The sequence below is a fragment of the Kitasatospora sp. NPDC006697 genome (assembly GCF_042869935.1).
Classification (GTDB): domain Bacteria; phylum Actinomycetota; class Actinomycetes; order Streptomycetales; family Streptomycetaceae; genus Kitasatospora.
In genome coordinates this window covers 97,433-209,417 of record NZ_JBIAGU010000014.1, presented here as the reverse complement: position 1 = coordinate 209,417, position 111,985 = coordinate 97,433, and the positions used below count along the sequence as shown (strand labels likewise).

108 protein-coding genes and 2 pseudogenes (1 of these 110 only partly in view) are annotated in these 111,985 nt (G+C 73.0%); 60 read left to right on the top strand and 50 right to left on the bottom strand.

The features are described 5' to 3' along the window. Positions 1-322 carry the 5' portion of a DNA polymerase Y family protein gene (locus tag ACFYNO_RS21665; RefSeq protein WP_388014612.1) on the bottom strand. The gene continues 1,319 nt to the left of window position 1, outside the view, so 322 of the gene's 1,641 nt are visible here — the first part of the coding sequence; its start codon is at positions 320-322; its stop codon lies off the left edge, out of view. Between the two features lie 19 nt (positions 323-341). After that, entirely contained in the window at positions 342-1,091 is a 750-nt protein-coding gene (locus ACFYNO_RS21660) for a hypothetical protein (RefSeq protein ID WP_388014609.1), read from the bottom strand. A gap of 212 nt (positions 1,092-1,303) precedes the next feature. Here ACFYNO_RS21660 and ACFYNO_RS21655 point away from each other — a divergent pair, with 212 nt between their 5' ends. The 3 genes and pseudogenes from ACFYNO_RS21655 to ACFYNO_RS21645 form a co-directional block, all read left to right on the top strand. Beyond that, positions 1,304-1,759, top strand: coding sequence for a hypothetical protein (locus tag ACFYNO_RS21655; protein WP_388014606.1), 456 nt, complete (start codon positions 1,304-1,306; stop codon positions 1,757-1,759). Between the two features lie 265 nt (positions 1,760-2,024). Further along, entirely contained in the window at positions 2,025-2,765 is a 741-nt protein-coding gene (locus ACFYNO_RS21650) for a dienelactone hydrolase family protein (RefSeq protein ID WP_388014603.1), read from the top strand. Positions 2,766-2,826: 61 nt separating this feature from the next. Next, positions 2,827-3,180, top strand: a pseudogene (locus ACFYNO_RS21645) (VOC family protein); the annotation flags it as partial. 172 nt (positions 3,181-3,352) lie between these two features. Here the strand turns inward: ACFYNO_RS21645 and ACFYNO_RS21640 are convergent. Beyond that, positions 3,353-4,708, bottom strand: coding sequence for a tetratricopeptide repeat protein (locus ACFYNO_RS21640; RefSeq protein ID WP_388014600.1), 1,356 nt, complete (start codon positions 4,706-4,708; stop codon positions 3,353-3,355). Between the two features lie 243 nt (positions 4,709-4,951). Between ACFYNO_RS21640 and ACFYNO_RS21635 the strand changes: the two genes are divergently transcribed. The 4 genes from ACFYNO_RS21635 to ACFYNO_RS21620 all read left to right on the top strand — a co-directional run bounded on the left by ACFYNO_RS21635 (position 4,952) and on the right by ACFYNO_RS21620 (position 8,389). Then, entirely contained in the window at positions 4,952-5,107 is a 156-nt protein-coding gene (locus ACFYNO_RS21635) for a hypothetical protein (protein WP_388014597.1), read from the top strand. A gap of 107 nt (positions 5,108-5,214) precedes the next feature. After that, positions 5,215-6,141, top strand: coding sequence for a hypothetical protein (locus tag ACFYNO_RS21630; protein ID WP_388014594.1), 927 nt, complete (start codon positions 5,215-5,217; stop codon positions 6,139-6,141). A 35-nt stretch (positions 6,142-6,176) separates the two neighbouring features. Then, positions 6,177-7,421, top strand: a complete 1,245-nt coding sequence (locus ACFYNO_RS21625) for a tetratricopeptide repeat protein (RefSeq protein WP_388014591.1) — start codon at positions 6,177-6,179, stop codon at positions 7,419-7,421. Positions 7,422-8,080: 659 nt separating this feature from the next. Next, complete coding sequence (locus tag ACFYNO_RS21620) at positions 8,081-8,389, top strand: DCL family protein (RefSeq protein WP_388014588.1); 309 nt, start codon at positions 8,081-8,083, stop codon at positions 8,387-8,389. Here the strand turns inward: ACFYNO_RS21620 and ACFYNO_RS21615 are convergent. The 4 genes from ACFYNO_RS21615 to ACFYNO_RS21600 form a co-directional block, all read right to left on the bottom strand. Continuing rightward, the gene (locus ACFYNO_RS21615; RefSeq protein ID WP_388014585.1) at positions 8,376-8,633 is read right to left on the bottom strand and encodes an HNH endonuclease; all 258 of its coding nucleotides are present in this window, start codon (positions 8,631-8,633) and stop codon (positions 8,376-8,378) included. The genes ACFYNO_RS21620 and ACFYNO_RS21615 overlap by 14 nt on opposite strands. A 293-nt stretch (positions 8,634-8,926) precedes the next feature. Next, a complete protein-coding gene (locus tag ACFYNO_RS21610) occupies positions 8,927-9,424 on the bottom strand; it encodes a hypothetical protein (protein ID WP_388014582.1) in 498 nt (165 codons plus the stop codon). 2 nt (positions 9,425-9,426) lie between these two features. Continuing rightward, positions 9,427-9,675, bottom strand: a complete 249-nt coding sequence (locus ACFYNO_RS21605; RefSeq protein ID WP_388014579.1) for a hypothetical protein — start codon at positions 9,673-9,675, stop codon at positions 9,427-9,429. Positions 9,676-10,034: 359 nt separating this feature from the next. After that, positions 10,035-11,744 (bottom strand): recombinase family protein, encoded by a 1,710-nt coding sequence (locus ACFYNO_RS21600; RefSeq protein WP_388014576.1) that lies wholly within the window; start codon positions 11,742-11,744, stop codon positions 10,035-10,037. Between the two features lie 107 nt (positions 11,745-11,851). Between ACFYNO_RS21600 and ACFYNO_RS21595 the strand changes: the two are divergent. Continuing rightward, positions 11,852-12,262 (top strand): annotated as a pseudogene (locus ACFYNO_RS21595) (VOC family protein); the annotation flags it as partial. A gap of 4 nt (positions 12,263-12,266) precedes the next feature. Here the strand turns inward: ACFYNO_RS21595 and ACFYNO_RS21590 are convergent. Both ACFYNO_RS21590 and ACFYNO_RS21585 read right to left on the bottom strand, forming a co-directional pair. Further along, entirely contained in the window at positions 12,267-12,482 is a 216-nt protein-coding gene (locus ACFYNO_RS21590; protein ID WP_388014573.1) for a DUF397 domain-containing protein, read from the bottom strand. 3 nt (positions 12,483-12,485) lie between these two features. After that, positions 12,486-13,346, bottom strand: a complete 861-nt coding sequence (locus ACFYNO_RS21585; RefSeq protein WP_388014570.1) for a helix-turn-helix domain-containing protein — start codon at positions 13,344-13,346, stop codon at positions 12,486-12,488. A 259-nt stretch (positions 13,347-13,605) separates the two neighbouring features. On the opposite strand from ACFYNO_RS21585, the gene ACFYNO_RS21580 reads away from it, so the two are divergent. Together ACFYNO_RS21580 and ACFYNO_RS21575 are read left to right on the top strand one after the other, a co-directional pair. Beyond that, positions 13,606-14,034, top strand: a complete 429-nt coding sequence (locus tag ACFYNO_RS21580) for an ATP-binding protein (protein ID WP_388014567.1) — start codon at positions 13,606-13,608, stop codon at positions 14,032-14,034. A 68-nt stretch (positions 14,035-14,102) separates the two neighbouring features. After that, positions 14,103-16,469: an ATP-binding cassette domain-containing protein gene (locus ACFYNO_RS21575; protein ID WP_388014564.1), complete on the top strand. Its 2,367-nt coding sequence runs from the start codon at positions 14,103-14,105 to the stop codon at positions 16,467-16,469. Here ACFYNO_RS21575 and ACFYNO_RS21570 read toward each other — a convergent pair. Continuing rightward, positions 16,454-17,257: a class I SAM-dependent methyltransferase gene (locus ACFYNO_RS21570; RefSeq protein WP_388014561.1), complete on the bottom strand. Its 804-nt coding sequence runs from the start codon at positions 17,255-17,257 to the stop codon at positions 16,454-16,456. The two genes, ACFYNO_RS21575 and ACFYNO_RS21570, sit on opposite strands and share 16 nt — an antisense overlap. A 131-nt stretch (positions 17,258-17,388) precedes the next feature. Between ACFYNO_RS21570 and ACFYNO_RS21565 the strand changes: the two genes are divergently transcribed. Both ACFYNO_RS21565 and ACFYNO_RS21560 read left to right on the top strand, forming a co-directional pair. Further along, positions 17,389-18,072 (top strand): winged helix-turn-helix transcriptional regulator, encoded by a 684-nt coding sequence (locus ACFYNO_RS21565; RefSeq protein WP_388014558.1) that lies wholly within the window; start codon positions 17,389-17,391, stop codon positions 18,070-18,072. Positions 18,073-18,125: 53 nt separating this feature from the next. Continuing rightward, complete coding sequence (locus ACFYNO_RS21560; protein ID WP_388014555.1) at positions 18,126-19,007, top strand: ADP-ribosylglycohydrolase family protein; 882 nt, start codon at positions 18,126-18,128, stop codon at positions 19,005-19,007. A gap of 1 nt (position 19,008) precedes the next feature. Here the strand turns inward: ACFYNO_RS21560 and ACFYNO_RS21555 are convergent, their stop codons facing one another. Further along, the gene (locus ACFYNO_RS21555) at positions 19,009-19,860 is read right to left on the bottom strand and encodes an NAD-dependent epimerase/dehydratase family protein (RefSeq protein WP_388014552.1); all 852 of its coding nucleotides are present in this window, start codon (positions 19,858-19,860) and stop codon (positions 19,009-19,011) included. Positions 19,861-20,070: 210 nt separating this feature from the next. Then, complete coding sequence (locus ACFYNO_RS21550) at positions 20,071-20,430, bottom strand: tetratricopeptide repeat protein (protein WP_388014549.1); 360 nt, start codon at positions 20,428-20,430, stop codon at positions 20,071-20,073. A 231-nt stretch (positions 20,431-20,661) separates the two neighbouring features. Between ACFYNO_RS21550 and ACFYNO_RS21545 the strand changes: the two genes are divergently transcribed. From ACFYNO_RS21545 to ACFYNO_RS21515, 7 genes are all read left to right on the top strand, one after another. Further along, positions 20,662-21,231 carry a TetR/AcrR family transcriptional regulator gene (locus tag ACFYNO_RS21545; protein ID WP_388014546.1) on the top strand — a complete coding sequence of 190 codons (570 nt, stop codon included), beginning with the start codon at positions 20,662-20,664 and terminating at the stop codon, positions 21,229-21,231. 27 nt (positions 21,232-21,258) lie between these two features. Beyond that, positions 21,259-21,837, top strand: coding sequence for a DUF4865 family protein (locus tag ACFYNO_RS21540; RefSeq protein ID WP_388014543.1), 579 nt, complete (start codon positions 21,259-21,261; stop codon positions 21,835-21,837). Between the two features lie 29 nt (positions 21,838-21,866). After that, a complete protein-coding gene (locus tag ACFYNO_RS21535; RefSeq protein WP_388014540.1) occupies positions 21,867-22,268 on the top strand; it encodes a carboxymuconolactone decarboxylase family protein in 402 nt (133 codons plus the stop codon). Beyond that, entirely contained in the window at positions 22,265-23,170 is a 906-nt protein-coding gene (locus tag ACFYNO_RS21530) for a phosphotriesterase (RefSeq protein WP_388014537.1), read from the top strand. The genes ACFYNO_RS21535 and ACFYNO_RS21530 overlap by 4 nt, the downstream gene beginning before the upstream one ends. 109 nt (positions 23,171-23,279) lie before the next feature. Further along, positions 23,280-24,953: an aspartate-alanine antiporter gene (aspT, locus tag ACFYNO_RS21525; protein ID WP_388014534.1), complete on the top strand. Its 1,674-nt coding sequence runs from the start codon at positions 23,280-23,282 to the stop codon at positions 24,951-24,953. A gap of 7 nt (positions 24,954-24,960) precedes the next feature. Continuing rightward, a complete protein-coding gene (locus tag ACFYNO_RS21520) occupies positions 24,961-25,113 on the top strand; it encodes a hypothetical protein (RefSeq protein ID WP_388014531.1) in 153 nt (50 codons plus the stop codon). An 18-nt stretch (positions 25,114-25,131) separates the two neighbouring features. After that, positions 25,132-26,781 (top strand): bifunctional aspartate transaminase/aspartate 4-decarboxylase, encoded by a 1,650-nt coding sequence (locus ACFYNO_RS21515; protein ID WP_388014528.1) that lies wholly within the window; start codon positions 25,132-25,134, stop codon positions 26,779-26,781. Between the two features lie 46 nt (positions 26,782-26,827). On the opposite strand, the gene ACFYNO_RS21510 is transcribed toward ACFYNO_RS21515, so the two are convergent. Beyond that, the gene (locus ACFYNO_RS21510; RefSeq protein WP_388014525.1) at positions 26,828-27,592 is read right to left on the bottom strand and encodes an SDR family NAD(P)-dependent oxidoreductase; all 765 of its coding nucleotides are present in this window, start codon (positions 27,590-27,592) and stop codon (positions 26,828-26,830) included. Between the two features lie 106 nt (positions 27,593-27,698). Between ACFYNO_RS21510 and ACFYNO_RS21505 the strand changes: the two genes are divergently transcribed. Further along, on the top strand, positions 27,699-28,319 hold the full coding sequence (locus ACFYNO_RS21505) for a TetR/AcrR family transcriptional regulator (protein ID WP_388014522.1): 621 nt from the start codon (positions 27,699-27,701) through the stop codon (positions 28,317-28,319). A 49-nt stretch (positions 28,320-28,368) separates the two neighbouring features. Here the strand turns inward: ACFYNO_RS21505 and ACFYNO_RS21500 are convergent, their stop codons facing one another. Continuing rightward, complete coding sequence (locus ACFYNO_RS21500) at positions 28,369-28,704, bottom strand: MoaF N-terminal domain-containing protein (RefSeq protein ID WP_388014519.1); 336 nt, start codon at positions 28,702-28,704, stop codon at positions 28,369-28,371. 176 nt (positions 28,705-28,880) lie between these two features. Here ACFYNO_RS21500 and ACFYNO_RS21495 point away from each other — a divergent pair, with 176 nt between their 5' ends. From ACFYNO_RS21495 to ACFYNO_RS21485, 3 genes are all read left to right on the top strand, one after another. Next, positions 28,881-29,075 (top strand): DUF1059 domain-containing protein, encoded by a 195-nt coding sequence (locus ACFYNO_RS21495; RefSeq protein WP_388014516.1) that lies wholly within the window; start codon positions 28,881-28,883, stop codon positions 29,073-29,075. A 37-nt stretch (positions 29,076-29,112) separates the two neighbouring features. Beyond that, complete coding sequence (locus ACFYNO_RS21490) at positions 29,113-30,228, top strand: class I SAM-dependent methyltransferase (protein WP_388014513.1); 1,116 nt, start codon at positions 29,113-29,115, stop codon at positions 30,226-30,228. A gap of 101 nt (positions 30,229-30,329) precedes the next feature. Next, the gene (locus ACFYNO_RS21485; RefSeq protein ID WP_388014510.1) at positions 30,330-31,061 is read left to right on the top strand and encodes a response regulator transcription factor; all 732 of its coding nucleotides are present in this window, start codon (positions 30,330-30,332) and stop codon (positions 31,059-31,061) included. Here the strand turns inward: ACFYNO_RS21485 and ACFYNO_RS21480 are convergent. Beyond that, positions 31,051-31,443, bottom strand: coding sequence for a ribonuclease domain-containing protein (locus ACFYNO_RS21480; RefSeq protein WP_388014508.1), 393 nt, complete (start codon positions 31,441-31,443; stop codon positions 31,051-31,053). The genes ACFYNO_RS21485 and ACFYNO_RS21480 overlap by 11 nt on opposite strands. Positions 31,444-31,727: 284 nt before the next feature. Between ACFYNO_RS21480 and ACFYNO_RS21475 the strand changes: the two genes are divergently transcribed. Further along, positions 31,728-32,891, top strand: a complete 1,164-nt coding sequence (locus ACFYNO_RS21475; RefSeq protein WP_388014506.1) for a hypothetical protein — start codon at positions 31,728-31,730, stop codon at positions 32,889-32,891. Positions 32,892-32,905: 14 nt separating this feature from the next. Here ACFYNO_RS21475 and ACFYNO_RS21470 read toward each other — a convergent pair whose 3' ends face one another. Next, entirely contained in the window at positions 32,906-33,334 is a 429-nt protein-coding gene (locus ACFYNO_RS21470; protein WP_388014503.1) for a hypothetical protein, read from the bottom strand. Between the two features lie 35 nt (positions 33,335-33,369). Then, positions 33,370-34,149, bottom strand: a complete 780-nt coding sequence (locus ACFYNO_RS21465) for an IclR family transcriptional regulator (RefSeq protein WP_388014500.1) — start codon at positions 34,147-34,149, stop codon at positions 33,370-33,372. Positions 34,150-34,352: 203 nt separating this feature from the next. On the opposite strand from ACFYNO_RS21465, the gene aceB reads away from it, so the two are divergent. Beyond that, on the top strand, positions 34,353-36,002 hold the full coding sequence (aceB, locus tag ACFYNO_RS21460; protein WP_388014497.1) for a malate synthase A: 1,650 nt from the start codon (positions 34,353-34,355) through the stop codon (positions 36,000-36,002). A gap of 77 nt (positions 36,003-36,079) precedes the next feature. Beyond that, a complete protein-coding gene (locus tag ACFYNO_RS21455) occupies positions 36,080-36,472 on the top strand; it encodes a gamma-glutamylcyclotransferase (protein WP_388014494.1) in 393 nt (130 codons plus the stop codon). Here the strand turns inward: ACFYNO_RS21455 and ACFYNO_RS21450 are convergent. After that, the gene (locus ACFYNO_RS21450; RefSeq protein WP_388014491.1) at positions 36,442-37,890 is read right to left on the bottom strand and encodes an MFS transporter; all 1,449 of its coding nucleotides are present in this window, start codon (positions 37,888-37,890) and stop codon (positions 36,442-36,444) included. The genes ACFYNO_RS21455 and ACFYNO_RS21450 overlap by 31 nt on opposite strands. A 106-nt stretch (positions 37,891-37,996) precedes the next feature. On the opposite strand from ACFYNO_RS21450, the gene ACFYNO_RS21445 reads away from it, so the two are divergent. Then, positions 37,997-38,563: a TetR/AcrR family transcriptional regulator gene (locus tag ACFYNO_RS21445; protein WP_388014488.1), complete on the top strand. Its 567-nt coding sequence runs from the start codon at positions 37,997-37,999 to the stop codon at positions 38,561-38,563. Between the two features lie 275 nt (positions 38,564-38,838). After that, positions 38,839-40,626 (top strand): glyoxylate carboligase, encoded by a 1,788-nt coding sequence (gcl, locus tag ACFYNO_RS21440; protein ID WP_388014485.1) that lies wholly within the window; start codon positions 38,839-38,841, stop codon positions 40,624-40,626. A 71-nt stretch (positions 40,627-40,697) separates the two neighbouring features. Here gcl and ACFYNO_RS21435 read toward each other — a convergent pair whose 3' ends face one another. The 7 genes from ACFYNO_RS21435 to ACFYNO_RS21405 form a co-directional block, all read right to left on the bottom strand. Then, complete coding sequence (locus tag ACFYNO_RS21435; protein WP_388014482.1) at positions 40,698-42,365, bottom strand: MFS transporter; 1,668 nt, start codon at positions 42,363-42,365, stop codon at positions 40,698-40,700. A 189-nt stretch (positions 42,366-42,554) separates the two neighbouring features. Continuing rightward, on the bottom strand, positions 42,555-43,937 hold the full coding sequence (locus ACFYNO_RS21430) for an 8-oxoguanine deaminase (protein WP_388014479.1): 1,383 nt from the start codon (positions 43,935-43,937) through the stop codon (positions 42,555-42,557). Positions 43,938-44,129: 192 nt separating this feature from the next. Then, positions 44,130-45,050: a factor-independent urate hydroxylase gene (gene pucL, locus ACFYNO_RS21425; RefSeq protein ID WP_388014476.1), complete on the bottom strand. Its 921-nt coding sequence runs from the start codon at positions 45,048-45,050 to the stop codon at positions 44,130-44,132. Positions 45,051-45,067: 17 nt separating this feature from the next. Continuing rightward, positions 45,068-45,403 (bottom strand): hydroxyisourate hydrolase, encoded by a 336-nt coding sequence (gene uraH / locus ACFYNO_RS21420; RefSeq protein ID WP_388014473.1) that lies wholly within the window; start codon positions 45,401-45,403, stop codon positions 45,068-45,070. 56 nt (positions 45,404-45,459) lie between these two features. Further along, positions 45,460-45,987: a 2-oxo-4-hydroxy-4-carboxy-5-ureidoimidazoline decarboxylase gene (gene uraD / locus ACFYNO_RS21415; protein WP_388014470.1), complete on the bottom strand. Its 528-nt coding sequence runs from the start codon at positions 45,985-45,987 to the stop codon at positions 45,460-45,462. A 175-nt stretch (positions 45,988-46,162) separates the two neighbouring features. After that, entirely contained in the window at positions 46,163-46,543 is a 381-nt protein-coding gene (locus ACFYNO_RS21410; RefSeq protein ID WP_388014467.1) for a helix-turn-helix domain-containing protein, read from the bottom strand. Beyond that, on the bottom strand, positions 46,540-46,800 hold the full coding sequence (locus ACFYNO_RS21405; RefSeq protein WP_388014464.1) for a thiamine-binding protein: 261 nt from the start codon (positions 46,798-46,800) through the stop codon (positions 46,540-46,542). Before ACFYNO_RS21405 ends, ACFYNO_RS21410 begins: the two co-directional genes overlap by 4 nt. A gap of 160 nt (positions 46,801-46,960) precedes the next feature. Between ACFYNO_RS21405 and ACFYNO_RS21400 the strand changes: the two genes are divergently transcribed. The 7 genes from ACFYNO_RS21400 to ACFYNO_RS21370 all read left to right on the top strand — a co-directional run bounded on the left by ACFYNO_RS21400 (position 46,961) and on the right by ACFYNO_RS21370 (position 55,526). After that, positions 46,961-47,821 carry a hydroxypyruvate isomerase family protein gene (locus tag ACFYNO_RS21400; RefSeq protein WP_388014461.1) on the top strand — a complete coding sequence of 287 codons (861 nt, stop codon included), beginning with the start codon at positions 46,961-46,963 and terminating at the stop codon, positions 47,819-47,821. 34 nt (positions 47,822-47,855) lie between these two features. Next, on the top strand, positions 47,856-48,743 hold the full coding sequence (locus ACFYNO_RS21395) for a 2-hydroxy-3-oxopropionate reductase (RefSeq protein WP_388014458.1): 888 nt from the start codon (positions 47,856-47,858) through the stop codon (positions 48,741-48,743). A 328-nt stretch (positions 48,744-49,071) separates the two neighbouring features. Further along, entirely contained in the window at positions 49,072-50,217 is a 1,146-nt protein-coding gene (locus tag ACFYNO_RS21390; protein WP_388014455.1) for a glycerate kinase, read from the top strand. Between the two features lie 110 nt (positions 50,218-50,327). After that, entirely contained in the window at positions 50,328-51,674 is a 1,347-nt protein-coding gene (gene allB, locus ACFYNO_RS21385) for an allantoinase AllB (protein ID WP_388014452.1), read from the top strand. Between the two features lie 28 nt (positions 51,675-51,702). After that, on the top strand, positions 51,703-52,968 hold the full coding sequence (gene alc / locus ACFYNO_RS21380) for an allantoicase (RefSeq protein WP_388014449.1): 1,266 nt from the start codon (positions 51,703-51,705) through the stop codon (positions 52,966-52,968). A 40-nt stretch (positions 52,969-53,008) separates the two neighbouring features. Further along, positions 53,009-54,469 carry a catalase gene (locus ACFYNO_RS21375; RefSeq protein WP_388014446.1) on the top strand — a complete coding sequence of 487 codons (1,461 nt, stop codon included), beginning with the start codon at positions 53,009-53,011 and terminating at the stop codon, positions 54,467-54,469. A 304-nt stretch (positions 54,470-54,773) separates the two neighbouring features. After that, complete coding sequence (locus ACFYNO_RS21370; protein WP_388014688.1) at positions 54,774-55,526, top strand: IclR family transcriptional regulator; 753 nt, start codon at positions 54,774-54,776, stop codon at positions 55,524-55,526. Positions 55,527-55,533: 7 nt separating this feature from the next. Here the strand turns inward: ACFYNO_RS21370 and ACFYNO_RS21365 are convergent, their stop codons facing one another. After that, a complete protein-coding gene (locus tag ACFYNO_RS21365; protein ID WP_388014441.1) occupies positions 55,534-56,112 on the bottom strand; it encodes a TetR/AcrR family transcriptional regulator in 579 nt (192 codons plus the stop codon). Between the two features lie 137 nt (positions 56,113-56,249). Between ACFYNO_RS21365 and ACFYNO_RS21360 the strand changes: the two genes are divergently transcribed. From ACFYNO_RS21360 to ACFYNO_RS21340, 5 genes are all read left to right on the top strand, one after another. After that, positions 56,250-56,678, top strand: a complete 429-nt coding sequence (locus ACFYNO_RS21360; protein ID WP_388014439.1) for a nuclear transport factor 2 family protein — start codon at positions 56,250-56,252, stop codon at positions 56,676-56,678. A 153-nt stretch (positions 56,679-56,831) separates the two neighbouring features. After that, entirely contained in the window at positions 56,832-57,719 is an 888-nt protein-coding gene (locus ACFYNO_RS21355; protein WP_388014436.1) for a metal-dependent hydrolase, read from the top strand. Between the two features lie 19 nt (positions 57,720-57,738). Then, complete coding sequence (locus tag ACFYNO_RS21350) at positions 57,739-58,887, top strand: PDR/VanB family oxidoreductase (RefSeq protein ID WP_388014433.1); 1,149 nt, start codon at positions 57,739-57,741, stop codon at positions 58,885-58,887. A 3-nt stretch (positions 58,888-58,890) separates the two neighbouring features. Beyond that, on the top strand, positions 58,891-59,721 hold the full coding sequence (locus ACFYNO_RS21345) for a M24 family metallopeptidase (protein WP_388014425.1): 831 nt from the start codon (positions 58,891-58,893) through the stop codon (positions 59,719-59,721). Then, a complete protein-coding gene (locus tag ACFYNO_RS21340; RefSeq protein ID WP_388014422.1) occupies positions 59,718-61,445 on the top strand; it encodes an SDR family oxidoreductase in 1,728 nt (575 codons plus the stop codon). The genes ACFYNO_RS21345 and ACFYNO_RS21340 overlap by 4 nt, the downstream gene beginning before the upstream one ends. Positions 61,446-61,458: 13 nt before the next feature. On the opposite strand, the gene ACFYNO_RS21335 is transcribed toward ACFYNO_RS21340, so the two are convergent. The 8 genes from ACFYNO_RS21335 to ACFYNO_RS21300 all read right to left on the bottom strand — a co-directional run bounded on the left by ACFYNO_RS21335 (position 61,459) and on the right by ACFYNO_RS21300 (position 70,744). Further along, the gene (locus tag ACFYNO_RS21335) at positions 61,459-61,755 is read right to left on the bottom strand and encodes a hypothetical protein (protein ID WP_388014419.1); all 297 of its coding nucleotides are present in this window, start codon (positions 61,753-61,755) and stop codon (positions 61,459-61,461) included. 313 nt (positions 61,756-62,068) lie between these two features. Further along, the gene (locus ACFYNO_RS21330) at positions 62,069-63,088 is read right to left on the bottom strand and encodes a hypothetical protein (protein WP_388014416.1); all 1,020 of its coding nucleotides are present in this window, start codon (positions 63,086-63,088) and stop codon (positions 62,069-62,071) included. Next, positions 63,085-63,816: an RNA polymerase sigma factor gene (locus ACFYNO_RS21325; RefSeq protein ID WP_388014413.1), complete on the bottom strand. Its 732-nt coding sequence runs from the start codon at positions 63,814-63,816 to the stop codon at positions 63,085-63,087. The genes ACFYNO_RS21330 and ACFYNO_RS21325 overlap by 4 nt, the downstream gene beginning before the upstream one ends. Positions 63,817-64,008: 192 nt before the next feature. Continuing rightward, on the bottom strand, positions 64,009-65,217 hold the full coding sequence (locus ACFYNO_RS21320; RefSeq protein ID WP_388014410.1) for an XdhC family protein: 1,209 nt from the start codon (positions 65,215-65,217) through the stop codon (positions 64,009-64,011). 58 nt (positions 65,218-65,275) lie between these two features. After that, the gene (locus tag ACFYNO_RS21315) at positions 65,276-66,763 is read right to left on the bottom strand and encodes an NCS2 family permease (protein WP_388014407.1); all 1,488 of its coding nucleotides are present in this window, start codon (positions 66,761-66,763) and stop codon (positions 65,276-65,278) included. A 245-nt stretch (positions 66,764-67,008) separates the two neighbouring features. After that, entirely contained in the window at positions 67,009-69,369 is a 2,361-nt protein-coding gene (gene pucD / locus ACFYNO_RS21310) for a xanthine dehydrogenase subunit D (RefSeq protein ID WP_388014404.1), read from the bottom strand. Next, positions 69,366-69,857: a (2Fe-2S)-binding protein gene (locus tag ACFYNO_RS21305; RefSeq protein WP_388014401.1), complete on the bottom strand. Its 492-nt coding sequence runs from the start codon at positions 69,855-69,857 to the stop codon at positions 69,366-69,368. The genes pucD and ACFYNO_RS21305 overlap by 4 nt, the downstream gene beginning before the upstream one ends. Beyond that, the gene (locus ACFYNO_RS21300; protein WP_388014398.1) at positions 69,854-70,744 is read right to left on the bottom strand and encodes an FAD binding domain-containing protein; all 891 of its coding nucleotides are present in this window, start codon (positions 70,742-70,744) and stop codon (positions 69,854-69,856) included. Before ACFYNO_RS21300 ends, ACFYNO_RS21305 begins: the two co-directional genes overlap by 4 nt. Positions 70,745-71,139: 395 nt before the next feature. Here ACFYNO_RS21300 and ACFYNO_RS21295 point away from each other — a divergent pair, with 395 nt between their 5' ends. Continuing rightward, positions 71,140-72,732 carry a PucR family transcriptional regulator gene (locus ACFYNO_RS21295; RefSeq protein ID WP_388014395.1) on the top strand — a complete coding sequence of 531 codons (1,593 nt, stop codon included), beginning with the start codon at positions 71,140-71,142 and terminating at the stop codon, positions 72,730-72,732. A gap of 49 nt (positions 72,733-72,781) precedes the next feature. On the opposite strand, the gene ACFYNO_RS21290 is transcribed toward ACFYNO_RS21295, so the two are convergent. Then, positions 72,782-73,924 carry an alpha/beta hydrolase gene (locus tag ACFYNO_RS21290; RefSeq protein ID WP_388014392.1) on the bottom strand — a complete coding sequence of 381 codons (1,143 nt, stop codon included), beginning with the start codon at positions 73,922-73,924 and terminating at the stop codon, positions 72,782-72,784. A gap of 297 nt (positions 73,925-74,221) precedes the next feature. On the opposite strand from ACFYNO_RS21290, the gene ACFYNO_RS21285 reads away from it, so the two are divergent. The 3 genes from ACFYNO_RS21285 to ACFYNO_RS21275 all read left to right on the top strand — a co-directional run bounded on the left by ACFYNO_RS21285 (position 74,222) and on the right by ACFYNO_RS21275 (position 77,497). Next, entirely contained in the window at positions 74,222-75,361 is a 1,140-nt protein-coding gene (locus ACFYNO_RS21285; RefSeq protein WP_388014389.1) for an ROK family glucokinase, read from the top strand. 82 nt (positions 75,362-75,443) lie between these two features. Continuing rightward, entirely contained in the window at positions 75,444-77,111 is a 1,668-nt protein-coding gene (gene ctaD / locus ACFYNO_RS21280; protein WP_388014386.1) for a cytochrome c oxidase subunit I, read from the top strand. Further along, positions 77,108-77,497 carry a cytochrome c oxidase subunit 4 gene (locus ACFYNO_RS21275; protein WP_388014384.1) on the top strand — a complete coding sequence of 130 codons (390 nt, stop codon included), beginning with the start codon at positions 77,108-77,110 and terminating at the stop codon, positions 77,495-77,497. The genes ctaD and ACFYNO_RS21275 overlap by 4 nt, the downstream gene beginning before the upstream one ends. A 7-nt stretch (positions 77,498-77,504) precedes the next feature. Here ACFYNO_RS21275 and ACFYNO_RS21270 read toward each other — a convergent pair whose 3' ends face one another. From ACFYNO_RS21270 to ACFYNO_RS21250, 5 genes are all read right to left on the bottom strand, one after another. After that, on the bottom strand, positions 77,505-79,937 hold the full coding sequence (locus tag ACFYNO_RS21270; protein ID WP_388014382.1) for a type VII secretion system-associated protein: 2,433 nt from the start codon (positions 79,935-79,937) through the stop codon (positions 77,505-77,507). A gap of 35 nt (positions 79,938-79,972) precedes the next feature. After that, a complete protein-coding gene (locus ACFYNO_RS21265) occupies positions 79,973-81,685 on the bottom strand; it encodes a putative T7SS-secreted protein (protein WP_388014379.1) in 1,713 nt (570 codons plus the stop codon). Further along, entirely contained in the window at positions 81,682-82,272 is a 591-nt protein-coding gene (locus ACFYNO_RS21260; protein WP_388014376.1) for a hypothetical protein, read from the bottom strand. Before ACFYNO_RS21260 ends, ACFYNO_RS21265 begins: the two co-directional genes overlap by 4 nt. Then, positions 82,269-82,673 carry a hypothetical protein gene (locus tag ACFYNO_RS21255; protein ID WP_388014373.1) on the bottom strand — a complete coding sequence of 135 codons (405 nt, stop codon included), beginning with the start codon at positions 82,671-82,673 and terminating at the stop codon, positions 82,269-82,271. The genes ACFYNO_RS21260 and ACFYNO_RS21255 overlap by 4 nt, the downstream gene beginning before the upstream one ends. A gap of 77 nt (positions 82,674-82,750) precedes the next feature. Continuing rightward, entirely contained in the window at positions 82,751-84,376 is a 1,626-nt protein-coding gene (locus ACFYNO_RS21250; RefSeq protein WP_388014370.1) for a cytochrome bc complex cytochrome b subunit, read from the bottom strand. 206 nt (positions 84,377-84,582) lie between these two features. On the opposite strand from ACFYNO_RS21250, the gene ACFYNO_RS21245 reads away from it, so the two are divergent. Next, positions 84,583-85,380, top strand: a complete 798-nt coding sequence (locus tag ACFYNO_RS21245) for an exodeoxyribonuclease III (RefSeq protein ID WP_388014685.1) — start codon at positions 84,583-84,585, stop codon at positions 85,378-85,380. 177 nt (positions 85,381-85,557) lie between these two features. Here the strand turns inward: ACFYNO_RS21245 and ACFYNO_RS21240 are convergent, their stop codons facing one another. Continuing rightward, complete coding sequence (locus ACFYNO_RS21240; protein ID WP_388014367.1) at positions 85,558-86,232, bottom strand: lysoplasmalogenase; 675 nt, start codon at positions 86,230-86,232, stop codon at positions 85,558-85,560. Positions 86,233-86,446: 214 nt separating this feature from the next. Between ACFYNO_RS21240 and ACFYNO_RS21235 the strand changes: the two genes are divergently transcribed. Then, positions 86,447-87,955: a DUF2398 family protein gene (locus ACFYNO_RS21235; RefSeq protein ID WP_388014364.1), complete on the top strand. Its 1,509-nt coding sequence runs from the start codon at positions 86,447-86,449 to the stop codon at positions 87,953-87,955. 83 nt (positions 87,956-88,038) lie between these two features. Here the strand turns inward: ACFYNO_RS21235 and ACFYNO_RS21230 are convergent, their stop codons facing one another. The 5 genes from ACFYNO_RS21230 to ACFYNO_RS21210 all read right to left on the bottom strand — a co-directional run bounded on the left by ACFYNO_RS21230 (position 88,039) and on the right by ACFYNO_RS21210 (position 92,205). After that, entirely contained in the window at positions 88,039-88,248 is a 210-nt protein-coding gene (locus ACFYNO_RS21230; RefSeq protein ID WP_388014361.1) for a hypothetical protein, read from the bottom strand. A gap of 499 nt (positions 88,249-88,747) precedes the next feature. Continuing rightward, positions 88,748-89,638, bottom strand: coding sequence for an acyl-CoA thioesterase (locus ACFYNO_RS21225; RefSeq protein ID WP_388014358.1), 891 nt, complete (start codon positions 89,636-89,638; stop codon positions 88,748-88,750). Positions 89,639-89,697: 59 nt separating this feature from the next. Then, positions 89,698-90,852: an MBL fold metallo-hydrolase gene (locus ACFYNO_RS21220; protein ID WP_388014681.1), complete on the bottom strand. Its 1,155-nt coding sequence runs from the start codon at positions 90,850-90,852 to the stop codon at positions 89,698-89,700. Between the two features lie 381 nt (positions 90,853-91,233). Further along, on the bottom strand, positions 91,234-91,686 hold the full coding sequence (locus tag ACFYNO_RS21215; protein ID WP_388014355.1) for a MaoC family dehydratase: 453 nt from the start codon (positions 91,684-91,686) through the stop codon (positions 91,234-91,236). 69 nt (positions 91,687-91,755) lie between these two features. Further along, a complete protein-coding gene (locus ACFYNO_RS21210) occupies positions 91,756-92,205 on the bottom strand; it encodes a pyridoxamine 5'-phosphate oxidase family protein (RefSeq protein WP_388014352.1) in 450 nt (149 codons plus the stop codon). A 155-nt stretch (positions 92,206-92,360) separates the two neighbouring features. On the opposite strand from ACFYNO_RS21210, the gene ACFYNO_RS21205 reads away from it, so the two are divergent. The 13 genes from ACFYNO_RS21205 (at position 92,361) to ACFYNO_RS21145 (ending at position 109,578) form a co-directional block, all read left to right on the top strand. Beyond that, the gene (locus tag ACFYNO_RS21205; protein WP_388014349.1) at positions 92,361-93,236 is read left to right on the top strand and encodes a hypothetical protein; all 876 of its coding nucleotides are present in this window, start codon (positions 92,361-92,363) and stop codon (positions 93,234-93,236) included. A gap of 529 nt (positions 93,237-93,765) precedes the next feature. Next, positions 93,766-94,125, top strand: coding sequence for a hypothetical protein (locus ACFYNO_RS21200; RefSeq protein WP_388014346.1), 360 nt, complete (start codon positions 93,766-93,768; stop codon positions 94,123-94,125). A gap of 38 nt (positions 94,126-94,163) precedes the next feature. Next, positions 94,164-95,183 (top strand): hypothetical protein, encoded by a 1,020-nt coding sequence (locus tag ACFYNO_RS21195; RefSeq protein WP_388014343.1) that lies wholly within the window; start codon positions 94,164-94,166, stop codon positions 95,181-95,183. Positions 95,184-95,284: 101 nt separating this feature from the next. Continuing rightward, the gene (locus ACFYNO_RS21190; RefSeq protein ID WP_388014340.1) at positions 95,285-96,016 is read left to right on the top strand and encodes an SAF domain-containing protein; all 732 of its coding nucleotides are present in this window, start codon (positions 95,285-95,287) and stop codon (positions 96,014-96,016) included. Further along, positions 96,016-97,497 carry a hypothetical protein gene (locus ACFYNO_RS21185; protein ID WP_388014337.1) on the top strand — a complete coding sequence of 494 codons (1,482 nt, stop codon included), beginning with the start codon at positions 96,016-96,018 and terminating at the stop codon, positions 97,495-97,497. Before ACFYNO_RS21190 ends, ACFYNO_RS21185 begins: the two co-directional genes overlap by 1 nt. A gap of 3,097 nt (positions 97,498-100,594) precedes the next feature. Continuing rightward, entirely contained in the window at positions 100,595-101,962 is a 1,368-nt protein-coding gene (locus tag ACFYNO_RS21180; protein WP_388014334.1) for a CpaF family protein, read from the top strand. Positions 101,963-102,004: 42 nt separating this feature from the next. Then, positions 102,005-102,985, top strand: a complete 981-nt coding sequence (locus ACFYNO_RS21175; protein WP_388014331.1) for a type II secretion system F family protein — start codon at positions 102,005-102,007, stop codon at positions 102,983-102,985. After that, positions 102,982-103,878: a type II secretion system F family protein gene (locus ACFYNO_RS21170; RefSeq protein WP_388014328.1), complete on the top strand. Its 897-nt coding sequence runs from the start codon at positions 102,982-102,984 to the stop codon at positions 103,876-103,878. Before ACFYNO_RS21175 ends, ACFYNO_RS21170 begins: the two co-directional genes overlap by 4 nt. Positions 103,879-104,012: 134 nt before the next feature. After that, on the top strand, positions 104,013-104,279 hold the full coding sequence (locus ACFYNO_RS21165; protein WP_388014325.1) for a hypothetical protein: 267 nt from the start codon (positions 104,013-104,015) through the stop codon (positions 104,277-104,279). Between the two features lie 65 nt (positions 104,280-104,344). After that, positions 104,345-104,701 carry a TadE/TadG family type IV pilus assembly protein gene (locus ACFYNO_RS21160; protein WP_388014322.1) on the top strand — a complete coding sequence of 119 codons (357 nt, stop codon included), beginning with the start codon at positions 104,345-104,347 and terminating at the stop codon, positions 104,699-104,701. After that, positions 104,698-105,123: a TadE/TadG family type IV pilus assembly protein gene (locus tag ACFYNO_RS21155; RefSeq protein WP_388014319.1), complete on the top strand. Its 426-nt coding sequence runs from the start codon at positions 104,698-104,700 to the stop codon at positions 105,121-105,123. The genes ACFYNO_RS21160 and ACFYNO_RS21155 overlap by 4 nt, the downstream gene beginning before the upstream one ends. 61 nt (positions 105,124-105,184) lie before the next feature. Then, on the top strand, positions 105,185-105,682 hold the full coding sequence (locus ACFYNO_RS21150) for a hypothetical protein (RefSeq protein ID WP_388014316.1): 498 nt from the start codon (positions 105,185-105,187) through the stop codon (positions 105,680-105,682). Continuing rightward, a complete protein-coding gene (locus ACFYNO_RS21145; RefSeq protein WP_388014313.1) occupies positions 105,682-109,578 on the top strand; it encodes a LysM peptidoglycan-binding domain-containing protein in 3,897 nt (1,298 codons plus the stop codon). The genes ACFYNO_RS21150 and ACFYNO_RS21145 overlap by 1 nt, the downstream gene beginning before the upstream one ends. A 208-nt stretch (positions 109,579-109,786) precedes the next feature. On the opposite strand, the gene ACFYNO_RS21140 is transcribed toward ACFYNO_RS21145, so the two are convergent. Both ACFYNO_RS21140 and ACFYNO_RS21135 read right to left on the bottom strand, forming a co-directional pair. Beyond that, a complete protein-coding gene (locus ACFYNO_RS21140) occupies positions 109,787-110,245 on the bottom strand; it encodes a hypothetical protein (protein ID WP_388014310.1) in 459 nt (152 codons plus the stop codon). 55 nt (positions 110,246-110,300) lie between these two features. Further along, a complete protein-coding gene (locus tag ACFYNO_RS21135; protein ID WP_388014307.1) occupies positions 110,301-110,912 on the bottom strand; it encodes a hypothetical protein in 612 nt (203 codons plus the stop codon). A 242-nt stretch (positions 110,913-111,154) separates the two neighbouring features. Between ACFYNO_RS21135 and ACFYNO_RS21130 the strand changes: the two genes are divergently transcribed. After that, positions 111,155-111,514, top strand: coding sequence for a hypothetical protein (locus ACFYNO_RS21130; RefSeq protein WP_388014304.1), 360 nt, complete (start codon positions 111,155-111,157; stop codon positions 111,512-111,514). Between the two features lie 56 nt (positions 111,515-111,570). Here the strand turns inward: ACFYNO_RS21130 and ACFYNO_RS21125 are convergent, their stop codons facing one another. Together ACFYNO_RS21125 and ACFYNO_RS21120 are read right to left on the bottom strand one after the other, a co-directional pair. Next, positions 111,571-111,663 carry a hypothetical protein gene (locus ACFYNO_RS21125; protein WP_388014300.1) on the bottom strand — a complete coding sequence of 31 codons (93 nt, stop codon included), beginning with the start codon at positions 111,661-111,663 and terminating at the stop codon, positions 111,571-111,573. Continuing rightward, positions 111,660-111,884: a hypothetical protein gene (locus ACFYNO_RS21120; protein WP_388014297.1), complete on the bottom strand. Its 225-nt coding sequence runs from the start codon at positions 111,882-111,884 to the stop codon at positions 111,660-111,662. Before ACFYNO_RS21120 ends, ACFYNO_RS21125 begins: the two co-directional genes overlap by 4 nt. Positions 111,885-111,985: the final 101 nt, after the last annotated feature.

Here is a 111,985-nt window from a genome sequence, read left to right as displayed (position 1 = left end):
CCGGCAGCACGCAGAGCCCCGGCCGCAGCACCTCCACCCGCGGGGTGAACTCCCCGAGGGCGGCCGCCACCGACTCGAACCGCCGGGTCTCGGCCAGCGGCTCGCGCTCGCGCAGCCGCAGCTCCGGGCAGAGCCGGTGGGCCAGCCGCAGCCGCTGCCCGCGCCGCACCCCGGCCCGCCGGGCGGCGTCCGAGCAGGCCAGCACCCGGCCGTCCTCGACCACGGCGACCAGGTCGCCGGGCCCGCTCAGCCCGCCGGACGCGATGATCGGCCAGTCCGGATACCAGACCGCCAGCACCCGCGCAGCTCCGGAACCGCGCACCTCACCCACCTCTGCCACCTCACACCGCCGTCAGCCGCCCCCGCCCCACCGCGTCGCCCGGCCGATCGCCGTGCCCCACCCCGACGGCGGCGGGCGCGAGTGCGCCGCCCCGTGTCCGTTCCCAGTCCGCCGCCTCGGCCCGCTCGGCCTCGGTCAGCTCCCGCACCACCCCGTGCTCGTCCGGCAGCCAGAGCAGCCCGGACCGCCCGCGGGCGGCCGCGCCGCGCCCCTCCACCACGACCTCGGCCTGCCGCCCGGCGAGCAGCCCGTGCCCCTCGCCCAGCCCGAACCAGCGCCCGGCCCGGACGCTGAGCCGCAGCTCCGCCCCCGGCCACGCCCCGGCCACCAGCAGCACGCACCCGGTCCGCCGCAGCACCGCCCCGAGCCGCGCCGCCAACTGCGGCGCCACCGGCCCGGCCGGCCGCAGCACCAGCACCTCGACGGCACCCGCCAGCGCGGCCACCACCTCGGGCCACTGCCGCCCGGGCTCGTCCACCAGCAGCAGCCGCCCGGGGTCGATCCCGTACCCACTGGCCGCCAACAGCCCCACCTCGGGCAGCCCGACCACCGCGCACCAGCTCTCCAGCGCCCCCGCCCCCAGCGCGAGCAGCAGCCCCACGTCCCCCACCACCGACACCACACCCCCGCGCCGCAGCCCCCGCCCGGGCAGCAGCCCGGCGAGCGCGCCGGGCACCGCCACCGTGCCGGCCTGTTCGAACGACGCCGGCACCGGTGTCGTCGTCGGGGACAGCAGGACGGGGGTGGCCATGAGGCCAGTATCGAACATCCGTTCGTTCGAATGCCAGTCAGAATCGAATGTGTGAGCGATTACGGAGAGTGTCGACGTGCTGGCCGGCGGCCTGGTCCTGCCGTGCACCCGATGCGCCAGGGGGAGGGCCCGAACCGACCGTACGGACGGTTGCCTCGCAGCCTCCGCAAACGCGCTCTGCCATGCGTGTCAGTGCCTGTCACCATGCTGGGGTGGCCCATGACATCGTGTTCTTCCTCGCCCCCGACGACGCGACCGCCGCTACGACGCGCCTTCGGGGGCCCAGCGGCGCCTTCGAGTCCGTGAAGTGCCGCTTCATCGAGCCGGATACGGCCGTGGCCGAGTGGGACATGTACTTCGAACAACCCTCGTCCGAGGTCCCGCCGAGTGAGCAGCTCTATGCATGGCGGCCCTGGCCGGAGTGGGTCACAGCGCCTCTGAACGACGGTGTCGAGGTGATCGCCTTGCCACAGCGTCTGACCAGAGCACTGGCAGGGGCGAGCTCCGCCGAACTGGAAGGGCTCGCGGAACGCTGGACGGCGAGGCTCCGGTCCGAGGACGGGGACGACATGACGGACGACGATCTCCTGGCGGTCCTGCAGGGAGTCGCCCGGCTCGCGGTGTCCGCAGTGGAGACGGGTGGCGGCCTCTACAGCTGGAGCTTCTGAGGTGAGGCTCCGAGCGGGTCTGCTGTGAGCCCGTAGGCGGGACCTCTCGGGCACGTCCGGGCGGGCCCCGCGCTCCGGAAAACCGGTTGGCGGATCGCGGCGCCCACTGCTAGCTTTCCGGAGGCCGTGCAAGAGACAGAGGAGGTGGTACCCGTGAAGCTGATGAAGCTGACATCGACATGGGTGCTCTCCTCCGGGGGCACGGTCGGGCGATAGGTCGTCGTCCGGGAGCGCCGTTCCACGCGCATTCCCGAAAGGCACGACCATGAAGTTCATCTCCGAGCAGCGCCACGACGACGGCGTGCTCGAACGCGAATTCACCCTCGGCGAGATCCCCGGCACCCTGTGGACCCCCGCGTCCGCCGAGGCCGCGCCGGTCCCGCTGATCCTGATGGCCCACAACAACGGCCTGCCCAAGAACGAGCCCCGGCTGGTGGCCCGCGCCCGTGACGTCGCGGCGCGCGGGTACGCGGCCGCGACCATCGACGCGCCCGGGTGCGGGGTGCGGCCCCGGTCCGCCGAGGCCGACCAGGCGCGTGCCGACCTCCGGGCGGCGATGCAGGCCGGTGCGCCGGCCGACGAGCTGGACGGCATCTTCGAACGGCTGGTCGGCCCGCTGGTCGAGAACGCCGCTCCGGAGTGGCTGACCACTCTGGACGCCCTCCTCGACCTGCCGCAGATCGGCGACCGGGTCGGCTACTCGGGCTGGACCGCCCTGGGCATCCGGCTGGCCGTCACCGACCCGCGGATCGCCGCCGCCGGGCTCTTCGCCGGGGGCTACGTTCCGGTTGCCCTGCGCGCGGAGGCCGTGCGGTTCACCATCCCGCTGCTCTTCCTGCTCCAGTGGGACGACGAGGGCAACCCGCGCCAGCGGGCCCTCGACCTGTTCGACGCCTTCGGCAGCCGGGAGAAGACCCTGCACGCCAACCTGGGCGGGCACGTCGGCACGCCGTGGTTCGAAGCGGAGGACGCCGGGCGGTTCTACGACCGGCACCTGAAGTCCTGACCTGAGCAGCGGACCGCCGGGTCGGCCTGCTGCCGGCCCGGCGGTCCGTAGGATCGTCCACATGCCCCTGCGACCCGTGATGGTCAACTTCAAGGCCCTCGACCCTGCGGCCCTCGGCCGCTTCTGGGCGGCGGCGCTCGACTGGACGGCGTACAGCCCGGGTGTGACCACCTACGTCGGTCCCGGCGGCGGGCCGGTCTGGCCTGACCCGGTCTTCCTGGGCATCGACCTCGTCCCGGTCCCGGAGCCGAAAGCGGCGACGAAGAACCGGGTGCACCTCGACCTCGCCACCACCTCGCCGGAGCACCAGGCGGAGCTGGTCGCCCGGCTGTGCGACCTCGGCGCCACGCCTGCGGACGTCGGCCAGGCCGACGTTCCGTGGACGGTCCTGGCGGACCCCAACACACGTGATTACCAGTTCTGTGCAGCTTAGCCGCAGGTCAGCACCAACGACAGAGCCCCGCCCGGCACTTGGCCGAACGGGTCGTTTTGCTGTCTGGCGAGACCTACTCGGTGCGAACGGCTCGATGGTGCGGGACGGCCCGGCACTCACGCGACCAGTCAGGGCGGGGTCTGGCGGGCGCGGGTCAGGCTCGGACGAGTTCGGCGGCACGTTGCCCGAGGTCTGCGGCGCCGGGAATGCCACGCCGGGCCCAACTCGTCATTGTGGTACGGACTTTGTGAAGGTCCTTCTTGTGCCGGTCCGAGACGACTCCGTCCATGAAATCCAGCGACTGACCCCAGATCCCCACAGCTTCGTCGTGACGCCGCTGGGCAGCGACGGACCGGGCCAGATTCCCGAGCGTCAGGGCGTGAATGCGCCGGAACGCCTCGGGGTCACGACCGGCGAGGGCGGCCCGGTGGTGGCGCTCGGCCGCCTGGTGGTCTTTCAGCTCGGCCAGCGTCTTGGCGGTGTGAGAGGCGACGGTTGCCGCTACCGGCCCGGTAGCCGCCGTGAAAGACGCGGGCGGCGTCGCGGTGTCGAGCATTGCGTCCTCGGCTGCGAGAAGCGCCGCCGCAGCCCTCTTCCCGCTTCCCACGGCTCCGTACGCCCTGGCGCTCGTGATCAGCAACAGGGCTTCGGTCTGCGGGTCCACCTTCCCGCGTGCTCGACGTAGGGACTCCTCCGCCAGTTCGACGCAGAACTCCGGCTGCTTGAGGTTGAGAGCCTGATGGGCGAGAGCGCGCATCATCCAGGCTCCGTGTCCTGTCGGATCGCTCTCGCAGGCGAGTTGGTAGCCGAGGAGGTAGTACCGCTGTGCGGCGCCCTCCCGGCCCAGGTCGTGGTACTTCCAGGCGGCGAGGTACGACAGTTCGGCCGCCACGCCGTAGGCGTCCCGGCGAATCGCCTCGGAGGGGTACACGGCCTGGAGCATCGGCACCACCGTGTCGGTCAGGTAGGTGGTCACCGCACTCAGCCCGTGCCCACCGCCAAGACGCTCGTCAGCGGCGGTGAACACGCTGGTGATGTGCCGGACGGTGGCCACCTCGCCGACGCCCACCCGGCCGCCGGTCCTTCCCGCTCGCAAGGTGGCGGCGACCGCTTGGTGATCGTAAGTCAGCGGCAGGGCCACAGCTGCGGTGGCGAACACACTGGCGAGGAAGTCACGGCGGGACTGCATCACGGCTCTCCCGAGGTCGGCGGCGGTGGCCAGCGGGTCGGCACTCATAACCTCCCCGATCGCTTCCGACCCTAATCCGATCTCCGCCACGGTCACCTTGCGGCGCGTCTTCCGGGTAAGGGCCTCGGCGAGGTACAGCGGTGTGCGGCCAGTGGGGGTTCCGCCGGCCACCCAGTGAGCGACGGCCGAGGGTGCCGTTGCCAGGTGCTCCCCCGCCTCGGAAGCGACCGCGCGCACTGTCGTCGCCAGTGCTTGGTACGTGCATCCGGCCTCGGCGATGACACGGGTCAGTGCCTCGTTTGGTGCCTTAGTGTCCGTCAACTGTCGCCCCTAATTGCGATCTTGAACGGGTTGAACGGGATCGGTGTGCTCCCACCGTACCCCCGGAGCGTGACTGGCTGTTCACTGATTGCACCGACAGGCCGGGGGCACCCGCCCGGCCGGTACGGCAAGGCAACACCGGCCGCAAGCCGTGCGGTGCACCCGCCAGCGGTTCGCAGACTCCTCCCCGAACCTCGGAGGGGAGCACCAATCCGCAGTAGTTCCCATGGAAGGAGCAGGACTATGCCCGCCAACATCGAGGTCAGCAACCTGACGCGCCGCCTGGACCACTCGGTGCCGGACGGCGACTTCGCGCCCGTGGCCGTCGCGTCCCTGACGCGGAACCTGGACCACATGGTCCCGGACGGCGACTTCGCGCCCGTGGCCGTCGAGGTCTGACGGCAACTAGCAGTTGATGCCGAGTAGTTGACGGCATGGCGGGTCGGCTCGGGCAGCCACCGGGCCGGCCCGCATCGCCTCACAGTCCCGAGCAAGGAGAGTCCGCAGTGAACACCACCATCGCCACCAGCGTCCCGGCAGGCTCCTTCTTCGACCTCAGCCGGAAGGACCCGGAGCTTCTCCGCCTGCGGGAGGAGGGCGCCGAAAGCGCCCTGCCGTTCGCCCTGATGGAACGCCTCATCAAGTCCGGCACCCCCTACGCGCAGCACGCCCGTTCCCTGCGCAGCGAGAACGTGACCGTGGCCGGTGTGTCCTTCGACTGGTTCGACGCCCAGCTTCCCGGCGAGATCGCCGACGAGATCAGCCTGACGAACTACGAGATCGCCGAGCACACCGACGAACGCCGCGAGGCACTGTCCGAGGCGTTGGACCGGCTGTCGCTGGTCCACCCCGAGGGATTCGCCCGCGTGCGCGAGTTCGTCCGTGGCCTGCTGTGGGTCGGGCTCAGGCCCGGCGTCCGCGCTTCTTCGCTGACCAGTTCCAGTGACCCGGCGCTCCCGTACGTCGTCGTGTTCTCCGACAAGGCCCGGCACCACATCCCCCCGAACACGGTCAGCCCGGAGCCGTCTCCCCGCTTCCTGGCGGAGAACCTGCTGCACGAGGGGACGCACCAGTCGACCAGCTTCCACATCCTTCAGCACCAGGTCTTCGCGGACGGGTACTCGTCCAAGGAGTCGCCGAAGATCGAGATCCGGTGGCGAGCGGGGCAGGGCGTCGCGCGCAACCAGCACTGGGAGGTGGACCGGGCCTTCCACGCGACCTGTGTCTACAACCAGCTGTTGAGGTTCCGCCGCACCGAGCTGGACCGGAACGACCTGACCGCCAACGAGCGCGCGTGCTTCCAGGCCGCTTATGACGAGGGCCTGCCCGCCGTCCGCTACCTCATGCGCGAACTCGAACTCCTGAGTGAGAACTTCACCCCGCACGGGGTGGAGCTGCTGGCCGACCTGCGCCAGCAGACCGACCGCCTGTAGTGCCACCCTGAGCAGAACCGAACGAGGAGGGTCCGGTGCTCCAGCACCTCATCACACAAGACGCCGGCCTGCGGATGATCCCGACCGACCGGGACAAGTTGACCACGGCGATTGGCCAACTCCAGGACGATCTAAGGGCTTTGCCCGAGGAAGCCGACCCCGCTCGCACCCGGACCCTGTCCAGGTGGATCGGCATCGGGCAGATGTGCTTGGGCCGCCATCAGGAGGCCCTTACGTTCCTGCGGCAGTCGCTCGACTTGGCCGCAGCGAGCGGCAACACCCGAGCGGTCGTCGCCACCAGCCTCAACCTCGGCGACGCCCACCGCTACGCCGGTGACATGAGGGCAGCGGACGCGCTCTACCGCAGCGCCCTGGGGACCGCGCGGAGCCACAACCCAGAGCTGGTGGACTTCGCGCTCCAGCACACCGGTAAGTACCTGATGGAGCGCGGTGACCTCGCGGGTGCTGAGGCTCATCTCCGGGAAGCGCTGCGGCTGCGGATCGCCAAGGGCGACACCGAGCTGATCGGCTCCACACAGGCAGCACTCTCGCGGGTGGAACTGCTGATCGACCGCGCCGCCGCACCGGGATCGGACGACACCGCGCCTCGCCAGTGGAACGGCCGGTGGACCACGTGGCTCCAGGCCCACACCACCGCCCGCAGCCCGGACCGGTGGGCGGAGGACTTCCCCGCCATCCGGGGCGCCGTGCGCGGGCTGACCGCGCATCAGCGAGTCCACCCGCGACACCTGCGCGACCAGCCGTTCCCGGCTGAGCTGATCACCGCGATGGCGCAGGAGGCGGAGGAGGCCCTGACCACCAACGGCTACCTTCACAACGGCAAGTGGAACGCGGCCGTGGGCGACGCCGCGAACCGGTTCACCGGGCAAGTCGATCTCGCAGCAGTCGTCACGGAGTCCACAGGGCTGGAAGTCGAGCAGCCGCACAACGGCGTCTATATCGGGTATCTGGAGGAGGGGCAGTTCCTCGACTTCCACGTTGACGAGTTCGGGTTCGGCGAGGCCAACCTGATCCTCTGTCTCAAGCACGAGCGTTCCGCCGCAGCTCCCACCGTGAGCGCTACCGTCTTCATCGGCGCCGACGGCTACCGTGCATGTGATCTCGCGGCGGGCGAATGCGTCGTGTTCGATGGTGCGATCACCCCGCACGGAAGGACGCCTCTCGGCGCCGGAGAACGCGTGACCCTCATCAGCTTCGGATTCCGTGCCCGTGATGCGGCCAAGCGTTCGGCCGCTCACCTCCCGGCGGCTCCGCGCTGAGTACGGGAAGTTCTTCACAAACGCAGAAAGGCCCCGCCCGGTCTCCCTGAGGGGAGAACAGGGCGGGGCCTTTGCGACTCTCTTGCCTGTAACGCTCCGCGCAAACGGCTCCACCTGCGGCGAGAGTCTTTTCCCTCCCTGCCGCGCCTTATGGCACCGGGAGGGAGTCACCCCCCTGGGTATCAGCGCAGGTCAGGGCCTCGGACAGGCTTGACGCGCTCACTGGCCCATCCTCCGGGCTGGTGAACGGCCGTCTCACGGCTGTGACACTGCGTACACAGCGGACGAAGACGCGACCATGCGTCCGGATCGAGCACACCTCGGGCGACCAACGACCGACGCGACTCCGGGAAGTGGTCGGCGACCACGGCGACGCGAGCACACAGCACGCACCACGGATGGGCGTACAGGTAGGCCCGACGGATACGGGGCCAGCGAGGGCCGTACGCGCTGCTGCCTGGTGTGCCTCGCTGTGCGTCCGCCTCGGCCTGGTGGCGAGGGCAGCGGCCACCACGGGCCGTCAGCTCGGGGCAGCCCGGGACAGAGCACGGGGGGCGGGGTCTTCGTGGCATGACAGGACCCCTGCTCTCGACGCGCAGCAGCGCTTTGGGTGGCACATGATTAAGACAGTGCGACCCTCAATTCGGGCGGTGCTCCAAATGACATACACCGTTGGCACTGAGAAATTCAACACAAAGGCACATCTGACGCAGCGCTGCATTGACATCCGAAATAAGTATCAGCCTCTCAAAGACGCGACTGTTTCGGACTCTGGCGAAGATGACTTCTTGCGTGCCCTGCTGCGCTTGCATCAGGATGCCGCGGACAAGATTGGTCAGGGCATTGATCATTTCGAAGTCAGGAGAAATGAACCGTGGGGCACGTATGGGTTCTGGGCGATCCGAATCGATGGCACCGAAGATGACTTCTCGTACCCGCACATAATCGGTGGACTTAGCCCCGACTAGGCACGCGCACTGTCGAACTCATTCGAGTCTTCAACGCGTGGCAAGTGCGGCACAGCGGCCACACGTTGTCGTCAGTGTCCTCGCCGCCGAGGGCGAGCGGGGTCCGGTGGTCAACGTCGACCAGCTCGGCAGGGAAGCCCTCGCCACACAGCCCGCACACCGCGAAGCCCGCTCGGTCGATCTGCCGGCGAAGCCGCTCGGCGCCGCTGTAGTGGCGACGAGTCCCCTGTATCAGCCATTCCATAGAGTTCCTGATACAGGGGACTTGCGAGTCGTGCAGCCGGTCTACGGGCCCGGCGGAATGACCGGCGGATCGATCGGGCTGCCGTCCGGACGTCTAGGCGTCACGTCGGTGGCTAGCAGCCGGCCAGGGTGCCTGGGGTCGCTCATCGGCTGGATTCCTCGCGGCATTGGCGCCCCCCGTTGCGGACTGGCAAGCCAGTTGGCGCATCCGACCACACAGGCCGCCCCTGCGCATCCCGGGGAAAGTGTGGATAGGTACCGTCCGGGCCGGGTTCGAGCGCGTCAACGGCCATGTCAGTCGGTCGCTTCGATGTAGGCGTCCCTGGCGGCGTCCAGCTCCTCTGAGAAGGCCGCACCGATGGCCTCGGCAGCCTTCTCCACCGCGCTGGTGATGTCCTCGATAATCCGCAGGTCGTACCGGCGCGGCTCTGGAACGGTCAGCGGGTCACCGAGGTGAGACTGTGCGTTCTGTGTGGCGGTCAGGATCTTCTCGCGCTTATACCGTTCGGCACGGTGTGCAACATATGCCTTGAACCACGGCTCAGCGGAAAGGAGTTCAAGGAACTCCGCATGCAGCTCGTTGCCCCGCGTTGATCGACCCTCGGCCTGCGCCATCCACGTCTTGACGAACGCGCGGTCGTACTCGGTGGCACGCTCGGCACGGCGAGCCTGCTCGACCGCCTCGGCGCCCGCCAAAGCTGCCTCGGCCTCCGCAAGCGGAGCTGCAAACTTGTCCGCCTGGGCACGCAGCTTGGCGAGCTTGTCAGCCGCCTTGGAAACGTCAGGGTTCACTTTCAGACCTCGCGATCGGTGGGGGCGGAAACGTTGCGGCCGAGCTGCATGGCGGAAGCCTTCGCAATCTCGTAGTGGCCGAGCGAGATACGACTGATCGGGTTGATCTGGTCGTACTGTTCGGGGCGGTCGCGCTTCAGCTTGGCAAGGTGCTCCATTTCGGCGCTGTACCGGAAAGCGTCGGCGCTCCTGTGGAGCTTTGCGGTCTCCCGGTCTTCGTAGGAGTACTTGGGCGTTTCAGGGTTGGTCACGGTGTTGCCTCCGGTTGGTTGCCTGTCGGCGAAATGGGAACGTCCCTGAGGGTCAGCGGGTGTGGTGCACGGGCAGAGCGGCAATAGAGGTACGGATACTCGGTCTTTCGGGCCCGCCAGTGGGGCGCACGCTAGACCTGCACTCTCGGAGGTAGAAGAGGGGGACGAATTCCCATGGCCGTCGGCAGTGGGCTTGATCGCCCTACTGTTGTGGAGAGCGCAGACCTTTCCCGCGCCCCCGAGACGGTGACAGGGTGACGCTGGTGAGGCAAATTTCTGTTTCTCTTAGAAACTCAACATCTAGAGAAAACTGAAATCACCGTCATCAGCGTCACCCCATCACCACCCTCGCTGGGGGGCTACGCCGCGACGGGCCCGGCGAGGCGGACCCGACTGTCTGCCGCGGGGGCGGTCTGCGGCGTCGCACTCAGCTCGGTGCGGAGCCCCGCCGTCTCCTCGATCGCCGGGTCCAGCTCACCCGCGATGGTGAACGTGACCCGCCGCGTGTCCAGCTTCCGCCACCCGCCGCGGACACCCCGCCGCACGTCGAGCCGGACCCCGGCGTCTACCAACATCCGTCGCCGGCCAGCAACGTCCGCGGTCGCCCAGTCGTCCGCGTAGGTCCGTCCGGTCTCCGTGACCACCCGCGTGGGCTCGGTCTTCTCCCGGGACTCCAACTCAGCTATGCGGCTGTCCAGCGCGTCATGTCGCTTCTGCCACTCCTGCGCAGCGTGCCGAGACTTCTGCTGCCCTTGAACTTTCAGGTGCGCCGTGTACTCCGCCACGGTGGCGTTCAGCTCCGGCTCGGGGTCGTACCCGGGCACCTCTACGACAGTCTTCGTCCGGATGGGGCCGACCAGCCGCAGAAACTCCTCTTCCACGTGGTCATCTGCCCAGTCTCCCCGGACGTTCGACGGCGCCTCACACTTGTCGCCGCGGGCGTGGTGGTTGCACTTGTACGTAGCGGTCTTGCCTTCCTGCGCGTTCAAGTACATGCGCCCGCCGCACGAATCGCAGTGGATGACCCGCAGCAGCAGCGCATCCGTGTCGGACCGGTCGCCGTTCTCGATGCTGCGTTCATCAAGGATGGCGCCGATCCGGTCGAACTCCTCGCGGGTGAGGATCGGGTCCGTGGTGCACATGATCGGGTTGCCCTGGTCGTCGCGCACGGGCACGCCGTTGTGCATCTTCCAGCCGATCAGCGTCTCACTGCGCAGCATTCGGGTAATGACCGCCGGAGTCCACTTGAACGCGTCCGCCACGACGTGGGAGCCCTTCGCCCCGCCGGTCTTTCCGCCCCGCTTTCGCCCGTTCTTGACGGACCAGTAGTCGCGCGGGCTGAGTACGTCGTCGGTGTTGAGCCCCGCTGCGATGGCGGACACCGTGGCACCCTCCAGCAGCTCCCAGACGATGCGCTCAATGACCTTGACCGCGTCGGGGTCGGGCACCAGGGTCCAACCCTTGCCGCCGAACTCCTCGGGCATCGGGGCGGGCATGTAGCCGTACGGCGGACGACCACCGCCACGCCACCGAAGCGGCATCTTGCGCATGGCAGCCATGGCGCCGGTAACCCGGTCACTGATCGACTGCGATTCAACCTGTGCGGCGAACGCCAGCATGAGCATCTGGAGCTCTGCCATGGGGTCCATGGGGTTGCGGAAGTCGAACACCAGGCGCCCGCCACCGATGCCTTCGGCGAAGACCAGCACCTTGCGGTGTTCCCTCGCCCACTTGGCGAGTTCGTGCATGTGCCCCATGGACCGGATGGCGCGGTCGAAGCGCCACCACACCAGGGCGTCGAAGCTGTCCGGGTTGCTCAGCCACTGGCCGAGCTGCGGGCGGGCGAACGGACTCGTTTTGGACGCGCTGACGTCGAGGTCCACCGCCTCCCGGAGTGCGGCACCCTGCCCGAAGTCGATGTGCAGCGCTGCGGCTGCCTGATCATCCGCCTCGCGCTGCCGCTCGGGGCTGGTGGTCTCGTCCGTCAGTACGGACAAGCGGACGCAACGAACACCCCGAAGGGTCTCGTTGAACACTGTGCCGGACAACGGGTTGCGGAAGTCTTCCATACAGCGTGGGGAGGGGGAAGATTTCCCAGTACCGCACTCCGAGCCTCTGACCTGCACAGATGCCGCTGCCATCTCTCACACTCCAGAACATCCAGTTCTGTGTGTCGGGAGATACCGAAGGCAATGAGTTCTGTGTGCTGGAGCCCCGGGAGGTCTACCGGCACACCGGGCCGATCGCCGCCGTGGTGGTCGACTGCGCGGACCCGAGGGCGATGGCCCGGTTCTGGGGCGAGGCGATCGACTGGCCGCTCCACGAGGTGGCCGACGACCACGCCTCGCTCCGCTCGGCGAAGGGCACCGGGCCGTACCTGGAGTTCCTGCGCGTCCCGGGCACCAAGGCGGTACCGGACCGCGTTCACCTCGACCTGCTGCCCTACCCCGGCGACGACCCGGCGGCGGAGGCGGACCGCCTGCGCGCGCTCGGGGCGACGGATCTGGATGTGGGACAGGGCGAGGCGCCGTGGACGGTCCTCAACGACCCTGAGGAGCACGAGTTCTGCGTGCTGGCCCTGGACTGATGCGTCAGAGGCCGGTGGCCTTGAGGGCGGTGATGAAGGCCGCCCACGCGTCGCCGGGGAAGAGGAGGGCGGCTCCGGACGGGTTCTTGGAGTCACGGACGGGGACGATGCCCGGCACGCCGTCGGCAACCTCGACGCACTCGCTCTGGGCACCCGAATAGGAGGACTTCCGCCACGTGAATCCGGCGACGGAGGCGGAAGTCAGAAAACTGCTCACCATGATCTAGACCATTTCCCGTGCGATGCGCTCGATCAGCGCGATTGACCTCGTGCTTGGCAGTGACTCCGCCAGAGCCCGGCGGAACAGGTTGGTGTACCTGCCCACCTCTTCCGGCTCCTCGATGTAGAGCGTGCTGAGGAGACTGTCCACGTACACCACGTCGGTGTCGATCGCGTCCGGGAAGCTCAGGATGGCGACGGGGCCGAACAGGGCCGCGTGCACGTCCGAAGCCTCGGGCAGGATCTGCAGATTGAGGTTCGGCAGCTCAGCGGTGGCGATGAGATGTTCGAGCTGTGCGTGCATGACCTCCCGTCCGCCGATCTGGTGCTTCAGGACGGACTCGGAGATGACGGCCCACGTGCGCAACGGCGCTTCACGGGTCAGGACCAGCCGGCGCTCTTGGCGGACCTTGGTGAGCGTTTCGATCTGTTCGGGCGTCGCGTTCTCGATCTGCGTGCGCACGACGGCGCGCGTGTAGTCCTCGGTTTGCAGGAGTCCTGGAACCAAGACCGTGCTGATGCAGTACATGTCCGACGCATCCGCCTCAAGCGCGATGTAATCCGCGTACGTCGGCGACAGCGTCTCCGAGTACCGGTCCCACCACCCCCGCAGCCGTCCCTCGCGCGACAGCGCCTCCAGCCGCACCCGCTCCGCCGGGTCGTGCACCTCGTAGAAGTCGAGCAGCAGCCGCAGGTCGACCAGCCGGATGCCGGACAGGGCCGCCTCGATCCGGCTGATCTTGCTCTCGGCGCACTCCAACTGCTGCGCGGCCTGAGCGAGCGTCACCTTTCGCGCGGTCCGGAGTTCCTTCAGGGTGCGGGCCAGGCGTCGTTGACGGACCGTCGGGTTCTTGTTCACGGGCACGTCGGGTGACCTCCTCTCGCGGGTGCGCTGGTCAGTCTGCCCTCCAGGGACCGTGAAAACAATCTTTAACGACTTCCAAAGTAGTGACTTGCACCGTGGCTTCTTCTGAGAGCATGCTGACGAGCAGTAGTCGATCCGCTCACCTCAGTGATCACGACGACTCGTCGGCCGGGCCTCCCCATGTCCGTCGCCAGCCGTCAACAGGGCTGCGCAGCAGTCGGATTGCTGCCGGTGATCGATGCCCGGAAGGGGCGTTGCCATGTCCGAAACGCTGGAGAACCCGCAGGTCGTGGTGGACGAGTTCACGCGGTGGCTGCCGCGTCACGGCAAGTCGGTAGGGGGCGCGCGGGCGTTGCTGCGCGACTTCCTCGCCGCTCCGGGTGACGCCGGACCCTGTCTCACGACCGCCGAGCTGGTGGTGAGCGAGCTGGTGACCAACGCGGTGCTGTACGGGTGTCCGGACGGCGGCCAGTTCGGCGACCTGATCTTCGTGCGGTTCGAGCGCCGCCGGGGGCTGGTGCTCATCGAGGTGCACGACGCCAACGGCGATCGGCCGGCCGCCTGCCGGGCCGGAGCGGAGGACGAGCACGGTCGCGGGCTCTGGCTGGTCGAGCAGCTCGCGCAGGAGTGGGGGTGTGGACCCCGGGAGGGGATCGGCAAGCGGGTCTGGGCTGTCATCGGCGGTTAGGCTGCGACCAGGCCACCGGCTGCCGCGTGGCCTGGAACCAGCCGCACATGGATGGAGCAGAGCGCGCGATGAGCAACGTCAAGCCCCACGCAGCCGACAGCCATGACCTGATCCGGGTGACGGGTGCGCGGGTGAACAACCTCAAGGACGTCAGCGTCGAGATCCCCAAGCGGCGGCTGACCGTCTTCACCGGCGTGTCCGGCTCCGGCAAGAGCTCCCTCGTCTTCGGCACCGTCGCCGCCGAGTCGCAGCGGCTGATCAACGAGACCTACAGCGCCTTCGTGCAGGGCTTCATGCCCAGCCTCGGCCGCCCCGACGTCGACGTGCTCGAAGGCCTGACCACCGCGATCATCGTCGACCAGCAGCGGATGGGCGCCGACCCGCGCTCCACCGTCGGCACCGCGACCGACGCCAACGCCATGCTCCGCATCCTCTTCAGCCGGCTCGGGCAGCCGCACATCGGGTCGCCGAACGCGTTCTCCTTCAACGTCGCCTCGGTCAGCGGTGCCGGCGCCGTGACGATGGAGCGCGGCGGTCAACAGGTCAAGGAGCGACGCGAGTTCAGCGTGCTCGGTGGCATGTGTCCGCGCTGCGAGGGGCGCGGCAGCGTCTCCGACATCGACTACCGCCAGCTCTACGACGAGACCAAGTCGATCAACGAGGGTGCGATCACCATCCCCGGCTACAGCATCGACGGCTGGTACGGCCGGATCTACAGCGGCTGCGGCTTCTTCGATCCGGACAAGCCGATCCGGAAGTTCACCAAGAAGGAGCTGCACGACCTGCTCCACAAGGAGCCCACCAAGATCAAGGTGAACGGGATCAACCTCACCTACGAGGGACTGGTTCCCAAGATCCAGAAGTCGATGCTCTCCAAGGACAAGGACGCGCTGCAGCCGCACATCCGCGCCTTCGTGGACCGCGCCGTCACCTTCGCCACCTGCCCGGACTGCGGCGGCACCCGGCTGAGCGAGACGGCCCGGTCGTCGAGGATCGGAAAGCTGAACATCGCCGACGCCTGCTCGATGCAGATCAGCGATCTGGCCGACTGGGTGCGGGAGTTGGACGAGCCCTCGGTGGCGCCGCTGCTCGACTCGCTGCGCCAGACCCTGGACTCCTTCGTCGAGATCGGCCTCGGCTACCTCTCCCTCGACCGTCCGGCCGGCACCCTCTCGGGCGGCGAGGCGCAGCGGGTCAAGATGATCCGCCACCTCGGCTCCGCCCTCACCGACACCACCTACGTCTTCGACGAGCCCACCACCGGCCTGCACCCGCACGACATCCAGCGGATGAACGACCTGCTGCTCCGGCTGCGGGACAAGGGCAACACCGTGCTGGTGGTGGAGCACAAGCCGGAGACCATCGCGATCGCCGACCACGTGATCGACCTCGGCCCCGGCGCGGGTACGGCGGGCGGCACCATCTGCTTCGAGGGCGATGTGGCCGGGCTGCGCGCCAGCGGCACCGTCACCGGCCGGCACTACGACGACCGGGCCGCGCTGAAGCCCGAAGTCCGCACCGCCACCGGTGTGCTGCAGATCCGTGGTGCCACCGCGCACAACCTGCGCGAGGTCGACGTGGACATCCCGCTCGGGGTGCTCGCCGTGGTCACCGGGGTGGCCGGCTCCGGCAAGAGCTCGCTGGTGCACGGGTCGATGCCCGCCGACGCGGAGGTGGTGTCGATCGACCAGAGCCCGATCCGGGGCTCGCGGCGCAGCAACCCGGCCACCTACTCGGGGCTGTTGGAGCCGATCCGCAAGGCCTTCGCCAAGGCCAACGGGGTCAAGCCGGCCCTGTTCAGCGCCAACTCCGAGGGTGCCTGCCCGAGTTGCAACGGCGCCGGGGTGATCTACACCGACCTGGCGATGATGGCCGGGGTGGCCACGGTCTGCGAGGAGTGCGAGGGGCGGCGGTTCCGGGCGGAGGTGCTGGAGTACCGGTACGGCGGGCGGGACATCAGCGAGGTGCTGGCGATGTCGGTGGCCGAGGCGGAGGAGTTCTTCGGCGCCGGCGAGGCCAGGCTGCCGGCCGCCCACCGCATCCTGGCCCGGCTCGCCGATGTCGGCCTGGGCTACCTGCGGATCGGCCAGCCGCTCACCACGCTCTCCGGCGGTGAGCGCCAACGGCTCAAGCTGGCCGTGCAGATGGGGGAGAAGGGCAGCGTCTACGTGCTCGACGAGCCCACCACCGGCCTGCACCTCGCCGATGTCGAGCAGCTGCTCGGGCTGCTCGACCGGCTCGTGGACTCCGGCAAGTCGGTGATCGTGGTCGAGCACCACCAGGCCGTGATGGCGCACGCCGACTGGATCATCGACCTCGGTCCCGGCGCCGGCCACGACGGCGGCCGGATCGTCTTCGAGGGCACGCCGGCCGACCTGGTGGCCGCTCGCTCCACCCTGACGGGGGAGCACCTGGCGGACTACGTCAAGGGCTGATCGGCCGTCACCAGCAGGTAGGCGGCGTCGACCGCGACCCCGGCGCCGCCTCCGGCCCGGTTCCACTCGGTGAAGACGGCGGCCAGCTCCTGGTGCAGCTCCTCCCAGCGCCCGGCCGCCGTCAGCCGGGCGCGCTCGGCCTGGAGGTGGCCGGCGGTGCGGATCCAGAACGCGGCGCCCTCGGCGGCGGAGGGGAAGTCGAGCCGGACGACTTCCAGGGAGGTGGTGACCTCCGCGCCCGCGAACAGGGCACCCATGTACTCCGGGGAGCCCCAGCGGGCCGGCGGCTGCCCGCCGGCCGGGGGCGGCGGCAGGTAGCCGGCCATCGCGCGGTTGACGGCGGAGGTGAAGCCGTCGGGCGTCCAGGCGGCGGAGACGATCCGTCCGCCCGGGCGGCAGCAGCGCAGCAGGGCGGAAGCGGCCGCGGCGTGGTCGGGGGCGTACATCGCGCCGAAGACGGTGAGCACCCGGTCGAAGGCGCCTGTCAGGGAAGCCGCGTCCGCCTGCTGCCAGGAGATCGTCAACTCCTCCGCCCGCGCGCGCTGCCGGGCCGGCGTCAGGAGCTCGGGAGTGGGGTCGGCGGCGGTGACCAGGGCACCGCGGCGGGCGGCGGCGAGGGCCGCGTTGCCGGTGCCGGTACCGACGTCGAGTACGGTCGTCCCGGGGGCGATCCGCGCAGCGCGGACCACCCGCTCGGCCACGGGGACGAGGCGCCGGGCCATCGCGGGGTAGTCGCCCGCCGCCCAGGTCGAGGCGGAGGAGGGGGCGGGCGCTCGGGAGGTGGACACGGTGGCGGCCTCTCTGCCGGAGTAATGGGTGGTGGGGCCAGCTTCCGCCGCGGGCGGGCGCCGGCGGTGGTACAGGAACAGGACCGGTGGAGGCGGGCGGGACGGTGGGGAAGGACCTGGCGAGCGCAGACATGGAGCAGCCCACCGACAGCCCCGGCCTCGAGTACTGCCCCGTCACCGCCGCCGTGCAGGCCGTCGGCGACCGCTGGACCCTCCTGGTGCTGCGTGAACTCCTCATGGGCTCGCACCATTTCAACGACATCCACCGCGGCCTCCCCGGCGCCAACCGCACCCTGCTCTCCGGCCGGCTGCGCCGGATGCAGGCGGACGGCCTGGTGCACCGCCGGCCCGGCCCGGACGGCCGGCCGGGCTACCACCTCACCCCCGCCGGCGCCGCCCTGGAACCCGTGGTCTGGCAGCTCGGCGACTGGGCCCGGCAGTGGCACTTCGGCGAGCCGCAGCGCGAGCAGCTGGACGCGGGGTGGCTGCTCTGGCGGCTGCGGCAGTTCGTCCGGCCCGAACGGCTGCCGGACCGGCGGGTGGTGGCCGAGTTCGTCCTGCACGACCAGCAGGAGCCTCCCGAGCACGCCTGGCTGCTGCTCGCCCCGGGCGACATCAGCGCCTGCCACGTCCACCCCGGCCACGACACCGACCTCTGGGTCACCGCCGACCTGCGCGCCATGCACCGCCTGGTGGCCGGCACCACCACCCTGGCCGCCGCCGGCCTCGACCTCTCCGGCGACCCGGCGCTGACCGCCGCCTTCCCGGGCTGGTTCGCCTGGCGGGTCCCCGGAACAGGAGCTGGTCGGAGCTGACGGAGGGTCGGAAGAATGGGGGCCGTCCCGCTACGTCCGGCAAGGAGCCTCCAGTGAACACGACCCCCAGCCGCGCCAGCCTCGACGGCCTGGTGATGGGCGACGCCTTCGGCGACAGCTGGTTCCTCCGCTCCGACCAGGACGCCGAGCAGCTGCTCGCGCAGCGCCGGCTGCGCCCCGCCCCGTGGCCCTGGACGGACGACTCGGCGATGGCGATCGTCCTGCACGACCACCTGGCGGCCCACGGCGAGGTCCGGCCCGGCGTGCTGGCGAGCGCGTTCGCCGCCGAGTACCGGCGCGACCCGGACCGGGGTTACGGCCCCTCGATGCACGGGGTGCTGCGCCGGATCGAGGCGGGGGAGGACTGGCGGGCCGTCACCACCGGGCAGTTCGAGGGCCAGGGCTCCTGGGGCAACGGCGCCGCGATGCGGGTGGCCCCGCTGGGCGCCTGGTTCCACCGGGACCTCCAGGCCGTCCGCGCGCAGGCGGAGCTCTCCGCCCTGGCCACCCACGCGCACCCCGAGGCGGTGGCCGGGGCCCAGGCGGTGGCGCTGGCGGCCGCGCTGGCCGCGGCCGGTGCGGCGGGGGAGGCGCCGCCGCGCGCCGAGTTCCTGCGGGAGGTGGCGGGGCTGCTGCCGGTGAGCGAGGTGCGGTCCCGGCTGCTGGTGGCGGCCGGGCTGCCCGAGCGCAGCTCGGTCCGCCATGCGGCGGCGGTGCTGGGCTCGGGCCTGCTGGTCTCCGCACCCGACACGGTGCCGTTCGCGCTCTGGTCGGCCGCCGGGCAGCTGGACGACCTGGCGGAGGCGCTCTGGCAGACCGTGGCCGGCTGGGGCGACCGGGACACCACCTGCGCGATCGCGGGCGGCGTGGTGGCCGCCCGGACCGGTACGGGCGCGCTGCCGGAGCAGTGGCAGGCGGCCCGCGAGCCGTTCTGAGTCACCCCAGGTGCCGCGCGAACCCCTCGCGCCAGGACGGGTGCACCGGCTCCCAGCCCAGGACCTTGCGCGCGTAGGAATTGTCAGCCCCCCGCTCCCAGGGCTGTCGCGGAGCCTCCGAAGCGGCAGGCGCCGGCAGGCCGAGCGCGGCGGCCAGCGCCGGGACCCACTGCGCGGCGGCGGCCGGCTCGTCGTCCGTCACGTTGACCACGCCGGACGGCCAGTCCAGGGCGGCCACGGCGGCCCGCGCGGCGTCGGTGACGTGCAGCCAGGAGGTGACGGCCGGGCCGGCCGTCACCTCGCCCCGGCGCAGCCGCTCCTCGACGAGCCCGCCGGGGGTGTACCAGGTGCCGGGGCCGTAGAACATGCCGTAGCGCAGCACCACGTGCTCGGGCAGTTCGGCGGCGGCCGACTCCAGCACGCGCAGCGAGCCGACCAGGGCGGCCCGGTCCGCGTCGGGGTCGAGCGGGGTGGCCTCGTCGGCGGGGGTGTCGCCGCCCTGGTAGCCCCAGCTGATCGACTGGGCGACGATCCGTCGGACCCCCGCGGCGCGGGCGGCGTCGACCAGGTTGCGGGTGCCCTCGCGGCGGATCCGGGCGTTGGCGGCGAAGTCGTAGTCGGCCAGGGCGGTCAGCTGGTGGATCACGGCCTCGGGCGCGGCGGCCCGGACGGCCTCGGTCACGGCGGCCCGGTCGAAGACGTCCAGCCGGACGGCGGCGGCCCCGGCCGCGCGCAGCTGCCCGGCGCCGGCTTCGGTGCGGGTGGTCGCGGTCACCCGGTGGCCCGCGTCGCGCAGCAGCGGCAGCAGCAGTCGGCCGATGGCGCCGGTGCCCCCGGCGAGGAAGACGTGCATGGCGGAGGAGCCCTTCTGCGGCGGCGGAACCGGACGGGCTGTCAGTTGATCACGGAGCACGGTGCGCGCACGACCGGGAATCCCGGTCCGTGGACGGGGACAAGGGCGCCGTGGCCGGAAGTCGACGCTCCGTCAGCCTCCCCCGGGTGCCGCCCGCCCGCGTGGGGGTGCGGGCGGGCGGCGGTCCGTGGGGGCGGTGTCCAACGGCGCTCAGGCGAACGCGTCGTTCATCGCGGCGGCCAGCCGCAGGTGCGGGCGGGCCTCCTCGCCGCGGCCCTGGCGCTCCAGGGTGCGGCCGAGCATCAGGTGCGCGTAGCTCTCCGCCGGGTCCTGGGCGAGGACCTCGCGGAGCTCGGCGGCGGCCCGCTCCAGCTGGGCCGAGTGGTAGTAGCTGCGGGCGAGCAGCATCCGGGCGGCGAGCTGTCCGGGCTCGGCCGCGACCAGCGGCTGCAGGATGCGGGCGGCGTCCGAGTAGGCCTTGCTGTCGAAGTGCAGCCGGGCCCGGTCGTACTCCTCGGCGGGGGTGCGGTCGGCCGGGGTCCGCGGGTCGGCAGTGGTGCGGGAGGTCACGGTGACGGACTCCTTTCGGTGTTCCTGGGGTGCCGACCCGGATAACATCCCGTGAAGATTCAACTATTCCGGGGTCACTATCGCGCCCATTTCCCGTTCTGTCCAGGCCTTGGCCGCGATCCCCCCGAAGACTACTCGGCATGCACATGGCTACCGCCGGTAACCCTTCATCCGGGCTGTACCTACTGGTAGGTCTAGACGCTGTACCTACTGGTATGTACGATGATCGACATGGACACCAGCGACCGGCTCATCGAGAGCACCCAGGAGCTCCTCTGGGAGCGGGGGTACGTCGGGACCAGCCCCAAGGCGATCCAGCAGCGCTCGGGGGTGGGTCAGGGCAGCATGTACCACCACTTCCGCGGCAAGCCCGACCTGGCCGCCGCCGCGCTGCGCCGCAGCGCCGAGCAGCTGCGGGAGCTGGCCGAGCGTCAGCTGGGCGGCCCCGGCACCGCCTTCGAGCGGATCGCGAACTACCTGGGCCGCGAGCGCGAGGTGCTGCGCGGCTGCCGGATCGGGCGGATGGCGCAGGATCCGGAGGTGATCGCCGACCCCGAGCTGCGGGCGCCGGTCGAGGAGACCTTCGAGTGGCTGACCGGCCGGATCGCCGGGGTGATCGAGGAGGGCCGGGCGGCCGGCGAGCTGCGCCCCGGCGCCCCCGCCGCCGAGCTGGCCCGGGCGCTGACGGCGGTGGTCCAGGGCGGCTACGTGCTGGCCCGGGCGGCCGACTCCGCGGAGCCGTTCCACCAGGCCGTGCAGGGGGCGATCGCCCTGCTGCGCAGCCAGCTGACCGAAGACTGACCAGCCGTACGACGAATGGGGGAGCGCATGCAGGCGATGCAGTACGAGATCACCCTGCCCGCCGACTACGACATGGGGATCATCCACCGCCGGGTGGCCGAGCGCGGCCACCTGCTGGACGCCTTCCCCGGCCTGGGCCTCAAGGCCTACCTGGTCCGCGAGCGGGGCCAGGACGGCTCGCCGGTCAACCAGTACGCGCCGTTCTACCTCTGGAACACCACCGCCGGGCGCAACGCGTTCCTCGCCGGCCCCGGCTTCCGCGGCCTCTGCGCCGACTTCGGCCGGCCCGAGGTGCGCAGCTGGCCCGGCCTGGCCTTCCACCGCGGCCCGGAGTCCGGCAGCACGCCGCGGGCCGCCGTCCGCCGGCTGACCCCGGTGCGCCCGGGCACCGACCCGGGCGCGCAGCTCGACGAGGCCGTCGCCGAGGCCGCCGCGCTGTCCGGCACCGCCGGCCTGCACTCGATCGCCCTCGGCCTGGACGCCGCCCGCTGGGAGCTGGTGCTCTTCGCCCTCGGCACGCCCGAACTCGACCTGCCCGGCGACCGCTACCGGGTGCACCACCTCAGCGAGCCCGAACTCGACCGCCTGCCCGAAGGCCGCCACTGATGACACCGACGACCGAGAGGACCCCGACCATGCAGCTCACCGAGGCCACCGTGGACCGCGCCGCCGGCTACCGCACGCTCGACGACTACCAGGACCGCGCCACCCAGGAGGCCGCCCTCCCCGGCCTGGAGCGGATCGCCCCCGGCTTCCCGGACTGGATCGTCACCAGTCTGTTCGGCGGCACCTACCAGCGCCCCGGCCTGGAGCCGAGGGACCGTCAGCTGATCAACCTGGCCACCCTGGCCACGCTCGGCGGCGTCGACCCGCAGCTGACCGGCCACATCCGCAGCAGCCTGCGGGTCGGCCTGACCCGGGAGCAGGTGGTGGAGGTCTTCGTCCACCTCGCCCCCTACATCGGCACCCCCAAGGCGCTCGCCGCCCTGCGGGTCGCGGCCGCCACCTTCGAGGCGCTGGACGGAGAAGCGGCATGACGACCGGATTGGTCCGCACCGTCCGCGGCGACCTGGACCCCGCCGAGCTGGGCGTCTGCGACGCCCACGACCACCTCTTCTTCCGCTCCGCCCTGCTCCCCGGCCAGGAGCTGGACGACGTGCCGGCGGCCGCCGCCGAACTGGCCGCCTTCCACGCGGCGGGCGGCCGCGCGGTGGTCCAGTGGACCCCGCACGGCCTGGGCCGCCGGGCCGCCGAACTGCCCGCGCTGAGCGAGGCCGCCGGGGTGCACCTGGTCGCGGCCACCGGCCTGCACCGCGCGGCGCACTACCCCGAGCTGCCCGATCCGGAGCGCTGGGCCGAGCTGTTCACCGCCGAACTGACCACGGGCATCGGCCCGGACGGCCCGAAGGCCGGGCTGATCAAGGTGGCCGGCGGCTTCCACGGCCTGGACGCGCACGCCCGCCGGACCATGGCCGCGGCCGCCGCCGCGCACCACGCGACCGGCGCGCCGATCGCCGTCCACCACGAGCTGGGCAGCGCCGCCACCGAGGTGCTGGAGCTGCTCTGCGGGCGGCTGGAGGTGCCGCCGCACCGGGTGCTGCTGGGCCACCTCAACCGGTTCCCCGACTCCTGGGTGCACCGCGAACTCGCCTCCTCCGGCGCCTTCCTGGCCTTCGATGGGCCGTCCCGGGCGAACGCGGCCACCGACTGGCGGCTGCTGGACTCGCTGCGCGAGCTGGTCGAGGCCGGCCACGGCGGGCAACTGCTGCTCGGCGGCGACACCGTGACGGCGGCGGCCCGCTCCACGGCGGACGGCCCGGGCATGCCGTTCCTGCTCACCGGGCTGCGCCCGCGGATCGCCGCGCTGCTGGGCGAGCCGGTGGCCGAGCTGATCCTGCGGGAGAACCCGGCCCGCGCCTTCGCCGTCGACTGGCGCTGAACAGCAGTCAAGAGCAGCGGCCAAACGGGGTGTCATAACGGACATTTGCCCATAAACGCGATGTAATCACCGTTATGATCATCTCCTCATACTCCCCGGGGGTTCCCCGGTGAACCTGCTGCGGGAGAACCCCGTCCTCGCCCTCTTCGCCTGCCTCGGCCTCGGCTACCTGGTCGGCAGGCTGCGGGTCGGTCGGATCACCCTCGGCGGGATCTGCGGCACGCTGATCGTCTCCATGCTCATCGGCACCCAGCACGTCTCGGTGAACAGCGATGTGAAGAACGTGGCCTTCGCGCTCTTCATCTTCTCGCTGGGCTACATCGCCGGCCCGCAGTTCGTCGCCAACCTGAACGCCAAGGGCCTGCGCTTCGGCGTGCTCTGCCTGCTCGAGGTGGTGCTGGTGCTGGGCATGGCCTACGGCTTCGCCAAGGGCTTCAGCCTGGACGTCGGCACCGCCTCCGGCATCCTGGCCGGCGCCGCCACCGAGTCCGCCGTGGTCGGCACCGCGCAGGACGCGATCGGCAAGCTGACCAACCTCAGCCACGACCAGATCGCCGAGGCGCAGAACCACGTGGCCACCGCCTACTCGGTCTGCTACCTCTTCGGCCTGGTCAGCATCGTCATGCTGACCAGCCAGATCTTCCCGATGATCCTGCGGATCAACCTGCGGGACTCCTCCCGGGCGGTCTGGCAGAAGATGCGCGGCGACGACGCCGGCCTGGCCGCCGACGAGGAGGCCGCGCTGCCCGCGTTGGTCGGCCGCACCTACGTGGTCTCGCAGGGCGAGGGCAGCACCATCGGCGAGTTCGAGGGGGTCCGGGACGACCTGGTCACCATCGAGGGCGTCAAGCGCGCCGGCCAGGTGCTCACCGTCGAGCCGAAGCTGCGGCTGCTCCGCGGCGACCAGGTGCTGGTGGTCGGCCGCCGGGCCGCGGTGCTGGACGCCGGGCACGAGCTCGGCCCGGAGACCTCCGGCGTGCCCGGGCTGGACAGCCCGCTGGCGGTCCGCCAGGTGGTGGTCACCAACAAGCAGATCGCCGGCAACTCGCTGGACCAGGTGCGCGGCCAGGACGGCCAGTACACCGGCGGCGTCTACCTGACCGACATCCAGCGGGTGGACCACCACCTGCCGGCCGTCGGCGGCACCGAGCTGCACCAGGGCGACACCCTCACCGTGGTCGGCGCCCGCAGCAAGGTGGACAAGTTCGCCGCCAAGGTCGGCACCACCGTCTCGCAGAACGCCACCGACTACATCTACATCAGCCTGGGCATCTGCCTCGGCGTGCTGATCGGCATGATCACCGTGCACGCGGGCGGCGCCGCGCTGGCGCTGGGCACCGGCGGCGGCTGCCTGATCTCCGGCCTGTTCTGCGGCTGGCTGCGCGCGCAGCACCCGACCTTCGGCGCCTTCCCGCCGGCCGCCGCGCAGACCCTCAAGGACCTGGGTCTGTCCATCTTCATCGCCGTCACCGGCCTGGCCGCCGGGCCGGACGCCGGCGCGCTGCTGAGGAAGTACCCGGTGCTGCTGCCCGCCGCCGGCATCCTGATGGTGCTCGTCCCGGCCTGCGTCTCGCTGGTGGTGGGCCGCAGGCTGCTGAAGATCGAGCCGCCGATCCTGATCGGCGCCATCGCCGGCCAGCAGTGCAGCACACCGGCGATCACCTCGATCACCAACGTCGCGCAGAGCAGCGTGCCGATGCTGGGCTACACGATCACCTACACGCTCTCCAACTTCCTGCTGCCGCTGACCGGTCCGATCCTGGTCGGCCTGATCGGCTCCTGAACGACCCGTGGCCACCGTGCTGCCGCTGACCCTCGGCATCCTGGTCGGCCGCCACGTCTTCGGGACGCGCACCCCGATCCTCGGCCACACCATCCCGTACGCGGCGGGCAACGTCCTGCCGACCATCCGGGGCGCGATCATCGTCGCGCTCCTCGGCTGACCTCTTGGAGTGCACCAGATGACCAGGCCCTCGATCACCCGTGAAGAGATCCACCGGCTGGCCCGGTTGAGCCCGTTCGAGCTGAAGGGCGAGTTCATCCGGCTCGCCGAGGCCTTTCAGGCCGACCGGCCCGGCCAGAAGGGCAAGTCGGCCGCGCACATGCTCAACGCCGGGCGCGGCAACCCGAACTGGATCGCCACCGGGCCGCGGGAGGCGTTCTACGCGCTGGGCTACTTCGGCCTGGCCGAGAGCAAGCGGGTGTGGACCGCGGACGACCTCGGCGGGATGCCCGAACAGCGGGGCATCGCCGGGCGGTTCGACAGCTTCGTGCGCAGCCACCCGGAACTGCCGGGCATCCAGCAGTTGAAGGCCTGCGTGGACCTGGCCACCGACCGGTTCGGCTTCGACCGGGCGGCCTGGCTGCACGAGCTGGCCGACTCGGTGGTGGGCGACAACTACCCGGTGCCGGGCCGGATCCTGCCGCACGTGGAGCAGGTGGCCCGGGGCTATCTGGAGGAGGAGCTGATGGGCGGCGCGCCGCCGGCCGGCACCCTCGACGTGTTCGCCACCGAGGGCGGCACCGCGGCCATGTGCTACGTCTTCGACTCGCTGATGAAGAACGGAGTGCTGCACAAGGGCGACAGGATCGCCCTGATGGTGCCGGTCTTCACCCCGTACATCGAGATCCCGGAGCTGGAGGACTACCAGTTCGACGTGGTCACGGTGGAGGCGGACCTGTTCGCCGGGGCCGGGGTGCGGCAGTGGCGCTACCCGGAGGAGCAGGTGGCCAAGCTGGCCGATCCGGCGGTGAAACTGGTCTGTCTGGTCAACCCGTCCAACCCGCCGTCGCTGGCGCTCTCCCGGCGGGTGGCCGACCAGATCAAGGGGATCGTGGCGGGCAGCAACCCCAACCTGCTGATCGTCACCGACGACGTCTACGGCACCTTCGTCGACGGCTTCCGCACGCTGGCCGCCGACCTGCCGCGCAACACCCTGCTGGTGTACTCCTACTCCAAGCACTTCGGCGCCACCGGCCACCGGCTCGGCCTGATCGGGCTGAACCGGGACAACGTGGTGGACGAGCTGATCGCCGCGCTGCCGCAGGTGGAGAAGGACCGGCTGGCCAAGCGGTACGGCACGCTCTCGCTGGAGCCGGCCGGGATCCGGTTCATCGACCGGCTGGTCGCCGACTCCCGCCAGGTGGCGCTCAATCACACCGCGGGCCTGAGCCTGCCCCAGCAGGTGCAGCTGACCCTGTTCTCGCTCTTCGCGCTGCTGCCGGAGGGCAAGGCCTACAAGGCGCTGGTGCAGTCGATCGTCCAGCAGCGGCTCGGGCTGCTGCTGGAGGGCTCCGGGATGAAGATCGCCGAGGACCCGCAGCGGGCCGGCTACTACATCGAGCTGGACCTGCTGGCCGAGGCCGAGCGGACCTCGGGCAAGGCGTTCGCCGACTTCCTGGAGAAGAACTACGAGCCGACCGAGCCGCTCTTCCGGCTGGCCGAGCAGACCGGCGTGGTGCTGCTCAACGGCGGCGGCTTCGACGGCCCGCAGTGGTCGATCCGGGTCTCGCTGGCCAACCTGGACTCGCTGGACTACCTGAAGATCGGCCACCACCTGCAGAGGATCTTCGACGACTACCGCGCCGAGTGGCAGGCCGCCGGGGCCTGACCGGGCCGCACCCCGGGGTCCGGAGGGGCCCCGGGGCGCCGGCGGGTCACATGTGGGTGCCGCCGTCGATCCGCAGCTCGGTGCCGGTGACGAAGGCGCCGTCCTCGCTGGCCAGCATGGCGATCACGCCGGCCACCGTCTCCGGGCCGGCGAAGCCCTGGCCGAGCGCGGGGGAGAGCTTGGCCAGCAGCGAGAAGTCGGCGTCGGCCGGCAGGCCCGGGTTGCTGGTCATGCCGCTGGCGATGCTGCCCGGCGCCACGCAGACCGCGCGCAGCCCCTGCTTGCTGTACTCCTGGGCGATGGCGTGGGTGAAGGACTGGATGCCGCCCTTGGTGGCCGCGTAGGCGGCCATGTACGGGTGGGCGAAGGCGGCCGAGGTGGAGCTGAAGTTGACCACCACGGAGCCCGGCGCCGCGAGCAGCGCGGGCAGCGCCTCCCGGGTCATCAGGAAGGTGCCGGTCAGGTTGACCTTCAGCACGGTGTTCCAGAACTCCAGGCTGGTCAGGTGGGTGTGCGAGGAGCGCAGGATGCCGGCCGCGTTGACCAGCACCTCCAGCCCGCCCAGCCCGGCGACCGCCGCGGCCACGCCGGCCCGCACCGACTCCTCGTCGGAGATGTCCAGCACCGCGGTGGTGAGCCGGTCCGCGGTGCCCTCGGCGGCGGCCCGCCCGGCGGTGGCGGCCAGGCCCTCCTCGTTGACGTCCACCGCGACGACCCGGCCGCCCTCGGCCAGCAGCCGGAGCACGGTGGCCTGGCCGATGCCGGAGCCGCCGCCGGTGATCAGGGCACGGCGGTTGGTGAAGCGCTGCATGGTTCTGCTCCGTTCGAAGACGCACGGCCACGGCGGAATGGAGTGGCACATCATGCCACTATGGCACGATGTGCCACCCGGGCCCAAAGGCGCGTAGGTTTGACCCATGACCGACCGCCCCACCCTGACCGACCGCCGCCGGGCCGAGACCCAGTTGGAGATCGCCACCGCCGCGGCCGAGCTGTTCGCCGAGCGCGGCGCCGAGGGCACCACCGCCGAGGACATCGCCCGGGCCTCCGGCGTGGCGCTGCGCACCTTCTACCGCTACTTCCGCACCAAGGAGGAGGCCGTCGCCCCGCTGCTGGCGGCCGGCGGCCGCCGCTGGCTGGAGCTGATCGCCGCCGAGGACCCCGCGCTGCCGGTGCCGCAGGCGCTGGCCCGGGCCGCCGCCGGCGCGCTCACCCCCGCCGACGACCGGGCCGCCGAGGGCCTGCGCTGGACCAGGGCGCTGCTCACCGACCCCGGGCTGCGCGCGGTCTGGCGCACGGTGCACCAGGACTCCGAGGACGCACTGGTCCCGGTGCTGGCCGCCCGGGTCGGCCCGGAGGCGGACCCGCTGGAACTGCGGCTGGCCGCCGCGGCCGCCACCGCCGCGATCCGGGTGGCCCTGGAGAGCTGGGCGGCCGGCCCGGGCACCGCCACCGCCGGCCCCGGCTCGCCCGGCGTCCTGGCCGCGCGCTGCGTGGCGGAGCTGACGGCGGGTCTGCGGCTGTGGCAGCAGCCCTGAACGCGAAGAGCCCCGCGGCAGCGCCGCGGGGCCCGATGGTGACGAAGGCTCAGACCACCTGCTCCAGGGTGCCGGTGTGCAGCTCGCCGACCCGGCCGCCCTCGCCCTCGTAGGTCCAGAAGACCCGCACCGTCAACGTACCGAGGTCCATCACGTGGCTGACGGTGATTCCGCTCTGCTCCGTCCAGCTGACGAAGTACACCTGCGGCCCGACCTGGGCGACGTGCAGCGAGACGTCCTCCCACTGGCCGGCCGACTCGCCCAGGCCCTCCCAGCGCAGCCGCTTGCCGTCGGCCGAGTAGGCGTTGCGGAACGCGGCGCCGTTGTCGACCTGGAACAGGTAGGTCCGGCCGGCGAAGCCGGGCAGGGCAGCGGTCTCGGTCATGCTGGGGGTGTTCCTCGCTTCGTCCGGGGCCGGATCGGGTACTGCTCCCACGCTATCCGACCGGCCGCGCGGAGGGACAATGGTTCCGCGACACGCGCGCGGCCCCGCACGCCGGTCCTCCCGGCCAGCAGGTGGCCCGCCGGCGAGCCGGGAGCGGCGCGGGCCGGGAGGTCGAGATGCGCAAGATCGTCGACTGCCGCGACTACCCGAGCGAGGCCGGCTGCACGCTGGCCATCTCCGGTGAGGAGGAGGAAGTGGTCCGGGCTGCCGCAGAGCACGCCGCTTCGGTCCACGGCGAGACCGACAGCAAGGAGCTGCGCGAGCAGATCCGTTCGGCTCTCAAGGACGAACCGGCCCTCCAGCACAGCTGAGTGGCCCGCGGGCCCGCCCTGGTACGGGATTTCCCGTATGGCCGGGAGCGGGCCCGCTCTGCTGGAGTGGTGGTACCGCGAGGAGGTGGTCCCGGTGGCCCTCGACGAAGACCGGGTGATGGAGTTCCTGGAGCAGGTGGTGACCGACGGCGGAGCCGCGATGGCGGGCCTGTGCACGGCGCTCGGCGACCGGCTCGGCCTCTACACCGCGATGGCGGGCGCGGGGCCGATGACGACGGCCCAGCTGGCCGAGCGCACCGGTCTGCGCGAGCGCTACCTGCGCGAGTGGCTGGCCGCCCAGGTGGCGGGCGGCTACGTGACCCACGACGCCGCCGCCGACAGCTACACGCTGCCGGACGAGCACGCCGCCGTGCTGGCCGACCCGGACGCGCCGACCTACGCGGCCGGCATGTTCACCATGCTGCAGGCGCTCTACGCCACCGAGGACGCGCTGATGGACGGCTTCCGCACCGGCCGCGGGGTGGGCTGGGAGGAGCATTCCGACGCGCTGTTCGCCGGCACCGCCAAGTTCTTCCGCCCCGGCTACGCGGGCTCCCTGGTGCCCGAGTGGATCCCGGCGATGAACGGCACCGAGGGCAAGCTGGAGGCCGGCGCCCAGGTGGCCGACATCGGCTGCGGCTACGGCTGGTCCACCATGCTGATGGCCGAGGCCTACCCGGCCTCCCGGTTCCACGGCTTCGACTTCCACCAGCCGTCGATCGAGCGGGCCCGCGGGCTGGCCGCCGAGCGCGGACTGGCCGACCGGGTGGACTTCCGGGTGGCCGGCGCCCAGGACTTCCCCGGCGACGGCTACGACCTGATCACCTTCTTCGACTGCCTGCACGACATGGGCGACCCGGGCGGCGCGCTGCACCACGCCCGGCAGGCGCTGGCCGAGGGCGGCAGCTGCATGATCGTCGAGCCGAACGCCTCCGCGGACGTGGAGGCCAACGCCAATCCGATCGGGCGCGTCGTGGTCTCCGCCTCGGTGGCGGTCTGCCTGCCCTCCGCGCTGGCCCAGCACGGGCCGGAGGCGATGGGCAACCACGCGGGCGAGGACGCCATGCGGGACCTGGCCGACCGGGCCGGGCTGCACCACTGGCGGCTGGCCGCCGAGAGCCCGGTCAACCGGGTGTACGCCGCCAGCCGGTGAGCTTTCCTTCGAAAGGCCGTCCGGGTCGGGCCGGACGGTCGCGGCCGGGTTTGTCGGGGCCCGGCTTGACCCGGCCTCCCCGGCGGGGGCACGCTCCAAGAGTGACTCCGTCCGGGGAGGCCGGGCTGCGGCGCATCTGCGCCGTGATCGACCTGCTGCTGGACGCCGACGAGGAGCAGGGCCTCCTTCCGGCGCTGCACCCGCTGCTGCTCCGGGCGCTGCCCGGCGACAGCCTCACCTGGTCGGTGCGGACCCCGCTGGGCCGCCGCCCGATGCACCTGCCGAGCGACCTGTTCACCCCGGACGCGCTGGCCGCCTTCTACCGGAACGCGGGCACCGACCCGCTCTTCCGGCACACCGACACCGGCTCCGGCGACCCGGTACGCCGCTCCGACCTGCAGTCCCGCGGCGAGTTCCACCGCTCGGGCACCTACGCCGAGGCGCTGCGCCCGGTGGGTGCGGAGTACCAGCTGGCCACCGCCTTCCCGGCGGGCTGGACCGCGGCCGGGCGGCGCACCGTCTGCCTGGTGGTGCACCGCTCGGCCGCGGACTTCGCGGACGCCGATCTGGAGACCGCGCTGCTGCTGCGCAGCCGGCTCAGCCATGCGCTCGGCCGGCTCGCTCCGCCGCCCTCCTCGCCGCTGCGATCGGCGCTGACGGAACGCGAGGCGGCCGTGCTCGACCTGCTCACCGAGGGGCTGACGGACCGCCAGATCGGGAACCGGCTGGCGGTGTCCTCCCGCACCGTGGACAAGCACCTGGAGCACGCCTACGCCAAGCTGCGGGTGCACAGCCGGGTCGCGGCGGCGGCCCGCTGGCGGATCAGCAGGTGAAGTCGATCAGGTAGAACGTCGAGTAGTGGTCGGCGGTGTAGTAGTCCTCCTGGGAGCCCTCACCGGTGATGATCCGGCGGGTGCCGCGGGTCGAGGCGCCCGGGGTGACCACGGTGTACTCGTGGTAGTAGCCGTAGTCCTGCACGGGCAGCACGCCCTCGCGGTTCTGGAAGACCACGCCGTCCTGGCGGAACGGGAACGGGCCGCCGTCGGCGATCTCGTTCAGGGTGTCGTCGGCCTGCTGCGGGAGGGCGCTCTGACAGACGGTGCCGCTCACGTCGGCGTGCGCCTGGGTGGCGACGGTGAGCGGGGCGAGGGCCAGCAGGCCAACGGTGACGGCGGCGGCGGAACGCGACTTCAACGCGCGTAGAAGAGTCTGCATGGCAGCAGTCTGGATGTTTCCCGACAAGCCTGGGAAGACGCTGGGAAAGTCTTCATGTCCACGTAACTCTGCTGGTGGCCGAGGGACTTGCCCGCTTCGCCGGGCGGGGTGGACCTTCACAGGTGTGACACTTGCGACATCGCTAAACATTGTTGTTGATCACATGGTCTGCCTAGCCTGCAAGCGGCCCACCGGTTCCGGAAGGGTCGCTTCCTCTTGTCACCACAGCACAGGCGTGGCTGCCTCCTGCCCCACTACCGGACGGCCGCGTTCGAGGTACCCACGTGATCCCTGTCGCCCGTTCCGCCCGTCTCGGCGTCGTCGCCGGAGCGCTCGGCCTGCTCGCCGTCCCGATGGTCGGCCAGGCCCACGCCTGGTCCCGGCCCGCCACCAGCACCCCCACCGTCAGCGAGGACCGGCTGACGGTCTCCGCGACCACCCCGGACAAGCCGGTGACCGCCACGCTCACCACGCACTCCACCTCCTGCTTCACGGTGAAGCGGCTCGGAGTCGCCGTGCGGGACGCGACGGGCGCCAACCTCGACTTCCCCGGCTCGCGCACCGACGTCCAGCTCTGCCCGGCCGGCATCACCCTGACCACCGCCGCGCGCAGCTTCCCGGCCGGTGCCTACTCGGTCTTCGGCTACTACCAGGACCAGGCCGGCGCCTGGCACAACCTGGCCGCGCAGAAGCTGACCGTGGCCGCCGCCCCGGTGACCCCGGCCGCACCGGCCGCACCGGCCTCGCCGGTGGCCGGCCAGAAGCTCACCTGGGCCGACGAGTTCTCGGGCGGCGGGGTGGACGCGAGCCGCTGGGCCGACACCAGCACCAGCTCGTACCACTACCGCACCCACAACCCGAACGACAACAAGCTGGACTGGCTGGACCCGGCCGACGTCAAGATCGCGAACGGTTCCGCCACCTTCACCGCCCGGCCGGGCAGCCAGACCCTGGAGAACGGTGCGCAGGCCTGGAACGCCGGCCTGCTGACCACCGAGGGTTCCACCGGCGGCTTCCAGGTGAAGACCGGCGACTACGCCGAGACCCGGGTGCAGCTGCCCACCGGCACCGGTGCCTGGCCTGCGCTGTGGACCTGGAACCCGGCGGTCAGCGGCTCGCACAACGAGATCGACTCGTTCGAGTACCACCCGGACAACCCGAACCTGCTGGAGCTGACCAACCACGTCAACGCCGCCCAGGACTACTTGACCGACGCGAACGCCATCAAGCCGGGCCAGTGGGTCACCATCGGCACCCACTACGGCGCCAACTCGGTCGACTGGTACGTCAACGGGGCGAAGGTCTTCTCCGACCACACCGGCGTCGGTGCCAACTGGTCGGCCTACCTGATCCTCAACCTCTCGGTGAGCGCGGGCAAGTACCACCCGGCACCCACCGGCTCGGCGCCGATCTCCTTCGCCGCCGACTACGTGCGGGTGTTCCGCTGACGGAGCACGCGGTGCTAGCCGGAGACCCGGACCACGAACGGCGCGCTGTCGTTGCGGTGGTCCGGGTCTCCGGCGCTGTGCACGGTGACCCGGCCGCCGGCCAGCACGCCTGACACGCCGGCGTCGAGCTTCAGCGGCACCAGTGCGGTGGCCGACCGGAGCGCCCCGAGGCCGGCCGGGAAGGTGCAGGTGACCACGGTGGCGGCCGCGTCGGGGGTGCAGTTCCCCGGGAAGTACGGGCCGACCGCGTGGGTGCCGAAGGGCGCGCGCACCGTCACGGTGAACTCGCCGGCGACCTCGGGGCCGTTGTTGGCCACGAAGGCGTGCACCGTGGTGGTGCCGCCGGCAGGGGCGGCGGCCGGCTCCATCGGGACCACCCGCAGGTCGGCCGGACCGGTGGCGAGAACCGCGGCGCCGAGCAGGGGGACGAGCAGCGATTGCATGCCGTCACCCTACGCCACGGGCATTCACCGCAGTGTCACGGCGCGAGCACGCCGCCGAGCCGCTCGGCGATCCCCTGCATCACGGTGACCAGCGCCTCGCCGCCGCTCTGCTCCTCCAACGCCCGGATCCGGGCCTCCGGGCCGGAGACCGAGAGCGCCGTCGGGGTCGGCGCCTGCGGCACCGCGACGGCGATGCAGCGCACCCCGATCTCCTGCTCCTGGTCGTCCACCACGTAGCCGGCCCGCCGGGCGTGCGCCAGCTGGCCGAAGAGCGCGTCCACGTCGGTGACGGTGAACTCGGTGTGCGCGGGCAGCGGCTGGGTGCCGAGCACGGCCCGGGCCTCCTCCTCCGGCAGCTGTGCCAGCAGCGCCTTGCCGACCCCCGTGCAGTGCGGCTGCACCCGGCGGCCGACCTCGGTGAACATCCGCATCGAGCGGCGCGACTGCACCTGCCCGACGTAGACCACCTCGCCGCCCTCCAGCACCGCCAGGTTGGCGGTCTCGCCGGTGGCCTCCATCAGCTCCGCCAGGTACGGCCGGGCCCAGCTGCCGAGCAGCCGGCCGGCCGTCTCGCCGAGCCGGATCAGCCGGGGGCCCAGGGTGTAGCGGCGCGCGGTGTCCTGGCGGACGTAGCCCTGCGCGGCCAGGGTGCGGACCAGCCGGTGGATGGTCGGCATCGGCAGGCCGGAACTGCCGGACAGCTCGCTCAGAGTGGCGACGCCGCCCGCGTCCGCCAGCGCCTCCAGCAGCTGGAAGGCGCGTTCGACGGACTGCACGCTGCCACTTGCGCGCTCGGGGGCAGGGCTGCTGGCCACTTGGCGTTCCCTTTGCTGTCGGCGGAGGAGTAGAGTCCCAGCGAACCACTCAACAAACCGTTGAAATTCTGTATCGCGGAAACTAGTCTCCACTTTACAGAATCGGCCCTGCCGGATGGTCGGGCCGGTCGTGGGTCGTCAAGACGGAAGCCCCCACCGAGGCTCCGTACACCCTGTACAACCGTCCAAGGAGTGTCCTGCCCATGGCTACAGACCAGGAATCTGTCGGCGGTCCCGCCGCTCCGGTCGTGACTGTCGCCGGTCCGCGCGTCCCCCGTGCGGAGGAGGTGCTCACCCCCGAGGCGGTCGCCTTCGTGGTCGGTCTGCACCGGGCCTTCGAAGCGCGCCGCCAGGAGCTGCTGGCCCGCCGCAAGACCCGGCGGGCCGGGATCGCCGAGGCCGGCACCCTCGACTTCCTGCCCGAGACCGCCGGAATCCGCGCCGCGGACTGGCAGGTCGCCCCGGCACCCCGGGCGCTGCAGGACCGCCGGGTGGAGATCACCGGCCCGACCGACCGCAAGATGGTGGTCAACGCGCTCAACTCCGGCGCCAGGGTCTGGCTGGCCGACTTCGAGGACGCCACCTCGCCGACCTGGCAGGCCGTGGTCTCCGGGCAGCTCAACCTGATCGACGCCTTCGAGGGCCGGATCGACTTCACCTCCGAGCAGGGCAAGGCCTACACCCTCAAGCCCGCCGACCAGCTGGCCACCGTGGTGGTCCGCCCGCGCGGCTGGCACCTGGACGAGAGCCACCTGATGGTGGACGGCGTGCCGGTGGCCGGCGCCCTCTTCGACTTCGGCCTGTACTTCTTCCACAACGCCGCCCGGCTGCTCGCCAAGGGCGAGGCCGACCCCAACTCCGGCCCGTACTTCTACCTGCCGAAGACCGAGAGCCACCTGGAGGCCCGGCTCTGGAACGAGGTCTTCACCCACGCCCAGCGCGAGCTCGGCATCCCGCACGGCACCATCCGGGCCACCGTGCTGATCGAGACCATCACCGCCGCCTTCGAGATGGACGAGATCCTCTACGAGCTGCGCGAGCACGCCGCCGGGCTGAACGCCGGGCGCTGGGACTACCTCTTCTCGATCGTCAAGAACCTGCGCGACGCGGGCGAGCGGTACGTGCTGCCGGACCGCAACAGCGTCGGCATGACCTCGCCCTTCATGGCCGCCTACGCCCGGCTGCTGGTGCAGACCTGCCACAGGCGCGGCGCGCACGCGATCGGCGGGATGGCCGCCTTCATCCCCTCCCGCAAGGACCCGGAGGTGAACGCGGCGGCGCTGGAGAAGGTCAAGGCCGACAAGGACCGCGAGGCGGCCGGCGGCTTCGACGGCTCCTGGGTGGCCCACCCCGACCTGGTCCCGGTCGCCGAGGCCAGCTTCGACGCGGTGCTCGGCGAGCGGCCCCACCAGAAGGACAACCCGGGCTCCAGCGAGCCGGTGACGGCCGCTCAGCTGCTGGACATCGCCGGCGCCGGCGGCTCCTGCACCGAGGCCGGGCTGCGCAACGCCGTCGCCGTCGGCCTGCGCTACTGCGAGGCCTGGCTGCGCGGACTGGGCGCGGTCGGCATCTTCAACATGATGGAGGACGCCGCCACCGCCGAGATCTCCCGCTCGCAGATCTGGCAGTGGATCCACAACGGCGTGGTGCTCGCCGACTCCGGCGAGAAGGCCACCGCCGAACTGACCCGCCGGCTGATCGCCGAGGAGCTGGACGCGATCCGCGCCGAGCTGGGCGACGGGGTCTTCGCGGCCGGCCGGTGGGCCGAGGCCCGCGACCTCTTCGAGCAGGTGGCGCTCGCCGAGGAGTTCACCGACTTCCTGACCCTGCCAGGCTACGCACTGCTGGGCTGACGGATCATCGCCATTCCGTACGGTCCGCCGGGGCGAACACTCCCCGGTGGACCGTACGGCTTCCCGACGGAGGATGTATGACGGTACGGATGTTCATGAACGGCCAGGCGATGCGCGGCGGTGAGTTCCACGCCAAGCTCGGCGGGGCGCCGTTCCTCGGCGAGGTGCACACCGCCCCCGGCTACCGGTTCTTCTCGATCCGCGACGAATGCCCCGGGCTGCTGCGCGACCCGGCGGCGGCGAGCGCGATCGAGGGGGAGCTCTACGAGCTGGACCTGGCGGTGCTGCGGGAGGTGATCCTGCCGGGCGAGCCGGCCGAGCTGGAGCTCGGGGTGATCGAACTGGCCGACGGCAGCGCCTGCCTGTCGATGCTGCTGGCCCGCGGCCAGGTGGAGCGCGGCGTGCACCGGGAGATCACGGCGCTCGGCGGCTGGCGCGCCTACCTGGCGACCTTGGGGCGAACCTTCTGACGCTGCGCCCGGGGCGCCCGGATCACCAGCAGGGCGACCAGCAGGGCGGCCGCCGCGACGCCGCTCGCCACCGCGAAGGCCGCGTCCATCCCGTGCACCAGGCGGTGCTCCGGGCCGCCGCCGGCGTGCCGGCCGGCCGTGCTGAAGACCGTGACCAGCACCGAGGTGCCGATCGTGCCGCCGGTCCACTGCAGGGTCTGCAGCAGGCCGGCCGCCGAGCCGGAGCGGGCCGGGGCGACGCCGGTGAGCACCAGGACGCTCATCGGCATGAAGCTCATCCCGCCGCCCAGGCCGATCAGCACCAGCGGGCCGAACACCCAGGCCCAGTAGTCGGCGTGCTCCGGGAACCGGGTCAGCCAGAGCGCGCCGAGCAGCAGGAGCAGCGCGCCGGCCACCAGCACCGGCCTGGTCCCGGTGCGGGGCAGCAGCCGGGGCATCAGCCGCACGGTGGCGAAGAGCACCAGGGTCATCGGCAGGAAGGCCAGGCCGGTGCGGACCGCGCTGAAGTGCATCACGTCCTGGAAGAGCAGGGTGAGCAGGAAGAAGCTCGGGAACATCGCCAGCGGGATCAGCAGCATGTTGAGGTAGGCGCCGGTGCGGGCCCGGTCGCGCAGCAGCTCCAGCGGCAGCAGCGGCTCGCGGACCCGCAGTTCGGCCAGCAGGAAGCCGATCAGCAGCACCCCGGCCGCGATCATCGAGCCGAGCGCCGGCCCGTCGCCCCAGCCGTGGTCGGCGGCCCGCAGCACGCCGTAGACCAGCGCGGTGGTGCCCAGGGTGCCGGTCAGCGCGCCGGCCGCGTCGTACCCGCCGGGGTGCCGCTCCGGCTCGCGGACCACCCGGGGCGCGGCCAGCGCCACGGCCAGCCCGATCGGCACGTTCACCAGCAGCGCCCAGCGCCAGGAGAGCCAGCTGGTCAGCGCGCCGCCCAGCAGCATGCCCAGCGAGGCGCCGAGTCCGGCGGCGGAGGAGTAGAGGCTGAGCGCCCGGTTGCGGGCCCGGCCCTCGGCGAAGGTGGTGGCGATCAGCGCCAGCACGTTGGGCGTGCTCAGCGCGGCGCCGACGCCCTGCACCGCGCGGGCGGCGAGCAGCAGCGGCGCGTTCGGGGCCAGACCGCCGAGCAGCGAGGCGAGGGTGAAGAGCGCGACGCCGGCGGTGAAGGCGCGGCGGCGGCCGAGCCGGTCGCCGAGCCGGCTGCCCAGCAGCAGTAAGCCGCCGAAGGTGAGCGCGTAGGCGTTGGGCACCCAGGCGAGCGCGGCCGGGGAGAAGTGCAGCTGCCGCTGCAGGGCGGGCAGCGCCACGTTGACCACCGTGGCGTCCACGGCGATCAGCAGGTAGGCGCCGATCAGCACGGCCAGTGCGGCCCCTGAGCCGCGGTCAGCGGCCCTGGCGGTGTTGGATACAGCAGTCAGTGTCGACATGCGAGGGATACTCCTGGGAGCTTCGGGAAGGAACCGGAGGGAGTCGCCAGTTGATGGTCGGTAAGATACGGAGACATTCTCCGATTAGCAAGAGGGAGGCTGCGCCATGTCCGAGCGCCCGATGCGGGCCGATGCCCGCCGCAACTACGAACGGCTGCTCAGCGCTGCTGCCGAGGTGTTCGCCGAGCGCGGCGAGGGGGCCTCGATGGACATGGTGGCCAAGCGGGCCGGGGTCGGCCCAGGCACCCTCTACCGGCACTTCCCGACCCGGGAGGACCTGGTGGTGGCGGTCTACCGGGGCGGCCTGGAGGAGACCGCCGCGCGAGCCCGCGAGCTGCTGGCCGAGCTGCCGCCCGGGCGGGCGCTGGGTGCCTGGATGGGCGTGATGGCCGCGCACTGGCGGGCCTGCGGGGAGCTGAAGACGCTGATGGGCGTGATCCTGGCGGAGGACGAGGGGCTGCGGGAGGACTGCCACTCGCTGATGTTCGACGCCTCCGACGCGCTGCTGGCCGATGCCCGGGCGGCCGGCACGGTCCGGGAGGACCTGTGCTCCGCCGAGCTGCTGCGGCTGCTGCACGCGGCCGTGCTGGCGGCCGCACCCAAGCCGGGCGGCACCTCGGTCACCCTGGAGCGGATGATGGAGCTGCTCTCGGACGGCCTGCGCCCGCGCTAGACCCTCCGGGGGGCCGGGGGGTCCTTTTACGCGGCCCATGGGTGCGTACACGAATCGTGCAATCGGCAAGGCGGGGCGGCCGATCGGGGCTGTGGTCCTGGGGGGATCGCCAATGGCCGCACCTTCAACGAGTTGTTGAAACTGGGGCCTCGGAACCCTTGACTGCCGTTCCGGCTGCCGCCTACCTTGATTTCGCATACCAAAAGCATTATTCCGCATTGTGAAAACCATCCAGGGGGTCACGGTGCGGAGACCCGTCGCACAGGAGTGAGCCGATGCCCCGAATGACCGCCGCCCGTGCGGCCGTGGAGATCCTCAAGCGCGAGGGCGTGGAGGTCGCGTTCGGCGTCCCGGGCGCCGCGATCAACCCCTTCTACCGGGCGCTGAAGGAGGGCGGCGGCATCCGGCACACGCTGGCCCGCCACGTCGAGGGCGCCTCCCACATGGCCGAGGGCTACACCCGCACCAAGGCCGGCAACATCGGCGTCTGCATCGGCACCTCGGGGCCGGCCGGCACCGACATGATCACCGGCCTGTACTCGGCGATCGCGGACTCGATCCCGATCCTCTGCATCACCGGCCAGGCCCCGGTGGCCAAGCTGCACACCGAGGACTTCCAGGCCGTCGACATCGCCTCGATCGCCAAGCCGGTCACCAAGGCCGCCACCACCGTGCTGGAGGCCGCCCAGGTCCCCGGCGTCTTCCAGCAGGCCTTCCACCTGATGCGCTCCGGCCGCCCCGGCCCGGTGCTGATCGACCTGCCGATCGACGTCCAGCTGACCGAGATCGAGTTCGACCCGGAGACCTACGAGCCGCTGCCGGTCTACAAGCCGGCCGCCACCCGGGCCCAGGCCGAGAAGGCGATCAGCTTCCTGCTGGCCTCCGAGCGCCCGCTGATCGTGGCCGGCGGCGGCATCATCAACGCCGACGCGGCCGACCTGCTGGTGGAGTTCGCCGAGCTGACCGGCACCCCGGTGATCCCGACCCTGATGGGCTGGGGCACCATCGCCGACGACCACGAGCTGAACGCCGGCATGGTCGGCGTGCAGACCTCGCACCGTTACGGCAACGCCAACTTCCTCGCCTCGGACTTCGTGCTCGGCATCGGCAACCGCTGGGCCAACCGCCACACCGGCTACAAGCTGGACGTCTACCGCGGCGACCGCAGGTTCGTCCACGTGGACATCGAGCCCACCCAGATCGGCAAGATCTTCGCGCCCGACTACGGCATCGCCTCGGACGCCAAGGCCGCGCTGGAGCTCTTCGTCGAGATCGCCAAGGAGCTCAAGGCCGCCGGCCGGCTGCCGGACCGGGCCGGCTGGGTCGCCGAGACCCAGGAGCGCAAGGCGAGCCTGCAGCGGCGCACCCACTTCGACAACGTCCCGATGAAGCCGCAGCGGGTCTACGAGGAGATGAACAAGGCCTTCGGGCCGCAGACCCGCTACGTCACCACGATCGGCCTCTCGCAGATCGCCGGCGCCCAGATGCTGCACGTCTACAAGCCGCGGCACTGGATCAACTGCGGCCAGGCCGGCCCGCTGGGCTGGACCATCCCGGCCGCGCTCGGCGTCGCCACCGCCGACCGGGAGACCCCGGTGGTCGCGCTCTCCGGCGACTACGACTTCCAGTTCATGCTGGAGGAGCTGGCCGTCGGCGCCCAGCACAAGATCCCCTACGTCCACGTGCTGGTGAACAACGCCTACCTGGGCCTGATCCGGCAGGCGCAGATCGGCCTGGACATCAACTTCCAGGTCAACCTGGAGTTCGAGAACATCAACTCGCCCGAGCTCGGGGTCTACGGCGTGGACCACGTCAAGGTGGTCGAGGGCCTGGGCTGCAAGGCGATCCGGGTCACCGACCCGGAGGAGCTGGGCGCCGCCTTCGAGCAGGCCAAGAAGCTGGCCGCCGAGTTCCAGGTGCCGGTGGTCGTCGAGGCGATCCTGGAGCGGGTCACCAACATCTCGATGAGCCCGACCGCGGACATCAGCAACGTGGTCGAGTTCGAGGAGCTGGCCACCGAGCCCGGCCACGCGCCCACCGCGATCCTGACCCTCAAGGCCTGACCCCGCACAGACTCCGAGGGCCCGCCGGACATCGTCGTCCGGCGGGCCCTCGGCCTGTGCTGCCGCAGCCCCTAGGGCTGCTGCTGCGGGGTCGGGCAGGGCGTGCCGCGGGAGATCCCGTAGGAGCCGGTGATCTGGTAGCTGCCCGGCTCGGTGGCGTGCAGCACCGTCCAGTCGCCGGACTGCGCCAGGCAGCCGTGCTCGGTGTCGGTGTGCCCGGCCAGGCCCAGCCAGGGGGAGTAGGGCAGTTTCAGCCGGATGTCCCCGGCGGCCGGCACGGTGACGGTCAGCGAGGCCGCGTCGGCCTTGACCACCTCGGCCGGCGGGTCGGCCAGCGGGGTCGGGTCGGCCACCTGGTAGATCGTCCAGCTGCCCTGCTGCCAGACCTGGTGCAGGAACGGCTGCCCGGCCTTGACCAGCTCGGCCTCCTTGACCGCCGCGTCGTCCGGCTTGGCCGAGGAGAGCGCCACGAAGCCGACGCCCCACTGGCGCAGCCAGTCGTGGTAGTCGGCGGCGGTCAGCTGCTCGGTGTAGAAGAGCGGGTTGCGGGTGACGTCCGCCTGCCGGTTCCAGCCCCGGGCCAGGTCCACGTAGGGCGCGACCCCGCTGGCCTCCCAGTGCGAGGAGAGCGGGACCACCTCGACCCGGGCGCGCTCCGCGCCGAGCGCCCTGAGCTGGTCGATCATCGCCTTGCCGTCCTTGGCCGGCGGGGTCACCGGCACGGTCACCACCAGGTCGCCCATGGTCCGGCCGGTCAGCCAGCCGGCCACCGCCAGGAAGGCCACCAGCACCGCCACGGCCCGCCGCCGCTCCATCCGCACCCCGGTCAGCACAGCCAGCAGCGCGGTGCCCGCGAAGAGCAGGCTCAGCCGCTCCACGTTGCTGCCCACCGGCGAGGGGATGAAGAAGACCAGCATCACCCCGACCGCGTAGAGCAGCCCGGCCCGGCGCAGCGCCGTCCACTCGCGCGGCGCGCACCAGACCGCCGCCAGCGCGGCCGCCACCACCGGCAGGGTGCTGTGGAAGGAGAACGGCTGCACCCCGTTGAACGGGAAGAGCAGCGTGGTGCCGCCGACCACCAGCACCGGCGCGGCCAGCATCGGGTAGGCGTCCCGGCGGCGGCCGGTCAGGAAGAGCCCGGCGCCCGCCACCTCCAGGAAGAGCCCGACCACCGGGCTGCCCATGGTGCCCAGCGCGGAGAGGCCGAAGAGCGCCAGCCAGCGCAGCCGCGGACCGCGGTAGCAGTAGGCCAGCAGGGTGGCGGCCAGCCCGAAGGCCAGGCCGAGCGCGAAGGTGACCCGGCCGGAGGCCACGTCGCACCAGAGCGCGAAGGCGGTCCACAGGGCGGGCGCCAGCGGCCGGCGCAGCCCGCAGCGGGTGAGCAGCAGCGCGGCCAGCCCGGCGCTGGCCACACCGGCCAGCAGCCCGGTGGTGCGCACCCCGATCGCGCCCATCAGGTAGGGCGAGATCACGCTGTAGGAGGCGATGTGGATGCCGCCGTACCAGGAGAGGTTGTAGGCCGACTCCGGGTGCTGCCGGGCGAACTCGGTCCAGGCGTACTGGGCCGACAGGTCGCCCGCGTCATTGGCCAGCCAGAGCACCCAGACCAGGTGCAGCACCACGGAGAGCAGGACCGAGGCCGCCACCGGGTGCCGCGGGGCGGCCCGCAGCGCGCGGCGCAGGGCCGCCCGGCGGGCGGGTAGTCGGGCGGACGGGATCGCCGATCCCACGGTGCTCATTCGGATCGGGCCCTTCCCTTGGTGCACGGTCGAACCCCCCTAACCTACGTTGCCCCCCGTTCCGGGCACGCCGCAGCCCCGGACCCTCGCCGTGGGTCCGGGGCTGCGGTCCGCCCGCCCCCTGTGGGGAGCCAGGCGGAGTCCGGGTCACGCACCGTCCCTGGGCGGCCCGGAGTACAGGGGTTCCGGTCAGCCGCGGGCGGCCAGGTCGCGGGCCGCCTTGGCGCAGGCCAGGGCGATCCGGTCCTCGTCGACCGCGGTCAGCCGGTCCTTCTCGACCACCGCGTTGCCGTTCACGAAGAGCGCGGTGAGCGGGGGCAGCGCGCCGAAGGTGAGCGCGGCGACCGGGTCGGCGATCGAGGAGTGCATGATGCCGTCGACCTTCCAGAGCGCCAGGTCGGCCAGCTTGCCGGCCTCGATCGAGCCGATCTCGTGCTGCCGGCCGAGCACCCGGGCGCCGCCCATGGTGCCCAGGCGCAGCGCCTGGCGGCCGGTGAGCGCGGTCGGGGAGCCGTGCAGGCGGTTGATCAGCAGCGCGTTGCGCAGCTCGGTGCCCAGCTCGCCGGACTCGTTGGAGGCGGTGCCGTCCACGCCCAGGCCGACCGGGACGCCCGCCTTCAGCATGTCCGGGACCCGGGCGATGCCGGCCGCGAGCCGGGCGTTGGAGGAGGGGCAGTGCGCCACACCGGTGCCGGTCTCGGCGAACTTGGCGATGTCGGAGTCGTTCATGTGCACGCAGTGCGCCATCCAGACGTCCTCGCCCAGCCAGCCGGTGGACTCGAAGTAGTCGGTCGGGCCCATGCCGAAGAGCTGCTTGCAGAACGCCTCCTCCTCCGCCGTCTCGGAGCCGTGGGTGTGCAGCCGCACGCCCTTGCGGCGGGCCAGCACGGCGGCCTCGCGCAGCAGCTCGGTGGAGACCGAGAACGGGGAGCAGGGGGCGATGGCGACGTGCAGCATCGAGCCGAAGGAGGCGTCGTGCCACTTGTCCACGGCCGCCTCGGAGGCGAGCAGGATCTCCTCGGTGGTCTCCACCGCGTGGTCCGGCGGCAGGCCGCCGTCCTTCTGGCTGCGGTCCATCGAGCCGCGCAGCGCGGTGAAGCGCAGGCCCAGCTGCTGGACGGCCTCGATCGAGGCGCCCAGGATGTCGCCGCCGTCCTTGGGGAAGACGTAGTGGTGGTCGCTGGCGGTGGTGCAGCCGGACTTGAGCAGCGCGGCCGCCGAGCCCAGGCTGGCGGCGTGCACCAGCTGGTCGTCGATCCGGGCCCAGGTCGGGTAGAGCGCGACCAGCCAGTCGAAGAGGATGTTGTCCTGGGCGAGGCCGCGGGTGATCCACTGGTAGAAGTGGTGGTGGGTGTTGACCAGGCCGGGGGTGACCAGGTGGCCCTCGGCGTTGATCCGGCGGACCACGTTGTCCAGCCACTGCGGCGCGGGGCCCGGGCCGACCGACTCGATCAGGTTGCCCTTGATGACCACGTGGCCGCGGGCGTACTCGGTGTCCTCGGCGTCCACGGTCGCGATGGCGGCGTTCTCGATCACGATCCGCTGGTCGCTGGGCGGCGGCTGCACTGCCATGGTGACTCCTAGGTGGGGGATTGCGGAGCGTGGACCGCGCGGTCCGACGGTTCGTCAGGGAAGAGGGATGACGAGGCGTCGGACCGCGCGGCCCGGCCAGGGTGTCACCGCCGTCTGTGGTGCGGGCGGCCCGAGGGCGGGACGGCGGAGCAGAATCCCTCGGGCGGCTCAGGAGTGTGAACCTGGGCGGGGTCAGGAGACCGGGATCACCGGTACCACGCCCTCGCGGTGCACGGTGCCCTCGATCAGGCCGTACATCCGGTCGGCAGCGTAGTAGACCTCGTTGTCGTTCTTCAGGCCGAACGGCTCGAGGTCGACCAGGAAGTGGTGCTTGTTGGGCAGTTCGAGGCGGACCTCGTCGACCTCGGCCCGGTTGTTCAGCACCCGGGTGCCCATCGCGTGCAGGGTCTGCTGCAGCGAGTAGGAGTAGGTCTCGGCGAAGGCCTCCAGCAGGTGCCGGCGCACGTGCTGGTAGGAGCGGTTCCAGTTGGGCTGCGGCTCCTCGTGCTCGCCGGTGTAGGAGTACTTCCAGCGGGCCGTCACCTGGGTGGCCAGGATCCGGTCGTAGGCCTCCTGGAGGGTGGTGTACCGGTCCTTGATGTAGCCCCAGAACTCGGAGTTGGTCGTGTTCATCACGATCAGGTCCTTGAGCCCGGAGATCACCTGGACCCGGGTGCCGTCGAAGAACACCTCGGTGGTGCGGACCTCGCCGCCGTCGCGGACGAAGGAGTGGCCCACCTCGTCGGCGCCGATGAAGCGGCTGGAGCTGTCCGGGGTCTTGATCCGGTTCCAGGAGTACTCCTCGATCCGGATCCGCGCGCCGTGCACCACCCCGCGCTCGGTGTCCTCCACGAAGTGCCGGGCCAGCTGGATGCCGAAGGCCTCGGCCGACTCGATGCCGTACTCCTTGGCGAAGGCGTAGACGGTGTTCTTGGTGGTGTCGGTGGGCAGGCAGTTGGCGTTCGAGCCCGTGAGGTGGACGTCCTCGAACTCGCCCTGGAGCGAGACCGAGACGTTGAGGTCCTTGATCTCGTGCCGGGTGCTGTCGCGGTAGACCCGGACGATCCGGTTCTCAGCCTTGCCGTACTGGTTCTGACCGAGCACGTGGGCCATCGTGGGCTCCTTGCTGTCTAGCTTCCGCGGTAGACGGAATATCCGAAGGGGTTCAGCAGCAGCGGCACGTGGTAGTGGTGCTGCGCGGGCGCGACCGTGAAGACGATCGAGACCTCGGGGAAGAACGGCGCCTCCTGCGACCTGGCCGCGTAGTAGGCGGCGGTGTCGAAGGTGAGCCGGACGACCGAGCCCGCCTCCACGGCCGGCAGGTCCTTGGCCCGGCCGTCGGAGTCCGTGGCGGAGGTGCCGAGCACCTGCCAGCCACCCTCGGTGGTGAGTGCCAGCTCGACCGGGACCCCCTCGGCCGGCCGGCCGAGGCTGGTGTCGAGCACGTGCGTGGAGATGCCAGTCATGGCGGAAGTGACCTTACTGCTGAAGGGTGTGACGGACCGTCAGAACTGACGGTAGATCAGGGGGTCTCGTCCAGCAGGCGGCCGAGACGGATGTCGTTGATCTTGCGCAGCTCGCCGCGGACGGTCTCGGCCTCGGCGGCCGGCTCGTTCGGGTAGCGCTCGCGCAGTGCGGCCAGCATGGTGGCCGCGGTCCGGCCGGTGGCGCAGATCAGGAAGACGTGGCCGAACTTCGCCTCGTAGGCGGTGTTGGCCCGGTGGAGCTCGTCCAGCAGTTCCCGGTCCACGCCGTGGATGCCGGCCTGCTCGCGCTCCGAGGTGGCGTCGCCCGCCCTGGGCTGCCCGATCCGGGCGTGCCCGGCCATCGCGTCGGCCAGGTCGGCGGTGGTCAGCTCGGCCATCGCGGCGGCGTTCGCGGCCAGCAGCGCGGAGCGGTCGGACCACGGGCGGGACGCGGCGACCCGGGCGGCCCAACGGGGGCTGGAGCAGACCTCCAGCAGGATCTCCTGCAGCTCGGCGGGCTCGGCCGCCGACAGCGCCTCGAGGGCGCCGGGCGCGTCAACCGACGCGCGGGGGTGGTTGGTCACGGGTGGACCTCCTGAAGAGTGGTGCCACCCGCACAAGCTAGATCCACCACCCCCGGCCGTCAACACTTTGTTGAATCATTGGTGGTCGCGTCTCGGTCGCCGAGTCCGGCCGGCCCGATTCACGTACGATCCGCCAAGTGCGCGCCGTCGCCGCAGCGGCGAGACTTTCCGCAGGTCAGCTCGGCTTCGGGCCGTCGACCTGGCGGTTCAGGTAGTTGTACACCGTGAATCGGCTGACGCCCAGGGCGGAGGCCACGGTCTCGACGCCGTGCCGCACGGTGAAGGCGCCGCGCTCCTCCAGGAGCGCGACGACCCGCTGCTTCTCCAGCCGGTCCAGCTCGCTGAGCGGCCGGCCGTCGTACTGGCGGGTCATCTCGGCCAGCATCCGGTCCAGCGCACTGCTCAGGTGCGGCAGCCGGATCGCGACGGCCGGCGCGCCCTCCCACTCCAGGACCACGTCGTCCGGCTTCGCCTCGTCCACGGCGAGCGGGGTCGCGCCGACGGCGTCCAGCAGCGGCTTGATCGCCGCGGTGAGCGGGTGCTCGGGGCCGGTCACTGGGTACCCACTCCTTCTTCGGTCGGCACGACGCTGACCTGGAAGGAGATCCGGCTGGCGCCGGCCCCCAGGCTGTCGTGCAGCAGTCTGGTCACCGCTGCGAGCACCTGCTCGGCCTCGCCCTCGGCACTGGTGCCGAAGGGTCCGACCGAGACCTCCAGCCCCGCCTCGTCCACCGCCCGCCGGGCGGCGGAGGCGTGGGGCGGGAAGGCGTCCAGCTCGAACGGCTCTGTCGTGAACTCCACCATCAATCGCACTCGCTCACTGTATCGAGCGGCTGGTCAGGCGGGATGGGGAGCTACTTCAACAAATTGTTGCAGATACCTTGACAGTGCCTCGGGTTCGCATGGCAAGCTTCCATCAAGCAGAAACAGTCTTCCGCATCGTGAAATCAGCCGGTGCGGGAGGAAATGAAGGGTGAGTGACGTGACGGCCGCTTCCGCGTGGGCCTCTGTGAAGGGGCGCGCCACTGTCAACCTGTCGATCCTGTTCGGCGAACTGCCGCTGCTGGAGCGCCCGGCCGCCGCGGCCGCGCTCGGCTTCACGGCCGCCGAGCTGTGGTGGCCGTTCGGCACCGAGACCACCCCGAGCGAGGCCGAACTCGACCAGCTGCGCCGGGCGTTCAAGGACGCCGGGGTCCGGCTGACCGGCCTCAACCTCCTCGACGACCTCTCGGTGGGCGCCAAGGGCACCGCCGCGGTGCCGGCCGAGAGCGACCGGTTCCGGGAGAACATCCCGGTCGCCGTGGCGCTGGCCGAGTCGCTGGGCGCCGGCGCGCTGAACGCCATCTACGGCAACCGGGTGCCCGGCCTCGACCCGGCCGAGCAGGACGAGCTCGCGCTGGAGAACCTGACCCGGGCCGCGCAGGCCGCGCACGCGATCGGCGCCGTGCTGCTGATCGAGGCGCTGAACCGCAACGACGCCCCCGACTACCCGCTGCACACCGCGGCGCAGGCCGTCGCGGTGGTGGACCGGATCAACGCCGCCACCGGGCTGGGAAACGCCAGGTTCCTCTGCGACCTCTACCACCTCTCGGTCAACGGCGAGGACCTGCCGGCCGTGATCGACGCCTACGCCGACCGGATCGGCCACGTGCAGATCGCCGACAACCCCGGCCGCAACGAGCCGGGCACCGGCTCGCTGGAATTGGCCGCGCTGCTCGACCGGCTGACCGCCGCCGGCTACACCGGCCCGATCGGCCTGGAGTACAAGCCCGCCTCCGGCGTCAGCGCCGAGAGCTTCGAGTGGCTGCCGCGCGAGCTGCGCGCGGCGAAGTAACCCCCCTGTCACCACTTTCGTAAGGAACCACGCGATGAGCCGCAAGATCGCCTTCATCGGCCTCGGCATCATGGGCAAGCCCATGGCCGTCAACCTGGTCAAGGCCGGCCACCACGTCACCGGCTTCAACCTGCAGCAGGACGCGATCGACGCCCTGGTGGCCGAGGGCGGCCACGGCGCGACCAGCATCGCCGACGCGGTGAAGGACGCCGAGGTCGTCATCACCATGGTCCCCGCCGACCCGCACGTCGAGCAGGTCATCCTCGGCGAGGGCGGTGTGCTGGAGAACGCCAAGCCGGGCACCCTGGTGATCGACATGTCCTCGATCACCCCGCAGACCTCGATCAAGGTGGACGCGGCGGCCAGGGAGAAGGGCGTCCGCACCCTGGACGCCCCGGTCTCCGGCGGCGAGGCCGGCGCCGTCGAGGCGGTGCTCTCGATCATGGTCGGCGGCGGCGCCGAGGACTTCGCCGAGGCCAAGCCGCTCTTCGACGTGCTGGGCACCACGGTCATCCACGTCGGCCCGGCCGGCGCCGGCCAGACCGTCAAGGCGGCCAACCAGCTGATCGTGGCGATCAACATCGAGGCCGTGGCCGAGGCCGTGGTCTTCCTGGAGAACGCGGGCGTGGACCTGAAGGCGGCGCTGGACGTGCTGGCCGGCGGCCTGGCCGGCTCCACGGTGCTGAACCGGAAGAAGGGCAACATGCTCGACCGCGCGTTCGCCCCGGGCTTCCGGATCGACCTGCACCACAAGGACATGGGCATCGTCACCGCCGCCGCCCGCGCGGTGGACGCGCCGCTGCCGCTCGGCTCGGTGGTCGCCCAGCTGGTCGCCTCGGCCCGGGCCAACGGCGACGGCTCGCTGGACCACTCGGCGCTGCTGCGCGGCGTGGAGCGGCTGGCGGGCCGCGAGGTCAAGTGACCTTGTAGAAGCTCCTCCTGGTGGTGTGTACCTGTCCGGTCGTGCCCGCGCCACCAGGAGGCTCTGCTCGGCCGGCGGAAAGGCTGGGGCTCATCCGCCTTCCGCCGGCCGTACCAGACCGGCCGCGCCGCGCACTTCGGTCGTGCGCCGCGCTGCCTGGCCCCCTCCCCGCCGAGGGGAGCCTCCCGTACGTCGGAAGCGGGACGGGAGGAACGGCGGGGAGGGGGTCGCACCCTCGTGGACTGCTCGGTCGGGAGCAGGATTGACGCACGATCGGCTCGACCCGTTCGATCTCGGCAGTTTCGATCCAAGAAGCGAGGCCCGCACCATGCCCACCACCCCCGCCCAGGGCCATGTGGTCGTAGCTCCCGACAAGTTCAAGGGCACCCTGGAGGGTGCCGAGGTGGCCGCCCGGCTGGCGGCCGGCATCCGCCGCGCGGCGCCCGGCGTCGAGGTGCGCGAACTGCCCGTCGCCGACGGCGGCGAGGGTACCCTGGCCGCCGCGCTGGCAGCCGGCTTCACCCGGGTGCCGGCCAAGGTGGCCGGTCCGACCGGGCTGCCGGTGGACGCCGCGATCGCCGTCAAGGACGAGCTCGCCGTGGTCGAGCTGGCCCAGGCCTCCGGCCTGGCCAGGCTCCCCGGCGGCCGCACCGCGCCGCTCGCGGCCGGCTCCTACGGGGTCGGCCAGCTGATCGCCCGCGCGGTCTCGCTGGGCGCCCGGCGGATCGTGCTGGGCCTGGGCGGCAGCGCCTGCACCGACGGCGGCGCCGGGATGGTGCAGGCGCTGGGCGCCGGCCTGTTCGACGCCGAGGGCGTCGAACTCCCGCCGGGTGGTGCGGCCCTGCGCCGGCTGCACCGCCTGGACCCGGGCCCGCTGGCCGACCTGCTCTCCGGGGTGGAGGTGGTGGTCGCCTGCGACGTGGACAACCCGCTGCTGGGCCCGCGCGGTGCCACCGCCGTCTACGGCCCGCAGAAGGGCGCCGACGGCGAGGACCTGGTGGTCCTGGAGGCGGGCCTGGCCCGCTGGGCCGAGGTGGTCCGCGGGGTCACCGGCACCGACGTCAGCGAGGCCCCCGGGGCCGGCGCGGCGGGCGGGGTCGGCTTCGCGGCCCTGGCGCTGCTCGGCGCCACCATGCGACCCGGCATCGAGCTGCTGCTCGACCTGCTGGGTTTCGACGGGGCTGTGCGTGGGGCGCGCCTCGTCGTGACCGGCGAGGGCTGCCTTGACGAGCAGACGCTGCACGGCAAGGCACCCGCCGGGGTCGCCGCGGCGGCCGCCGGGGCGGGGGTTCCGGTGGCCGCCGTGGCCGGCCGGCTGGAGCTCTCCGAGTCGGAGTGGCGCAAGGCCGGCTTCGTCGCCGCCTACGCCCTGACGGACCTGGCCGAGCAGCCCGGCGACAGCCTGACCAAGGCCGCCGAGCTGGCCGAAACGGCCGGCGAGCGGCTGGCCGGGGACCTGCTGGCCGGGGCCTGACTCGCCCCCTGAGCCCCCGAATTCATCGTACTTTCCTACATTGACGTTTTGTTGAAGGCGGGCCTAGGCTCCCAGCCGTCCCCCCTCGCAGCAGCCAACGGAGGCCATTGATGCAGCAGTCGACCGTGGTGATCCGGTCCCGCCGGGTCGTCCTCCCGGAGGGTGAGCGCCCGGCCGACGTGCTGGTCCGGGACGGGCGGATCGCGGAGGTCGCCGAGCACGGCTCGCTCCTCGCCGGCCCGGTCACCGACCTCGGCGCCACCGCCCTGCTGCCCGGCCTGGTCGACACCCACGTGCACGTCAACGAGCCCGGCCGGACCGAGTGGGAGGGCTTCGCCACCGCCACCCGGGCCGCCGCGGCCGGCGGCGTCACCACCATCATCGACATGCCGCTCAACTCGGTGCCGCCCACCACCACGGTGGCCGGGCTGGCGGCCAAGCGCGCCGTCGCCGCCGGCCAGGCCTGGGTGGACCTGGGCTTCTGGGGCGGTGCGATCCCCGGCAACACCGGCGACCTCGAAGGGCTGCACCGGGAGGGCGTGTTCGGCTTCAAGAGCTTCCTCGCCCCGTCCGGGGTGGAGGAGTTCCCGCACGTCCAAGCCGCCGACCTGGAGGCCGCGCTGGCCGAGCAGGCCCGGCTCGGCGCCCTGGCGATCATCCACGCCGAGGACCCCGAGGTGCTGGAGGCCGCGCCGCAGGTGCCCGGCAGCCACTACTCCGACTTCCTCAACTCGCGTCCGGACGACGCCGAGGCGGCCGCCGTGGCGCAGTTGCTCGACACCGCACGGCGGACCGGCGCCCGGGTGCACATCCTGCACGTCTCCTCGGCCGCCGTGCTGCCGCTGCTCGCCCAGGCCCGGGCGGACGGCGTCCGCGTCACCGCCGAGACCTGCCCGCACTACCTGACGCTGGCCGCCGAGGAGGTGCCGGACGGCGACACCGCCTTCAAGTGCTGCCCGCCGATCCGCGACGAGTCCAACCGCGACAAGCTCTGGGCGGCCCTGGCGGCCGGCGAGTTCGCCGCGATCGTCTCCGACCACTCGCCCTCCACCCCCGACCTCAAGCTGCTCCGGCGCTACGGCGGCAGTGGCGACTTCGCCAAGGCCTGGGGCGGCATCGCCTCGCTGCAGCTGGGCCTGCCGGCGATCTGGACCGAGGCCCGCAGGCGCGGCCACACGCTGGCCGAGGTGGCCGGCTGGATGTCCGCCGGCCCCGCCGCACTGGTCGGCCTGACCGGCACCAAGGGCGCCATCGCGGTCGGCCGCGACGCCGACCTGGTGGCCTTCGACCCGGACGCCGAGTTCACCGTCGACCCGGCCGGCCTGCACCACCGCAACCCGGTCACCCCCTACGCGGGCAAGCGGCTGACCGGCGCGGTGCGCACCACCTGGCTGCGCGGCAGGGTGGTGGACACCGCCGCGGAGCCGTTCGGCGCCCAGCTGCGCCGCCCCCACTGAACCGACGAACCCGCTGAGGAGCGATCACATGAGTGACAGTCAGACCCCGTCCGCTCCCTTCACCGAGCTGGTCAACCTCGCCTCGCGGCTGCTCGGCGCCGGGGTGGTGGCGACCAACGAGGACACCTTCGCCGACGCCGAGAACCTGCTGGTCGCCAAGCCCGCCGAGTTCCGGCCGCACACCTTCGGCCACAAGGGCCAGATCATGGACGGCTGGGAGTCCAAGCGCCGGCGCGGCATCAGCGCCGAGCAGCCGCACCCCACCGACGAGGACCACGACTGGACGCTGGTCCGGCTCGGCGCGGCCGGCCGGATCCACGGCGTCATCGTGGACACCGCGCACTTCACCGGCAACTACCCCGAGTCCGGCTCGGTGCAGGCCGCCTCGATCCCCGGCCACCCCTCGCCCGCCGAGGTGGAGGCGGCCGAGTGGACCGACATCGTGCCGCGCACCGCGCTCAAGGGCGATACCGCCCACGAGTTCGCGGTCACCGACCCGACCCGCTACACCCACGTGCGGCTGAACATCTGGCCGGACGGCGGGGTGGCCCGGCTGCGGGTGCACGGCGAGGTGCTGCCCGACCCGCGCGACCTGGACGGACTCACCTTCGACCTGGCCGCCCAGGAGTTCGGCGGGGTGGCCGAGGCCGCCTCGGACCGCTACTTCTCCTCCCCGCACAACCTGAACGCTCCCGGCCGCGCCACCGTCATGGGCGAGGGCTGGGAGACCCGGCGTCGGCGCGACAAGGCCAACGACTGGGTACAGATCGCCCTGGCCGGGGGCGGCGAGGTCCTGGCCGCCGAGGTGGACACCACCCACTTCGTCGCCAACGCCCCCGGCTGGGCCGACCTGGTGGGGTACGACGCCACGAGCGGCGGCGACCCCGACGGCGACCCCGAGGGCTGGTTCCCGATCCTGCCCCGGACCCGGCTGCAGCCCGACACCCGGCACACCTACCGGCTGGACGCGGACCGCCCGGTCACCCACGTGCGGATGAACGTCTACCCCGACGGCGGGGTGGCCCGGCTGCGGCTGACCGGCCGGCTCACCGCCGCCGGCCGCGCCGCGCTGGCCCTGCGCTGGTTCGACGCGCTGCCCGCCGCCGAGGCCGAACTCGCCCTCGCCGACGCCGGGCTGACCGGCGCCGAGGCCGCCGCGCTGACCGCGGCCCGCCCGCTCGGCGACCCCGCCGGGGCCCGCGCCGCCCTCGCCGGGCTGCGGCCCGCCGACGGGCCGGACGGCACCGAGACCGCCCGCCGCACCGCCGCCGGCTGGCGCCTGCTCGGCGTCTGAAGCCCCTTCTCCACGCACCGCCTCTTCCTGAAGGACCATCATGTCCAAGATCCTGACCACCGAGTCCGGCGCCCCGATCGCCGACAACCAGAACTCGGCCTCGGCCGGCGAGTACGGCCCGCTGCTCATCCAGGACCAGCAGCTGCTGGAGAAGCTGGCCCGGTTCAACCGCGAGCGCATCCCGGAGCGCGTGGTGCACGCCCGCGGCTCCGGCGCCTACGGCTACTTCGAGGTCACCGACGAGGTCGCCCGGTACACCCGCGCCGACTTCCTCTCCGAGATCGGCAAGCGCACCGAGGTCTTCCTGCGGTTCTCCACGGTGGCCGGAAACCTGGGCGCCAGCGACGCGGTGCGCGACCCGCGCGGCTTCGCGCTGAAGTTCTACACCGCCGAGGGCAACTACGACCTGGTCGGCAACAACACCCCGGTCTTCTTCATCAAGGACCCGCTGAAGTTCCCCGACTTCATCCACTCGCAGAAGCGCGACCCGTTCACCGGCATCACCGAGGCCGACAACGTCTGGGACTTCTGGGCGCACGCCCCCGAGGCCACCCACCAGATCACCTGGCTGTTCGGCGACCGCGGCATCCCGGCCTCCTACCGCCACATGAACGGCTACGGCTCGCACACCTACCAGTGGGTCAACTCGGCCGGCGAGGCGTTCTGGGTGAAGTACCACTTCAAGACCAACCAGGGCGTCCGCTCGCTGGACGGCGGCCAGGCCGCCGAGGTGGTCGGCGGCGACGCCGACAGCCACCAGCGCGACCTGCACCAGGCGATCGAGCGCGGGGTCTACCCGTCCTGGACCCTCTACGTGCAGCTGATGCCGGTGGCCGAGGCGGCCGACTACCGCTTCAACCCGTTCGACCTGACCAAGGTCTGGCCGCACGCCGACTACCCGCTGGTCAAGGTCGGCCGGCTGGTGCTCAACAGGAACCCGGAGAACGTCTTCGCCGAGGTCGAGCAGGCCGCCTTCTCGCCGAACAACTTCGTGCCCGGCATCGGCCCGTCCCCGGACAAGATGCTGCAGGGCCGGCTCTTCGCCTACGCCGACGCCCAGCGCTACCGCCTCGGCGTCAACCACACCCAGCTGCCGGTCAACGCCCCCAAGGCCACCGAGGCGGCCAACTACGGCCGGGACGGCTACTCGGCGCTCAACAAGCCGGGCCGCGGCAAGAACTACGAGCCCAACTCCTACGACGGCCCGCGCCAGAGCGACAGCGCGCTGGCCGCCCCGGTCGCGCTGAACGGCTACACCGGCAGCTACACCACCCCGAAGCACACCAAGGACGACGACTTCTTCCAGGCCGGCGAGCTCTACCGGCTGATGTCCGAGGGGGAGAAGGACCGGCTGATCGCCAACCTGGCCGGCTTCCTGGCCCAGGTGAGCCGGGACGACGTGATCGAGCGCAACCTGGCGCACTTCCGCGCCGCCGACGAGGAGTACGGCACCCGGCTGGCCGCGGCGGTCGCCGCGCTCCGGGCCGGCGACGAGGCCTGACGGTCCGTCACCCCGCGAACCGCCTGACCGACCCTCAACCGGCCCCTCCCCCCAGGACAGTGGGGGAGGGGCCGGTCGGCGTGCCTGTCAAGAGCGCGTCGTCCACCGAGCGTTCGGCATATGCCATTCGGCCAATACCCGTCACCTGCGGGAATCTGCCGAGTCCTGCGGTTCCCGCGGCCCGGTGGTGGCTAGGCTGGAGGTGGGTCTCCGGCGCAGCCGGACGGCGGGCCCGGAGACCGCGAGGAACGTCCGAGCGCAGCGGAAGGGGAGCGCCATGCCGGCACAGGGTCCGGGTCGCCAGATCACGCTGGACCAGGGGGCCGGCGGCCCGTACGTGACGCTGCGCGGCGCGCTGCGCCTCCTGGAGTCGGTGGACCGGCACCCCTACGGGGCGACCCTGCGCGACCTCGCCCGGGAGACCATGCTGCCCGAGCCCGCCGTGCGCGCACTCGCGGCGCTGCTCTGCGAGGAGGGCTACCTCCAGGCGGTGGACGGGGTCTGGGTGCTCGGTGGCACCTTCGCCATGCTCGGCCAGGCCAACCGGGAGCAGCTGATCCGGATCCGGCTGCAGCACAAGCTCACCGAGCTGCGCGACGAGCTGGGCGCCGCCGTCTACTTCAGCCGCTACCACGACGGCGAGCTGCGGGTGGAGGCGGTGGCCGAGGCCGAGCACGCGCCCGCGGTGCACGAGTGGGTGGACTTCAAGGCCACCGCGCACGCCTCCGCGATCGGCAAGTGCCTGCTCAGCCAGCTCGACCACGACGGGCGGCTGGACCACCTGTCCCGGCACCCGATCGCCCGGCTCACCTCCCGCACCATCACCGACAGCGAGCAGCTGCTGCACCGGTTGGAGCGCCAGCCCGCCACCGTGCCCACCCTGGACCTCCAGGAGTACGCGCTGGGCACGGTCTGCGCGGCCGTGCCGGTGACGGCGGGCAGCACGGTGGGCTGCCTGGCGATGTCGCTGCCGGTCGGCAGCGCGCACCGGCTGCGGGCGGCCGCCGACCTGCTCGCCGAGCGGGCCGCGCCGCTGATGCTGGCGATGGCGGTCTGACGGGAGGTCAGTCCCGGGGCGGCCGCAGGCCGTCGAAGACCACCTGGAGCACCCGCTCGCGGGCCGCCGGGTCCGGGCCGAGCTGGTCCATCGCGCTCGCGGTGCCGAGCAGCAGCGCCACCAGGTCCGTCAGGTCCAGCCCGGTCCGGACCGCGCCGGCCCGCTGGGCCCCGGCCAGCAGCCGCTCCAGCAGTGCCCGGACGGCCGCACTGGTGGCGCCGAGCGCCTGGTGCACGTCCACCCCGGCGGCGGTCAGCGCCCGGCTGAACTCCTCCTTGCCCGCCGACTGCTCGACGATCAGCCGGTAGGTGCCGAAGAAGGCCTCGGCCGGCTCGGCCCGCTCGGCCAGCTCGCCGCCGCGGGCCACCACCTGCTCCATCCGGCGGGCCAGCACCGCGGCCAGCAGCGCCTCCTTGGTCGGGAAGTGGCGGAAGAGCGTGCCCACCCCGACGCCGGCGGCCCGGGCGATCTCCTCGGTGGTGACGCCCACGCCGCGCTCGGCGAAGACCGTGGCGGCCACGTCCAGCAGCCGGGCCCGGTTGCGGGCCGCGTCCGCCCGCAGCGGGCGGTTCTGACCGTCGCTCATCTCGCTCTCCGCTCCTCGCTCTTCCGCACACCTGGGTCCTGGACAACCGGACTGGCCAGTCCGTATCGTCGAACCGGAGTCGCCAGTCCGATTCTGGCGGCACATTTCCGTCTTGGGGGTTGATCATGTCCGAAACCATGACGCCGCGCGAAGTCTTCGAGCAGCTGAGCGAGCGGATCAGCGCGGGTCGGTTCGGCGAGCTGGCCGAACTGTACGCCGAGGACGCCGTGGTGGAGATCGTCTTCGAGCCGCGCTTCGAGCGCCGGATCGAGGGCCGGGCGGCGCTGGACGCGCGGTTCGAGCAGATGGTCGCGGCCCGGCCGGTCGACCTGGTGGCGACGAACGTGGTGGTCCGGGAGACCGACGATCCCGAGGTGGTCGTCGCCGAGTGGGACTACCAGGTGCACCACCTGCCCACCGGTCGGCGCTTCGAGGTCGCCAACATCCAGGTGCTGCGGGTGCGCGACGGTCTGATCGTCTCCAGCCGGGACTTCCACGACCACGTCGGCTTCGCCCTCGGCGGTGACCGGCTGGAGGAGTTCGTGGCGGGCCTGACGCGGCGCTAGGGGCCGGCGAACGGCGGGCGCTCCTGCGGTAGATCCTATTAGACGTATTGTCGATAAGGTTGTCCGAACCCCTTGTCCAGGGGGGTACCCGCCAGTAGTTTGAGGCTCTGCCACCACCCGACCGCAGAGCCGACGCAGGCCAGGAGCGCCCCCATGCCCGCAACCGCCCCCGAGGTGCACACCGACCTCGTGCTGGAACCCCGCGACGTGAAGTTCGACTGGAGCCGGCTGCCGCTGCACTGGATCCCGGACGAGCCGGTCGCCACCCACACCATCAACGTGCTGCACCTGCTGCTGCCCGAGGGCGAGCGCTGGTTCACCGAGGTGTTCAAGGACGCGCTGCCGCTGATCACCGACGAGCAGCTGCGCGAGGAGGTGCTGGGCTTCATCGGCCAGGAGGCGATCCACGCCGAGGCCCACCAGGAGGTGCTGGACCACCTGCTCGGCCAGGGCCTGGACCCGCGCCCCTACGTGCGCCAGATCGCCTGGCTGTTCCAGCGGATCCTCGGCGAGAAGCCCCGGCTCAGCCCCCGCAAGCGGCGGGAGAACGTCATCGAGCGGGTCGCCTTCGTCGCCGCGATCGAGCACTTCACCGCCTTCCTCGGCAACTGGGCGCTCAACTCGCCCGGCCTGGACCGCGCCGACGCCGACCCCACGATGCTCGACCTGCTGCGCTGGCACGGCGCCGAGGAGGTCGAGCACCGCAGCGTCGCCTACGACCTGCTGGTCCACCTCGACTCCGGGTACGGCCGCCGGGTGCGCGGCATGCTGGTCGGCGGACCGCTGCTGGTGCACCTGTGGGTGCGCGGGCTGCGCTACCTGCTGGCCGCCGACCCCGAGCTGCGCGGCACCCTGCGGCCCAGCTGGCGGCAGGCCTGGGAGATCTCCCGGCGCGGGCTGCTGCCCGACCCGGTCCAGTCGCTCCGCTCCGGGCTGCGCTACCTGCGCCCCGGCTACCACCCCACCCAGGAGGGCGACAGCGGCCAGGCGCTCGCCTACCTGGCCGCCTCGCCCGCCGCCCGCGCCGCGGCCGCGCGCTGACGACCCGGAGCCCACCGAGATGCCCTCACCGGAGAACCCGTCGGCGGCCACCGAGCCCGCCCCCACCCCCGCCTTCGGCCGCACCTGGCGGCACGACCTCGCCGCCCCGCCACCGGACCTCTACGGCCGCCCGCACGCCGACCGCTTCATGCGCTTCCTCACCCGGTTCGGCGACGCCTACGCCCCGGCGATGGGCGCCCCGCTGCTGCGCCGCAGCCCGCGCCGCCCGCCCAGCCGCGGCCGGGCCCCGCTGGTGCTCGCCGTCACCGGGCACCGGGAGATCGCCGAGGAGGTGGCCGAGCTCCGGCTCGCCGACCCGGCCGGCGCCGCCCTGCCCGCCTGGCAGCCCGGCGCCCACCTGCGGCTCACCCTGCCCTCCGGCCGCGAGCGCCACTACTCGCTCTGCGGCGACCCGGCCGACCGGCACGAGTACCGGATCGCGGTGCGCCGGATCGACGGCGGGGGCGGCGGCTCGCTGGAGGTGCACCGGGAGCTGCACCCGGGCGTGCGGCTGACGGTCCGCCGGCCGCGCAACGGCTTCGTCTTCTGCGCCGAGCCCGCCGTGCTGCTGCTGGCCGGCGGCATCGGCATCACCCCGCTGCTGCCGATGGCCCGGGAGGCCGCCCGCCGCGGCCTGGACTGGCACCTCGTGCACGCCGGCCGCAGCGCCGCGAGCATGCCGTACACCGCCGAACTGCTGGCCCTGGACCCGGCCCGGATCACCCTGCTCGCCGAGGGCGTGCCCACCGGTGACCAGCTGCTCGCCAAGGCCGCGCCCGGCGCCGCCGTCTACTGCTGCGGCCCGACCCCCATGCTGGCCGCCGTGCAGCAGGCGCTGGACGCCTCACCCGCCGCCGCCCTGCACTTCGAGCGGTTCGGCGCCGCGCCGGTGCGCGACGGCGCCCCGTTCACCGTCAGGCTCGCCGACAGCGGCGAGGAACTGCCCGTCCCCGCCGACCGCTCCGCGCTGGACGTGCTGCGCGAGGCCCGGCCCGGCACGCCCTACTCCTGCCACCAGGGGTTCTGCGGCACCTGCCAGGTCCGGGTGGTGGCCGGCACGCCCGAGCACCGCGACCGCCGGCTCACCGCCGGGGAGCGGGCGGCCGGCGCCCTGCTGCCCTGCGTCTCCCGTGCGGCGGCCGGCGAGACCCTGGTCCTGGAGGTCTGACCGATGGCAACCACCTACACCGAGCGCGACCTGGCGAAGTTCCGCGAGGTGCAGCAGCTCGCCTACCACTGCGCCGAGCAGGTCGCCGCCTGGATCGAACCGGGGGTGACGGAGCGCCAGGCCACCGCCCGGCTGCGCCGCTGCCTGGTCGGCGCCGGGGTGACCGACTTCTTCCACGTGCCGTTCGCCTGGTTCGGCGACCGCACCGCCTTCCGCCACTTCCACACCCCGCTGCAGTTCTTCGCCGGCGCCCGGGTGCTCCGGGAGGGCATGCCCTACGTGCTGGACTGCGCCCCGGTGGTGGACGGCTACACCGCCGACATCGGCTACGGCGGCAAGGTCGGCGACAACCCGGTCTGGGACCGGCTGGCCCAGGACCTCAAGGTCTACCGCGAGCTGATCCTGCGCGAGGTGCGGGCCCGCAAGCCGCTGAACGAGGTCTACGCGGCGGTCGACGCCCAGATCGCCGCGCACGGCTACGAGAACCGGCACCAGGTCTACCCGGGCCGGGTGATCGGCCATCAGGTGACCCGCAACACCAGCCGGGCCCCGGCCGGCGTCAACGTCCTCGGCTTCGGCCTGCGCACCCTGCAGACCCTGGGCCGGGAGCTGATCACCGAGCGGCTGCACGGCCGTTCCCCGCTCTGGGCCGACGGCCGCTCCTCCCGGCACGCCCCCACCCCCGGACTGTGGGCGGTCGAGCCGCACATCGGCTTCCGGGACACCGGGATCAAGTTCGAGGAACTGCTCGTCGTCACGGAAGACGACGCCTACTGGCTGGACGACGACCTGCCGCACGTGCGGCGCTGGACCCTGATGGAGGCCGCCGGATGACCCGCACCGACCCGCGACGCCGCTTCGTCCGCTCCGGCGGGGTGGAGCTCGCCGTCTTCGAGCAGGGCGACCCGGCCGCGCCCACCCTGCTGCTGGTGCACGGCTACCCCGACACCCACCGGGTCTGGGACCAGGTGGCCGAGGACCTGGCCGCCGACCACCACGTGGTCCGCTACGACGTCCGCGGGGCCGGCGAGTCCGGCGCCCCCGACGCCCGGGACGGCTACCGGCTGGCCCAGCTGTCCGCCGACCTGTTCGCCGTCGCCGACGCCGTCAGCCCCGACCGCCCGGTGCACGTGGTCGCGCACGACTGGGGCTCGCTGCAGTCCTGGGAGGCCGTCACCGAGCCCGGCGCCGAGGCCCGGATCGCCTCCTACACCACGATGTCCGGGCCCTGCCTGGACCACATGGGCCACTGGATCCGGCACCGGCTGCGCCGCCCCACCCCGCGCCACCTCAAGCAGCTGCTGGTGCAGGGAGTGCACTCCTGGTACATCACCGCCTTCCACCTTCCCTACCTGGCCCCCGCCGCCTGGCGGTTCGGGCTGGCCCGGGCCTGGCCGCGGGTGCTGCGCGACCTGGAGGGGGTCGGCCGGCACCCCGACCACCCGTCGGCCACCCTGAAGCGGGACGCGGTGCGCGGCATCGAGCTCTACCGGGCCAACATGCGGCCCGCGCTGCGCCACCCGCGCGAGCGGCCGACCGCCGTGCCGGTGCAGCTGGTCACCCTGCAGCGCGACCGGTACGTCAGCCCGTTCCTCTCCGAGGGGCTGGAGCGCTGGGTGCCGGACCTGACCCGGCGCCGGCTGAACGCCGGCCACTGGTCCGGGCTGCTGGAGCAGGCGCCGCTGGTGGCCGGGCTGGTCCGGGAGTTCACCGCCCGGATCGAGGCCGGCGCGCCCGCCGGCCGCCGCGGCCCGCTGGTGGTGATCACCGGCGCCGGCAGCGGCATCGGGCGGGCCACCGCGCTGGCCTTCGCCGAGCGCCAGCAGGCCACCGTGGTGGTCTGCGACCTGGACCTGGCCGCCGCCGAACGGACCGCCGAACTGGTCGGCCTGCTCGGCGGCACCGGGCACGCCTACCGGGTGGACGTCAGCGACGGACCGGCCGTGAACGCCTTCGCGCAGACCGTCGCGGCCGCCCACGGGGTGCCCGACGTGCTGGTCAACAACGCCGGCATCGGCCACTCCGGGACCTTCCTGCAGACCACCGAGAAGGAGTGGCAGCGGGTCCTGGACGTCAACCTGTGGGGCGTGATCCACGGCTGCAAGGCCTTCGGCACGCTGATGGCCGAGCGCGGCCAGGGCGGACACATCGTCAACCTGGCCTCGGCGGCGGCCTACCTGCCCGCCAAGGCGCTGGCGGCCTACTCCACCAGCAAGGCCGCGGTGCTGATGCTCTCCGAGTGCCTGGGCGCCGAACTGGCCGGCAGCGGGATCGGGGTGAGCGCGATCTGCCCCGGCATCGTCAACACCAACATCACCCGGACCTCCACCTTCTCCGGGCTGGACGCCGAGCAGCAGGCCGCCCGGCAGGCCAGGATCAGCAAGCTCTACGCCCGCCGCAACTTCCCGCCGGAGAAGGTGGCCGACGAGATCCTGGCCGCCGTGCGGACCGGCAGGCCGGTGGTGCCGGTGACCGTGGAGGCCAAGGCCACCCGGCTGATCGGCCGGGCCTGGCCGGGCTTGCTGCGCAGGCTGGCCAGGCTGGACACCCCGGGGTGACCGGGCGCCGGGATCAGCTCGCCGGCAGGCGGCCGATCCCGGCCATCAGCTCGTCGGTGTTCATGCACGGGTAGGTGCGGACCTGGGCGTGCAGGCTGAGCCAGAACGGCTCGCAGACGGAGACCACCGAGCTCTCGTCCGCCAGGTCCACCACCAGGGTCATCGCGCGGTGGCCGTTGGCGGCGTAGAAGTAGGCGGCCTCGGGCTTGAGGGCGCCCATCAGCTCGCCCATGGTCTGTTGGATGGAGCCGGAGCTGATCAGCTTGTTGCTCTGCTCGGTGTCCAGTTCGATCTGAAGCAGCGTGCGCATGGCGATCGCCCTCGATCCCCGGCGCGGACCGGGCCGCACCGGTCGTCCACGACCGGTGGCGGGCTCCCGTCGCCGGTCCCTGACTTCCACCATCGCGCGCCGGCCGCGGGTCGGCAAGGAGCGGCCCTGACGGGGCGTCAGTCCGGGTCCGGTCCGGCCGACCCCAGCCGGGCCGGACCCAGACGTCCGTCCCGCCTCGGCGGCCAGGGGTCGCCGGGACGGTCGGCGGCGGCCGGCCCATGCACGGCCGGCCGTCGCCGTTCCGGCCCGGGGGCGCGCCCGGGGAAGCCGCCGCAGGGCCGGAAGCCAGGGTTCACTGACGGTTGCCGACACCTCCGGAGTCCTCGGCGGGACGGGTGCGGCCGGTGTCGCCGGGGGTGCGGCCGGCGGTCGGGCCGGCCGGGGCGGGCGTGCTGGTCACCGGGGCCGGGACGGCGGGGGTGGCCGGGGTGCTCTGGCCGTGCGGCTGGTCCTGGTCGGTGGCCTTCACCGTCGGCTTGGCCGACTTCCGGCCCCCCTGGCCGCCGCCGTTGGCGTTGCCCGGGGAGTCGGAGGAGGCGGCGGCCGACGGCGTGCCATTGCCGTCGATCGGCCGGCCCAGCGAGGCGCAGAGCGCCCGAACCCGGTCCGAGCCGCCCGCCGCGCGCGTCAGCGGCTCGAACCGGGGGTCCAGGGTGGCCGGGCCGTCCTTGGGCCAGAGGCCGCAGAGCAGCGCCATCGCCGCCGCCGAGTCGGCGCTCAGCGGGGCGGGGGAGACGGCCTGGTCGGAGGGGTCGGCCGGGGTGTCGGCGGAGCTGCCGGGCCGGGCCGAGGAGGGCCAGCCGCTCGCGCCGGGCGCCTTGCCGGCACCGCTGCCCTGCGGGGCCTGGCCGGCCGTCGGCAGCCCGGAGTGCCGGGCGCCGGAGCTCACGGCGACGGATGCGGAGACGGCGGTGCTCTGGGCGGGCAGCGCGGCGGGCTCGTCGCCGCCGAGCAGCGCGGGCATGCCGCCGCCGGCCGCCACGGCGACCCCGCCGAGCGCGGTGACGGCGATCGCGGCGACCGCCGCGCGGGCACCGAGGCGCCGGCCGGGCACGCGGCGCGGGGCGCAGGCGGCCATCGGGCGGCTCCTCTGGGCGGGCAGGGTCGGGCGGGACGGGCCGAGGCGAGCCGCCTCCCGGAAGGCGGCCACCGCCGCCTCCTCGCCGGCCAGCTCGTGCTCGGCGGCCGGGGCGGCCGCCGCGTCGAGCAGGCGGGAGAGCGCGCCGGTACCGCCCGGCGCACCGACGGCGTCGCCACCCAGCAGCTGCTCGGCGGTGTCGCGGTCGATCCGTCGGGATCGGTTGGTGCTCATCTCATGTCCTTCAGCGTCGGGGCGCCCTGCGGTGTCACACCTTCGGCGGGATTTCTTCGCGACCGGGCGGCCCGGCGGCCGGTGGCCGCGCGCGGGGCGGGCAGCGCGGCGGGCGACTCCAGCATCTTGGCGAGGCGGCGCAGGCCCCGGTGGGCGGCCATCCGGACGGTGCCGGCCCGCTTGCCGAGCACCCGGGCGGCGCTCTCGGCGTCCAGCTGCAGCACCACCCGCAGCAGCACAGCCTCGGCCTGGTCCTTGGGCAGGCCGGCGATCAGCGCCAGCGCCTCCTGGGTGCCGACGGTGGTGAGCGCACTGCCCTCGGTGTCGTCGCCGGCGGGCAGCTCGATCAGCTCCTCGACCGGCAGGTCGGCGGTGGGCCGGCGGCGGCGGGCCCGCAGGTGGTCCAGGGCGCGGTGCCGGGCGATGGTGGCGGCCCAGCCGCGGAAGCCGTCGCCGTCGCCCTGGAAGCCGTGCAGGTCGCGGGCGATCTGCAGCCAGGTCTCGGAGGCGATGTCCTCGGCGTCCGTCTCGCCTCCCACCAGTACCCGCAGATAGCGCAGCAGCAGCGGCTGCACCGTGCGGAAGACCTGGCGGAAGGCCTCCTCGTCGCCGGCCTGGGCCGCCCGGACCGCGAGGTCCAGCGGATCGTCGGACGGCGGTGCAGCGGCGGGCGGGGTCGGCGGCGGGCCGGCGGCATCGGCGAACCCGAACTGATCTGCGTTTTGCACGGCCACATCATCCGCCATCGACGGGCTCCGAACGACCACCGGGGAAGACCGAGTGCCCGCCGCGGGCCGATGGCTCCGGCGGGCACTCAGGAAACGGCTCTGACGCACCGTCAGGCTAGGGTTTCGCTGGGAGCGACCTGGGAGTCGGCTGGGCGTGGCCCGGCCGATGCTCGAGGGAAACCGGACGCCGGGTCAGGCGACCCGGAAGACCGCGGGGCCGCTCGGGGCCGGGCGGTCGAGGTCGTGGTGGATCGGGCCGGTGCCGGCGGAGAGCGGGAGGCAGCCGCCGCCGCGGCGGGAGGCGACGATCTCGGCGGCCACCGCGACCGCGGTCTCCTCCGGGGTGCGGGCGCCGAGGTCCAGGCCGATCGGGGAGCGCAGGCGGGCGATCTCGGCCTCGGTCAGGCCCACCTCGCGCAGCCGGGCGTTGCGGTCCAGGTGGGTGCGGCGGGAGCCCATCGCGCCGACGAAGCCCACCGGCAGCCGCAGGGCCCGCTCCAGCAGCGGGATGTCGAACTTGGCGTCGTGGGTGAGCACGCAGAGCACGGTGCGGCCGTCGATCCGGTCCAGCTGGGAGTCCAGGTAGCGGTGCGGCCAGTCCACCACCACCTCGTCGGCCTCCGGGAAGCGGCGGGCGGTGGCGAAGACCGGCCGGGCGTCGCAGACCGTCACCCGGTAGCCGAGGAACCTGCCGATCCGCACCACGGCGGCCGCGAAGTCGATCGCGCCGAAGACCAGCATCCGCGGCTTGGGGACGTAGGACTCGACGAAGAAGGTCACCGTGCCGGCCGCCGCGCCCGCGGACTCGTCCGCCTGGAGCGCGGGAGTGCAGGGCCGGCCGTCCAGCGCCAGCACCACCTTGCCGGTCCTGCCGGCGTCCAGCATCGCCCGGGCCTCGGCCACCAGCGAGCGCTCCAGGCCGGCCGTCAGGGTCGGGCCGCCGGTGGAGAGCGTGCCGTGGTGCGCGCCGCCCGTCACGGCGACGGTGGCGCCGAGCAGCCCGGCCGGGCCGTCCACCACCCGGGCCAGCGCCACCGGGGTGCCGGAGGCGATGTAGGCGATCCCGGCGTCCAGCCCCGGATCGGTGCCCGGCACCACCGGCTGCACGAAGACGTCCAGGATGCCGCCGCAGGTCAGGCCGACCGCGAAGGCGTCCTCGTCGCTGTAGCCGAACCGCTGCAGCACCGGCTCGCCGCTCTCCATCGCCTCCCGGCACAGCTCGTACACCGCCCCCTCGACGCAGCCGCCGGAGACCGAGCCGACCGCCTCCCCGGCCGCGTCCACCGCCAGCGCCGCCCCCGGGTCGCGCGGCGCGCTGCCGCTCACCCCGACCACGGTGGCCACGGCGAACCGGCGCCCGGAGGCGTGCCAGTCCCGCAACTGCTCGGCGATGTCCTGCATGTCCGCTCCTGTGTCGAGGGTGGGGCCCCGGTGCGCGGGCGCGCACCGGGGCGGGGGGTCAGTGGACGCCGAGCCACTCCTTGATCGGGGTGAGCGCGAAGTACACCACGAAGACCGCGGTGAGGATCCACATCAGCGGGCCGGGCTCGCGGAACTTGCCCTTGCCGGCCTTGAGCACCACGTAGGAGATGACACCGGCGGCGACACCGGCCGTGATGCTGTAGGTGAACGGCATCAGCACACAGGTGAGGAAGGCCGGGATGGCCACCTCGCGGTCCCCCCAGTCGATGTGCCGGGCCTGGCTCATCATCATCGAACCGATCACCACCAGGGCGGCGGAGGCCACCTCGACCGGCACGATCCCGGCCAGCGGCGAGAAGAAGAGCATCAGCGCGAACACGCCGCCGGTGATGGTGGAGGCGAAGCCGGTCCGGGCGCCGTCGCCGACCCCGGTGGCCGACTCCACGAAGACCGTCTGGCCGGAGGCACCGACCAGGCCGCCGATCGCACCGCCGGAGCCGTCGATGAAGAGCGCCTTGGACAGGCCCGGCATCCGGCCCTGGCTGTCGGCCAGCCCGGCCTCGGTACCGACGCCGATGATGGTGGCCATCGCGTCGAAGAAGCCGGCCAGCACCAGGGTGAAGACCGCGACCGAGGCGCTGATCGCGCCCATGCCCTTGGCGCCGAAGGCGCCGAACAGGTCCACGTGGCCGATCAGGCCGAAGTCCGGGGCCGAGACCGGGCTGCCGTGCAGGGCCGGGGCCGAGCTGCCCCAGGCCTTGCCCGGGATCTTGGCGACCGCGTTGACGACCACCGCGAAGACGGTGCCGCCGGCGATGCCGATCAGGATCGCGCCGCGCACGTTGCGGGCCAGCAGGACGAAGATCGCCAGCAGGGTGACGGCGAAGCAGGCCACGGGCCAGCCGGTCAGCTCGCCCTCCGGGCCGAGCGAGACCAGGGTGGGCCCGCCGCTCATCACGAAGCCCGCCTTGTGCAGGCCGATCAGGGCGACGAAGAGGCCGATGCCGATGGTGATCGAGTGCTTGAGCGGCAGCGGTATGCCGTTCATGATCTTCTCGCGCAGGCCGGAGAGCACCAGCAGCACGATCAGCAGGCCGTAGATGACGCAGAGTCCGAAGGCCTGTGCCCAGGTGGTGTGCGGGACCACCAGGGCGGAGACCGCGCCGGAGACCGAGAGGCCCGCCGCGACCGCCAGCGGCACGTTGCCCACCACGCCCATCAGCAGGGTGGTGACCGCCGCGGCCAGCGCGGTGGCGGTGGTCAGCTGGGCGTGGTCCAGCTTGGCGCCGGTCACGTCCGCGCCGCTCAGGATCAGCGGGTTGAGCAGGATGATGTAGGCCATCGCCATGAAGGTGGTGAGGCCGCCGCGGATCTCCGCGCCGAAGGTCGAGCCTCTGGCGGAGATCTTGAAGTACGCGTCCAGGGCGTTCTTCGGTGAGGGTGAGGGTGCGGATGCGGGCGTGGGGGTGCCTGCCTGCGGGGGGATGGCTTCAGTGGTGCCGGGCTCCGTGGGAATCCGGGTCATGTCCACTCCCAAGTGTCAAAGGGGGTTGGGGTGGGCGAGCCGACCTGGCGGTCAATCGGGGAGACCGGGCAGGGGGACTGAATCGACTCACTGGCAGCACTCGCGAGTGCTGGTGCGGTGCGGGGTGGAGCGCACCGCTGCGGCGCCCCGGCGTGGGAGAGGCAGCGGGGGAGCGCTTCCGGCGGGCGGAAGCGCGGCCCCGGGGCGGCAGGGGAAAGGTGGGACCCACCGCCCCGGGGAGGCCGTCAGAGCGTGCCGGTCAGGTGCTCGGGGCGGACCGGGATGCGGTTGAGCGCGATCCCGGTGGCCTGGCGGATGGCGGCCACGATCGAGGGGGTGGCGGAGACCGTGGGCGCCTCGCCGACGCCGCGCAGCCCGTACGGGGCGTTCGGGTCGGGCAGTTCCAGGACGTCCACCGGGATCGGCGGGGTGTCCAGGATGGTCGGGATGAGGTAGTCGGTGAAGGAGGCGTTGCGCACCTTGCCGTCCCGGACGATGATCTCCTCCATCACGGCGAGACCGAGCGCCTGGGTGCAGCCGCCCTGGATCTGGCCGACCACCGAGAGCGGGTTGAGCGCCTTGCCGACGTCCTGGGCGGCCGTCAGCTCGACCACCTTGACCAGGCCCAGCTCCACGTCCACGTCCACCACCGCGCGGTTGGCGCAGAAGGTGTACTGCACGTGGCCGAAGCCCTGGCCGGTCTCCTTGTCGAAGGCCTCGGTCGGCCGGTGGTGGTGCTCGCGGGTCAGGTCGATCGCCTCGTCGCCGAGCAGGTCCACCATCGACACCAGCACGCCCGCCGACTCGGAGACCACCTTGCCGCCGGCCAGGTCGATGTCGTGCTGGGTCCAGCCGTAGCGCTTGCGGCCCTTGTCGATCAGCGCCAGCTTCACGGCCTCGGCGGCGAGCTTCACCGCGCCGCCCGTCATGTAGGTCTGCCGGGAGGCGGAGGTGGAGCCGGCCGAGCCGACCTCGGTGTTGGCCGGGTGGATGGTGACCTGCTCGACCCCGAGCTCGGTGCGGGCGATCTGGGCGTGCACCGTGATGCCGCCCTGCCCGACCTCGGCCATCGCCGTGTGCACCATGGCGACCGGCTCGCCGCCGATCACCTCCAGGCGCACCCGGGCGGTGGAGTAGTCGTCGAAGCCCTCGGAGAAGCCGACGTTCTTGATGCCCACCGAGTAGCCGACCCCGCGCACGATGCCCTCGCCGTGCGAGGTGTTGGAGAGCGCGCCGGGCAGCTGGCGGACGTCCAGGTGGGTCAGGTCCAGCGGCGGCGGCAGCGGCATGTCCTTCACCCGCTGCAGCAGCTCGGCCACCGGGGCCGGCGAGTCGATCCGCTGGCCGGTGGGCATGTGGTCGCCCTCGGCCATCGCGTTCAGCTGCCGCAGCTCCACCGGGTCCATGCCGAGCGCGGCGGCGAGCTTGTCCATCTGCGACTCGTAGGCGAAGGCCGCCTGCACCGCGCCGAAGCCGCGCATCGCGCCGCAGCTCGGGTTGTTGCTGTAGAGCGCGATGGCGTGCATCCGCACGTTCGGGATCACGTACGGGCCGTGGCCCAGCGAGGCGGCGTTGCCGACCACCGCGGGGGAGGCGGAGGCGTAGGCGCCGCCGTCCAGCACGATCCGGGCGTCGGCGAAGACCAGCTTGCCGTCGCGGGTCGCGCCGTGCTCGTACCGCATCTTCGCCGGGTGGCGGTGCACGTGGCCGAAGAAGGACTCGTCACGGGCGTAGACGATCTTGACCGGCTTGCCGGTGCGCTGCGCCAGCAGGCAGGCGTGGATCTGCATCGACAGGTCCTCGCGGCCGCCGAAGGCGCCGCCGACGCCGGCCAGGGTGAGCCGGACCTTCTCCTCCGGCAGGCCCAGCACCGGGGCGATCTGCTGGCGGTCCACGTGCAGCCACTGGGTGGCCACGTAGAGGTCGATGCCGCCGTCCTCGGCCGGCACCGCGAGGCCGGACTCCGGGCCGAGGAAGGCCTGGTCCTGCATGCCGACCTCGTACTCGCCCTCGACGATCACATCGGCCAGCGCCCGCACCTCCTCGGTCACGCCCAGGCCGGAGACCAGCTTCTGCTCGTGGCAGATGTTGCCGTACCCGTGCGACTTGTACTCGTGCGGCTCGTGCACGTAGCCGTGGGTCGCGGGGTCGAGGCACTGCTCCTCGGTGGTGATCGGGGTGAGCACCTCGTACTCGACCCTGATCTTCTTCACCGCGCGGCGGGCCGTCTCCGGGTGGTCGGCGGCCACGATCGCGATCGCCTCGCCGTGGTAGCGGACCTTGTCCTTGGCCAGCGCGGGCTGGTCCTGGATCTCCAGGCCGTAGAACTTGGAGCCCGGGATGTCGTCGTGGGTCAGCACCGCGTAGACGCCCGGGGTCTTCACGGCCTCGGAGATGTCCACGGAGAGGATGTTGGCCCGCGGGTGCGGTGAGCGCAGCGCCATGCCCCAGAGCATGTCCTCGTGCCACAGGTCCGAGGAGTAGGCGAACTCGCCCTTCACCTTCAGCGTGCCGTCGGGGCGCAGCGGGGAGCCGCCGATGCCGTCCTTGGACGCCTGGTTGATGTCCTGGAGGTTCTTCTGTCCCTGAATCGTGCGCGCGCTCATTCGGGGGAACCCACCTTCCGGCACTTGCGGGCGGAGGCCAGCCGCACCGCGTCCATGATCTTCTCGTAGCCGGTGCAGCGGCACAGGTTGCCGCTCAACGCCTCGCGGATGTCGGTGTCACTGGGCTGCGCGTCGCGCTCCAGCAGCGCGTCGGTCTGCACCAGCAGCCCCGGCGTGCAGAAGCCGCACTGCACGGCGCCCGCGTCGATGAACGCCTGCTGGACCAGGCCCAGCTCGCCGGACACCTCGTCGGCCAGGCCCTCGACCGTGCGGACCTCGCGGTCCTGTACCTGGCCGGCCGCGACCAGGCAGGAGCAGACCGGCACGCCGTCCAGGTAGACCGTGCAGGAGCCGCACTCGCCCTGCTCGCAGGCGTTCTTGGAACCCGGCAGGCCGACCCGCTCGCGCAGCACGTAGAGCAGGCTCTCGCCCTCCCACACGTCGTCCGCCTCGACGGGCTTGCCGTTGGCGGTGAAAGTGACCCTCATGCCGCGCTCCTGATCTGCTTGCTGTAGTCGTTCCAGGTCCAGGTGAGGGTGCGCCGGGCCATCACCGCCAGGGTGTGCCGCCGGTAGGCGGCGGTGCCGCGGACGTCGTCGATCGGCGAGGCGGCCGCCTTGACCAGCTCGCCGAACCGCTGGACCACCTCGGTGCCGAGCAGCCCGCCGGACTCCCACAGCCCGCGCTCGGCGAGCACGCCCTGCAGGTACTCCTCCGCCTCCACCGCGCGGCGCGGGGTCGGGGCGGCCGAGCCGATGCCGGTGCCGACGGTGCCGTTCTTCGGGTGCAGCGCGAAGCCGAAGGCGGCCACCGCGATCACCATGGCGTTGCGCGTGCCGATCTTGGAGAACTGCTGCGGGCCGTCCGCCACCGGGATGTGCACCCGGCGGATCAGCTCGTCCGGCTCCATCGAGTTGCGCTTGACGCCGACGTAGAACTCGTCGATCGGGATCAGCCGGGTGCCGCGGGCGGCCGAGGCCACCTCCACGAAGACGTCCCGCCCGGCCGCCAGCAGCGCCGGGTGGGCGTCGCCGGCCGGGGAGGCACCGCCCAGGTTGCCGCCGACCCCGCCGCGGTTGCGGATCTGCGGCGATCCCACGGTGTGCGAGGCCAGCGCCAGGCCGGGCAGCGGCCCGGACAGTTCGTCGATGATCCGCGCGTAGGGCACCGAGGCGCCGAGCAGCACGGTCTGGTCGTCGACCGACCACTCCGCGAGCTCGGTGATGCGGTTCAGGTCAAGCAGCGCCGATGGCCGGTGCACGTCGAAGTTCATTTCGACCATCACGTCCGTGCCGCCCGAGATCGGCAGCGCGGTCGGGAACTCAGCCTTGGCCGCGAGCGCCTCGTCCCAGCTAGCGGGCCGCAGGAACTCCATGCGGGTGTCTCCTCAAGTCGAAGCCGATCGAACCCGTGGGCACTGTGCCCGGAACCCGCCGCGCCCTCGCCCGATTGGCGGGCGGCAGTGCGGGGGTGTGTCCGGCGGCGTGTCAGCCAGTGAACCGCCGTGCGGCGCCCCGGAGGCAGTCACCGATGGCATGAAGCCCGTGCGCCGGTCCCGCCCGGCATCCTGTACGTTCCTCTAAGAACGGAGAATGCCCAGTTGGGCGAGGTCCCAGACGCCCCTTGCGCCCGTGATCGGGCCGTAACGGCCGAGCGACGGCACCGTAACCCGACCGGCCGCTGATACGTAACACCGAACGGCCGGAAATCGGGCACACTGTCCCCCTCCATCCTCGATCCGGCCACCCGTCCAGACAAAGGAGTCAGCGGATGCGCGTCCGTGACCTGCTCGCCCCCGGAGCCCCGAGACTCCGTCTGCTGGCCGCCGAGGAGGAGCTCGACCGGCAGGTCAGCGGGGTCATGACCACCGACCTCCACGACCCGGGCCGCTACCTGCACGGCGGCGAACTGGTGCTCACCGGCATGCTCTGGCGCACCGCCCCCGAGGACTCCGAGCGGTTCGTCCGCACCCTGGCGGCCGGCGGCGCGGTCGCCCTGGCGGCCGGCGAGGCCGAGGTCGGACCGGTGCCCGAGGACCTGGTGGACGCCTGCCGGCGGCACCGGATGCCGCTGCTCGCCGTCCCCGACGACATCGCCTTCTCCACCCTGACCGAGTTCATCGGCCGCCAGGTCTCCGCCGACCGGGCCGCCGACCTGGCCGCCCTGGTGGACCGGCACCGGCTGCTGGTCTCGGCGGCCGGCGGCGGCGGGCTGGACGCCGTGCTCGACCTGCTCGGCGGCGACCTCGACCTGGACTGCTGGGTGCTCGCGCCGACCGGCCGGGTGGTGGCCGGGCCCGCCGACCGGCTCGGCGCCGAGGACCGCGACCAGCTGGTCCGCGCCCACCTGGCCGCCCAGCGCCAGCGCCGCCGCCCGCCGCACCGGGCCCGGCTGGTCTCCGGCTCCTACTCGCTGCTGCCCGCCGCCGCCGACCCGGAGGCCGAGGCGCCGCTGGCCGACTGGGTGCTGGCGATCGCCGGCGACGTCACCGAATGGACCACCAAGCGCCAGCAGCTCGCCGAGAACCTGGGCCGGCTGGTCGCCGCCGAGCGGATCCGGCGCGACGAGGGCCGCCGGCTGCGCCGCCGGCTGGCCGACGAGGTGCTGACCCTGCTGCAGCGCGACGCCGACCCGGCCGAGATCAGCCGCACCCTGCACGCCTCCACCGCGATGGCCGCCGGTTACGAGGGCGGCCCCGCCGGCCCGGCCGGCCCCGACGGCTCCTGGCTGGCGCTCAGCGCCGAAGGCACCGGCCTGCCCGACGGGGCGGTGCGCACCCTGCTGGAGGAGGCGCTGACCGGCATCTCCGAGCAGGCCCTGGTGGCCGGCTCGGGCACCGTCGCCGTGGTGGTCCTGCCCGCGCTGCCCGCCGCCGTGCCCGCCGACGCGCTGCGCGAGCTGCTCGCGCCGCTGGAGGCCGGGCTCGGCTCCGAGGGCCGGATCACGCTGGGCGTCTCGGCGCCGGCCCCGGAGGCCGGCGGGCTGCGCGGCGCGCTGGAGGAGGCCCGGCACGCCCGGCGGATCGCCGCCGCCCGGGTCGGCCGGGTCTGCGTGGCCGGGCCCGAGGAGCTGGCCTCGCACGTGCTGCTGCTGGCCGCCGTGCCGGACGAGGTGCGGCGGGCCTTCCGCAGCCGGCTGCTGGACAAGGTGATCGGCTACGACATCGAGCACCAGGCCGATCTGGTGCGGACCCTGGAGGCGTTCCTGCGCTCCGACGGCTCCTGGACCAGGTGCGCCGCCCAGCTGCATGTCCACGTGAACACCCTGCGGTACCGGATCGGCCGGATCGAGGAGCTGACCGGGCGCGACCTGTCGCGGCTGGAGGACCGGGTGGACTTCTACCTGGCGCTGGAACTGGCCTGACCCGGCATCAGCCGTCGGGCCGGTCGGCCGGTGCCGGGTCAGCAGGGCGTCAGTGCGGTGCCGGGATCAGCGCGGTCAGCCACTTGAAGACGTCCGGCAGCATCGGCCGCCAGACCGACGGGGTGTGCGGACCGGTGGTCTCCTGCACCGTCACCGTGGTCGGCGCCTTGGCGGCGGCGGCCAGCGCCTGGCCGTCCTCGTAGCCGTCGCCCTTGTTGCCGCTCTGGAAGAGCGCGACCTTGGGCGGGTTGGCGGCGTGCTGCAGGATGTAGAGCGGGTTGGCGGCCTGCCGCAGCTTGGGGTCCTTGGCGGTCAGCGACAGCTCCTCCGCGCCCGGGTCGCTGTAGCCGGAGAGGCTGATGCCGGCCCGGTAGCGCTCCGGGTGCAGCAGCGCCATCCGGTCCGCGCAGTGCCCGCCGGCCGAGTAGCCGGCCACCGCCCAGGCGGCGGGGGAGGGGTCGGCGCGGAAGTTGTCGATGATCATGTTCGGCACGTCCTGGGAGATCCAGGTGTCCGCGTTCACCTTGCCCGGCACGTTGGCGCAGCCGGTGTCCACGGTGGTGCTGATCAGCTGGGTGCGCGGCGAGATCAGGATGAACGGGGTCACCTGGCCGGACTGCATCAGCGGCTTCAGCTGGTCGGAGACCTTCAGGGTGCCGAACCAGGTCTTGGAGGAGCCGGGGAAGCCCGGCAGCAGCTCCACCACCGGGAACTTCTTGTCCTTCCAGGCCGGGTCGTTGTACTGCGGCGGCAGCCAGACGTTGACCTCGCCGTCCACCCCGGAGAGCTGGCCCTTCAGGTCGGTGGTCTGCACGTCCGACGGAACCAGCGGGTCGCCCACGCCCTTGAACTGCTGCAGCACCTTGGCCGGCTTGGCGTCGTTGCCCGCCCCCGGCTGGCCGGCCGGAGTGCCGGCCCCGGCGTCGGCGGCCGGCGGGTCCGGCACCGCCCGCACGTGGCTGTCCGAACCGAGCAGGTCGCTCCAGTTGCCGTAGATCAGGTTGGCGTTGTTGACCATGACGAAGACCATGGTCACCGCCGTGGCCTGGCAGAAGAGGATCATCACCAGGCGGGTCAGCAGCTGCACCGGCTTCGGTCCGCGCACCCGGCCCCAGAGCAGCAGGGCGAGCAGGACGGAGACCGGCACCAGGATGATCGTAAGGATCAGGAAGGGCTGACCTGTCAGTTGCATCTACGTCTCGTATCCGGGATCAGACCGCCCGGACCGGTGGCCGGTGCGCAATCGGGTGGAGCTGGGGCGGGTGGGTGGAGCTTCGGTGGAGCTGTCAGGTAAAGGGGACGGCGTGAACGCATTCCCGGTTGCCCGACAAGCTGAAGGAAACCTGAGAGGAAGATCACGTGTACATGAGAATCCCCGCGGTGACCGCCCCCAGTCTGTCATCCGAGCGCGGACGTCGTGTGCAGCGGCGGATGTGATCTTCAGGATTCGATCAGGCGATTCCCATCTGGCGGGGCGTATCGTCACCGCGTGACCCAGTCCTCCGGCCGCAGTGGCCAACCCGTCCTGCCCGCCCTGCTCGGCCTCGGCCAGCGCGGCCTCGGTCAGCGCACCGGGCAGGCGGGCCGCCCCGAGCGGTACCGCGACCGCCGCCGCACCCTGCCCGCCGGAGTGCTCCGGCTGCCCACCATCGGCATCGACATCGGCGGCACCAAGGTGGTCGCCGGGGTGGTCAGCGGCGAGGGCGCCATCGTCGAGCAGCTGCGCGCCGACACCCCGGACAAGAGCAAGAGCCCCAAGGTGGTCGAGGACGTCATCGTCGAGCTGGTGCTGGAGCTGGCCGACCGGCACGACGTGCACGCCGTCGGCATCGGCGCCGCGGGCTGGGTGGACTCCGACCGCTCCCGGGTGCTCTTCGCCCCGCACCTGAACTGGCGCGACGAGCCGCTGCGGGAGGCGCTCAGCGACCGGCTGAGGTTCCCGGTGGTGGTGGAGAACGACGCCAACGCGGCCGCCTGGGCCGAGTGGCGGTTCGGCGCCGGCCGCGGCGAGGACCTGGTGGTGATGATCACCCTGGGCACCGGGATCGGCGGCGCCGTGGTCCGGCAGGGCTACGTGGACCGTGGGCGGTACGGGCTGGCCGGCGAGTTCGGCCACATGCAGGTGGTGCCCGGCGGCCACCGCTGCCCCTGCGGCAACCGCGGCTGCTGGGAGCAGTACTCCTCCGGCAACGCGCTGGTCCGGGAGGCCCGGGAGCTGGCCGCCGCCGAGTCGCCGGTGGCGCAGCCGCTGCTCGCCCGGGTCGGCGGCGACGTCGCGGCGATCACCGGTCCGCTGGTGACGGAGGCGGCCCGGGACGGCGACCCGATGGCCGTCGAGCTGCTGCACGACATCGGCAGCTGGCTGGGCACCGGTCTGGCCAACCTGGCCGCCGCCCTGGACCCGGGCCGGTTCGTGATCGGCGGCGGCGTCTCGGCCGCCGGCGACCTGCTGCTCGCGCCCGCGCAGGAGAGCTTCCGCCGCACCCTGACCGGCCGGGGATTCCGCCCCGAGGCCGCGATCGTGCCCGCCGCCCTCGGCAACGAGGCGGGCCTGATCGGCGCGGCCGACCTGGCCCGGGCCGTGGCCCGCCGCTTCCGGACGGTGAAACGCTCCCGCGTGGAACGCTGACCGCGCGCCTCCCCGCCAGGCGGTGGCCATCGGTGATTGCATGGTCACCGAAGGTGTCCGAGGTGTGGGAGGTGCAGGCCGGATGACCCAGCTCGCCGAACCGGCCCCGGCGGTCGAGACCCGGGTGCGCCGCGGCGAGCGGGTGCTGGGCTGGCTGACCACCACCGACCACAAGGCGATCGGGAACCTCTACCTGGTCACCGCGTTCGGATTCTTCCTGTTCGCCGGCATCCTGGCGATGCTGATGCGGGCCGAGCTGGCCCGGCCCGGGCTGCAGCTGTTCACCAACGAGCAGTACAACCAGCTCTTCACCATCCACGGCACGGTGATGATGCTGCTCTTCGCCACCCCGACCTTCGCCGGCTTCGCCAACGCCGTGATGCCGCTGCAGATCGGCTCGCCCGACGTGGCCTTCCCGCGGCTGAACGCCTTCACCTACTGGGTGTACCTGTTCGGCGGGCTGATGGTGGTCGGCGGCTTCTTCACCAGCAACGGCGCCGCCTCCTTCGGCTGGTTCGCCTACGCGCCGCTGAACGGCCCGGTGCACAGCCCCGGCGCGGGCGGCGACCTGTGGGCGATGGGCCTGGTGGTGGCCGGCCTGAGCACCATCCTCGGGTCGGTCAACTTCATCACCACCATCGTCTGCCTGCGGGCGCCGGGGATGACGCTGTTCCGGATGCCGATCTTCACCTGGAACGTGCTCTTCACCTCGATCCTGGCGCTGCTGGCCTTCCCGGTGCTGACCGCCGCGCTCTTCGCCCTGGAGGCCGACCGGCGGCTCGGCAGCCACGTCTTCGACCCGGCCAACGGCGGGGCGCTGCTCTGGCAGCACCTGTTCTGGTTCTTCGGGCACCCCGAGGTCTACATCGTGGCGCTGCCGTTCTTCGGCATCGTCAGCGAGATCATCCCGGTCTTCAGCCGCAAGCCGGTCTTCGGCTACAGCGGCCTGATCGGCGCCACCATCGCGATCACCGCGCTCTCGGCCGTGGTCTGGGCGCACCACATGTTCGCCACCGGGCAGGTGCTGCTGCCGTTCTTCTCGCTCACCTCGCTGCTGATCGCGGTGCCCACCGGCGTGAAGTTCTTCAACTGGGTGGGCACGATGTGGGGCGGATCGCTGTCCTTCGAGACGCCGATGCTCTTCTCCCTCGGCTTCATGGTGACCTTCCTGCTCGGCGGCCTGACGGGGGTCCTGCTGGCCGCCCCGCCGATCGACTTCCACGTCACCGACAGCTACTTCGTGGTGGCGCACCTGCACTACGTGCTGTTCGGCACGGTGGTCTTCGCGACCTTCGCCGGCTTCTACTTCTGGTGGCCCAAGATCACCGGCCGGATGCTCGACGAGCGGCTGGGCAGGATCCACTTCTGGCTGCTGCTGCCCGCCTTCCAGGCGACCTTCCTGGTGCAGCACTGGCTCGGCGCCGAGGGCATGCCGCGCCGGTACGCCGACTACCTGGCGTCGGACGGCTTCACCACGCTGAACACGATCTCCTCGATCGGCGCGTTCCTGCTGGGGCTGTCCACGCTGCCGTTCCTCTACAACGTCTGGCACACCGCCAGGTACGCGCCCGCGGTGACCGAGGACGACCCCTGGGGGTACGGGCGCTCGCTGGAGTGGGCCACCTCCTGCCCGCCGCCCCGGCACAACTTCCACGCGATGCCGCGGATCCGCTCGGAGTGCCCGGCGTTCGACCTGCACCACCCGGAGCACAGCCGCCAGGCGACCGAGGAACGGGAGCGTGCGGAGTGAAGGCGGAGGCCTGGCTCTTCACCGGGGTGGCCGGCTTCTTCGCCGTCACCGCCGGGATCTACGGCTGGTTCGCCCGCGAGCCGGCCGGCAAGGCGGCGCTGGTGGTGGCCTTCCTGATGGCCTCGCTGGTCGCCGTCTTCTGCTGGGCCCAGGTGGTGCGGCAGACCCGCCGCCCGTCCGACGACGGGTCGGCCGACATCGCGGCCGGCACCGGCCCGCTCGCCTTCTTCGCCCCGGCCAGCGCCTACCCGGTGCTCACGGCGGCGGGGGCGGCGGTGCTGGCGCTGGGCGTGGTGTTCGGCACCTGGCTGGCGCTGATCGGGGTGGGCGTGCTGGCGCCGGGGATCGCCGGGTTCGTCTTCCAGTACGCCCGGCGGGAGGGCTGACGCCGGGTCACTCCGGCCACTCCAGCGCCAGCACGCCGTCCCGGGTGGCCAGCAGGATCCGCCCCTCGGCGCCCACCGCGGCCGAGTGCACGGGGGCGCCGAGCAGCAGGTCGCTGGTGCCGCCCCCGGCGGTGAGCCGGCGCAGCCGGACCAGGCCGTCGGCCCAGGCGGCGACCAGCAGCCGCCCGCCCAGCGCGACCGCGCTGACCCCGACCCGCCGGTGGTCCACCGGGTCGGGCGCGAGCGCGTGGCCCGGCGCCCAGAGCCGCACCCCGCCGTCCTGCCCGCCCGAGGCCAGCAGCGGCGCGCCGTCCAGCAGGGCGGCCGCGACGGCCGTCACCGGCCCGGGGTGCAGCGGCTCGGGGGAGCGCAGCCCGCCGGGCAGCCAGTGCAGCGAGCCGCCGGCGTCGCCGACCGCCGGGCCGGCGGCGGTCGCGGCCAGCGCGGTCGGCTCGGGCACCACCGGGCGCACCTGGTCCAGGGTGAGCAGACCGCCCTGCGGCGTGCAGGCCAGGGCATCGGGCAGGGCCGGGCCTGGCCAGTCGCCCGGCGGGTTGCGGTGGCTGCCGTCGGCCTGGTCGAGCTCGTGCAGCCGGCCGTCCGCGTCCAGCACCAGCACCGCCCCGGCGTAGGGGCCCTGGCCGGGCGCCAGGGCCACGGTCGGCTCCCAGCGGGCCCAGACGATCCGCCAGGGCAGGCCGGGCCGGGGCCGGGGGTCCTGGGCGAGCAGGTGGAAGCTGGCCACGGTGGCCCGGGTGCCCAGGTCGGCGGCGGCCGTCAGGGCCGGCCCGGCCAGCTCCCAGGCCCGCACCTTGCGGGTGGCCCGGAGCTGCTCCGGCACCTGGTCGAGCGTCGCCGCGACGGTCGCGGTGGTGGCCCGGACCAGCACGTCGGCCTTCTCCAGCAGCTCCAGCGGGCCGTGCGAGCGCAGCGCGCAGGCGGCCAGCAGCTCCACCAGCTCGGGCTCGGCCGCGCCGGTGTCGAGCTCGCCGTCCGGCCGCCGGGGCAGCTGCCGTAGCAGCGCGTCGGTGAGCTCGGCGGGCGCGGGCAGCGGCGCGTCGGCGGCGGCCAGCTCGACCAGCCGGTCCGGCCGCAGCCGCCAGCTCCGCCCGTCGGGCTCGGCCGGCAGCAGCAGTGCGCAGCGGCGCACCGCCTCGGCGCCGCCCGAGCCGGGCAACGCGGCCCACTGACCCGCGGTCAGCGGCTGCCCGGCGGCGGCCAGCGCCCGCACGGTCGGCCGCAGCTCCGCGGGCAGCGCCTCCCACCACTGCCGGCAGACGTCGGCCGCCTCGGCGCCACCCGGCGCGGCGGCGGCGAGCAGGCCCAGCGTCGGGCTCGGGTAGACCGCGTCGGCGGGTGCGCCGAGCCTGGCGCACCAGGAGCCGAAGAGCCGGGCGTCGGTCCAGCGCGGCTCGTCCAGGTCCAGCACGGCCGAGCCGGGCAGCTCCGGCCGGTCGCCCTCGACCAGCAGCCGCAGCCCGGGCAGGGTCAGCAGCGGCCCGAGCAGCTGCTCGGAGATCCCCGCCGGGTCGGCCGCCCGGTGCAGGTCGGTGACGGCGATGACCAGCGGACCGGTCCGCGGCAGCCGGGCGAACTCGGCCAGCAGCGCCTCCGGGCTGCCGGTGGCGCGGGCGAAGGCCCGGCCGAGCCGCCAGGCGGCGCCGCGCGGGCCAAGCCCGGTGGCGTCCAGCACGGCGTGCACCCGGCGGGTCGGGCGCGGCTCGTCCGGCGGGCAGGCGCTCGCCAGCCAGCGCACCAGGTGGGAGCGGCCGCTGCCGGAGGAACCGGTGACAAGGCAGGCCCGCGGTGCCGCGGGGTCGGCCAGCCAGCTCAGCAGTGCCTGCCCGGCCGGGCGCCGGCCGGCGGAGAGCGGCGGCAGGGTGGAGCCGGCGGCCCGGGCCACGGGGAGCTCGGCCAGCGGCACGGTGACGCTGACCCGGCTGCCCGGGTTGAGCCGCACCACGGCCCCGGGCAGCGCCTCGGCGAGCTGACGGCCGGTCACCTCGCGCCAGCCGGGCCAGGCGGCGGGCACCAGCTCGGGCGAGGTGCAGGCCTCCACCGCGTCGTCCACCAGGTACAGCGCGTCGGCCTCGGGCCGGGCGACCACCAGCAGCGGCCCGTCGGCGACCGCGGCCGCCAGCTCGTCGTCCGCCGCGTAGCCGGTGGCCGCGCGCTGCAGCAGCGCCTCCAGCGGGCCGTGCGGCGCGGGCAGCCCGAGCGCCTGCGGGGACGGGCGGTAGGTCGGGTTGGCCCAGTAACCGGCCACCTCCCCGCGCCCGTCCACCTGCCAGCCGCCGATGACGCCGAACGGCGGCACCTGCTCGTCCGGGCCGAAGGCCGGGTCGGTGGCGTACAGCCAGCTGTTCGGACGGGTCCGGGCCTCGGCGCGCAGGGCCGGGGTGAGCGGCGGCTCGGGCCGCTCCGGCCGGGGGGTGGTCATCGCTCGCTGCTCCATCGGGTCGGCGCCTGCGGGGGTCAAGGTCTGGCTCCCGCGACGCCCGAGCTCGGTTTGTAGTACGGGTTCGGCTGGAACGGCCCGAACTCCTTGGTGGCCGGGTCGAAGGTCTGCCAGCCCTTGACGTTCTCCAGCTTGATCCCGCCCGGCATGGCGATCTCCTCCTCGACGCTCCACGGGTTGTCCGGCACCGAGGCGTTGACGTCGATGCCGCCGGGCGCGTCCACCTCGTACCGGAACTTGGAGCCGTGCGTGTAGGCCGGGTCGCGGGTGGTGCCGACGAAGACCGACTGCTTGTTCGACCGCACGTAGCCGGGCAGGTCGGTGTTGTCAGTGTTCCAGGGCTGGAAGCCTTCGCTCTTGACGATGTCGTCCGGCGTGCGGTCGTCCCAGCGGTAGAGCGGCTCGTCGGTGGTGCGCCAGAGCGGGTCGCCCTTGATCGTGCTGATGTCGACATTGCGGTTGGCGGCCGCCGCCAGCGGGTCCTCCGGCGGGATGGTGCTGACCTTGGAGAGGTCCGGATCGAGCTTGTCCAGGCCCTGCTCGATCGAGTCCAGCGAGGCCTGCGCACTGTCCACCGCCGCCTGGTCCAGCACCGGCACGCCGCCGCCGGCCGGCACCTGGAGCGGGGCGCCGAAGTCGGTGGCGAACCCGGCCGCGTCCTCGCCGGTGCCGGTCGCCGCCTTCTCCGCGGCGCTCTCCGCCGTGCTGGTGGCGAGGTCCTTGGCGCCGGCCGAGGCCAGCTCGGTGGAGACGCCCTCGGCCGCGCCCGCTCCGTCGGTGGCGGCACCGAGCACCAGGTTGGGTATCAGGTTGCCGGTGGCCTGCGTGGGGTCCGAGCCCCAGCCGGTGCCGATCAGGCCCTGGATCAGCTTGGTCGGGTGCTGCCCGGCGTTGACCAGCCCGGCCAGCGTGGTGGAGAGCCCGTCCACGTACTGCGCGGGGTGGGTGAGGTTGTAGGGATCCTGGGGGTTGAGCGAGCGGGCGAAGTCGACGATCCCGGTGACGCCCTTGACCACGCCGCCCGCCAGGTGCAGCAGCTCGCTCGGGGCGTCCTCCACCACGTCGTGGAAGTCATCCTTCATCTGCTGCCAGAACCCGGGCTTGGCCGGCGCCAGCCCGGTCGCGTGGTCCAGCACCGCGGCCACCTTGACGCCCGCCGCGTCGCGCTGGCGCCGGGCCTCCTTCAGCTGGGCCTCGGCCGCCGCCCGGCCGCTGTCGCCCGGATCCTGGAAGGCGCCCGGATCGGTGGGCCGGCGGTCCGGGGACTGGCCGGCCGCCACCGCCTTGTTGTAGCTGTCGACGCCCTGCTTGTAGTCCTTGACCGACTGGTCCCACTGCGACTTGGCGGCCTTGGAGCTGTTCTGCGCCGCCTGGTAGCTGTCGTGCGCCTGCTTGGCCTGCTCCTGGGCCCAGGCGACGATGTGCGCGAAGTCCTCCAGCGCCACCGCCGCCTGGCCGCAGGCGGTCGCCGCGTCCGCCCACTTCTGCGGGTGCTCGGCGTACTTGGCGCGGAACGCCTCACCGGCCTTGCCCTGCCAGTGCACGGTGTCCAGCGCGGCCAGGCCGGAGTGGGTCTCCTCGAAGGCGATCGAGAACTTGTGCAGGTGCTCGGCGTTCTTGTGCAGCTGCTCCGGGTCGCCGTGCAGCAGCTGGGCCGGGTCGTCGGCCTGCCCGAGCTCCAGCTCCTGCAGCCAGCTGCCGTAGAGCGCCCCCGGGGGCAGCCCGCTCACAGCAGGCCGCCCAGCAGCAGGTCGAGGCCGTGGCGCTGCTGCTCGGTCTTGGCGAAGTCCTTGCCCTCGGCGGCCCAGGTCTTGCGGATGTTCTCGTTGGCCTTCTCGAGGTCCTTGGCGCCGTCCGGGTGGTTGATGTCGTCGTTGATCGGGTTGTCGGCCCAGGTCTGGGACCAGGACTGCGCCGCGACCTGGTCGCTGGTCAGGTGCGGGTTTCCCATGGAGGCGTTGACGATGTTCTTGAGCAGGCCCTGGGCGTAGTTCTCCTGCTCGTAGTAGAGACCGGCGCTCAGGCCCAGCCGGGTGGCGATCTGGTTGCCGTCCTGGACCAGGGTGCGCACGCCCCAGCCCCAGCGGTCCAGGAAGTGGCTGAACGCGGCGTGCGCCTTGTCGTGGCCGAACTGCCAGGTCTCCATGCCCATGTGGCCGAAGCCGCGGCCCTCGGTGGCCTCGCCGACGAAGCCCAGGGTCTTCAGCTCGGCGATCGCGTCGTTGATGCCCTTGGCCGCGCTCTCCAGCGCCTGGGGCAGCACCGTGTAGCCGCTGTTCCCGCCGCCCCCGCCGCCGTCGGCCGCCGCGCTGCTCATCGGACCGCCCCCGCCGTCGCCGCCGTCCTCGCCGTCCTCGTCGTCGTCGCCGTCGCGGCCGTGCCCGGGAAGGCCAGCGGGCGCGGCCCGCCGACGTCCACCGCCACGCCGCCGGGCCCGTCCAGGCGCGGCACCGCCACGTCCAGCAGCAGGTCGCCGCCGATCCGGGCGAAGTCCCAGCGCCGGCCGCCCTCGCCGCGGGCCCGGGCGAACCGGGCCAGCGCGGGCTCGTCGGTGAAGGCGTAGAGCCAGAGCAGTCCGCCCAGCTCGCCCGCCATCGGCTCGCCGTCCGGCGCGAGCGGGCAGAGCAGCGTGGCCGCCCGGAACTGGTCGACCAACTGGCGGCCGTCCCCCCAACCGCCGTACAGGGCCTCGATGCCCCGCGACAGACTCAGCAACACCAGCTGCCTCCCCCTCACCCATGGTCACACCCGGCGCAGGAGGTAGATTCAACCACCAAGCGGTGGTGCGCTCACGCTCAGACCCGGTCCCGGTAGTACCAATCGCTCAGCGCCGCCCGCAGCCGCTCGCGCCGCGAGCCGTCGGCCGCCTCGACGGGCGCCGGGCGCTGACCGACCGTCAGGGAGTACGCCTGCCGCTCCGTCAGCTGCTCGTGGTCCTGCTCGAAGCCGCCCTCGACGGTCTGCCGGACCTCGCCGGTGGGCCGGCCGTCGGCGATCCGGGTGCGGTCCCGGGACTGCAGCGCCAGGCAGAGCCAGCGGGTCAGCCAGAAGGCCAGCACCGGCAGCACGAAGAGCGCGATCCGCAGCGCCCAGTCCAGCCCGTTCACCGAGACCTCGAACTTGTACGCCAGCACGTCCTGCGCACCCGCCAGCAGCAGCACCCCGTAGGCCGTCACCCCGGCGGTGCCGACCGCGGTGCGGGTCGGCCGGTCGCGCGGGCGGTCGCAGAGGTGGTGCTCGCCGCGGTCGCCGGTGATCCAGACCTCCACGAACGGGTAGGCGTAGAGCGCCGCGAAGAGCAGCAGCGGCAGCACCACGGCCGGCAGCAGCGGGTTCCAGGAGACCGTGTGCCCCCAGAACCGGGTCTCGGCGCCCGGCATCAGCCGCAGCGCGCCCTCCAGGAAGCCCATGTACCAGTCCGGCTGGGCGTCCGTGGAGGCCTGGTCCGCGCGGTACGGGCCGTACAGCCAGATCGGGTTGATCTGCGCCACCGCCGACAGCACCGACAGCACCCCGAAGACCAGTGCCGCCAGGCCCGCGGTCTGCGCCGAGAACTGCGGGAACAGCGGCTTGCCGACCACGTTGCGGTTGCTCCGGCCCGGGCCGGCCCACTGGGTGTGCTTCAGGTAGAAGACCAGGATCAGATGGGCCGTCACCAGCCCCACCAGCAGACCGGGCAGCAGCAGCACGTGGGTGGTGTACAGCCGGGACACGATGTCCCGGCCCGGCCACTCGGCGCCGAAGGCGAAGAACGCCAGGTAGCTGCCGACCAGCGGGACGGCCAGCATGAAGCCCTGGGCGGTGCGCAGGCCGGTGCCGGAGAGCAGGTCGTCGGGCAGCGAGTAGCCGGCGAAGCCCTCCACCAGGGCCAGCTGGAACAGGGTCAGGCCGATCAGCCAGTTGATCTCGCGCGGGCGGCGGAACGCCCCGGTGAAGAAGACCCGCAGCATGTGCACGCCGATCGAGGCCAGGAAGACCAGCGCCGACCAGTGGTGCAGCTGGCGGATCAGCAGCCCGCCGCGCACGTCGAAGCTGATCGCCAGGGTGCTGGCGTAGGCCTCGGTCATCCGCACCCCGCGCAGCGGGGCGTAACCGCCGTGGTAGACCACCTCGCCCATGGCGGGCCGGAAGAAGAAGGTCAGGTAGACGCCGGTGAGCAGCAGCAGGACCAGGCTGTACAGCGCCAGCTCGCCGAGCAGGAACGACCAGTGGTCCGGGAACACCTTGCGCAGCAGGCCCTTGGCCGCGTCCAGGAACGGCAGCCGGCCGTCCAGCGCCCGCGCGCCCGCCTCGGCCCGCTCCGCCAGCTGCTCCCGGCGCTCGCCGTCAGCCGCCGCGCGGGCCCGGTCGCGCTCCCGTCGCAGCCCGGCCACCCGGTCCGCCCGGTCGCGCTCCAGCCGCTCGTCCCGCAACCGCCGCATCGGGTGCGCACCTCCTGCCAGTCGTCCCCGGCCAGTCTGGGCGCGGCGGGCGAGGGCGGCCGGGAGGGCGGGCCCGGCGGGCGGCGGGTTCACCTCAATGGCAGCTTCGGCGGTCCTGTCGGGGGGCAGCGGTAGTTTTGGGGGCGAGCGCCTCGCCGGGGGCGCGTCCGTTCCTCGTCCGTCTAGCTAAGGCCATCGTCGTGACCCTGCGCATCGCCACCTGGAACATCAACTCCGTCACCGCGCGGCTGCCCAAGCTGCTGGAGTGGCTGGAGGGCGCCAAGCCCGATGTGCTCTGCCTGCAGGAGCTCAAGTGCGCCACCGACGCCTTCCCGTACGAGGCGGTGCGGGCGCTCGGCTACGAGACCGAGGCCCACGGGACCGGGCGGTGGAACGGGGTGGCGATCCTCTCCAAGGTCGGCTTCGACGACGTCGTGCGCGACCTGCCCGGCCAGCCCGGCTACCTGGCCGACGACGCGCTGCTGCCCGAGCTGGAGGCGCGGGCGATCGGCGCCACCTGCGGGCCGGTCCGGGTCTGGTCGGTCTACGTGCCCAACGGCCGCGAGGTGGGCCACGCGCACTACCGCTACAAGCTCGACTGGCTGGAGGCCCTCCGTCAGGACGTCGCGGCCGACGCGGCCGGCGACCGCCCGTTCGCGGTGCTCGGCGACTACAACGTGGCGCCGGCCGACGAGGACGTCTTCGACCTCGCCGCCTTCGAGGGCCAGACCCACGTCACCCCGCTGGAGCGCGCCGCCCTGGCCCAGCTGCGCGAGACCGGCCTGACGGACGTCGTGCCCCGCCCGCTCAAGTACGACCGCCCGTACACCTACTGGGACTACCGCCAGCTCGCCTTCCCGAAGAACCGCGGCATGCGGATCGACCTGGTCTACGGCAACGCGCCGTTCGCGGCGGCGGTCAGCGACAGCTACGTGGACCGCGAGGCCCGGAAGGGGAAGGGCACCTCGGACCACGCGCCGGTGGTGGTGGACCTGGAGCTGTAGGGGGAGGGGCGGGGGCGAGGGGGAGGCGCGCTTCCGCCGCGACTTCCGCCTCGCCGCTGCGTTGAGGCTGCGGCGAGGCGATTTCCGGGGACCTCCGGTTACTTGTGCCCGGGGGCCGTGGCCCGGGCCCTCTCGGGCGCCCGCGCCGCGCCTCCTCGGCACTCACCGAACCGGCCCTCAGCCGCGCTCGCGCTCGCCCTTCAGAGCCGCCGTGGTGAGCAGGTACTGCGCCGCCAGGTAAGTGGACATGATCCAGAACTCGTGGCCCGGCAGTTCCTTCCACTTCGCCAGGCGGGTGGCGATCAGGGTGTCGGAGAGCAGGAAGAGGCCGCCACCGAGGCCGGCCCGCCAGCCGAGTCCGGCCGAGCCGACGGCGGTGGAGGCGAGCAGCAGGCTGTAGCCGGCCACCGGGACCTTCAGGTCGCCCAGACCCGGCCAGAGCTGGGTGATCAGGACCAGCCAGGCCGTGGCGTAGCCGGCCGCGACGATGGTGATCCGCCGGCGGTCGGTCAGCGCGCCCTGCTTGGCGAACATGGTGATGTAGCAGACGTGCGCCGCCGCGAAGGCGCCCATGCCGGCCAGGAACGCGGCCTCGTCGTCGACCTGGAGCAGCGTGTCGCCCGCCGCACTGGCCAGCAGGGCGCCGGTGAGCAGGCCCGGGGTGGGGCCCTCGGCGGCGGAGGCGTGGGCGGCGAGCAGCGGCATCAGCGCGGGCTTGGTGACCTGTTCGACCGCACCGGTCCCGGTGAGCAGCGAGCCCAGGTGGGCCGCCGAGGTGGCGCCGAAGGCCGTGAGCAGGCCGCGGGCCCGTCCGGCGAGCCGGCTGCCGATGGTGCTCGAAAGGTGCGACATGCGCTGCTGCTCTCCACGAGTCCTCGAGGTCCGAACGGCTTACCCCGGCACGATAGGCGAGAGCGGGGGGTGGCCGGAAGACATTGTTACCGACGCGTAGGAAGCCGGTCGGGTCGAGCCGTCCGCAACCGCCCCGGACGGTGCCTTAGGCTGTCCCGTCGGGAGTCATCGGGGACTTCCGTGGACCGGAACGGGCGGCACGGCGGAGGGGCGCGTGAACGGGGGCGGAGCGCTGCACGACATCGAACTGCCCGGTACCACCATGACCCTCCGCAGACGCACCGAGCCCGCGCCGGCGGCCCCGACCGGCCCGAACAGCCGCGCACCCGAGGCCGAGCAGTTGCTGGTGCTCGCCCGCCGGTTCACCGACTGCGCGCCGTCCGCCGCACACGACCTGTTCGCCGACGCCTTCGGCCTCTACTGCGCCCGGCACTTCGGCGCCGCCCCCGCGCCCACCGCCGCCGACCTGGCAGAGGTCAGCTGGTGGCACGGCCCGACGGTCCGTCAGTCCGTCCCCCGCGCCCGGCGCGGCCGCCGCCCGGCCGCCCCCGCCGCGCTGCCCGCCGCCCGCGGCGGCGCCGGCCGGCACCGCAAGAGCGAGGCGAGCGCCCAGCAGGCCACCGAGCGCCGCGCCGCCGCCCGGATGCTGCTCGCCCAGCCGCTGGTCACCGCCGACGGCCCGCACGCCGCCGCCTATCCGCTGATCCACCGTCACGCTGCCTGGCTGACCGAGCGGTTCGCCGAGCTGCTCGGCTACCGGCTGATCGTCGGCGACGGCTTCGCCCGGCTGGTCAAGGCCGAGCTGGGCCCGGGCGCCGACCGCCCGCTGCTGCTGGCCGGCGAGGCCGGCACCCCGGCCTGCTACGCGGCGCTGGCGGTGGTGCTCTCGGTGGTGCTGCTCGGCCCGGACCGCTGGCCGGCCGGGCAGCTGGCCGCCCGCGCCGGGCAGGTCTGCGCGGACCGGTCGATAGCCGTCGGCGAGCCCGAACTGGCCGCCGCGGTGGCCCGGCTGGCGGAGTGGCGGGTGCTGGTCGAACTGCCCGACCGGTGGCAGGGCGTGGACCACGGGCTGGCCGCGGCGCTGGCCGCCGCCTGCCGGCCCGCGCAGCCCGAGGATCCGCCGGTGCCCCGGACCACCATCCCGGTGGCGGTGCGGCGCCGGCTGGCCGAGACGCCCGTGCTGCTGGCGCAGGAGCTGACCGCGCTGGAGCGGGAGTGGCTCTGGGAGTCCCGGGAGCGGGAGGCCGAGCTGTTCGCCGACTTCCTGGGCCTGGTGACCGAGGTGCGGGCCGAGGGCGTGGCCCTGCTGGACCCGGCGGGCGAGCTGACCGACCTGCGGCTGCCCGGCCCCGGCCCGCTGGCCACGGCGGCGCTGGTGCTGGTGGAACGCCTGGTGGAGGAGCTGCGGCCGCTGCCGGACGAGCCCGCGCCGGTGGCGGTGCCGATCGCCGAGGCGCTGATAGACGGCATCCTCGGCGACGTGGCCGACGAGTGGCACGCGCAGGAGCCGGACGAGGAGGCGGAGCGCCGGGCCCACCTGGCCGACCGGGCCGCGTTCCGCCGCGAGGCGCTGGCGCTGCTGCACCGGCTGGGCCTGATCGCCCCGGTGCCGCCGGCGGCCGCCGGCCGCGGCGGATGGCTGCTGCTGGCCCCGGCGGCGCGGTACGCGGCGGAGTTCGGCGGGCTGCCCGCGGGCGGCAACGGCCGGCACTCCCGGCGCTGAAAGGCTGTCCTGCTGTCCTGCTGACCTGGTCCTGCTGACCTGCCGTCAGGCGGTGGCGCCCGTACGGCGGATGGTGCTCCCGGTCAGTGCGCCGAGCTCGCGCTGGTGGCGACCGGCTGGTGCCCGACGGTCTCGACCGTGGCACCGACGCCCAGCGTGCCGAGCGCGACCGAGGCCGCGACGGCGGCGCAGGCCAGCAGTCGGCGGTGCCGCTTGGGCAGGGGGAAGCGCGGCTCCTCGGCCGCGGGTGGACCGGCCGGTGGCCATGGGTCCGTGAAGAGCGATTCGTCCATGATGGTGAGCATTCCAGTCTGGTGTTAAACGATGACTACACAGGGGTGAACGCCGTACCGGAACCATGCGGCGATTCGGATCATGGGGCGGCGGTGCGGACCGTACCGGCGCCCTCGCGCTCCGTGTGCCCCAGCGTGCGCCCCGGAGCGTAGGCGGCCGTCGCGGCGCGCCGCCGCCGCCAGCCGTTGCCGGGCCGGTCCGTAGCAGAAGACCGGCGGCAGCACCGCCGGGCGCCCGCCGAACTGACCGTCCGCCAGGGCCGGTGCTGCGCCGGTGGTGTTCATCCCCGTGGCCAGGATCGGCGCCGCCGTCTCACCGGGCCGCGGGTGCGCCCGCGGCCGCGGCCGCCTGCCGCGCAGCCGCCGGGACAGCCGACGGGCCGTCAGCCCGGCCAAGCAGGGCGCGGCCGCCCGGAGCAGCATGAACCGGCAGGTGGCATCGGCGTGCGGCCGCAGCAGGCAGCCCCCCGCGCAGGCGTCGGGCTCGGGCCCGGGGAGGTCACCCGGAGGGGCGCCGTCGCTCCCGCAGCAGGGTCTCCTGCACGGCCGAGGCGACCAGCACCCCGTCCCGGTCGTAGAACTCGCCGAGCGCCAGCCCCCGGCCGTCCCCGGCGGACGGGCTGCGCTGGGCGAACAGCACCCAGTCGTCGGCCCGGAACGGCCGGTGGAACCACATCGCGTGGTCCAGCGAGGCCAGCGAGACCTGGGTGGGCGCGCTGCGCTGGAACCGGTGCTGCTGCAGGTGCAGCGCGGTGGTGGAGGCCAGCGTCAGGTCGGAGAGGTAGGTGAGGGCACAGGTCTGGATCAGCGGGTCGCCGGCCGGCAGCGGAGTGCCGGTGCGCATCCAGACGAACTGCTGCGGCACCCCGGCCGGCTCGGGCGGCAGGCCGGGCGTGTCGCGGGGTACGAAGCGCAGCTCCAGCGAGTGGAAGCCGGTGGTGGCGCCGAAGTCGTCGGGGGAGTTGGCGGCCCAGCGGGCCACCGCGTCGTCCAGCTCCTCCGGGCCCGGCACCGGCGGCATGGTGCGCTGGCGCTCGGAGGGCGACTCCTCCGGCCGCTTGAAGGAGGCGGAGAGCATGAAGATCGCCTCGCCGCGCTGCACCGCGGTGACCCGGCGGGTGGCGTAGGAGCCGCCGTCGCGCAGCCGCTCCACCTGGTAGACGATCGGGCGGGCCGGGTCGCCCGGGCGCAGGAAGTAGCCGTGCAGCGAGTGCACCGCGCGGGCGGTGTCCACGGTGCGGCCGCCGGCGGTCAGCGCCTGGGCCGCGACCTGGCCGCCGAAGGCGCGCAGCGGCGCCCCCGCGTGGCAGCGGCCGCGGTAGAGGTTCTGGTCCAGCTCCTCGATCCGCAGCAGGTCGAGGAAGGGCACGGGCCCGGGCGCGTCGGTCATCGGACCATGGTGGCAGACGGAGGGGTCGGCTCCGCGTCCGGGTTACCCGCCAGTAGTCATCAGGCCGGGACCTCGTCCTCGGCGGCCGGCCGGACCGGCTGCGCGACCGCGACGGGCTCCGCCTCCGGCAGCGCCGCCACCGCCCGCCACCAGTGGTCCGGCGCCGGCGCGGCGGCCGGCTCGAAGGGCGCGCCGATCCTCGGCACCGCCACCCGGGCGCCCAGCTCGGCGGCGGCGGCCAGGGTCCGCTCGACCGGCTCCTCCCACGGGTGCTGGGCCAGGTTGAAGGTGGCCCAGTGGATCGGCAGCAGCAGCTCGCCGCGCAGGTCCAGGTGGGCCCGCACGCCCTCCTCCGGCGTCATGTGCACCTCGGGCCAGAACGGGCTGTAGGCGCCGACCTGCACCATGGTGGCGTCGAACGGGCCGAGCCGGGCGCCGGTCTCCGCGAAGCCCGGGAAGTAGCCGGTGTCCCCGCTGTGGAAGACCCGGTGCTCCGGTCCGGCCACCGACCAGGAGGCCCAGAGGAAGTGGGTGCTGGTGCGCGGGCCGCGGCTGCAGTAGTGCCGGGCCGGGGTGGCGGTCAGAGTGAGCCCGGCCAGCTCGGCCGACTCCCACCAGTCCAGCTCGGTGATCCGGGCGGCCGGCACGCCCCAGTGCTCCAGGTGGGCGCCGACCCCGAGCGGGGCGGCGAACTCGGCGCCGCTGCCGACCAGGGCGCGGACCGAGGTCATGTCCAGGTGGTCGTAGTGGTCGTGCGAGATCACCACCACGTCCACCGGGCCGAGGTCGGCGATCCGGATCGGCATCGGGTGCAGCCGCTTGGGCCCGATTCCGGCGAACGGCGAGCAGCGGGTGGCCCAGACCGGGTCGAAGAGCACCCGGCGGCCGTCCAGCTCGGCCAGCACGGTGGCGTGGCCCAGCCAGCTCAGCCGCAGGCCGGAGGCGGGCGGCGCGGCCAGCTCCGCCGAGCGCAGCTGGTGCACCGGGATCGGGCCGGCCGGCAGGCGGCGGGTGCGGCCGGAGGCCAGCTGGGCCCGGGTGACCTCCAGCGGCGAGCGCTCGTAGACCACCCGGCGGGTCGGCACGGGGTTGCGGAAGGCGCCGTCCGCGAAGTTGGGGCTGCGCAGGATCCGCTCCAGCCGGGCGCCGGTGGGCTCGGTGCCGAAGGCGTCCGTCCGCACCCGGCGCCAGCCGGCCGCGGTCAGCTCGCGCAGGCGGGCGACCGGGGTGGCCGGGGCGGGCCGGTCCGGCGGGGCCGCCCCGTCCGGCGGTGTGGTCCCGTCCGGCGGTGTGGTCCCGTCGGGCGGGGTCGCGCGGTTCGGCGGGTCGGCCGGGTTCACCGGGGAAGTGGCGGGGACGGAGCCGGGCACGGCACCTCCTGGGCGCGGGGGACTCGACAGCAGCGAGCGGGAGCCGCGCTCGGAGGCCGGCACCCGCTCGGTACGATCACCATCTCTTCCGAAGATTAGCCGAAACCCGCCGGTCAGGCGCGGTGGTCCGGACACCGTTCTGCCGTTCGGGGCGCCGGATGACCGGTCGTCAGGCCGGTTGCCCGGCCGCCGGGCTCCGGTCCTCGGGCCGGCTCCCCGGAGCAGCTACGCGTAGAAGCGGGTGATCGTCTCCGCCACGCAGTGCGGCTTGCTGCCGCCCTCGCTGGTGATGGTGCAGCGGACCACCGCCTGGTAGCCGCCCGGCACCTCGGTCAGCGACAGCAGCTCCGCGGTGGCCCGCAACCGGCTGCCGACCGGCACCGGGGCCGGGAAGCGCACCTTGTCGGAGCCGTAGTTGACGGCCATTCGCACACCGTCGACCGAGTAGCACTCCTTGGCCAGCATCGGGATCATCGCCAGGGTCAGGTAGCCGTGCGCGATGGTCCCGCCGAACGGTCCTTCCTTGGCGCGCTCCGGGTCCACGTGGATCCACTGGTGGTCGCCGGTGGCCTCGGCGAACAGGTCCACCTGCTGCTGGGTGACGGTGTGCCAGTCGCTGGTGCCGAGCTCGCCGCCGACCGCGGCGGCCAGCTCGTCGAGGGAGGCGAAGGAGGTCATGGGCGCTCCACGGCCGATCGGGGGCACGGACGGGCGGACGGCCTTCCACCCGTGCCCGGGAGCGTAGTCCTACCGGTCGGTCACCTGGGGGCCGGGTGCGGGCGGTTCCGGGGGGTGCGCCGGTTCCGGGTGCAGGCGGCGGCCGGTGGCCAGCTCCGCGTCCAACCGCACCAGCAGGGGCGCCGGGCCGTCGACCCAGGGCCGCGGCAGCCCGCCCGGGTCGGCCGGCTCGCGCAGCACCTCGGCCCGTCCGTGTACGACCACGCTCCAGCCGCTGCGCTGCTCGGGGTCCAGCCGGTCGGCCTGGAAGGCGGCCACCGTACCGTGCAGGGTGCGGGCCGCCGCGCCGTCCGGGACCAGCACCAGCAGCAGTCGGCCGTCCGGCTCGACCCGGAACGGCACCGGCAGCACCCGCAGCAGCGCGTGCTCGGTGTACACCACGCGTCCGATGGGCACGGTGCTGAGCAGCCGAAAGCACTCGGCCTCGCTCAGTTCCTCGATACGGTCGACACGGTCCATACGTCGATGGTGCCCCCGTCGCGGCTGGGCCAGTAGGGCCCATGGTCCCGGAGCGGACCGGCACGGGCGGTGCCGACGGCGGCCGCCGGCGGACAGCGCGTCGGCGACGGGCGCGGCACGTGACAGAGCGACGAAGCGACGAGGGGTGCGGGCAGATGGCGGGGACTGTGGCGGGGACCGCGGGCACGGGCGGCGGCATCGACCTGGTGCTGATCGGGGCGAACGGGGGGCCGGAGAAGGCCTTCGCGGGCTCGGCGCAGGCCGGGCAGGGCGCCGGGGAACTGGCCCGGGCGCTCCCCGGAGTCTGCTTCGACGCCGGCAGCCAGGGCTGCCGGGTCACCGTGGTGCCGCCGGAGGCGGACGCCAACACCATGCTCACCGCGCTGCGGGCGGCGGCCCGGCAGGAGGGGCGCTGGCTGGTGGTCGGACTGCTCGGGCAACTGGTCGCCGACCCGCGCGGCCGGCGGCTGGCGCTGGTGACGGCCGGCAGCACCACCGAGAACGCCTACATGCGCGGGCTGGCCTGGGACTGGGTGGTCAGCACCATGGTGCACGGCACCCAGGAGGGGGTGCTGCTGCTGGTCGACCTGGTCGCCCGCCCCGACACCTGGGCGCTGCTGGACGGCCGGGGCGGCGACCAGGGCGTGGCCGAACTGCTCACCCACTCCCGCGTGCCGCTCTGGGGCCGGATCGGCCCGCACCCCGCCGGGCGGCGCGGCCGGTCCTCGATCCTGCCGGGCGGTGAGGGATCGTTCAGCTGGGCGCTCGGGCGGGTGCTGGACCGCGGGGTGCCCGCGGCGCCGCCGGCCATCGGACCGGCCGAGTTCCAGCCCGCGGTGGCCGCCGAGCTGGCCTGGGGTGAGCTGGCGTCAGGCATCGAGGCCCGACTGCTCGTCCCTCCTTCGGGTGGCCGGTTGTTGCTGCGGAATCGGGCCGCGGTGCGGGGTGCGCTGGCCGGATTGTCGGTTTCGGAAGAACTGTTGGCAGTTCTGTGGCGCGAAAGCACCACAACAGATCCCGGTTCCGACTAAGGTCAGGGCCCCGAGGTGTTGCCGAGAGCGACGCGGTGGCGAAGAATCGTGCCCCGCACCGGGAATGGGCAACGGGCGACGGCTTTCGGTCAACGTCGGGTTCCATGCCGACGATCGATTGACGCCACCAACTCCGGCCAGCTGTCGGGCAGTACGCGACAAGGTGGGGCTTATGGGCCGAAGCAGGGCTTTGTTACGCCTTAGGGCGATCGGGGTCGGTGCGGCGATGGCCCTTTTCCTGGCCGGCTGCGCGGCCAACGCACCCGGTTCGGCGAGCCATTTGTCGGATGCCAATACCAACCCCGGTGCGGGTGCTGTCATTGGGACCAATGGGACCGCTGGGACCAGTGTTCCGGGTGGCGCAGGTGGAGCCCGCGAAGCTTCTGGGGGGAGCGGGGTTTCGGGCGCCCCGACCGTGGGAAGTTCGACCAGTGCGTCGGGCGGGGGAGCGGCAAAGCCGGCGGACGGCCAGGAACGGGCCGTCGGGCGAGCTGTCCTGAGTACCTATCAGAACTGGTGGGCGGCGCAGGTGAAGGCGTACGCGGGTGAGGACCAGAACGGCACCCAGGTGGGGGTCTATTCCGGCGGCACGGCGTTCTCGAACGTGCTGGTGAGTCTGCGGGCGCTGCACAATGCGAAGTTGGTGATGACGGGTCAGCCGTCGATCAATCCCGCAGTGCAGAGCCTCGATCTCGGCGGATCTTCGCAGAGCGCGGTGATCACCGACTGCGTGGACGTCACCGGGTGGCACCAGACCGACCCCGCCAATGGATCGTACAAGGACGCACCGCAGCACCTGACCCGCTATCCGGCGACCGCGGTGCTGCGCAGCAATGGCGTGATCTGGAAGGTCTACGAGTTCAACCGCGAGACGGGCCGGACATGTTGAGGACACCGCGGACCAACCGAACCGGCCGGTATGCCGGAATGCTGTTCCTGCTGCTCGGACTGGTGGCCGGGCTGGTGACCGGACCGGTGATGGCGGCGGCCCCGGCCGAGGCCGCGGGCACGCCGCCGCCGGGCGGGATGAACCCGTGCCTGGTGCTGTCGGTCTGCATCGTGATCACCCAGCCGGGGAGTTCGACCGGCGGGGGAGGGGGCAGCACCGGCCCCGCGCCGACCGACGGCTCGACCGGGACGCCGGCGCCGTGCTCGTACAAGGGGATCGTGGAGCCCTGCTGGGACGGCGACCTCGGGTACTTCGACAACGACACCGGGTGCTACTACCGGCAGGCCGACCCCGGAGACCCGGTCTGGAAGGACAAGCCGGCCACCGCCGGTACGCCGGTGTACCCGGTCTGCGTGAACGCGGACGGCACGCTGACCGCCGAGCCCGTCGAGTGGCTGGACAAGGTGCCCGGCGTCACCGCGGGACCGCCGCCGACCTACGTGGTCGGCCAGATGGCCTTCAACCGCCTCGCGTTCGAGCGTCCGCAGGCGCACACCGCGCCGCAGGGCAAGTCGCTGCTCGGGATCGGGCCGACCTTCTTCTGGTACGACACCAAGACCGGCACCCGGGCCTCCGAGGTCGGGGACCTGACGGCCAGCGCCTCGCTCAACGGCGTCACCGTGCAGGCCACCGCACACGTCACCTCGGTGCTCTGGGACCTCGGGTACCAGAAGAACGGCGTGGAGCAGACGGTCGACTGCACCGCGGCCGGCGCCGGGAAACCGTACGCACCGGGCATGGAACAGGGCACGCCGCCGGCCGGCAGCTGCTCGGCGGTCTACGCCGCGCTCTCGGCGACCGACGCCCCGCTGCCCAGCAACGCCCCCAGCCCGACCACCTCCGCGGCCCCCGGCGGCGGTTTCTGGCCGATGGTCACCGTCACCTGGGTCGCCGACACCGACACCGCGGCCGGCCCCGGCCACTTCGGGCCGGTGACGCTGAGCATCACCAGCTACCCCGCGCAGCTCCAGGTCAACCAGCTCCAGGTCCTCAACTAGCCGTATCCACCAGCTGTATCCGCCAGCCGTATCCGCACGCCAGTCGGCGCCGAGCACGACGCTCGGTGCGAGTCGGGCAAGGTCAGGAAGGTCGCAGTCCGATGGAGAGCCGTACCGCCTTGACGCCGACGCATGGCACCCCGGCCGGCCAAGGCCGCGACGGCGGGCGCCCCGTCTCCCCGACCCGCGCGCTGCGCAACCGGCGGCGCCGACCCGCCGTGCTGGCGATGTCGGTGGCGCTGATCGCCGCCGGCGGGCTCGGCGGAGCGGTGCTCTACAACAGCACGGGGCAGCGGATCGCCGTGCTGGCGCTGGCCCATGACGTGCCGTACGGACAGGCGTTGACGCCGAACGACCTGGTGGTGGCCCGGATCGCCAGCGATCCGGCGCTCGCCCCGGTCAGCGCCGACGACCTGGCCCGGGCGGTCGGCCGGCGGGCCACCACCGACCTGCACAAGGGCGCGCTGCTGCTGGCCGCCGACCTGACCGGCGCGGTGGTGGTGCAACCCGGCATGCAGGAGGTCGGGTTGCCGGTGCACGCCAGCCAACTGCCCGCCGCGGGCGTGCAGGTGGGGCAGCAGATCGAGATCGTCATGGTCGGCGATCCCAACAACGGGGCGCCGCAGACCATGACCGCGGTCGTCGCGCAGATCGCCAAGGGCGGCGACGGCGTGATCGACGTGGCCGTGCCGCCGGCGGACGCGGCGAAGCTGGCGCAGTGGGCGGCCAACGGGAAGTACCAGATCATCCTGGCCCCCAAGGCCGGTGCCTCGCCTTCGCCTTCCTCCTCCGCTGCTCCGTCCGGCTCCGCCTCACCCTCGGGGAGCGCCTGATGGCCGTCATCGCGCTCACCGGTGGTCCCGGCGCACCGGGCACCACCACCTCCGCGCTCGCCCTGCTGCTCGCCTGGCCGCTGGCCGGGGGGCGGCGGGTGCTGCTGGTCGAATGCGACCCCGACGGCGGGGCCGCGCTGGCCGGTGCGCTGCAGGGCCGGGTGGACGGCAGCCACGGGCTGCGCAACCTCGCGGTGGCCGACCGGCGGGGCATACTCGCCGAGGCGCTGTGGGAGCAGCTGATCGACCTCTCCCCGGGCGGCACCGGCGACCGTCTGCTGCTGCCGGGCCTCACCGACCCCGCGCAGGCGGCCGGGCTCGCGTACACCTGGGAGCCGCTGATCGAGACCCTGCGCGGACTGCACGACCTGGGCTACGACGTGCTGCTTGACCTCGGCCGCTCCGGCGCGCTCGGCGCGGGCGCCGTACTCGCCCGGCGGGCGGACTGCGTGGCCGCCACGGTGCGCACCACGCTGCGCGGACTCAGCACCGCGCGCCCCCGGGTCGCGGCGCTGCGCGAGGACCTGGCGGCGGCGGGCACCGGGGCGGACGGCCTCGGGCTGCTGCTGATCACCGAGGGCCCGTACCCGCCCGGCGACGTCACCCGCGAACTGGGCTTGCCGCTGCTGGGCACCCTGCCGTACGCCAGCCGCACGGCCCGGGTGCTCTCGGACGGCGGTGACTCGACGGACCGGCGGTTCATCCGCTCCGAACTGTTGCGCGCGGCCCGGACGGTGGCCGACCGGGTGCTGACGGTGGCCCGGCAGCGGCACGACCGGCTGACGCCGGTCCAGGTGGCGGAGCCGGTGCCGGAGCCGGAGCCGTTGTTGTCGCCGTCGCAGCCGCCGTACCAAGCGCAGGAGTACTACGCCGAGCAGAGGTACGAGGAGTATGCCGCTCCTGCCGCGCCCTCCCATGACATGTGGGGCGGTCCGGTCCCGGGCACGATGGGGGACAGCCAGCCCTGGGAACCGGTGCCGATGCCGATGCCGGAACCCGAGCCGGCGCCCGCCTCCTGGTTCGAGCCCCCGCAGCGCGCCCAGGACACCTGGGGCGGCCCGGTTCCGGGGACGTACAGCACACCGCCGGCCGAACAGGCCTGGCCCGCGGGCTGGGAACGCGATGCCGATCCTGCTCCCGCTCCTGCCCAGCAGTGGGAGGAGTGGCCGGACACCGAGGCACCGCCCTCCCACCGCCGCCCGGCATGGGCCCAGCCCAACCCCGCCCCGGGGGCACCGCCCACGGCCGACTACGGCAACGACGTGGTCCCCGGCGTGGTCCCGCCCAGCGTCACCGGCCAGGCCTTCGCCTCCCCGGCAGGCCAGGTCTTCGTCCCCCAGGCCGGCCCCGTCCAGGTCCGCCCGGGCACCGGCGGCTACCCGCCCCTGGCGGGCATAGCCCCGCACCCGGCAGCTCCCGAACCCTTCCCGGCTCCACCCGAGGACACCGAGCCCCAGGGGGAGGTCCTCCGTGCGCGGTAGCCCCGACACCACGAACGTGCCCGAGCTCCCCTGGCACGCGGAACCGGACGACGACGACCAGCCGGGGGTGTACGCCCCGGCGCCGGAGGGAGATGCGTCGGGGTCGGCTGCTGGACCGGCTCTGGGGCCAGGGGGTGCGGGGAACACCGCTGGGCAGGGCTCGTTCGCCCAGGCTCCGGACCCGTTCGCCCTGCCCCGTCCCGCGATTGCTGGAAACGGGGACGGTGCGGCACGCGGGAGGGACCCGTTCGCTCGGCCCCGGTCGGCAACTCCTGTACCGCGCCCGGTCAATGCGGCTCCCGAGAGCAGCGCTGTTCAAGCGAGCGACCCGTCCGCGTCACCACGCACGGCGGCCACTGGACCGAGGCACGCAGGTGACCCGTTCGCCCTGCCCGGCCCGGCGGCACCCGTCGCTCCGGGAGCCGACCGACGGACCGATGACCCGTTCGTGGTCAGCGGCTACCCGGGCACGAACGCAACTCCCGCTGCTCCATGGAACGCGGACGGCTGGGCCGATCCGGCAGCGCCCTCGGGATCGACAAGCGCGACGGGAACGCCGCACGGTTCCCACGGCCAGCCCGAGCCCCAGCCTCACCCCGCCGATACTTCCGCCACGCCGTTCACCCCGGTGAACAGCAACGCGGCTGCCGATGACCCCTTCGCCCTCCCTGCGCCGGCGGGCCATCGGGCACCGGAAGTCGGCCGGGCCGACGGTGCGGTTGCGCGTGGTGCGACTGCTCCTGGCGAAGCCTCAGCGCATCCGGGTCCCGCTGCGTCAGACGACATCAGCGGCCCGACTCCCTCGCTGCCCCCGTATATCGCCGCCGGTGCCGCTTCCTCGATGCCCCTGCATATCGCCCCCGGTGCGGCTTCCTCGATGCCCCTGCACGTCGCCGCCGGTGCTACTCCCTCGATGCCGCCTGGCGCTATCAGCGCTGGGCACCCCGGGTCCGTTGCAGCCCCGAACGTCGACTCTGCCGACTTTGCGGCTGCTCCTATGCCCTCGGCTGGTAACTCCGTTGCCCCGGCGGCGTCGAACGTCGGTTCCGCCGACTTTGCGGCCGCGCAAGTGGCTCCCTTGGCTCCGGCGCCGTCGAGCGGTTACCCCGTTGCCCCGGTGGCGCCGAACGTCGGCCCTGTCGACTCTGCGGCCGTGCCGGTGACCCCTGATGCTGTGGCGCCGTCAACTGGTTATCCCGTTAGTCCTGTTGCGCCGAACGTCGGCCCAGCCGACTTTGCCGCTGTTCCGGTCACCCCTGTTGCTCCAGCGCCGCCGACTGGCTACCCCGTCGCCCCGGCGGCGCCGAACGTCGGCCCCTCCGACTCTGCCGCTGTTCCGGTCACCCCTGCTACTCCAGCGGCGCCGAACGTCGGACTGGTCGACTTCTCCGACGCTTCTCCCTCTCCTACCGCCGTGCCGTCCCTCCCTGCCGCGTCGTCATATAGCACCGACGCATCCGAGCAACCGCGTTACCCAGTCGCATCGAACGTCAGCTCCGCCGACTTCGCCGCAGTTGCCCCCGCGCATCTCCCCGCTCACGCCGCTCCCTCGGCACCGACGGCGCAGAACACCGACTTCTCCATCCACCCGAGTTCCCCCACGCCGCCGAACGTCGGTCCCGCCGACTTTGCCGCCGCTTTCGCACCCTCCTCTCCTCACCCCGGTGCGCCCGTGACACAGAACGTCAGCTCCGCCGACTTTGCCGTGGGCCCCGTTGCTCCACGGACCTCACACGTCCGGGGTCGGGAAGTCGGCGGGCCCGACTTCCCGACCCCGTCACCGACGCATCGTCAGCCTGCACCACGAACTCCGGAAGTCGGAGGGGCGGACCTTTCGCCCACCCCTGGAGTCGGCCAGGCCGACGTCTCGGGCACCGTTGCTTTGGGTGTCAGCGCGGCCGCAACGTCGACCCCAGGAGTCGGGCCAGTCGACTTCTCAAGCGCCAATGCGCCCGGCGCGCCATCGGGTGCGGGAGTTAATGCAGTGCATTACTCGGGTGCTGCCGCTCCCGGTGTTTCGCCCGCCCAGGAAGTCGGCCCGGGTGACTTCCCGGGCGTGGTGAGGCCTGGTGGACCGTCTGCTCCAGGAGTCGGTCCGGCCGACTTCCTGGGGGCAGGTGGACATGGTTCGCCGTCTTCCCCGGGAGCCGGCTCTGCTGCTCTTTCCCACGCGGCGGGTTTTGGCGAATCTGCGGCGCCGGAAGTCGGTTCGGCTGACTTCTCGCGTGGGGGTGGTCCTGGTGGGTTGTCTTCTTCGGTGGGTGGGGTTGTGGGTGGTCCTGGCGTAGTGGGTCATGGTGGCTCTGCGGCGGCGGGAGTCGGTTCGGCCGACTTCTCGCGTGGGGGTGGTCCTGAGGGTTCGTCTTCTCCGGTGGGTGGAGCGGCCGGTGGTCCTGGCGTAGCGGGGCAAGGAGGCTCCGCGGCGCCGGGAGTCGGCCCAGCCGACTTCTTCGTCGCGCCGCCGCGGCCCACTCCCGGTGTCGTGGTGGGGCCGGTGAGGGCGGGCACCCCAGCGGGTGGGCCGTTCGCGGGGCCGTTGCCCGGGGTGGGGGAGCCGTGGACCGTCGCTCCTGCGGCCGGCCCTACCGCGGTCCCCGCGGGGTGGGCTCAGCCCCCGTCGTCGATGGGCGCTGTTCCCGGGCAGCCGCACCCGGGGTGGTCGCAGAACGACCCGCGGAGTACCGCGCATGCCGAGGGGCAGGGGTGGCAGCGCCCCGATGCCCGGCCGGCGGCTGCCGCGAACGGGCGCCGCCCCGATGCGTCGTCCGCTCCCGGTGCCGAGCGGCAGCCGCGCGCCGATGGTCGCCCGTCGTCCGCTCCCGGTGCCGGGTGGCAGCCGCGTCCCGGTGGGCGCCCGGGCCCGGAGGCTCCCGCCGCCCGCCAGCCGCGGCCGCACCCCCGCCCCGCGCCCACCTCCACCCCAACCTCCGCCCCCGGCGCACCGCAGCACGCCGCACCCCCCGCCGCCCCCCGGCAGCAGCAGCGCCCGCCGACCCCCCGCGCTGCCACCGCATCCCCCACCGCCTCCGCGCTGCCCGTGCTCCCCACGCCCGACCCGTGGAGTGCGAAGCCGGCGCCGCCCGCCGTGGATCCGCGGGTGGCGCGGGAGCTCAAGCGGCAGGTGGCGGCCGAACTGCACCAGCAGCTGTCGAAGTTGGCGGCCGGGCAGGGCAGCAGTGGAGTGGACCGGGCGACGCGGCGGCAGCGCGGGCGGGCGCTGATCGAGGACGCGGTGGCCCGGTGGTCGGACGGGTACGCGCAGGCGCACGGGGCCGCGCCGACCAGGGAGCAGGACCGGGCGCTCGCCGAGGCGGTGTACGACCTGCTGTTCCGGGCCGGCCGGCTGCAGCCCTACCTGGACGACCCGGAGATCGAGAACATCCTGATCAACGGCTGCGACGACGTCTGGATCTCCCGGGTGCACCAGCCGCTGCGCCAGGTCCCGCCGGTCGCCGACTCCGACGCCGAGCTGGTCGAGATGCTGCAGGACCTGGCCCGCCAGCACGGCGGCGGCGAGCGCAGCCTCAACACCGCCAGCCCGACGCTCGCGCTGCGCCTCGAGGGCGGGATGCGGCTGCAGGCGATGACCGAGGTGACGCCCCGCCCCTACGTCGCGATCCGGCGCCACCGGGTGGCCTCGGCGACGCTCACCGACATGGTCAAACTCGGCACCGTGGACGCCACGCTCGCCTCCTTCCTGGCCGCCGCGATCCGGGCCCGGAAGAACGTGATGATCACCGGCACCCAGGGCGTCGGCAAGACCAGCCTGCTGCGCGCGATGGCCGCCGAGATCCCGCCGGACGAGCGGATCGGCACCCTGGAGTCGGAGTTCGAGCTCTGGCTGCACACCCTGGGCCACCTGCGACAGGTGGTGCCGATGGAGGCCCGCGAGGGCAACGGCGAACGGGTGGACGGCCGCTCGGTCGGCGAGTTGACGATCGGCGACCTGATCCCGGCGGCGCTGCGGATGACGCTCTCCCGGATCATCGTCGGCGAGGTCCGCTCGGGCGAGGTGGTTCCGATGCTGCGGGTGATGACCAACGGCGAGGGCGGCTCGATGTGCACCCTGCACGCCCGCGGCCCCCACATGGTGGTGGACCGCATCGCCGAACTGTGCCTCGAATACGGCTCGCATATGACGGATGCGCTTGCCTACCGGCTGACCGCCAACGCCGTGGACCTGATCGTGCACGTGTCGATGGTGGACGAGACCGCGCTCGGCGGCCGCCGGCACCGGTTCGTCTCGCACGTCATGGAGGTGACCGGGCTCGGTGAGAGCGGACGTCCGGCGCTGAACACGGTGTTCGGCCCGCGTCCGGACCTCGGCGAGCCCCGGGCCGTGCCGCACACCCCGCCCAACTGCCTGGACGACCTGCGCCGGGCGGGCTTCGACGCCGGCCTGCTGCAGTCCGCGTACGGCAGTTGGAGCGCACCGCTGAACCTGCGGATCGGCGGACAGCGATGAGAAGCACGACATGAGACGAAGACTGACGGACGAGGAACGGTGATGCTGCTCTACGCCCTCTGCGGGCTGCTGGTCGCCGGCGGCCTGGTGGCGCTGGTGTTCGGCCTGCGCGGGTCCCCCGCCCGCGAGCAGGCCGAGCCGAGCCGGTTCGCCCTGCGGCTGCGCCAACTCTGGTACGGCACCACGGGAACCCCGGCACCGGCCATGCTGCGCCGGCGCCGGATCCAGAGCGCCCTGTCGCTGATCGCCGCGCCGCTGGCCTGGCTGTTCAGCGGGATAGTGCTGATGGCGATCCTGGTGCCGGGGCTGATCTTCGGCCTGCCCTGGCTGTTCGGCGTGACCAAGGCGGACCACCGGCACATCCGCCGGCTGGAGGCGCTGGCCGAGTGGACCCAGCGGCTCTCCGACGTGCTGCTGCTCGGCACCGGCCTCCAGCAGGCCCTGATCACCAGCCGCCGCACCGCACCGTCCGCGCTGCAGACCGAGATCGACGACCTGGCGGCCCGGTTGCAGTCCCGCTGGCGGGCCGAGGACGCGCTGCGCGCGTTCGCCGATTCGCTGGCCGATGCCACCGCCGACAAGGTACTGGCCGCCCTCGTCCTGCGGTCCGGCGACAGCGGACCGGGCCTGGCCCGGGCGCTGGCCGACATGGCCGAGTCGCTGCGCGACGAGGTGCGCCAGCGCCGGGCGATCGAGGCGGACCGGGCCAAACACCGCACCACCATCCGCTGGCTGGTCTGCATCATCCTCTTCGTGATCGTGGTGGGCTCGTTCAACTCCCGCTATACCGCGCCCTACAGCTCGGCCCAGGGCCAACTGGTGCTGTCCGTGTTGGCGTTGCTCTTCGTCGCGGTGATCGCCTGGATGCGCTCGATGGCCTCCCACAAGCCGCTGCCGCGCCTGCTGGAGAGCGACCGGCGCAGCCAGGTGGCCTCCTTGGACGAGGGGGCGGGCCCGGACGTTGACGGCGCCGGGCAGGACCAGGCGGCCGCGGCGTTCGGCGAGTTCGGGGAGGTCCGATGATGACGATCTCGCCCTGGGCGATCCTGGCCGGAGCGGTGGCGGCCGGCGGCCTGGCCCTGCTGATCTCCGAACTCCGGCCGGCGCCACCGGACCTGGGCCAGACCCTGGACCGGCTGCACCGCCCGCCGGACCCGCCCCGGCCGAACTCCGAACCGGAGGAGGAGGAACGCTGGTACGACCGGCTGGGCGGCCGGGCACTGGTCCTGCTCGGCATCCGGGTGCCCGCGCAGTCGCTGGCCCTGGTCGGCCGCGAACCGGCGCGCTACATGGCGCACAAGCTGCTCTTCGCGCTGGTCGGCCTGACGTTGCCGGGCTACCTGTCGGCGATGGTCGCCGTGCTGGGCTATCCGCCGCCGATCGCGGTGCCGCTGGTGGTCAGCCTCGGCCTGGCCGTGCTCGGCTGGATGGTGCCGGACGCCGTCGTGCAGAGCGAGGCCAAGGAGGCCAGGACCGAGTACCTGCACGGAATCTCCGCCTACCTCGAACTGGTCGCGCTGGAGCGGGCCGCCGACCACGGCCCGGCGGAGGCGATGCGCCGCGCCGCCTCGGTCGGCCGCGGCGCCGTCTTCCGCCGACTGCAGGACGCACTGGAGCGGGCCGCCACCGACCGGGTCCCGCCCTGGGAGGGGCTGGAGGCGCTCTCCGGTGAACTCGGCCTCACCCAACTGCAGGACGTGGCCGACATCATGCGGCTCTCCGGCACCGACGGCGCCGCCGTCTACGACACGTTGCGGGCCCGCGCCAAGGGCCTGCGCGACGAGCTGCTGGCGGACGACCTGGCCAAGGCCGGTGCCACCAGTGAGCAGATGGTGGCGCCCGGCGCGGCGCTCACCCTGCTGATGACCCTGCTGATCGTCTATCCCGCGATCTACCAGATGCTCCATGTCCTCTGACTGCCCGTCCGGCGCCCACGACGTCCGCTTCCAGGACCTCCGGGCCCGGGCCCTTCCCGTGAAGTTCCGTCCCCCGCACCACAATCCCGCGCACGACAATCCCCCGCTCCACCATCCCCCGAGGAGACCCAGCGATGAAGTACCTGCGCGCACTGGCCGCATTGCTGCTGCTGCCACTGATCCTGACGCTGCAGTTGGGATCGGCCCTGCTGCGCCTGCACGTGTCCCGGGCCAAGTTGGCCCGGGCCGCCGGCGACCGCGGTGCCCTGAGCATCGAAATGGCCCTGATCGTGGTGGTCGTGGTGGCGATCGCCGGTGCGGTGGTCACCGTGGTGATGAAGCTCGGACAGACCGCCAAGAGCGACATGCCCACCACACTGCCGACGGTCACCATCACCTGAGCCGGCCGGCCGAGCATCATCTGACGGTCCGTCAGAAGCACCGGGGCGGCGGATCCGATCGCGGAGTGCTCAGCATCAGCTTCGCGATGGTCTTCCCGATGATCCTCTTCCTGGTGCTCGCCGTGGTCCAGGGCGCGCTGATCTGGTACTCGGACAGCGTGGCCCTGGCCGCGGCACGGGTCGGCGCGGACGCCGCCCGGGTGTACAGCGAGAAGGACAACCGCGCGGCCGCGCCCACGGCCTACGCGTTCCTGAAGCCGTTCACCCAGCTGCTCGGCAACCCGGTGGTCACCGTGCCGCCGCGCGGGCCGACCGACACGGTGGTCACCGTGACCGTGACGGTGCACCCGCTGTTCGTCCTGCCGGGGGAGTTGACCTTCTCCCAGACCGCCCAGGCGCCGATCGAGAGGCCTACTCCATGAGCGCGGGGCGCGAAGCGGGCGACCGCGGCAGCCTGGCGATCGAGGCCGCCCTGGTGGTCCCGGTGATCTTCGGCCTGCTCGTCCTGGGCCTGGTCGCGGGCCGGGCCGAGCAGATCGCGGGCACCGTGCAGGAGGCGGCCCGAACCGGAGCCAGGGCCGCCTCGCTGGGCCAGAGCGGTGCGGAGGTGGAGACGGCAAAGAAGGCGGTGCACGACCTGCTCGCCCGGAGCGGAGTGGACTGCCCGGGACTGCAGGTCAACGCGGTGGTCGAACCCCTGGCCGGCGCAGCGCCGTTGCGGGACGTCCGGGTGGACGTCATATGCAAGGTTCCGGTGAATGATTTGTCGCCGGTGTGGGTACCGGGCGGATTGGTGCTTCAGGGAACCTTCCGCTCGGTGATCGACCAGTACCGCTCGACGTGACACGGCGCCGGCCCGGGCCGGGTCGGACCAGCAGGCCGAAAGCAAGCCCTGGGGAGGGAACGTGACGACCCGTCACAGAGACCGCGAGCGCGGCACCATCTCGATCTTCGTGGCGATCGGCTCCTCGATGATGATGCTCTTCCTGGGCATCGTGCTGGACGCGGGCGGCGAACTGCGCGCCGTGGTCAACGCCGACGCGATGGCGCAGGAGGCCGCCCGGGTGGGCGCCCAGCAGATCGACAAGGTCCTGCTCTTCGAGAAGGGCAAGTACGGGATCGACGCCACCGCGGCGGAGAACGCGGTCAAGGCCTACCTCGACCAGGACCCCGCCTTCCAGGGCGTGCCGGTGGAGGTGGTGTGGCCGCCCGTGCCGCCCCCGCAGCCCCCGGCGGACGGGAGTTCGCCGCCGCCGCCCCAGTACACCAGCATCACCGTGCACATCTCGCCGACCTACCGGACCGCGCTGCTCGGCCTGTTCGGCGAGTCCTCCCTGACGATCGAAGGAACCGGTACCGCGACCCTGGTGGTCAACGGTGAACCAGTGAAGGCGGATTCCTGATGGCCACGACGCGTACCAAGGCCAAGGTCGGGAACGGGAGTTCCCGCTCCCGCCGGGCGCCGGTGCCGACCGGCCCGGTGCGGCCGCCGGGGCGGCGGCGCAGTCCGCTGCGCTCGCTGCCGGCCGCGCTGGGCGCGCTGGTGATGCTCGCCGTGCTGCTGGTCGGCGTGCCGCTGGCGCTGCTCTACGGCACCCAGGCGGTCGCCTCGATGGGCGGCGTCGGCAACCGCAGCATCGGGCAGGTGCTCACCCAGCCCGACGACGGTCGGCTCTTCCTCTGGGCGCTGGTCGGGATCGGCTGGATCGCCTGGGCCTGCTTCGCCTGCTCGGTGCTGGTGGAGATCCCGGCCCAGCTGCGCGGCCGGGTCGCCCGCCGGATCCCCGCCTTCGGCTGGAGCCAGCGGATGGCCTCCGGCCTGGTCGGCGCGGTGATCGCACTGCTCCCGGTGGCCGGTGGCGCGTTCGCCGCCACGGCCGGGCCGGCGCCCGCGATCGCCGCCGTCGCACCGCAGTCGGTGGCGGCCCCGCAGTCCGCCGCACTCGGCTCCGGCCCGGCCACCGCCGCCATGCCCGCCGCGGATCCCGGTCAGCAGGGCCCCAGCTACACGGTCAAGGACTCCCGGCCGGCCGACAGCCTCTGGTCGATCGCCGAGCACCAACTCGGCTCCGGAGACCGGTGGCAGGAGATCGCCAAGCTCAACGCAGGCCGGGTGATGGACAGTTTCGGTGCCACATTCGACGCCGACCGGCCGATCCAGCCCGGTTGGCAGCTGCTGATGCCGGCCGACGCCAAGCCGGACGGCGGCGCCCCGGCGCAGGGCCGGTCGGCCGCCCAGTCCGCCCCGCAGAGCGGGCAGGGCGGGCAAGGTCAGACAGGGGCGCCCAAGGATGCCACCGTCACCGTCCACGAGGGCGACACCCTCTCCGCCATCGCCCAGCGGGAGCTGGGGAGTTCGGATGCCTGGCCGCAGCTCTTCGACGCGAACAAGGGCGTCCAGGCGCCCGACGGCGAACGGCTGACCAACCCCGACATGCTGGCGCCCGGCATGGTGCTGGCGATCCCCGGCGCCCAGGCCCCGGCCGCCCAGCCGCAACCCGCACCACAGGCCCAGCAGCCCCAGCAACAGCAGCAGCCCCAACAGCAACAGCAACCCCAGCCGCCGCAACGGCCCGCCCCCGCACCGAGCGCCCCGGCCGCCCAGCCCTCGGCCGGCGCCGACGCCGCCCCGCACCCCAGCGCCTCCCCGGCCCCGCAGCACACCCCCGCCCCGCAACACACCCCCGCCCCCCAGCACACCCCCGCACCGCAGGGCGCCAACCGACCCGCCGCCCACCCGGCCCCGCACGCCGAGGACCCCAAGGGCGACTACACCGGCGCACTCGCCGTCTCCGGCATCGGCGTCCTGCTCGCCGCCGTGCTGATCGGCGCCGTCGCCCACCGCCGCGGCCACCAGCAGCGCGGCCGCCGCCCGCGCCACCGCATCCCGATGCCCGCCCCGGCCGCCGCCTCGTTCGAGGCCGAGCTGAAGGCCCGGCAGAGCAGCACCGGACTCGACCTGCTCAACCGCTCGCTGCGCACCCTGGCCCGCAACGTCAGCCGCAGCGGCAAGCGGCTGCCCCCGCTGGCCGCCGTCCGGGTGACCAACGGCGGTACGGTCGAACTGCACCTGGCCGCGCCCGCCGTGCCGATCGCGCCGTTCCGCGCCGCGCACGCCGCCAACGTCTGGTGGTGCGCCGGCGACGCCACCGACCTGCTGACGCACCAGCAGGCCGTCAAGGTGCCCGCGCCCTACCCCGCGCTGGTCACCCTCGGCACCGCGCCGGACGGCGCCGCCGTGCTGGCCGACCTGGAGACGGTGCGGCTGATGCACCTCTCCGGGCACCCCGAGGACGCCCGCGCGGTACTGCGCACGGTGGCACTGGAGCTGGCCCACAGCCCGCTCGCCGACCGGCTCAACCTGCACCTGATCGGCTTCCCCGAGGACCTGCCGGTCTCCGACACGGTGGCCGACCGGGTTCACCGCTACCCGACCCTGGAGGCCGCGCTCACCGCCCTCGGCCCGCGCACCGACCGGGCCCGCGGCATCCTGCTGGAGGCCGGCGCCGCCCACCCGCGCGACGCCCGCAGCCGCGGACAGGCCGACGAGGCCTGGGTGCCCGACATCGTGCTCTCCGCCCAGGCGCCGATCGGCGACGTCCCGGCCGAGCTCGGCCGGCTGCTCGACGGCCGCCCGCGCACCTGCCTGGCGGTGCTCTCCCGGGCCCCCGAGCGCGGCACCGGACCGGTCGCCCGCTGGACCCTGCCCAGCACCGGCGCGGCCGTGCTGCCCGGGCTGCACCTCGCGGTGCAACTGCAGCGGCTCACCGAGGACCAGTTCAACCACTGGAGCGAACTGCTCAGCACGGCCGCCTCCGAGGAGCAGCAGCCGGCGCCGGCCTGGACCTACGACGGCGAGGAGATCGAGCCCGCCGACCTGCCCGTGCCGGTCCCGGTGCTGGCCGGGGTGGCGAGCGGCTCGGCGCCGTTCGTCGGCTCCTCGCTGCCGGACGGCCCGCAGGAGTCCGGCCCGAAGCTGATCGCCCGGCTGATCGGCACCGGCAGCAGCCCGTTCGCCTCGGCCGACCCGGCGGGCGCCGGGCGGCTGGTGCCGCGGCAGGCGCTGTCGCCGGCGATCCCGCTGCCGGCCATCGAGGGCCCGTCAGGTGACACGCCGCCGGCCGGGCCCCAGCCGGAGCCCGACCCGGAGGCGGCGAGCGCGCGGCACCTGATCAACGGCCAGGGCCGGCACGCCGCCGCCTCGGGCGGCGGCTCGGGCGAGGTGGTCCTCCCGCCGGGCTTCGACGAGCTCTTCCCCGCGGCACCCGTCCAGGAGCAGCCCGACCCGTTCGCCACCGAGCTGCTGCCCGCGGCCGTCGAACAGGAGCCCGAGCCCGAACCGGAGGCCGCGCTCGCACCGCCCGAGCCCGCCCCCACCCACGAGACCGCACCCCCCGCCACCATCCCCGACCCCCGCCGCTCGCCCGGCGCCTGGACCGCCGGCACCCCCAGCCACCCCGAGCCGGCCACCTCCACCCCGCCCGGCGGCACCCCGGTCAGCTCCCGCACCGACGCCGAGGACCTGCTCGCCATCCTCCGCTCCCCGCAGGCGCACGCGATCCGCACCACCCCCCGGATCCGCCTGCTCGGCCCGGTGGACGTGCTCGGCGCCGGCGGCCCGGCCGAGCCGGGCGCGCTCCCGGCGCTCACCGAGGCGGCGGCCTTCCTCGCCCTGCACCCGGGCGCCGACCCGGCCGCCGTCGAGCGCGCCCTGCACCCGGGCGACCACGCCCGCCCGGACCAGGTCACCCCGCAGACGCTGGCCGAACTGGCGGCCTGGCTGGGCGGCGAGCCGGACGGCCGGGCCTTCCTGCGCGAGGACGGCCCGGACAGCTACGCCTTCGCCCCGACCGTCACCTGCGACTGGGACGAGTTCCGCAGCCTCTACCGCCGCGGCATGCGCAGCACCAGCACCACCGCCGACGCCGCCCTGGCCCACGCCCTCGCCCTGGTCCGCGGCGCCCCGTTCGCCGAGACCGCGCCCACCGCCTACGGCTGGGCGGAGGCGATCCGCCAGGACATGCTGGCGGCGGTGGTCGACACCGCGCACGAACTGGCCGCCCGCCGCCTGCAGTACGGCGACCACCGCAGCGCCGAGGCGGCGGTCTTCCGCGGCCTGGCAGTGGCCCCGGACGTCGAACTCCTGCACCGCGACCTGTTCTACGCCTACGCCTCGGCCGGCGCCCGGGACCAGCTGCTGAAGGCCGTCAACCGCCTGGACGCCCTCAGCCGCCGCACCGGCCGCAGCCTGGACCCGGACACCGTGGCCCTGCTCCGCGACCTGCTCTCCGGTGCCTGAGGCGGCGTCAGCCGCCCAGGGCCCACGATTCGGTGGGCGCCGTCGGCAGATCATGAGCATCAGTGACGTTCGGTGGTTGTCAGCTGTCGGGCTCTTGCGGTCCGCGCCTGGACGGTACGGGTGCTCCGTGCCGTCCAGGGGTTGACGGTACGGAGCCCGAGAAAGCGCCGTGACGAACGCATAGGACCTGCCACCCCAGGCCGCAGCTCTACTGGTGAGCCTTCAATCCTTGGTCGGCGCGCGGGAGTATGCGCAGGTCCCCGGCCCAGACGTCGCAGAGGACGCCGCCGGACTCGAACTCGATCAAGAGGCCGATGCGTCCCGTCTTCGGCTCCCACCGCTCCTCGACTGAGAGAATCCGCTCACCGAGGTGGCGCTGGAACGGGGTTCCACAGTCAGGGGCCACCACGACCCGTCCCTGGGCTCCGAGGGCGTATCCCTCGCCCGGACTCGACGTCTCCACGATCAGGCACCAGTCCGAACCGGCGGTGATCCACGTGGAGGCGCCCGCCTCGTCGATGAGCCAGATGTCGATCGGCCCCTCGTCATCGCCGTCGGCCGGGACGAGCTGCGACGCGATGACCTGCGCCAGCCGAACGCCCACGAGCAACGACGGATCGGTACCGGCCCCGTGGAGAGGGCACACCGGCGGACCGAAGAGCTCCATCCCTCGAACCCACCGTGCGGCCCTGACCGCGTTCACCTGCATGTGCGGGACAGCCTTAAGGGGCGCGCTCACTCCATGCGGCGGGCACGGCCGTCGGAGGCCGAGCCTCCAGGACGATCGCCGTTCCGGCCACGGATCGGTCCTCGTGCATGGTGATCACTTGGCCGGGCTGAAGGCGCCGCCACTGCGAGGGGTCAAGAGGTGCGAGTCGCACCGAGGACCGTCCGCCGGGCTCCAGGAGGGGCGTGAACTCCACCCAGAGCCGGGCGATGTCAAGGGCCGGCTCGCCGGTCTCCGTTCGGTTGCCGATGTCCCACATCGGTCGCAGGACGCCGGCTCCGGGAATCGGGGTCTGCCGTCGGCTTTCGGTGGCCGGCCGGAGAGTGAGATCGGCTCGGATGATCCCGTTGCGGGTTTCACCGCACCGCCAGTGACACCAGGCCGCGCTCTTCTCCAGCCGCATCTGCTCGGCGGCCGTGGCCAGGATCTCCCAGAAGCCGAGTGGAGGCGGTTGGACGTCGCCGAGCTCCTCCAACAGCCCGAGGGCTGCTTCCCACTCGTCCTGCGTCAGGTACTCCCAGACGTCGTTCACCGTGATGTCGTTCTCGGTGGCGATCTCTTCGGGGACCAGCAGGAAAGCGGCTTCCAGCAGCTTGGGGACGTCCATGCCCTGATTCTGGACCACGGACTCCCGTCCTACGGCAGTCGCCAGAACAAATCACGACAAGCCTGGGCGCCTTTCCAAGGTTCAGCGTCCCCGATTGCTCACGGAACACCGACACGAGTAGTGCGGACCCTACAAGCCGGAAAGGGCGGCCCGTGAAATCCCGTGGCCGCCCCTCCGCCGTGCCCGCTGTCGTCCGGGAGCCCGGCCGCCAGGGTGGTGCCGGGTCACGGAGGAGGACGACGGTGCCCGGGCAGCAGCAGGCGAGGACGACGACGCTCTGGCGGCCGACGGGGCCCGAGGAGCTGGTGCTGGTCGAGCAGGCCGGCTGGCGGGCGTGGCCGCCCCGGCTGCCGGAGCAGCCGATCTTCTACCCGGTGCTGAACGAGGACTACGCGATCCGGATCGCCCGGGACTGGAACGTGCCGCACAGCGGCGTCGGCTACGTGACCCGGTTCGAGGTGGAGAGCGCGTTCCTGGCCCGCTACCCGGTGCGGCAGGCGGGTGGCGAGACCATCCTGGAGCTCTGGGTGCCGGCCGAGGAGCTGGCCGAGTTCAACACCCGCCTGGTCGGCCGGATCGAGGTCGTGCACGAGTTCCGCTGAGCGGCGGCACGCGCGCTGCCGGGCACCCGCGGACGGGTGCCCGGCAGTTTCGTCAACTACCGCTGCTTCAGGAGACGTTGACCGGCGGTGTCGGTGGCGGTGACGGTCACCGAGGCGGTGCTGGCGGCGGTCGGGGTGCCGCTGATCACGCCGGTCGTGGAGTTGATCGACAGGCCGGAGGGCAGGCCGGTGGTCGAGAGGCCAGGGTCTGGCCGGCGGCGGAGTCGGTGGCGCCGACCGTCAGGCTCGCGGCGGTGCCGACGGTGCCGGTCTGGCTGCCCGGGTTGGCCACGGTGACGGTACCGGTGCTGGAACCGGTGCCGGCGGTGGGGTCGAAGTCGGCGGTGAAGGCGGCCTCGATGCCGCTCACCACGCCGGAGTCGCCGATGATCAGGCCCAGCTCGCGGCTAGGGAACGCGCGTAGACCAGTAAGGCAGGGAACTGATCCACCGTTAAGCCAGGTTGTATGGC

Excerpts from the sequence above, each read along its gene's own strand:
- ACFYNO_RS21660 (WP_388014609.1), bottom strand. The coding sequence starts at position 1,091 with ATGGCCACCCCCGTCCTGCTGTCCCCGACGACGACACCGGTGCCGGCG.
- ACFYNO_RS21650 (WP_388014603.1), top strand. The coding sequence starts at position 2,025 with ATGAAGTTCATCTCCGAGCAGCGCCACGACGACGGCGTGCTCGAACGC.
- ACFYNO_RS21635 (WP_388014597.1), top strand. The coding sequence starts at position 4,952 with ATGCCCGCCAACATCGAGGTCAGCAACCTGACGCGCCGCCTGGACCAC.
- ACFYNO_RS21620 (WP_388014588.1), top strand. The coding sequence starts at position 8,081 with ATGACATACACCGTTGGCACTGAGAAATTCAACACAAAGGCACATCTG.
- ACFYNO_RS21615 (WP_388014585.1), bottom strand. The coding sequence starts at position 8,633 with ATGGAATGGCTGATACAGGGGACTCGTCGCCACTACAGCGGCGCCGAG.
- ACFYNO_RS21600 (WP_388014576.1), bottom strand. The coding sequence starts at position 11,744 with ATGGAAGACTTCCGCAACCCGTTGTCCGGCACAGTGTTCAACGAGACC.
- ACFYNO_RS21590 (WP_388014573.1), bottom strand. The coding sequence starts at position 12,482 with ATGGTGAGCAGTTTTCTGACTTCCGCCTCCGTCGCCGGATTCACGTGG.
- ACFYNO_RS21580 (WP_388014567.1), top strand. The coding sequence starts at position 13,606 with ATGTCCGAAACGCTGGAGAACCCGCAGGTCGTGGTGGACGAGTTCACG.
- ACFYNO_RS21575 (WP_388014564.1), top strand. The coding sequence starts at position 14,103 with ATGAGCAACGTCAAGCCCCACGCAGCCGACAGCCATGACCTGATCCGG.
- ACFYNO_RS21565 (WP_388014558.1), top strand. The coding sequence starts at position 17,389 with ATGGAGCAGCCCACCGACAGCCCCGGCCTCGAGTACTGCCCCGTCACC.
- ACFYNO_RS21555 (WP_388014552.1), bottom strand. The coding sequence starts at position 19,860 with ATGCACGTCTTCCTCGCCGGGGGCACCGGCGCCATCGGCCGACTGCTG.
- ACFYNO_RS21545 (WP_388014546.1), top strand. The coding sequence starts at position 20,662 with ATGGACACCAGCGACCGGCTCATCGAGAGCACCCAGGAGCTCCTCTGG.
- ACFYNO_RS21540 (WP_388014543.1), top strand. The coding sequence starts at position 21,259 with ATGCAGGCGATGCAGTACGAGATCACCCTGCCCGCCGACTACGACATG.
- ACFYNO_RS21535 (WP_388014540.1), top strand. The coding sequence starts at position 21,867 with ATGCAGCTCACCGAGGCCACCGTGGACCGCGCCGCCGGCTACCGCACG.
- ACFYNO_RS21530 (WP_388014537.1), top strand. The coding sequence starts at position 22,265 with ATGACGACCGGATTGGTCCGCACCGTCCGCGGCGACCTGGACCCCGCC.
- ACFYNO_RS21515 (WP_388014528.1), top strand. The coding sequence starts at position 25,132 with ATGACCAGGCCCTCGATCACCCGTGAAGAGATCCACCGGCTGGCCCGG.
- ACFYNO_RS21510 (WP_388014525.1), bottom strand. The coding sequence starts at position 27,592 with ATGCAGCGCTTCACCAACCGCCGTGCCCTGATCACCGGCGGCGGCTCC.
- ACFYNO_RS21505 (WP_388014522.1), top strand. The coding sequence starts at position 27,699 with ATGACCGACCGCCCCACCCTGACCGACCGCCGCCGGGCCGAGACCCAG.
- ACFYNO_RS21500 (WP_388014519.1), bottom strand. The coding sequence starts at position 28,704 with ATGACCGAGACCGCTGCCCTGCCCGGCTTCGCCGGCCGGACCTACCTG.
- ACFYNO_RS21495 (WP_388014516.1), top strand. The coding sequence starts at position 28,881 with ATGCGCAAGATCGTCGACTGCCGCGACTACCCGAGCGAGGCCGGCTGC.
- ACFYNO_RS21490 (WP_388014513.1), top strand. The coding sequence starts at position 29,113 with ATGGCCGGGAGCGGGCCCGCTCTGCTGGAGTGGTGGTACCGCGAGGAG.
- ACFYNO_RS21480 (WP_388014508.1), bottom strand. The coding sequence starts at position 31,443 with ATGCAGACTCTTCTACGCGCGTTGAAGTCGCGTTCCGCCGCCGCCGTC.
- ACFYNO_RS21470 (WP_388014503.1), bottom strand. The coding sequence starts at position 33,334 with ATGCAATCGCTGCTCGTCCCCCTGCTCGGCGCCGCGGTTCTCGCCACC.
- aceB (WP_388014497.1), top strand. The coding sequence starts at position 34,353 with ATGGCTACAGACCAGGAATCTGTCGGCGGTCCCGCCGCTCCGGTCGTG.
- ACFYNO_RS21455 (WP_388014494.1), top strand. The coding sequence starts at position 36,080 with ATGACGGTACGGATGTTCATGAACGGCCAGGCGATGCGCGGCGGTGAG.
- ACFYNO_RS21450 (WP_388014491.1), bottom strand. The coding sequence starts at position 37,890 with ATGTCGACACTGACTGCTGTATCCAACACCGCCAGGGCCGCTGACCGC.
- ACFYNO_RS21445 (WP_388014488.1), top strand. The coding sequence starts at position 37,997 with ATGTCCGAGCGCCCGATGCGGGCCGATGCCCGCCGCAACTACGAACGG.
- gcl (WP_388014485.1), top strand. The coding sequence starts at position 38,839 with ATGCCCCGAATGACCGCCGCCCGTGCGGCCGTGGAGATCCTCAAGCGC.
- ACFYNO_RS21435 (WP_388014482.1), bottom strand. The coding sequence starts at position 42,365 with ATGAGCACCGTGGGATCGGCGATCCCGTCCGCCCGACTACCCGCCCGC.
- ACFYNO_RS21430 (WP_388014479.1), bottom strand. The coding sequence starts at position 43,937 with ATGGCAGTGCAGCCGCCGCCCAGCGACCAGCGGATCGTGATCGAGAAC.
- pucL (WP_388014476.1), bottom strand. The coding sequence starts at position 45,050 with ATGGCCCACGTGCTCGGTCAGAACCAGTACGGCAAGGCTGAGAACCGG.
- uraH (WP_388014473.1), bottom strand. The coding sequence starts at position 45,403 with ATGACTGGCATCTCCACGCACGTGCTCGACACCAGCCTCGGCCGGCCG.
- ACFYNO_RS21395 (WP_388014458.1), top strand. The coding sequence starts at position 47,856 with ATGAGCCGCAAGATCGCCTTCATCGGCCTCGGCATCATGGGCAAGCCC.
- ACFYNO_RS21390 (WP_388014455.1), top strand. The coding sequence starts at position 49,072 with ATGCCCACCACCCCCGCCCAGGGCCATGTGGTCGTAGCTCCCGACAAG.
- allB (WP_388014452.1), top strand. The coding sequence starts at position 50,328 with ATGCAGCAGTCGACCGTGGTGATCCGGTCCCGCCGGGTCGTCCTCCCG.
- alc (WP_388014449.1), top strand. The coding sequence starts at position 51,703 with ATGAGTGACAGTCAGACCCCGTCCGCTCCCTTCACCGAGCTGGTCAAC.
- ACFYNO_RS21375 (WP_388014446.1), top strand. The coding sequence starts at position 53,009 with ATGTCCAAGATCCTGACCACCGAGTCCGGCGCCCCGATCGCCGACAAC.
- ACFYNO_RS21365 (WP_388014441.1), bottom strand. The coding sequence starts at position 56,112 with ATGAGCGACGGTCAGAACCGCCCGCTGCGGGCGGACGCGGCCCGCAAC.
- ACFYNO_RS21360 (WP_388014439.1), top strand. The coding sequence starts at position 56,250 with ATGACGCCGCGCGAAGTCTTCGAGCAGCTGAGCGAGCGGATCAGCGCG.
- ACFYNO_RS21355 (WP_388014436.1), top strand. The coding sequence starts at position 56,832 with ATGCCCGCAACCGCCCCCGAGGTGCACACCGACCTCGTGCTGGAACCC.
- ACFYNO_RS21350 (WP_388014433.1), top strand. The coding sequence starts at position 57,739 with ATGCCCTCACCGGAGAACCCGTCGGCGGCCACCGAGCCCGCCCCCACC.
- ACFYNO_RS21345 (WP_388014425.1), top strand. The coding sequence starts at position 58,891 with ATGGCAACCACCTACACCGAGCGCGACCTGGCGAAGTTCCGCGAGGTG.
- ACFYNO_RS21340 (WP_388014422.1), top strand. The coding sequence starts at position 59,718 with ATGACCCGCACCGACCCGCGACGCCGCTTCGTCCGCTCCGGCGGGGTG.
- ACFYNO_RS21335 (WP_388014419.1), bottom strand. The coding sequence starts at position 61,755 with ATGCGCACGCTGCTTCAGATCGAACTGGACACCGAGCAGAGCAACAAG.
- ACFYNO_RS21330 (WP_388014416.1), bottom strand. The coding sequence starts at position 63,088 with ATGAGCACCAACCGATCCCGACGGATCGACCGCGACACCGCCGAGCAG.
- ACFYNO_RS21320 (WP_388014410.1), bottom strand. The coding sequence starts at position 65,217 with ATGCAGGACATCGCCGAGCAGTTGCGGGACTGGCACGCCTCCGGGCGC.
- ACFYNO_RS21315 (WP_388014407.1), bottom strand. The coding sequence starts at position 66,763 with ATGACCCGGATTCCCACGGAGCCCGGCACCACTGAAGCCATCCCCCCG.
- pucD (WP_388014404.1), bottom strand. The coding sequence starts at position 69,369 with ATGAGCGCGCGCACGATTCAGGGACAGAAGAACCTCCAGGACATCAAC.
- ACFYNO_RS21305 (WP_388014401.1), bottom strand. The coding sequence starts at position 69,857 with ATGAGGGTCACTTTCACCGCCAACGGCAAGCCCGTCGAGGCGGACGAC.
- ACFYNO_RS21300 (WP_388014398.1), bottom strand. The coding sequence starts at position 70,744 with ATGGAGTTCCTGCGGCCCGCTAGCTGGGACGAGGCGCTCGCGGCCAAG.
- ACFYNO_RS21295 (WP_388014395.1), top strand. The coding sequence starts at position 71,140 with ATGCGCGTCCGTGACCTGCTCGCCCCCGGAGCCCCGAGACTCCGTCTG.
- ACFYNO_RS21290 (WP_388014392.1), bottom strand. The coding sequence starts at position 73,924 with ATGCAACTGACAGGTCAGCCCTTCCTGATCCTTACGATCATCCTGGTG.
- ctaD (WP_388014386.1), top strand. The coding sequence starts at position 75,444 with ATGACCCAGCTCGCCGAACCGGCCCCGGCGGTCGAGACCCGGGTGCGC.
- ACFYNO_RS21270 (WP_388014382.1), bottom strand. The coding sequence starts at position 79,937 with ATGACCACCCCCCGGCCGGAGCGGCCCGAGCCGCCGCTCACCCCGGCC.
- ACFYNO_RS21260 (WP_388014376.1), bottom strand. The coding sequence starts at position 82,272 with ATGAGCAGCGCGGCGGCCGACGGCGGCGGGGGCGGCGGGAACAGCGGC.
- ACFYNO_RS21250 (WP_388014370.1), bottom strand. The coding sequence starts at position 84,376 with ATGCGGCGGTTGCGGGACGAGCGGCTGGAGCGCGACCGGGCGGACCGG.
- ACFYNO_RS21240 (WP_388014367.1), bottom strand. The coding sequence starts at position 86,232 with ATGTCGCACCTTTCGAGCACCATCGGCAGCCGGCTCGCCGGACGGGCC.
- ACFYNO_RS21230 (WP_388014361.1), bottom strand. The coding sequence starts at position 88,248 with ATGGACGAATCGCTCTTCACGGACCCATGGCCACCGGCCGGTCCACCC.
- ACFYNO_RS21225 (WP_388014358.1), bottom strand. The coding sequence starts at position 89,638 with ATGACCGACGCGCCCGGGCCCGTGCCCTTCCTCGACCTGCTGCGGATC.
- ACFYNO_RS21215 (WP_388014355.1), bottom strand. The coding sequence starts at position 91,686 with ATGACCTCCTTCGCCTCCCTCGACGAGCTGGCCGCCGCGGTCGGCGGC.
- ACFYNO_RS21210 (WP_388014352.1), bottom strand. The coding sequence starts at position 92,205 with ATGGACCGTGTCGACCGTATCGAGGAACTGAGCGAGGCCGAGTGCTTT.
- ACFYNO_RS21205 (WP_388014349.1), top strand. The coding sequence starts at position 92,361 with ATGGCGGGGACTGTGGCGGGGACCGCGGGCACGGGCGGCGGCATCGAC.
- ACFYNO_RS21195 (WP_388014343.1), top strand. The coding sequence starts at position 94,164 with ATGCTGTTCCTGCTGCTCGGACTGGTGGCCGGGCTGGTGACCGGACCG.
- ACFYNO_RS21190 (WP_388014340.1), top strand. The coding sequence starts at position 95,285 with ATGGAGAGCCGTACCGCCTTGACGCCGACGCATGGCACCCCGGCCGGC.
- ACFYNO_RS21185 (WP_388014337.1), top strand. The coding sequence starts at position 96,016 with ATGGCCGTCATCGCGCTCACCGGTGGTCCCGGCGCACCGGGCACCACC.
- ACFYNO_RS21175 (WP_388014331.1), top strand. The coding sequence starts at position 102,005 with ATGCTGCTCTACGCCCTCTGCGGGCTGCTGGTCGCCGGCGGCCTGGTG.
- ACFYNO_RS21170 (WP_388014328.1), top strand. The coding sequence starts at position 102,982 with ATGATGACGATCTCGCCCTGGGCGATCCTGGCCGGAGCGGTGGCGGCC.
- ACFYNO_RS21165 (WP_388014325.1), top strand. The coding sequence starts at position 104,013 with ATGAAGTACCTGCGCGCACTGGCCGCATTGCTGCTGCTGCCACTGATC.
- ACFYNO_RS21155 (WP_388014319.1), top strand. The coding sequence starts at position 104,698 with ATGAGCGCGGGGCGCGAAGCGGGCGACCGCGGCAGCCTGGCGATCGAG.
- ACFYNO_RS21145 (WP_388014313.1), top strand. The coding sequence starts at position 105,682 with ATGGCCACGACGCGTACCAAGGCCAAGGTCGGGAACGGGAGTTCCCGC.
- ACFYNO_RS21140 (WP_388014310.1), bottom strand. The coding sequence starts at position 110,245 with ATGGAGCTCTTCGGTCCGCCGGTGTGCCCTCTCCACGGGGCCGGTACC.
- ACFYNO_RS21135 (WP_388014307.1), bottom strand. The coding sequence starts at position 110,912 with ATGGACGTCCCCAAGCTGCTGGAAGCCGCTTTCCTGCTGGTCCCCGAA.